Genomic DNA, 90,655 nt, shown 5'->3' on the forward strand with positions numbered 1-90,655 from the left:
CGCTACTGCCGTTAACCACCACCTGCATATTGCTCAACTCATGGTAGGTTGTGTCAAACCCCGGCAGAAACCCAGCCCATTGCTTCATCAAATCTTGGCGGCTTACTTTCTGGGGCTCGCCCCCAAACAAGGAGGTGTAGTCAACGGTCAGCTCAGGCGAGAACAAACGGCCTAAGTATTCATAGGCCCCTTGGTCGGCCATCGCAGAAAAACTATTCAAAGCACTGCGGATCTGCGCTTCGTCTCTGGTCAGTGTTTGAGCATTAACAGTCATAGATAAAACTCCAACTACCATTAAAATCCAATACCTAAACTTCATCGCGTCACCTTACAAGTTGGCGTCAAAATGCTTTACCAGTGCTTCAACCGCCTGAGATACCGCCTCTGGTTGGTCGTAAAAATCAAACTGAGAAACATCATCTAGCCACACGGCACTGACATTGTTACCTGCATTATCCAGATATTGATGGGCGCCAGCTGGTAACGCCATCGACTCCGATGCCACCATCAGTACAGGTTTGTCTTGCTTGCTCGCACTCTGCTGAGCATCGTAGTTCAACCATCCATCCCACGAAGCCACATTGAATTGATTGTCATATTCGGGGATCAAGCCACGTTCTGTTTCCGTGTAGTAAGGCACTTGGAACATCAGCGCACGATTGTTAGTGCTGCTCGCCGCTTCAATATAAACAGGTTCCAAGGCTTTTGCCGCTTGCTCGGCTGCTGCCAGCAGTCCATTGGCACTCTCTTCGCCACCATAGATTTCGGTTGCCATGACTTTGTTATGCACCCAAGGGGCAACTGCCGCCGCAGCCTTCACCTGCTCATTACCCGCCACAGCATCCAACATGTAACCCGCAGACGCACAGATCCCCAAACCGGCGATTCGGCTGCTATCTATCTGCTCCAATTTCGCCACAGCATCAATCACTGCACGAATATCAACTGTTTTACGACTTGGGTTTTCCAAGTACTTAATGGTGTCATCCGACTCACCCCAGCCACGAAAATCAAATGTCACCGCAGCATAGCCTTTATCTGCCAATGCCCTCGCATACACTGCCGGCATCTGCTCTTTCACTGTTGTCCATGCCCCAGTCACTATCACTACCGGCGGCTTTTCAACGCCTTCTGGCAAATAGATATTGGCAGCAAGCTGGCCTACTTGGGTATCCAATTCAATATGCTTCACAGTTATTTCCTCATTGGCAACATTTGCAGTTTCGCCACTTGCTTGGGCGGCAAATGGCAACACACCTACCGCTAGCATCAGCAGTTTTTTCAAGCCTTTATTCAACATAACCGACGACCTCCAAATCCTATGATTGTGTTCCGACTAAATTACCCGTCTAAGTTGAATACAGATTAGCAACGCGTAGATTTTGAGGATTGAACATTGCTGCTTGGGGTTTTGTACTTTATTGCCAGCCGAGACCATAGTGAGGTATATACTTGAGTTGACGGAATAATCTATCATCGGCTAAGTTTTGTGATAGCGTATACCGAGCTAAAAGAGCGCCTTAAGAGGAAAGGATGAAATCGAGCCTGAAGTTTTACGATTTTGAATCTAAAGCACTATCTGATTGCGGTGATGTACTCGACATCGAATTTTCTAACCATGAGTTGAATTGGCCTGGCGTCATTCTCGAAAAGGGGATGTCGCCGCACTTCTACCCAACCAATGTGTTTACCCCCTACTTCTATTTCGCCGTTGCAATAGACCAAGATCTCAATTGGAGCGTCGAAACCAACGGCAGTTTCTCTGACTTAAAAAGCAGCCCAGGCAATATTTGGATTAACCCGCCTGAAACGCCCTTTACCCATGATATTTCTGAGCCTTGCTACTTTGTTATTCTTGCCATTGAAAAGCAGGTCTTTCTTGAAAACTGCGCGCTGAGCATAGAAGGCATCCAGTTACAGTTTTTGAATAACTACAACGTGTTGGATGAGACCATCAATGGCATCATTAGGCTTTTCATGCTCGAAGCGCAAGCCAAGGGTAGAAACGGCAATGCTTATATGAAAAACCTCATATCCCTGCTTGCCACGCACTACATCCACAATTATTCGAACTACGTGGATCTCAAAAACAGCCAACTGGCCGCGTCCAAGTTCGACCAACACCAAGTCGACCGTGTCGATCAATTCATTGAAGCAAACATAGGGAGCGCCATTTCTGTCGATGATATGGCCGACTTACTCGGGTGCAGTAAGTTTTATTTCCTGCGGGAGTTTAAGAAGCTAGTCGGCGTAACCCCGTACCAATACTTAATGAACAAACGCCTTGAGCAAGCAAAAGTAGCGCTCTCGTCAGGATCGGTTAATATTGCCCTCACCGCCCACGAACTGGGCTTTAACGACCAATCCCATTTCACCCGCGCCTTCAAAAACCACTTCGGCATGACCCCGGGACAGTTCGTCAAACAACGTCAATAGGCAATAGGCAATAGGCAATAGGCAATAGGCAATAGGCAATAGGCAATAGGCAATAGAAAGAATACAAGCTGCCATTGAGTCGGCGCCTGTAAGAATAGAACTAGTAAAACAATCTACCATTAATACAGAGTGCAGTTTTGATCTTCATACCCCACTAAGGCAGCGACCTCATTCAGTCTCATTAATATCTCCGACAAATACGTCTTAACCCCCCTCAGCAGGGACACTAGCAAAACACGACAGCGGTTCGGCAATTTACGCCAAGTTGTCGCAAGCTCATCAACATCACCCTATACTCGTTGAGCTCCCTTTTACGCGTATTTCATCATCACAATAATTCACTCTTAATTTCATTGACTAATAGCTCATTCCACCCCTACTATTGATATGTTATAACGTATCCAACCCGCACAAGAGAATGGACTAGCTAGACGCTTATGAACAACCTTGAAGCTATAATCTGTCATGCTGAGGAGCTATGCCGCGACCGCGGGACACGATTAACCACCAAGAGGAAGACTGTACTTTCTGGTCTTATCCACTCTCAGAAGGCACTTTCTGCCTATGAGTTAATTGATATCTGCAAGCAAGAATTTGGAACAACGATTCCTGCGACATCGGTATATCGAATTCTGGAATTTCTGGAATCAGAGCAGTTAGTTCATAAGCTTAACATCAGTAACAAGTATGTGGCTTGTTCGCACATCACCTGTTCCCATGAGCACGGTACCCCTCAATTTCTTATCTGTAATTGCTGTAATAAAGTTAAAGAAATCAATGTGAGTAAATCTGCAATTGGAGAACTGCAAGAAAGTGCCAAACAAGTTGGATTTCAAATCATGAGTCCACAAATAGAGATGAATTGCATTTGTAAAGAGTGCACAGCCGAAGAACAAGAATATAACTCGTAAAGGACACGAGAGGTGAACTATGAACAATACAGCTATCCAGGCCGTACCCACCAATATCATCACTGGATTTCTAGGAGTAGGTAAAACTTCTGCCATACTCCACTTGCTAAAGAGCAAGCCAGACAACGAGCGCTGGGCTGTTTTAGTCAACGAATTTGGCGAAATTGGTGTCGATGGAAGTTTATTTGAAGGCCAGCATACCGAAAATAACGGCGTATTTATTCGTGAAGTCCCTGGCGGCTGTATGTGCTGCGCAGCTGGCTTACCGATGCAAATAGCATTAAACCAGTTACTCAGCCAAGCCAAACCCGACCGCTTACTCATTGAGCCAACAGGCCTTGGACACCCTAAAGAGGTGTTACAGATACTCTCAGCTGACTATTACCAAGAAATTTTGTCACTGCAAAAAACCTTAACGCTCGTCGACGCCAGAAAGCTCTCTGATCCGCAGTACACCAATCATGATACGTTTAATCAGCAAATTACCATTGCTGACACCATCATTGGTAACAAAGTCGATTTATATGATGAGTATGACAAGTTCCAACTGTCTAGTTACATCAAGCAACATGCCAAACCGGACACCGAAATCATTTTAACCCAGCAAGGTCAATTTGACCTCTCAGTGCTGAGCGGCCCAACCTCATGGAAGTTGGAGACCGCGCATCATCATCACCACCATGCCAAGAAAGACAAAGTCATGGCTTCAGATGCTCCGATACCCGAGAGTGGTTTTCTCAAGGCCCAAAACGAAGGGGAAGGCTTTAAAAGTGCTGGATGGCGGTTCTCCCCGGATAAAGTTTTCGACCATAATAAATTGCTTGGCATTCTTACTGGCATCCAAACAGAAAGGTTAAAAGCCGTATTTATTACTGAGTCAGGGGTATTTGGCTACAACCTTACCAATGATGGCATGACTGAATTTGAGCTCGACGATTGTGCCGAAAGTCGCATTGAGATAATTGCAACAGAGCTGAGTGAAACGTTAGAAGATAATTTACTAGCGTGCTTAGTTGAGTAACAACTTTCGTTAAGATATGTGGGGCACTACCAATGCCCCATCATGCAAATGCAAAGACTCATTAACCTTTAATTTCAGCGACTTCGTGCAAATCGTTCGTCGGGCTCTTTTCTGGCAATGGGTTTCGCGTAACAAAGTACAGGCTAAAGCCAATGGTCATTACTTCTGCAAACACGAATGCCGACCAAACGAACTTATCCCCCAGCAACGGTGGCAACATAAATAATCCAACCAACACAAATATCAGCCCACGGAGCAAAGAAAGCACCGAAGATTTAGACGGCTGAGCGAGGGCCTGAAAATAGGTTGAGATAATAATATTGGCCGCCATAAACGGCGCAGACAGGAAGTACCAGCGAACCGCCTCCACTGACATAGCGATTTGAGCAGGATCGTCTGTGATGAACCACTGGACAATTTCGCTAGCAAAAATGGAAACCAGCACGCCGACGGACAGCCCAATACAAACCCCATATTTAAGCCCTAATGAGAAGCTTTGCTTCACCCAAAGGTAGTTACCAGCCCCAAAGTTATAGCTGATTATCGGTTGGCAAGCCTGAGAGATCCCCAGCAGGATGAAAAGCACAAACACGCCTAAGTTGATCGTTAGGCTGTAAGCAATAAGGTGAGCTTCACTGTATTGGTTGAGCAATACAAAGTTAAACACCACAATAGTGATGGTGAGTGCCAACTCGATAAAGAAGTTAGGTGCGCCAATGGAAGACACACGCTGAATCACATCGCGCCTACATCGACTAAAACGCAAGGATAGCTGGGCAGTTTTAGACTTAAAATGCGTTAGCAATATCGCCGTCATCACCCATTGCGCCAACCCGGTTGCCAAGGCAGCACCGCCCATTCCCATGTCCATCCACCAAATAAACACGACATCCAACACGATATTCACTAAGGCACCAGCAACCATTGCCACCATCGCCAATTTGGGATTACCGTCATTACGGATAAAGCTCGATACCACCCAATTAATACTGTAGTTGAGTAAGAATGGCAGCAGGTAAATCAGGTATTCTCGGCTCAGGGTAAATATTGCCCCCTCGGCACCGAAAGCATGCAGTACGCTATCGAGCGTCAGCCAGCTGAGTGCCACCAGCAAGGTGAACACCCCAACAGAAAAAAACAGGGTCTGAGAAAAAATCGCTTGTCCTTTATCGTGGTTTCCCTTGCCAAACTCTATCGACATCCAAGTAGCACCGCCTATCCCAAGCATCATGGCAATGGCTGTAAATACCGAAAAGTATGGGATAACCAGAGATACCGCCCCTAACCCATCGGCACCAACCAATCGCCCTATAAACAAGGTATCAATAAATATAAAGGCGCATTTGATCAGCATTCCCGCAACCGCAGGGATTAAATAACGATGAAAAGTCTGGCTAACAGACCCTTGGTTAAACTCAGTAGATGTGTGGCTCATGGCAATCGAACATTAAGAAATATCAGGCCGCGAGATTGTTGCTAAAACCTGAAAAAATGTCGAGGAAAAACTCGCCATCACCTCAACGACAAGGGCCTACCCATATCGCCAAGCGAATAATCACAAACGCCGTCGGGAAACGTCTGCTTTAACAACGCCACCTTCCCTGTCAAATCAACATTGCCATAAATCCCCTTTTCTATCGCGCTTTCTACCGAGATGGTATGGCATTTGAAGATGCTCCCCTGCCAAGGGCCACCTGCTTTTATTCGACTATTACTGTAGGTTGGGTATTGCTGCATGCACTCGCCATCCGGCTGCCTATTCCATTCGCCATCAAAGACACCCTGGCCTGCTGCCATAACCTCACCTTGGGCATCAAAACAGGTATCGGTTGCCATCTTTGGCTTCGCGTTGAGGACCTTTTGCTGATATGAAAGGTGGCTGGGTTGATTTTTGATAGCCAGCATCCACTTATCCATAACCTCATAACCAAGCGCTATCGGGGTATAGTTTTTATCGGACACCCATACCACATGGTTGCCCGCTTCATGCTGGGATTCCAACATCCTCAGGCGCGTAATAAACGATGCAATGGAATGATGCATGTTCAGTTCGTCTTCAAGGTAATGGCGAATATCAATCGTTGGTAGCGTAAGTTGGCCAATAAAGATCTGACCGTACCGATACGCCCTTTCAATACCGGTAAGATCTGCCGAAAAGCGGCTAGCGGGATTGTCTGTCACATTCGTAATATTGTGGTTGCCCCACAAGGATAACCAAACCGGCGGCAAGCCCGCCGCCAAGCTGAGCTTTTGTTCAGGCTGCATTTTGTTGAACGGCTTCCAGGCCCCGATTTGACGGTTTAAATCAATGAACTCATCAAATAAAATTTGCCCTGCAAGCAAGGCTTCAAGACCGTATTGGACCCCGACGTTATCCCAGGTGGAATTGGCAAAGCCTTGCTTGTCGACACCAAAGACTTGCGCCATTTCCTGCCAGTAATGCCAGTTAACCTGCTCAACCACGGAATCATGATAGAAAGGTTTGATAAACCCTTGTTTCGGGTTATAGATATAACTACTCAGGCCAAAATAGCCATTAATACATTCGTTGTTACCACTTGGAAAATCAGGGAACTGGCCTTGGAGCAACTGGTTCAATGGCTGCAACCAACCAAACTTTTGCTCTGCCCCATTAATTGCTCTTAGCCCTTCTACCGCTTGGCGCTTATTCCAATCTTGCCATTGCTCTTTATCAGCGCGGAAGCTGAAATAGTTATTTAGCAAGTCACAATCAAGGGCATAGGTGCTGACACTGATCATATCGGGGTAGGAATAAAGTGGCATCAGCGCATCCAGTATGCCTTGGCTATTTTGCCCAATGAGGTACTGTGCCAGCCCACCGCCAGAGGCCCCAATCCCGATGGTATACAAAGGCTCACCAAACAAACTGACAAATTGCGTTTTTACCCGCCGCGCAGTATCTTCCGCCAGCAGCATGTTGTAGCCATAACTGGTTTTATTCCCACTCGATGTGATAACAGCGTAGCCCTTTTCCAATTGGTCCAGCTCTTTGTTTATCAACCGGAACAGCTTCAATCGGCCTTGACGAAAACCGATACCCGAGCCGCCTTCAAAGCGGTATATCAAGCGTTGGTTCCAGCTGTTGCTGCTCGTTTGGCTCCCAACCTCATCAATCCCAATTGGCATGGCAATGGTATAGATATACCGATTAATGGTGCCCTGCTCTATTCTCAGCAACAGCTCTCCGGCAGCTGGCGGATTTAGCGCTAGTTCTTGGGCGGTTCTAAGGTGCAATGTTTTATTCCGATCCACCACGACATAAGCAAGCCGTGTAGGCAAAGAACAATCCTTTGAGTAGCCAACCAGGTGCTCTGCCAGCTGTTCTCTGTCAAACTCTTCAAACTCATCGGTATCGTAAACGGGCACACCGAAACCATCTTGGTTGTCCACCAGCGGCTGGCCAAGCTTGGAATCGACAGTCATACAGTAAAAGGGATACAGGTTTTTACCTGAGTAAAGGGATTGGGTCGGCCCAACTTCCCCGACTTGAATGGGAAAAGGGAACGTCTCTTTTGGCCTTGGGGTTTGGCTGATGTGCTGTTTTACATCCAGTAGATAGTTAGGCTGAGGCTCAGCAACTGCTTTGACCTGCCTTGATGCAACCGGGTCTTCAAAGCCCAGTTGCTGCGCGATAAAAAAGATAAGAGCCAGAACAAGTAAGCCGAATATCACCTTTCTCATAGCCTTTAGCCGCCACCCAACGTCATAGTCTTGAGTTTAGCTGAAAGAAATAATCAAGCTATCAAGCCCAACACTCACTACTTAGCAGTGAGTATTGGGTTGAAAGGGTTTTAATCAGTTGATACTACTTCGAACCCAGTTTCAATGTTGAGGTGAAGAAGCTATACAATGCGGAGCCCGATATTGCACCTGCCCCCAATACATACAACTGCTTCTTACCTTTCTCACCGAAGTACTTAACGACAATAAAACGGATCGCCAAACCAACAAAAATCATGATCCCCGCTTTTGGGGACATAATCAGTAATCCGGTTGCGAGTAGAACGCCAATTTGACGAGAGATCCCACCGATGTACTGAATTGCCGCACCAACAATAGCCCATAGTGCCAACATCTTCGCAATGCCACTGTCTGCGCCCGCTTCAATTGTTGCCACATAAACCCGAGCGACAGGTGGCACCAAATCCTGAGCAAAGTAAAACTGGTGAACAAAGGCCACAATTAGAATCGCAATGCCAAAACTAAACAATTCTGCGAAATATTGCTGTTTTCTCCCTGCTAGCTCAAACTCTTGATCCTTTCCTTCTTTACGGATAACCCAGCCCGCTTTTAGATCATAAGCCATATCAGCAAATGCAGGTCCTGTGGCAACTGTAAATGCCACAAGTACACCCAGCGCTTCAGTTGGAAAGCCAATCAGCATACCCAGTACAAGGAAAATTAGACCGGTAGCAAATGAAGGGAACCACCCAGAGTGCATCGCCGCAATACCGACAATCATTTCAGATGCCAAGGCAGCCACAGCGGCAAAAATCAGCCAACCAATCATCATGCCGAAGCTCATATCGGTATAAATACCAGTACCGATGGCAAGCATTAATGCAATAGTCAGATACACACTAAAACCGCTACACATAGCAAGCTTCATCTGTAGCGCAGAACGTGTTGGACGCTGGCTATTGCTCTCATCACCACTCTCGGAGTCATCACGGCGGATCAACTTCAGTATTTGGAACAACGCGACCATACCCGCACCAATCATGATACCGTGAGGAATATAGTGGGCATTAATATCAACACCAAATAACTCGGTTGAATAGCCTCTCAGCAATAGCCCTATACCTAGCGCACTCAACGCAAATACATTTGAAATCCAGGCAATACCCAGCATTTCTGTTGGGATACCGACGCTTTTACCAAGTGCACCGCCAACCATACCCACACCAAGTAACACCGCGCTTTTACCCTTATTCGCCGCTGCTTTCAAAGCTTCAGCCGTCGCAAAACCCGGTGGCCACGCACCTTTCGCGCTGAATAGTTTCGAGTCGAACGAGAAATAGAGAATTGACGCGTCAGTAATTACAGCCAAGGATGCCCCTATCAACATAGGGATCAACATATCTTGCTGCCCCATTAGAAAAGGGATGGCGATAGGCAATAGCAAGCCATTCGCGGCCGAAAATGTCGCGCCAGAAATAGAAGTTTGGACTAAAGTTTGGTTTTCTAAACGCTTAAACCTATTAAAAATTTTAATAGGAATATAGGAAATGATAATTGCCACCAAAGCACCAATAATTGAGGTATTTGGCGTTATTCCTACTCGGGTTATCAATTCCAAGCCAATAATTGCCCCCAATGAAGCAATCAATACATTAAATAACAGTTGCGAAGTTACAAAGAACTTCGGATGTGTATCCGGTGAAGTAGAGACGTCACCGGATGGATAAACTTTCGTGTTCATAGCAATCCTTACTATTATTTCTATCCATTAAGGTCCAAAAAGCGTTCTCACCGTATTAAAAATAATTTCACGTGGGGTAATGGTGCGCTTCCCTGACCATTTTTCAATTTTTTCTCTATGCTCAATCTTATATCCCATACAATCAAGAATAATAAGGTTTCCAGAGAGTTCTTTCGCCTTTACTGCCGCTTGATATAACTGCGCTTCTGCCTGATAAGGAGAGCCAAATACGCTACCTGTATGAAACCCTGCTTCTTCCCAACGTTTTTTAGCATTATCAACCTGTGCCTGTTCAGGGGACATCACAATAAGTGATGTAATGCCCAAGCCTGCAACAAAGTGCTTAATAATATGTTGGGGTGATAATACAACACACCTATCCATTGTTATTGGTGGTAAATCCCCAGTACATAAAATAATAACAACGTCAGGTTTATAGTCCTTTATCCGTGCTACTGCATCAAATAGTCGCGGCTCTAAGTCTGACTCAGAAATACAGACCTGCTCACCATTTGCCATCCGCGATACAAGCAAATCATGCTTTCCCGCAATCGGGTATTTCTTCTCAATATCTCCTCGGGTTAACCCATCAAGCGCCCCTTCTTCAACCCAACGTAGATTCTCGCCTAACAAGGCTTTCATATCTGCATGTATATCAGAACGGGGCGACTGACCAATCGTCACTATCCCAAGTAATGGCGATTTAGCCATTGGCATTACCGCGGGTTTGGAAGTGCTTTTGACTGCCATAAAGGCTTTGCATCAGCTCAAACTCTTTCATATCAACAAAGGTACAAATGCCTTGGCCGAAGTCCCTCGCGACTTCTATCGAGAATCGAGCAGCCTGTTCAATATCCACTTCATGGCTAGCACCAGTTGCACACCCTGCTACAGGGACTGCAGTTGATAGTGCGACGCCAATAACAGGGGCATCAGAAGCAACCGCTGGCTGTAAAATGCTGTTGATATGGTATAGATCGTTACCGTAAGGCGTAATATCTTGAACACTTAGGGGAAATACATTTGCTCTTTCACCAGTGGTTCGCTCAACCACATTAACAACGCTATCACTTACTTTTAAAATATAGCCCTGGCATACTGTTGGGGAAATCGCAATGCCACGGTAATTCATTATACGGTTACCTTTTGTGGTATCGATAGAAATAATGGCATCCATTCTTGGATCAATTTCATATGCCCATGTGTCTTCGAAAGTGATCGGTGAATCCATAAATGGCACTGGATAATGTTCACGTGTTGGGGCATCAGGACAAATATGGGTTGTAACAATAACATCCCCTTTTAAATTATCACCATTATTTGCCATTTTTATTATTTTGGCTGCAGCAGATAACGCCGCTAGTGCACCATCACCATCTGAAACAAAGCTCGTAATATCTGGCCGTGCACCTATTCCGCCCAAGCGACCAATAATACCTAATGTTGGTGCTGACCCACCCAAAAGTTTACCTTCAGAACCAGGAATAACGACTTTAATAAAGTCTGTTTTGCCTTTTTCGGATGTTAGTTGATTAATTTCTATTTGATCGCTGTTAGCGCCAAGAGTACATAAATAGTCTTGTGCGATTCTACCCGATGCATTTGGTGAATCTAATAACTCAAATAAATCCATTACTTGCTTTAACATCAAAACCTCTCCGCTGGTTTAATCACTTTCTAGATAGTAAATAGGTTTATTGATAAGATAAATTGGAATTAGCTATGCATTTATAAGGAAATTTTATGAATATAAGCTCAAGGCAGCTACAAGCATTTCTAGCCGTTGCTCACCATGAAAGCTTTACCGAAGCAGCAGAACAACTTCACCTAACACAACCATCACTCAGTAATCAGATTCGGCAGCTTGAAGCCATGCTTCGCGTTGAATTATTCGAGCGAACAACCCGTAGAGTCGTATTAAGCGATGCCGGACGAGTATTTTTGCCAACCGCAGAGAAAGTACTAAACCGTTTAACAGGTGGTGTTAGCGACATGCATGAGTTCGCGGCAGGCACAATGGGAAAAGTAACTTTTGCGGCCTTGCTGACTGTAGGTGCTAGTCTAGTTCCTGTTGCAATGTTTGAATTCCAGCGGCGTAATCCCAAAATAGTCTTGGAGTACATTGAGGAAAGTGACGAGCCCATTTACCAGCAAGTACTCAATGGTGATCTCGACTTCGGTATTGGTGCACCACCATCTAACCAACAAGATGTTGAATTTATTCCTATCTACAAAGATTACCTACACTTTGTTTGCTCCCCAGAGCATCCGTTAGCTGAGCAGGCAGAGGTTAGTTGGCAGCAAATTGTCCAATATCCGTTCATTGCAATGAAAGGTGGCATGAGTATGCGCCATCTGATGGAAAAAGGTTTCGCACTCACCAACACCCCCTTAAGACCAGTACAGACCGCGACTTACCAATCAACCATCTTAGGCATGGTTGCATGCGGTATCGGTGTCAGTGTGCTTCCATCGTCGTTAAAAATCATGTTTAAACGCAATGATGTCCGTATCATCCCAATCACCGAATCACTTTATAGAGATATTGGTCTGATCATACCGACCAAGAAAGAACTCTCTATTGCCGCAAAAGAGTTCATTAGTGTGTTTAGGCAAGTCGTGGATGACAACAACCAATTACTTCCAAGCTCGGACTGAAGCAAATAAGGGTATACATAGACCATCCCGTGAATTAGCAAACTGACATCAAATCAAACCTTGACTTAAAGTTAACTTTAACTACTAAGCTGTAGCGAAAGTTGGCTATTTACACGGAAATAAAATGAGAAACAAAACCACACCTTACTTATCTGGACGATTTTTCGATGGCATCAGCTCCGGCTTATTCATGATGGCGCTGCCATGGTTGATGCTGAAAACGCCCGATATGGGCACCTTTGTTGCGCTAACGGCCTTGGCATGTACGAGTAACTCATTTCTCTGTACCCCTTTCTTCTCGACACTGATTGATAGGCACTCGAGAAAAGCCATCTTGGTTTGGGTTCAGGTCCTTCAATCGAGCACCGCCGCCGTTGTCGGCATCATTTACCTACTGGGAGTGGGATCGCACTGGGTGCTTGCCTTTTCCCAATTGGTATTTTGGGTATCAAGCAACATTGCATGGAATACCAATAATGCCTTTACCCAAGAAAACTACCGCTCCCATGAATACGCCAAGATCTCGGGCTACCAAGAAGTCGTGATGCAAACCACCACCTTGGGAGCGGGGGCTGTCGGTATCATTTTGCTTGAGCAATGGGGAATATTGGAGTTCGCTGCATTTGCCGCTCTGGCCTCGGGACTCGCGGCGCTAAGCTACGGGCTTACGCCTTACAACCGACAGGTGAAGCCGAGTAGCAAGGTATCGTTTTTCTCGCAGATCAAAGAAAGTAAGGCCATTTTCACCGCAGAACCTGTCTTTTATGGCTTCCTACTGATCTCATGCCTGTCGTATCCGATCCTCACCTATCTTGGTAAGTTGATACCGATTTGGTTTGCCGAGCTGGATGTCTCTGGCAGTTGGGTGGCGCTGTATAACATGGCCTTTGGCTTGGGCTCTTTGGTTACTGGATTGCTTATTTCACGCATTATTGGCCGAATAAGCCATGAGAATATCATGCAATATTCAATGCTGGTGCTGGCATTTATCCTCTTGGCCATGAGCGGCGTTGTTCAACCGCTGTATATCGTGCTACTTACGCTAAGCTTTGGCTTCTTCAACGCACTAAACCGTATTGCCCGCACCAACTGGATGCACCATACCGTTGATATGGCCCAGCGTGGCCGTGTCGATGGTGGATTGGGCATGTTTGCTACCCTTGTCCAAAGCTTAAGCTATGTATTGATTGCCTTTTTGGCTCACTTTGATGCCATCGAATACGGCTTTGTCATCGTTGGTGTTATCGTCCTGTTCGCCAGTATCGGCATGATAGCGATGAGCAAAAAGTTACCGCTTAGCTGTAACCCTAACCAAAAGCCTAAACCTAACCAAGAGCCTAACCTTGACCAGAGCCATCAACAAACTGATTCGGCACTTACCACTCAACACTAGGCCAACGGTTTACTCGCTTGCCTTGAAGCTTGATAACAATGCTTGCTTCGAGGCAGCGAACACCTGCTCAAGTTCATCGCTTGAAAGGTGTGCCACCGAACCTTCTTTTGCTGATTTCTCAAAAGCCAAACAAATTTGGTGTAATTTACTTAGCCCCATCGTGCCAGCCGCACCTTTTAGGGTGTGGGCATAATTGGCAACGTCAGCCAGGCGGCTCTCTGCAATGGCTGCCTGCAACTTCGCAAGTGTTTCTGTTGATGAACTAATGAACAAGTCAATCATCTTGCTGACCATAGCTTCACCCAGTACCTGCATATCGCTCCCCAGTACCTTTTGATCCAGCACCGGCACTGCCTCATTCATTTCCATCGTCTGTTCCTGATTTTGTTTATCTTCAGTTAAAGAAGGTTCGGTTGCCGCGTTTGCTAGTGACTGCTCGAGGGTATCATCACCCACTACGACCCTGTCTTTCCCAGCCAATACACTGCCAATCACTTCAATAAGTTGCTTTTCGACCAAAGGCTTCGGCAAGAAGCCGGCAAACCCTGTCGCCAGGTACAATTCAACTTCTTCACTGAATACATGCGCCGAGAAGGCAACCATCGGTGTCGGTTCATGATCGGCATGCACCGGCGAATTTTTCTCAATGTCCCTCAAGCGCCCCAGCAAGGCGACACCATCCGTATCGGGCAAGTTAATATCCAGCAACGCGGCATCAAATGCTTGCTCGCGGTAGACATGCTCTGCTTGTTTGCCATCCTCGGCCACCACAACACGGTGGCCAAGTCGGTTCAAGAAGCCTTCCGCCACTAAGCTATTTACCGGGTTATCTTCCACCAGCAGAATACGTGCCGACGGAACCGTTGAAGATAATGGCGCTACTTTTTCCGCTACCACGGCTTCGCCCGGCGCCAAGGTCAGGGTAAACCAGAAGCAACTGCCGACATTCGGGGTTGAGGACAGGCCAATTTCACCACCCATCGCTTCCACTATGCGCTTACTGATTGCCAAGCCCAGCCCAGTACCACCGGCGGCTTGTCGACCATCGCTCGATTGGGCAAAGGCATTGAACATACTCTGTTGCTCATCGAGCGGAATACCAATGCCCGAGTCTTCCACTTCAAAATGCAGTCGCCCTTCAACCAGGGCAGACGTACTCACGTGCACCGACACACGGCCTTTCTCGGTGAATTTAATAGCATTACCGACCAAGTTCACCAATACCTGACGAATACGGGTGGCATCGCCAATCCAGTACTCGTTAACATCTGCTTCAATCTCGATGTTCAACTGGATGTGTTTTGCCAAGGCACGGCTTTCCAGCATATTGTGAATATCATTGATCAATACCGGCAACGAAAAGTTACTTGGACGAATATCCAAATGGCCCGCTTCAATCTTGGAGTAATCGAGCACATCATTGAGAATATCCAACAAGGTTTCACCGCTACGGTTGATCACCTCAAGGTATCTCGCCTGCTGATCATTCAACCCCGTATCGGCAAGCAAAGAGGCGGTGCCCAGCACCCCATTCATAGGGGTACGGATTTCATGGCTCATGGTGGCTAAGAAAGCCGACTTCGCCCGGTTCGCCTTTTCAGCTTCTGCTCTGGCCTGGGCGTGATTAATGACCTCTTGATTCAGTTTGCTATTGGCATTTTCAAGCTGGCAGGTTCGCTCGGCAACCAAGTGTTCAAGGCTGCTTTTATGCTGTTGGAGCTCATAGCGAATTTTTGACTCCACTTGTGCCAAGCGATGACGCTCGTAGGCCGTATCGCGTGCGACCATGATCGCCCGCCCCATTTGCGCCAACTCATCATCACCATGGACCGTCAGGCGAATTTCTAAATCCCCCCGAGAGAGTGACAACAATGCCTGGCTGTAATCATTGATCCGGCGGATCACCCGAGCATAAACATAACGCCACATGATCAACACCAGCACCAGCATACCCAGTGCCGAAATAGCTATCAGGCTGTTTCGGGCGATATTCAGGGTTTCATCAACCTTGGTGATTGCCTGCTGAGTGCCCGTATTCGCAGCTTCAATGATGTCATCAACGGTTTGGTTCAACTGTTGGAACAGTGCCAAGTTTTGCTGCTCCATTCGCTCTACCGCACGGCTGGCATGGATCAGCTCTTCATAAGTATTAAAGAACTGGCTATCACGGCGTAAGATCTCGGTTTGAGCCAGCAGCTGCTCCGAGCGACTCGGGTCTTCCACCGATTTCACCCGGTGATTAATGACAGCAACCGAGTAACTAAAGCGCGCTTGCAGGGCTTCTAGACGATTAATGGTGTCCACTTGGTTCATGTCATCAAGCATGTTGATCACTTGCAATGACAAGAAGCGCAACTCGAACAAGCGCTCGGCCAAGTCCATATCGACTTCAACCAAGCTATCTAACGCGTTATAAACCGCAGACTTATTGCCTTGTTCAACCAAATCATAAATGCGGGACACATTGGCGACCGCAATGGTATTCGCATTCGAAACTTGCGACTGGGACAGGGTCTCAATCTGCTCTGCGGCAGCTGTCATCTCATCATTGATGGCATGCACTTGATCGGTCAGGGTCAACTTGCGGCCAACCAGTACACCCAACATCGCAAGGTTATTAACGATATTCTCAACGTCGGTTTCAAGTTGCGCCATGATCGCTGGCTCGAACGAATACTGCTCAAGCGATTGGAGGCTTTGCTTAAGTGCCTCGATATGGATGGTGAGGGACTTCCCTTGCTGCTCGCGCTCTATTTCGTTTTTGGATTTCGCCAGCACCTGAGCGGTGAAAATAATTCGGGTACTAAAATCGGAAAGCTGACGCGCTTCTGCCAACGCAGGGACTGCCGAATTGATAACGGTGCGCTCTGTTTTAGCAACAAGCGAAAAACCAGCAACACCAATCACAACCGCAATAATCATTAATCCGGCCATCATGGAAAAGGCAATTAATAACTTTTGCCCAATACCACTTGGAGTAAATGTCATACTAAAAACCACGAAGAAAAAGAATAAACAGCGAAAGCATCACTATTTTGCCAGCCAAAATAGTAATAGTGGTATTATACCCTTTCCATCAACGTCATGCCCGTTGATGCGAGAAAACTCATGAATTTGGTAAAGCGCAATGACAAAAAAATGGTTAATTTCTCTATTGATGCTAATGGGTGTCGCCCATTCGGCACAAGCGGTGGAAGTGATCACCTTTTCACCTCCGTTTGCAAGCAACAAGCAAGCAACCGCAATAGATTACCAACCACTAACCAGCGCCTCTAAGGCATGGAAGCTCTGTGCGGTTTACCCCCACCTGAAAGACTCTTATTGGCTTTCGGTCAACTACGGCATGGTCAACCATGCCAAAGCGCTGGGTGTTCAGTTAAAGGTACTGGAAGCCGGCGGTTATCCAAACCTCGATAAACAACGCAGCCAGCTGCTGGACTGTAAGCAATGGGGAGCCGATGCCATTATCCTGGGCACCGTCGACAGCCAAGCCCATGACGGCCAGCTGACCGAGCTAACCGGCGATATTCCGGTCTTCGCGACGGTAAACAAGTTGGAAATGCGCAGCGACGACAGCAAAAAGAACATTGTTGCCCGGGTTGGTATCGACTGGTATCAAATGGGCTACATTACCGGCGAGCACTTGGCAAACCTTGAGCAAGACAACGGCGATACCGTAAACGTTGCCCTATTGCCTGGCCCCCGACAGCGTGGCGGCACCAAACCTATGGTACAAGGCTTTCTCGACGCGGTAGCGAATAAAAATATTGAGGTCATCGACACCCTATGGGCAGACAACAGCAAGGAGCTGCAACGCAACTTGCTACAACAACTTTTCGCCAACGGTCGCCAAGTCGACTATATCGTTGGTAGTGCCGTCGCGGCGGAAGTGTGCATCAGTGAACTCAGAGCCAACAACATGACGGATGATGTCGACATCTTATCGACCTACCTGAGTCATGGCGTATACCGAGGCTTGCTTCGTAACAAAATACTCTTTTCCCCCACCGATAAAATGGCGCAGCAAGCCATGCTTTCGGTCGATCAAGCAGTCAGGTACCTCGAAGGCAAACCGCTGCAGCGCGACTTATCACCCAAGGTCGAGGGCTTAACCCCAGGCTGGTTGCCAGAAGAGGCCATTGCCGAATCGTTATCATCAGCAGAGTTTCGCCCGGTATTTGGCGTAACACCGTAATGTTGGCGGCGTTGCTGGGGCCAATTATTCAACTGCGCTCTTAGCAAACACATAAAAAGTGATAGCTACCTTTGATTTCAAACAATTAGGATGTACATCATTGCTAGGCTCTGGTAGTTATATACAGATTCATAATTAAGGTTTGGTAAATGGCTTGAAGTTGCCCTATACCTCGCCGTATATTCAGTTGGTCATTTCGTATCTTTGTGGAGTCATAGATGCACGTAACAACCCGTACAATGGAAACTAACAAACACATCGCTCTTGTTGCTCATGACAATTGCAAGGATCACCTACTACGCTGGGTTATCGAGCACAAAGAAAAGCTAGCCAACCACACGCTATATGCAACGGGCACAACGGGTCACATGATTGCGCGTGAATCTGGCCTTGAGGTGAACTGCCTGCTAAGCGGCCCGATGGGTGGCGATCAGCAATTAGGTGCGCTAATTTCAGAAGGTAAAGTCGATATGATGATTTTCTTCTGGGATCCACTCAATGCCGTACCGCATGATCCTGATGTAAAAGCACTGCTTCGTATTTCTGCAGTATGGAATATTCCAGTTGCCACCAACCGTGCTAGCGCGAACTTCATGATTTCTTCGCCAAAGCTGGCGGAAGAAGTGGAAATTGAAATTCCTGATTACGATGCTTACCTAACCGAGCGCTTAGGTTAATATCAGTAAAATTTCACAAAAGCCTGCAATTGTTAGCAATTGCAGGCTTTTTTATATTCCGCCTTTCAGTCTGCGTGTCTTATCTTCGGCCTCATATCGCCAAGCAACTCAAAAATAAGGTTTTCATAATACTGGCTCAATTTCGTTTCGCCCGACTTTGCCATTTATGGTTTATGTTTAAAGACATAACAAAAAGACAGAATGTGGTGGCCAATGAAAGCATGGAAACTAACCAAGCCAGAAGGACCTGAGTGCCTTAAACTACAAACAGCCGCAAAGCCGACACCTGCCAGTGATGAGGTTTGTATCCAGGTTAAGGCGGCAGGTCTTAACCCTATCGACTTTAAGCTGACCAGTTGGGGCTATGCCACTTGGCAATACCCGCAAATCATCGGGCTGGATATTGCCGGCGTGGTATCGTTCGTTGGCAAAGATGTTCATAACTTCCAGCCGGGAGACCGGGTAATGTGCTTTGTCGATCCCCGTCATGCCGGTGGCTTTGCCAACTATGCAACCTCCAAAGCCTATGCCCTTACCCGTATTCCCGATAACGTCAGCTTCACCGATGCCGCAGCCCTACCCTGTGCGGGATACACTGCTTGGCAAGCTGTCCACGATAAGCTAAGGCTCACCAATGGGCTCAGTGTCGCCATTACGGGTGCCGGCGGCGGTGTTGGAGGCTATGCAGTACAACTTGCCAAACTTGCTGGCGCACATGTTTACGCTATCGCAGAAGCACAGCACCATCCCCGTTTACTGGACTATGGTATCGACGATGTGATTGACCCCAGCACCGAAAACACCGCGATGCGCCTTATCGAAATGACAGAAGACCGCTTGGTGCATGGCGTCATCGATTGTATTTCGGCTAAATCCGGCAGTATCATGAGTGCCTTGATCCAGTACAACGGCCAAATTGTGATGGTTGCCGATCAATTCAACCAAGTACCGCTGCTGGCAACAACCAAGGCATTGAGTATTCATGAAGTGGCTATCCACGGTACTTATGCCCACGGCCATCAAGAACATATCCAACACCTTGCCAGCATTGGCCAGTCACTGGTTAACCTTGTCAGCGAAGGCAAGCTCGATGCGATGGTCGATAAGGTTTTTGCCTTTGAAGAATTGGATAAGGGATTGGCTTACCTACAAAGCCAGCAGCACAGCGGCAAGGTTGTGGTGAGCCTAGATGATTAACAAGGTATAAGGCGATTAACCAGTCTTTAGAAAATTATCAAATCATAAAAAAGCGAGTTGCTCTTTACGAGCAACTCGCTGGATCTTGCGATATTGTTTTGCAGGTGATCTAAAACACCTATTTCTTGCCTTTTTTGTCCGTGGTTTTAATCCGCTTGATTTTGTTCACCACCGGATACTTCTCATCAATCAGTTCATTCACGAAGGAGGAAGTTTTTTCCGGATCGGCGCAGACCCAAACATGTTTCTTCGCGCGGGTTAAACCCACATAGAACAAACGGCGTTCTTCCGCATCGGCGAATTGCTCGTTGCGAGCCTGGAGGCACGCCGCCAAACCGGTATCACGGTCGGTTGCCGGGAACACGCCCTTGTTCACATCTAAAATGAACACAAAGTCGGCTTCTCGCCCCTTACTGGCATGGCAAGTCATAAACTGCAGCCCCAAATGAGGCCATCGCTCTTGCCATTGCTTAAGGGCTTCCGGACGCTGGTTATTGTTGCGGCCAAGCAATAATACCGATACTTGGTCTTTTTGCTGCGAGGCAAGCTGTGCCAACTCTTGGTCAATCAAATCTTGGCAAAGCAAAGTAACGGCCTTGCGCTTCTGCTTCTTATGGCTCGCCAAGTCTTTTTTAATTTGATTAGGGTTTTGTTGAATAAACGTGTTGGCAACATCACCGATCATGCTGTTAAAGCGATACGTTGTACCTAGCTCAGTAATATGACTGGCACCAAAGCGGGATTCAAACCCGGTGGTTAGGTTCACATCGGCCCCCGCGAAACGGTAGATTGCCTGCCAATCATCGCCCACGGCAAACAAGGTTGGCCGTGCTTCCTGTTGCTTGGAGTGGCACAGCGCCTCAATCAATGCCAAGCGATGCGGCGAAATATCTTGGTATTCATCCACCATGATAAAACGCCAAGCAGGGGCATATTTGCCGTCTTTCACATATTCGGTTGCTCGCTGGATCATGCTGTTGAAATCAATTTGCTTGCTTGATTTCAAGTGCTGCTCATACGCTCGGTAGCATGGCCACAATAACCCAAGCTCGCTTTTCATTCGTGCTTTAGCGCTGTCATTGCTGTGCTGCTCGATACTCTCGCTCAATTGCGACTTGTTCGCGCCCCGTTGGCCAATCAGCTCGATATGACGCCAGATCCAATTGATAAGCTGCTCGCTGCGTGCCTGCTTTTCCATCGAGTTTTCGGCTTTAAAGCCAGGAATACGCCATTGGATGAGGTGTTTTTGCCAACGCTTGGCTGATGCGGCGTTCTCCCATTGTTCAGTTAGCATGGACGCCATCCACTCGACCCGTGCCTTCTCATCAATGGTCACAGGCGACACACTTGGCATCGAGCCTTCTACGGCCTGAATGATCTGGGTCCCCAAGCTATGAAAAGTGGCCACCTTAATTTGGTCGCTGACTTTCTTGCCCAAGCGCTCGCTCATCTCTTCAGCCGCCTTCCTGCCGAAGGCCAACATCAAGATTTGCTCTGGCTGGGCAATCTGATTGGCAATCAAGTATCCGGCACGGGCAACCAACACACTGGTTTTACCGGTCCCTGCCCCAGCCAATACCAAATTGTGGTCTTGGTTGATCAGCACTGCCTCGCGCTGAGACGGGTTGAGTGGTGATGATTCAAAGGCATCAAACCACGAAGACCACTTTTCCGCCTCGGCAGAGAGCCATTTGTCGTTGGTTTCTTTAACCCAGTCCTCGTTTCCTTCAAGCCAAGGCTCAACTTTCTCTAGCGCCAACGGCCTGAACGAAGATGCCAGCTCCAGGGTCAGCCCCGTTGATGCCAGCGACTGGTCAAGAAAGTGATGCAGCTGGGTATGATCAGACTGGCGCAAATAGCCCTTCTGATTGGTATAAGTATCAATGTGCGTGAGCATGGCTGGCAACGCGGTGTCGAGCTTTTCCACTCGCCCTTGCGCCCATTGACGGTATGATTCGAGTAGGTAGTTGGCGAACGCCTTGCATTGCACCCACGGCAGGCCGTGTACAGTCCAGCAATATTCCTGATCAGCCGAGCTAATTTCAAAACTTCCCCAAAGTACCCCGCGATGTACGGCTATCGCACCGTCCCACTCATCAAACGGTATTTCTTCAGTTTCAAGCTGACTATCTAGAATTAGGCAATTTTCACCTAACGCAATACTGCAATAGTCACCTTGGGAAAGCCATCGGGCTAACCACCCAGCTGTTAAACGCATCCTGTCACCAAACTCTTCTTGTTGTTACACGGTAAGATTACCAAGAACTCACAGTACACCATAGCGTAACACGAAAATTTTCCGTCAATTCTATGCTAAAAATCACGACTGACATGCATAGTAAATTATCTCATTCACAGCCAAAACAACCTGAACCATAGGGAATACTGATTTTTTGTAGGGATTTATACCCATTAGTTGCCTAACTTTGCTATCTTTACCGCTTCACCGAACAGATTGATACAAAATGCAAACCAGCCGCCTTAAATTAACTTTACGCCGCTATTGGGCAAACGACCGCATTAACTTTAGCATTCGTGTGTTTATTGCCCTAGTTGGCGTCGCCTTGCCATGTTGGTACTTCGATGCAAAGTCCGAAGTAACCCCACTTGTACTCGGGATCATTGCTTCAGCACTGGCTGAAACCGACGACAACCTCAGCGGGCGGATCAAAGCCTTCATCACCACGCTGGTGTGCTTTTTCGTCGCCGCCATTTCGATTGAGCTGCTTTTCCCCTACCCAACGCTATTTGCTGTCGGGCTATTCAGCTCAACCTTTGGCTTTATCATGCTTGGCGCCATGGGGGCACGCTATGCCAGTATCGCCTTTGCATCGCTATTATTGGCGGTCTACACCATGCTCGGTGCAGCCGAAAGCCCAAACTTGTGGTACCAACCAACACTCTTGCTTGGCGGTGCCACTTGGTACGGGTTGCTGTCGCTAACATGGCAAGCCATTTGGCCCAACCAACCGGTACAACAAAGCCTCGCGGCGGTGTTCTCAGAATTTGCCCACTACCTCGATTGCAAAAGCAAACTGTTCGAACCGGTATCAAACCTTGTACCGCAGCCCCTTCGCCTGGAAGCCGCAGGCAAGAATGCCCGTGTTGTTACCGCGTTGAATAATGCCAAAGCGACCCTGCTTCACCGCGCCCGCCGGGGCCACCCAAACGAGACTGGCGACAAGTTTTTAAAAATTTACTTTCTTGCCCAAGATATTCACGAGCGAGCAAGTTCATCGCATTCGCGCTACCAAGATTTGGCTGCCGAATTCCAGCGCAGCGACGTTCTGTTCCGTTTTCAGCGTTTGCTTGCTAGGCAAGCCCAGGCGTGCCGTGAAATCTCCCACGCCATCGCAATGGGCAAGCCCTACCATCATGGTGAAACCAGTGTTCGCGCCCTTGATGAGTTGCAAGAGTCATTGCTATACCTGAAAAATCAAAGCAAGCCTGAATGGCGCACTTATCTGGCACAACTCGACTACCTGTTTAATAACCTAGCGACCGTTGAGCGCCAATTATCAAATGTCAGTAATCCCGATGTGGCCCAAACCGGTAACGATACCGAGCTGGCAGACAACGAAGCCCGTAGCATGAAAGAACGCTGGCAGCGTATTACCAGCCAGTTCACACCGAACTCCATGCTGTTCCGTCATGCCCTACGCATGGCTATTGCCCTTACCGTGGGCTATGGCTGCATCCTGGCGCTGGATTTAGAGCGCGGGTATTGGATATTGCTCACCACCTTGTTTGTTTGCCAACCAAACTACAGTGCGACACGCCAAAAGCTGGTGCAACGGGTGATCGGGACATTGGCCGGCCTGCTCGTCGGTATGCCACTGCTCTACCTGTTCCCTGGGCTAGACGGTCAAATGGTGCTGATGGTGTTGGCTGGCGTGCTGTTCTTCTCGTTCCGTACCGCCCACTATGGGGTTGCCACCTTCTTCATCACCTTGTTGGTGCTGTTCTGCTTCAACCAATTAGGCGAAGGCTTTGCGGTGATCTTGCCTCGCCTTGGCGATACCTTGCTGGGCTGTTTACTCGCGGTGCTAGCAGTAAGCTTTATCCTGCCGGATTGGGAAGCCAAGCGCCTGCATAAGGTAATGGCTTCTGCCGTTCAAACCAACCGCGATTACCTTGGGCAGATCATCGGCCAGTACCGGATCGGTAAGAAAGACAGCCTAAACTACCGTATCGCCCGTCGCGATGCCCACAATACCGATGCGCAGCTAAGCACAGCCATCAGTAATATGCTGGCAGAGCCGGGGCGCTACCGTATGGCCACCAACGAGAGCTTCCGCTTCCTGACGTTGAACCATGCCATGCTGAGCTATATTTCGGCATTGGGCGCGCACCGTACCCGTTTGGAAGACGAGCGCACTCACCAGCTGGTCGCGCAGGCACACCGCCAAATCCATGCCCACCTAGATTGTTTGGCAGAGCAGCTGGATGGCAACCTGTGTGCCCAAGCCCCAGCCTCAGATAGCGAATTAGAGCAGCGGGTATCACAGTGGCGAGATGAAGACTGCACGTCAATCCGCATGGTGCTGCAGCAACTGCATCTCATCCAGCGCATGCTGCCGGAAATGCACTCGCTTGCGAATAAGCTGGCGGCAAGAACCAATGAGGGATCGGAGGCGACGGCTTAGGCTTGAAGCCTAAACGACAGGAAAAGTGATTTGAAGAGCTAGCGCAGGCGCCAAGTTGATACCACGCCTGCTCAATGACATAGCACTCGCTAAACCTCTGGCATCAAGCAGCCATTACCGACGGAGCACTGCGATCCATCGCCCCAAGTTTAACAAGCTGGTCAGCGAGGCAGCGACATAGGTCAGCGCTGCTGCCTTGAGTATTTTCTCCGCATGCTCCAGATCACCATCGTAAAGGTAGCCGCCTTTCTGCAGGATCGGCAGCGCCTTGCCATAACTGGCATCGAACTCAACCGGAAGAGTCACCAGGTGCACCAGGGTGCTTAATGCCATTGAAACAACACCAATCATTATCGTTATTGCTCCCGCTTGCGGCAGGCGGGTTAGCATTAGGACAAGCGGAGCAGCCACTAGCATCATTCCGGCAATACGCTCGCCGACCATGGCAGTCTTTACGAGTTTCTGCCGCGCCATGAACAAGGACTCTCCACGTGAATCCTGAATGGCATGCCCCACTTCATGGGCGGCCACAGTCACTGCCGTCAGCGAGTATCCTGAGAAGTTGTCCGGCGTCAGACGCACAGCCTTAGCGACCGGATCATAGTGATCACCAGCAGAGGTCTCCTCTACCTCGACGTTACCTAAGCCGAAGCTGTCTAGCAGGTGGCGAGCAAGTTCACCACCACTTCCCTGCTTGCGGTAGCGATCTGCCGGCTGTCTGTACTTTTCCATCACATGCTTGACCCACAGGCCCGGCAGGAAGACGCATATCGCGATTATGAGTAATATGATTATCCAGAACATTTAAATCAGTATGCCATGAGCAATTGTGTGACTACTAAATATTATACGCATAGAAATAAGCAGCAGATGCTTGCCGACAATAGGCTGACTCGAAGATGGACAAAACTGTGTCAGCTACCTTGCTAAATTAGCAAAAAATGGATTAATTCAAGTGTTGAAAAACAAAAACGTTGTGTTTTTTCCTCGTGCTTGCCGTTATGTATTGGTGCCAATTTGGCTTGCGGGTGATGTATGGAGTCTACTTATCCTTTGCCAACCCAAACTGTATAACCGAACAAGAGCTAACACACTGTATAGATATTGATAGGTGTACTTTGCTTAAATAAGTAATAAAATCAATGTGATTTTACAGATTTCTCGTCGGGGCATTGCATGACATCATACCACAATGATCAACCTATCAACCGTTCGCAGCAAGACCAACTTAACCGATTCTCTTTTAGTAGGTCTCTAGCCAAGATTGCTGCCTTAGATGCTAATTCACCGTGCCTAACGATTTCCATTGAAGGTTGTTGGGGCACAGGCAAAACGTCCATCATCAACCTTGTTAAACAGAGCTTTGATGAGTCGTCTAACCCACCCATTGTGGTCCAATATAATCCGTGGGTTAATGGCAAACCCAAATCGTTGATAGAAGATTTTCTAGTTCAATTTACCTCACAACTTGGATTGGCAGATCACCCTGAGAAGGGGATGCAAGTAGCCAAAGAGTTACTGTCTTACTCTAAGCTTTTCAGCGTAGCGAAGCTAATACCTGGTGTTGAACCTTTTGGCTCGCTTGTTGAGAACATCTTCAAAGGTGTAGGTGAAGCTACGAAGTCACTGTCAGATTTGAAGAAATTAGATGTTCAAGCTCAAAAGGAAAAAGTAGTTGAATGCTTGCGTAATATCGATAAGCCAATCGTTGTCATAATTGACGATATTGACCGTCTGACGCCTAATGAATGTTTTCAGGTTTTACGATTGGTCAAAGCCATCGCCGATTTCCCAAGAACTACATTCTTATTAGCCTTTGACCCGGTGTACCTTCAATCTGTCCTTGCTGCAAATAACATCAGCAACTCAAGCCAATACATAGACAAAATTGTTCAGTTAAGACTACCGGTTCCACTTATTACAGAAGATGACCTGAATGCTTTGGTTGACACAACGCTTGAACAACTAGGCCCTGACTTTACGTTCGAGCATTATGAAGACGATAGGGAAAGGTTTACGTACATCTACCATAGATACATAAAAAAAATTCTGGACAGTCCACGTGATGTAAAACGAGCTGTGAACCACTTCAAGTTTGTATATCAACTAGTTAAGCACGAGGTTAGTACAACAGATTTGTTCATACTCTCCGTTCTTGCTACAAAGTACGGCAAGATATACGAGCATATTAAGAGTGAACCATACCAATATACGAGCCAACATAATGGGAAAAACTTCTGGCTAACCAGCACAGATAAAGAACAAGCAGTGCAAGAAGCTAGGGATCGACGAAGCAAAATATACAACTCTATGGATATGCCTAACGATAACCCCATCGAAGGGCTTCTTGAAGAGATTTTTCCGTCTATCGGAAGGAGTTTCCACTACAACTCTTATGGTGTTGACGACGCAGATGCGGCAGGTCGCGTTGATAGTATCGACCGTCTGTCAACGGCACTCCATATTGGTACTCCTCGCGGGCTATGCTCCGATGAGGATGTTCGCAGGTTCATTGAAAATGCCGAAGAGAACATGGATGCACTGGAAAGTGCTATAAACGGCAACGCAACCTCTCGCTTCTTGGAGCTATACGGGTTCCAGCTTGAGAATAAACAACATAACCCTGAGCACTGCATCGACAACCTAAGTAAGTTAGCTGAAGTATTGATGGCAAATAATCTATTCAATCAACCTAGCGACCTTTTTAGCGATATGTTTGTCAAAGTTAGCCATTATAAAGCTCTGTGTGGCCTTGTTCGCAAAATTGTCCGCATTGCCGAAGATAAAGTAACGTTATTGAATAAGGCCATAGATGAGCTAGCTCTACTACCATTCGTGTCCGAATCAGTACAGTTAATGGTAAGGCAACATACGGGCTCTTCTGAATCACAATGGCTTTCAGAGAGTGATGCGACTGCAGTCTTTGACACATACTCAGCTGCCGCAGAACAAGCTCTCACACAAAATCAGCTTAACTCGAAAATCCTTGAGTATCATGTTATATCGCCTCTTTGGGTAAGTGGAACAGAGACTGGAAAAAGAATTCTGAGTGCCATAGACCAGAATGATGTGCTACGAATAGGTTATCTTCTAATTGGTGAAATAGGTGCATCTTCTTCTAATGGTACTTATCTATCAGTCAATCTCGAGAAGGCCAGTTCTAGTGTTAATGTACTGACTCTAAAGGAAGAGGCGCAAACGCAACTAGAGTTAACTAAAGATCCGCTGGATAGAGCCATTTTGCTTAGTACTCATGATGGTCTAAAGCACTATGTCAGTGATGGCACTATTAAAAGCGACTTCTAATAAGTGCTGATAAGGCAAATTCGTATTAACATTATGTGGATAAGCTTTTAGTCTAAATTGATTTGGGGCACAGGCTTCTCAAAGAATCGAGAAGCCTGCAAAATCATACTTAGCAATCAGTTTGCTCCGAAAGCCTCAAGGCATCCTCTAGCTCAACACCTAGATAGCGAATAGTGTTATCCAACTTCGAATGCCCTAGCAATAATTGTACAGCCCTAATGTTCTTCGTCCTGGCATAAATGAGCGTGGCTTTGGTACGTCGCATGGAATGTGTCCCATATTATTTGGATTCAGGCCTAGCTTATCAGCCCAGCATCTGATGATTGAACGATAATACGAGTAGCTTATGGGCATCCCTTTTCGACGAGTACTTGGAAATAGGTAACTGCTTGCTTTCAAGTGAGGCTGAATTAGTACAAGTGACGGCTTAGTATCGATGTAATTTTGGTTAACCCTCTTTTTCTGGCATGCTGGATTGCAGTCATTCCATCTCGGTCGGCGATACCAGCATCGGCACCATGCTCCAGCAATAACTGCACTACTTTTTGATAGGTCGGGGTATCGCGACCCAGAATCGCCACTTCCAATAAAGCCGTCCAGCCAAGGTTGTTAACATGATCAATATTGGTACGCCCGTCGTTTAACAGTATTGCTACGGTTTCCAGATGACCTTTTTCAGCCGCAGGTATTAAAGCCGTACCACCGTAGTAATTAACCCTCTCAAAATCAACATCACCTTTTAGCAGAGCCTTAAGGGCATCATTTTTTCCTTTGGCGCCTGCCATTAAAAAAGGCGTGAAGTTTATAGAGTCGTAACTAGCGCGTTGATTTACATCGGCACCTTGATGAATTAGCCAGGCCACCATTTTGCCATCATCATTCTCGGTTGCGATATAAAGCGCGGATTTGCCGTCACTCGATTGAGCACTGATACATTCTGAGGTGGTAGATAGCGCCATTAACTCAGGAAGATTTCCTGAGGCTACGTTTTGCAGCCACTCATGGCAGTCAGTCTTTTTTGCTATCACTGATGCACTCATCAGAATTAAAACCAAGCCGAGTAACGTTTTCATCATTGACCTCTCTTAATTGTTCCGAACCAGAATCAGTTGTATTGCTAACCGATTGAGCACAGCCAAAATAACGAAAGTGCGTTACTCAAACCTTACCTGAGCATTACCGTATTGTAATGCTCTTCGCGGTAACACTATATTACGTTCAGCTTACTAGAAAATCAGCGATATAGAACAATGCACACATAGTTAAAGGCATCTTAGGCATATCGCGTGCAATACGGCATGTCCATGAGCACGCCATTTCATCTTCTTTCCACATCTGAAATTCCCCCTTGCTGACAGAGGTAAGGTTAGTCACGACTAGCTCGAACGACCACATTTCGTTCCCCAACGAAATATCACTATTTAAAGTCGTTATAGTAGACACAACTATTAAGTAAAATTGAATGAGAACAAAATGATTGCCGTAATTTTCGAAGTTCAAATAGCCGATGGTAAAACGTCTGAATACCTGGACATCGCCAATGATATCAAGCCATTACTATCAGAAATTAAGGGGTTTATATCAGTAGAGCGTTTTCAAAGCCTTACTAATGAGAGAAAGGTTCTTTCTTTGTCATTTTGGCAAGATGAAGAATCAATAAAAGAATGGAGAGCTTTGGAGTCACACAGGTTTGCACAATCAAAAGGACGTGGTGGTGTGTTCGAAAACTATAGACTAAGGGTTGCAGGTGTAATGAGAGATTATGGCATGCACAATCGCTCCGAAGCCCCAAAAGATAGTATCGAGGCTCACGGGTGATGTATCAACCGTTAGTAAGCAATTGATAGTTGCAACTAATAACTGTACTTTGATTGAATGACAGCGAGTTAGGCAACCTTAGATTTGAGCAAACAAAATACCTTTTCCACAGAATCAGAAAACTATAGCCAGGAAGAAGGCATGGCAGCACTAGCGGCTGCTATGTCGGACGCTTCTCGGATGAAAATTTTATGTGCATTAATGGATGGAAGAGCTTGGACGGCGACTGAATTAAGTGCCGTCGCTAACATTGCGGCATCTACTACCAGCTCTCACCTGTCTCGTCTGGTAAAAGCCAACCTTGTGACATGTTTATCACAAGGACGGCATAGATATTTTCGCCTTTACAGTAGTAGTATTGCCTCACTACTAGAAAATATGATGGGAGTGACTTTCCAAGCAAGCAACCCATCACGTTCAAAAGTACCTGAAGAGCTATTAAAAGCAAGGACCTGTTATGACCATTTAGCCGGTGAAATTGCAGTCAAATTGTACGACTCTCTAGTAACCAATGGTTGGATTGAAAATGATGGCAGTGACCTTACACTGCAAGGGAAAGAAAAACTGTTACAGCTAGGCATCAAACTTGATGCTAAAACCAAACGCAAGAAGTGTTGCCCATGCTTGGACTGGAGCGAAAGAAAATTCCACGTCGGCGGCTTTTTAGGTGCATCCCTACTCAACTTTTTTGAAAGCCATCACTGGATAGAAAAAGTGCCCGGATACAGAGAAGTGATTATTACACCCAAAGGTCACCAAGGGCTTCATCGGCATTTTCTCATTGATATATAGCTTCACTTTGTGAGAAGAAACTCATCGCTTATCAGTGCATATATTAGAGATTCTATCTTCTATATAAACAACTAACTCTTTAACTTGATCTTGTTTGTCTTCCCAAATATCGGGCACTTCACCTAGATAACCTAATCGTGCATAGCGCATCATCACACTGTGGTCCGGCTCGAGCATCGCTTCGGCCCATTGTGCTGCAGCATCTTTAGAGACAATTTTGCCATTAGCTAGGGTAAACCACATTCTCGCTAGTGTGAGTAAAACATTCCTTTCATCCCCCTGAAAGCTCTCAACTAAACCGGGAAGCGAATCTTTCATAGCCTTATAGATATAATTCATAGGTATAGGCTTGATCACTTCAGAGGCATCCAGCCCACTCAACGTTAAACTACTATCAAGCACTTTTTTAAGCACTATTGCCAAGTCTGCCTCGTTGCATGGTTCGTCAATGTGCCCATTCTCGAAGCTCTCTCTTAGCCACTCTCCATAAATGAACTCAAGCCGCGGTGGGTAAATAACCGGGTCAACACTGGTTCGTGTGACGATTGATATTTCTAGCGGCCTAACAAACTTGCCATTGCCAATACTTCCTGAAATATCTAGCAGTATAGCTACCAACTTTTCTTTTTCTTTGGCCGTCGGTTCTCGGTCAAGAACAACTAAAAGATCTACATCACTTTTAGGCTTTAGCCCACCCACTACTGTAGATCCAAATAGGTATATTCCAACAACTGAGTTGGAAAACAGCTCTAGTAAAGTCTCTTTTGCTTGCTTGGCTTCTTGCGGCAAAAAATTCTGATTCATATAATATTTTTACTAATTACATTTTATGAAAAGGGAGCTAAATTAAGCTCCCCTATACTTATCAGGCTATGAACATCGAAGTTCTTTTGGCATTTTCGCCTTTATATCAGCTTATGAGCAATTAATTGGCTGCTTACCCTGATACTCAGGGCCTGCTGCGGCAACGAAAGCCATTTCTACCAGTAAATCTGGGTTCGCCAGTTCGACCTTAACACAGGCACGGCTTGGTGCGCAGCCTTCTGGTAGCCAAGCTTCCCACGCCACATTCAAGGCGTCGAAGTTGGCAAAGTCCGTTACGTAAATCGTCACCGAAACCAGTTTTGACTTGTCGCTACCCACGCTCGCTAGCATCTCTTCTGCCTGAGCAAAGATCTGATTTACCTGCCCTGTCATATCGGCACTGGTATCTGCCTCGGCTACTTCAACAAAGTGCGCCATGCCGTTGCAAATTGTTACGTCTGACCAACGGGCTGTTGGGTTTATGCGTTGAACATCCATTCTCTATTCCTATCGGTGAAACTCTATTAATCACACTTGCCGATACAACAACTTACCGCGCTAGTAGCAAATGCTTGCCCCTAAAGCTCGGGTTAAGTTACCGTCGGGTAAAGTCTTTTAAAAATCGACACTACTTTATAGGGATGAAGATGAAAACTCAAAAAGAACGCATGTTGGCTGGCGAAGAATACTGCGGATGGGACGAAGAGCTGATTGGCGATCGCACCCGTTCTAAAATCGTGGTCCAGCGCTACAACCAGCTGGCGGTCGAGAAGACAGAAGAAGGAAAGGCACTACTTAAAGAGCTGATGCCAAACTGTGGCCAAGTACCTCATGTTGAGCGTCCTTTTGCTGTCGAATTTGGCTACAACATCAAGTGCGACGAAAATGTTTTCATCAACCATGGCTGCAACTTCCTAGACTGTGCTGAAATCCGTATCGGTAAAAACGTGTTGTTCGCGCCGGGTGTCACCATTTCAGCCGTTACCCATCCGCTCAATGCCCTGCAGCGCGATGCCGGTATCGAATACGCCGAGCCTGTTATTATCGGCGACAGCGTCTGGGTTGGTGCCCACGCCGTTATCGCCCAAGGCGTCACCATTGGCGATGGTGCCGTGATTGCCGCCGGAGCTGTCGTCACCAAAGACGTACCAGCCTACACCTTGGTTGGCGGTACACCAGCCAAGGTTATTAAAGAGATTGAGTAAAGGCTTGTGCTAAAAAAATCCCCCGAATAGCTCGGGGGATCCACCTTAATCAGCTCTACAAGGTAAATGAGTAATTAAACAACAAGGCTTACTTAAGGGTTTGGCTTACCACGTCCCCTTTTGCATCGTCACCAATGCCCACGGTGAACGGGAAAGTGACATAGTGATAACGGGTGGTTGTTTGGCCGTCATGAATGGCGATATTGAAATCATAGGTACCACCGACTTCCATGATCTTGTCATCTTCCGGGAAGCCTGTATCTAGCTTGCGCTTGAAGATAACGGTGTACTTGCCATCATTCCATTCAGAGTGAATTTCATTATTCGCCCCGGCAGAGCCTTCAGCAGCACGATTTAGGCGGCCCTGGAGCATCTGGCCTTCTTCAATCTTACTGGCATCGTATGGCATGGTGTTCACGCCCTCTATCAGCGCAATGTTCTTGCTTAGATCCGTCAAGTCTTCTGGGTTTAATGCATAGAAACCAGTCACTGACTTATCGTACATGAACTTAGGTAAGCCTGTTTTCTTATCAAAGTTCCAAGTGAATACCGTTTTACCGGCATCGTTTAAACGGTATTCCAGTACATAACCATCGTCGGCACTGCCTGTTGGGGCAGAGCGGGTTGAACGCCACTGCATCAAATCGACAAACTTGCCGTCTTGCTTCAGCTGGTCGATTTCTTCGCGTGTTTTCACCTTGTCCCAGCTCTCGCCATATCGCTCTGTACGCGTATCTGGCAGGTACTTACGTATATCTTTCTGGTTCAACCCGTCCATGCCAATCACCTCTAGCGCTTGCACGTCGCGCATGGTGGCTTGGCCAATATCACGCATCCCTCGGTGGCAAGACATCCAACAGCCTTGCTGGGCAAATTCATCAACACTGCCGTCATCAATCATGATTGAGAAGCGATCTTCGTAGATCGGCGTATAAGGGTTTTTACCACGATCACCGCCGATGATGGTCCACTTGCCGTTTTCAAACAACAGCGTGTCATGGATTCTTGCAGGGTAAGGCATTTGAGTTTCCCACGTTGCCTTCACGTAAAGGTGCTCATCATCATTGGCGAACTGAAAATCAACGTCGATCGAGCCTGCTTTTCCGGCCATTTTATCAAGGCGGTCGTGCTTGATAAGTTGCTCGCCCAAGCCACGCTCTTCTCCGCTGTGGCAGCTGGTGCAGGTTTTGGTGTCAAAATCAGCCCGCTCTGTCCCCTTGTGGGCTGGCGAGTTAATCCAGTCGTAGGTGATCAAACCCGGAAAAAACATGGTCTTCTCGATAACGGGAATTTCATTCCAATCAATATCCGGCTTCACATCGTAAACGCTCATGTTATAAGCGTTAGCATTCAGTGCAGCACCTGATAATAACGCCAATAGCACACCACGCCCCATGATTGTTGGCTTCATGAACTTTGCCTTAAGCATTTTTCTTTACTCCCATCATGCGAACCAAAGTGCCGTCTTTCAGTGCAACTTGGTGGTAAATCGTGCCAATACAGTGCATAGCAACCAGTAAATAACAAAAGATTTCGAGGAAGGCATGAATTTGGTAGGCAAACTCAATCAAGCCTGAATTACGCTCTGCAAAACCGGGAATGGTGAACATACCGAATACCACAGTGTCCTTGGCTTTCGCCAAGCTAATTAGCAAACCCGATAAGGGCATGCCAAGAGAGATGGCATACATCGAAAGGTGGGCAGAGTGGGCAATGAATTTTTGAAGCTGTGTGCCTTGGGCTGGCGGCTGGCCTACCCAATTGATCCATGCAATACGGGCAGCAAAAATAACCAGAACCACGACGCCAAGAGATTGGTGAAGATTAAAAGCGAAAGAGTCAGGGATCGGTTCGAACAACATAATAACCATGGCGACTATAAACGCGATAGCCGACACGATATGCATCACCTTACTCCCTGTACTGAAATGCTCAGTGGGTACAGATACCTTCATAAGTTTTTTTCCTAAGGTTGTTAAAATACTTTGTTCTAACTCTTAGGGGGTATTTTAATTTCTTGGTATCTATTTGATGATTGATAATAATCAATTTCTATTCCGGACAGAATTTAATTATCAGGGAATTGTCATAACCAGTTATATTTATTTTTAATTTTAAACAGAAAGTTTTAAATAAAAATTCCAGATTAATTAGCTTCACCGTTTATTCTTCATTCTGATAAATAAATTTATCAGCTCAATTTTCAGTAAAAGAGTAAATGTGATATCGTTCAATAACACCAGGTGTTCATTGGGCACCTTTTATTTTGATCAGTTCAAAAAAACGCATCCGGCTGGATGCGTTATTAGGGTCTATACCCAAGCGACTTGGGTGTATCTTCAACCGCACTTTATTGCAACATACCCGAGTACACTTGCAAGCCCGTTTTAGTTAGCGAGTAGACGCGCCCTTCCCCCTTGCTTACCAGGCCGCTGTTGACCAGCTGGCGCAAGTGGAAGTTAAATTTAGTGTGATCTTCAATCCCGACAACACGGCACAAGTCCATAAATTTCATCTTGCGATGGATCTTAAGTTGTTTGACGACCGAACGGCGGATTGGGTTCGACAGCGCACTGAAGATCAAGTCATTGCTTCGCTCATCAAGCGGTGATTTGGGTGATCGCTCGGCGTGGACTCTTCTCAAGGTGACTGACAAAGCCGCCAAGTTAAAGGGCTTGGTAAGAAACTCGTCCGCCCCTTTTTTCATGGCATCAACTGCCACATCAACGGTTGCAAACGCCGTGGTAATTATAATGCCGATATTCGGGTGCAAACGGCGCAGCGTGGTCAGCGCTTCAATGCCTGTCATGCCCGACATCACCACATCGAACAACGCCAAATCAAAATGTGCATTGGTGGCAATGTCGAGGGCATCCTCGGCACTGTCGCACGCTGTCACCTCGAACAACTCCAAGGTCAGGGCTTCCACCAGCACTTCACGGAGTTGTTGGTCGTCTTCGGCAAGTAAGAGTTTTAACGTCATGGCATTTTCCTAGGTATTCGAACGGCTACGGTCAGGCCGTGTTCATTGTTGTGCAGCGCAATGTCGCCGTTATGCTGCATAACTATCTGTTTGGCAATGGCCAAGCCCATTCCTGTCCCTTCCCCTTTGGGCTTGGTGGTAAAAAAGGGCTTCATGGCTTTTTCAATAAGTTCATCACTGATACCTGTACCACTATCGGCAATGGTCACAATGGCATCCAATTTGTTTTGGTAGCCACTAATCGAAATTTTCTTACTTTCAGCACAGGCATCAATGGCGTTGCTTAGCAGGTTAGTAAATACTTCCTCAAGTAAGCCGGCATCACCGGAAATAACGAGGCTCTCATCAATACTCAGCTCAAGGTCAAACCCTTCTAACCGATACTGGTTGAGCGAAACCGATGAATTAATCACTTGCGCCAAAGTCACATCAACTCGCTCTATCGGCCTATGATGGGCATAGTTCAGCACTTCCTGGCTGATCTCTGCTGCCCGCTCCAATCCATAGCGGATCCGGCCAAGTTGGCGCTGGTGCACCTCGTTATCGGGCAGATGGTGTTCAAGCAAGTCGCAGCTCATCATCGCGCTACTTAGCGGGGTTTTGATTTCATGGGACACCGCCGATGTTAGCTCACCAAGCTCTTTAAGTTTGGCGTCTTGCAGTGACTGCTGCAATGCCGCTTCAATCTGATTATTGCGCTCGCGATCGAAAATGCGCAGTGCGTACCAGAGCGAGACCAAAATACCGATAGCACACAAGGTGCGAACAAATAAAACCCATAAGCCAAGCTCCACCATCAGTACACCCGCGCTGATGCCATAGCTTATCAAGGCAATCCCGGTAAGCTTGAAGGGCAATGAAGCACCATGGCCTTCCACTTCGAGTTCATTGGCGTAGCTGTACATTGCCATGCCTGACAATACCCCGGCCCCAAGGCCGAAAATCCAGCGGATGTGGTTCGCCGTAACGTCTAGGTAGGTACGGTATTCCTGATCCCCATAACGAACCACCAAGCTAATCACAAATGCTGCTAGCACCAACATTGCAACGCACTTTACCCATTGCACAAGTGGCCAACGGGTGATCTCCAACATCTTCCAGGCGAACGCCCCAAGGGCAATATAGGAAAGCCACAACTTAATCACCTTGAAGGTTGCCAATGCCGTAGTGAGCCGGTACTCCTCTTGGTAGATTTCAAAGTAAAGCTCAGACCATTCGTGCAACCCGTGGATCAAGCCAAAAAGCGCTAATATTGGCAAGGCTTCAGCAATGCTTATCCGACTCTTGCTCAGATCCTGAAACAGGATAGCAAAGAAAATAGCAAAGAATGCTAATCCGTAGGCAAGGTAGATATTAAAAGTGATGAGTATATCCATGGCAGTTAGTTTAATGAACTTGCCGGTTGTCATCAATTGGACGTCGCACTTTTGTGTGCCAAGTTATTTCTGTGAAGTTTATTTATCATCTCAATTTTCATTACGATAATTGTTATTCACGCCACGGGGTATTTCGTCTCACTTTAATAAACTTGTCATATTCGATTTCTAATCTCGCCTTCGTTGATTGGGCAGCACCCTTTCACAGTTTGAATTTATTTCAAATCCTTAGTTTGTTTGAACGCTAACTAATTTGGCCTATTTAAATTTTTAAATAGGCCATCTCAACGACATTTGATATCGGAGATATACCGTGAAGCTAATCAAGTCAGCTCTTGTGACATCAGTACTGATCGCTGCATCATTCGGTGCTTCAGCCAATACAACAATCAATGGCGCAGGCGCGACGTTCCCTCACCCAATCTATGCCAAGTGGGCGGAACAATACCAGAAGGAAACAGGTATTCAGATTAACTATCAAGCCATTGGTTCTGGTGGTGGTATCCGCCAAATCACAGCTAAAACCGTTGATTTTGGTGCAACCGATGCCCCGCTAACAATCGAAGAACTTAATAAAGAAGGCATGCTTCAGTTCCCAATGGTAATGGGCGCTATCGTTCCCGTGGTTAACGTACCGGGCATTGATGCTGGCGAAATGAAACTGACGGGTAAAGTACTTGCCGACATTTATCTAGGAAACATCAAGGCTTGGAACGACCCAGCCATTGCTGCACTTAACGAAGCTCTTGAGTTGCCTAACCAACCTATTTACGTGGTTCACCGTTCTGACGGCTCTGGTACCACATTTAACTTCACTGAGTACCTTGACCAAGTCAACGAAGAGTGGAGCGAGACAATTGGTGTGGGTAAAGACATCACTTGGCCACGAAAAGCGACAACGATCGGCGGTAACGGCAACGCCGGTGTTGCTAACTTCGTCAACCGCACCCGTGGAGCCATCGGCTACGTCGAGTACGCCTTCGCTAAACAAAACGACCTGGCTTACACCCAAATGGAAAGCCGCGACGGTGAATACCTAATGCCAACAATGGAGACGTTCCAGGCAGCTGCCGCTAACGCAGACTGGGATAACGCGCCTGGCTACCATCTACTACTGAACAACCAACCAGGCAACGCTTGGCCGATGACTGCCGCCACTTTCATCCTCATGCACGAAGAGCAGGCTGATGCCGAGAAAGCACAGAAGATTATCGACTTCTTCGAGTGGAGCTACACCCAGGGTGAGTTTGCTGAAGAGCTAGACTACATCCCGATGCCAGAAAAAGTAGTGAACATGGTTAACGAAACTTGGAAAGAAGGCCTTAAGTCAAACGGCCAAGCCGTGATTACTAAGTAAATTAGGCCAGAGATAAGTCACTTAAATTAAGCCTCTGTGCCTCTTGAGTTCACACAAGCGCACGCACAGAGGCTTATGAATGATCATTATGACGACATTAACGCTTAAAAAAGTAAACGGCGACTCAGTGTTCACCAAGCTGAGCTTTACGAGTGCCCTGCTTATTTTCGTTACCCTTGCGGGTATTGTTCTTTCTTTGATTGAAGGCGGCTGGCCGGCATTCAAGGAGTTTGGCCCAGGCTTTGTATTTCGCAATATTTGGGATCCTATTAATGGTGAATTCGGTGCCGCTGCCGCAATCTACGGAACGCTGGTCACTTCGCTTATCGCTATTGTCATTGCCGCGCCGATTGCTTTGGGCACCGCGATTTTCCTCGCCGAGCTGACACCGAAATGGGTCAGTGTTCCTGTGAGCAAGGCCATTGAATTATTGGCTGCTGTACCAAGTATTATCTACGGTATGTGGGGCCTGTTTGTTTTTGTACCTTGGTTCTCTGAAGGGTTTCAAATGTGGGCGGGCATGAACCTGACCGGGCTACCAATTATTGGCCAGTGGTTCAATGGCCCACCGATTGGTATCGGGCTGCTGAGTGCCGGCATCATCCTTTCTTTCATGATCCTGCCAATCATGACGTCCCTAACCCGTGATGCGCTCAAGTCAGTGCCTAACGTACTGCGTGAAGCCGCCTACGGAACAGGGGCAACCCCGTTTGAAGTGATCACCAAAGTACTGCTGCCTAAAGTGAAAAATGCCACCGTGAGTGCCGGCATTCTGGGTTTAGGTCGTGCGCTGGGTGAAACCATGGCGGTTGCCTTCGTGATCGGTGGCGCTAGCCGTATCGAATTTTCGTTCTTTATGCCTGCAAGTTCGATTTCATCGACCATCGCCCAGCAGTTCAACGAAGCGACTAACCCTATGCACATTGCCTCGTTGATCGGCCTTGGTGTTGTGTTGTTTATCATTACCTTCTTCGTGATGGGCTTCGCTCGTCGCTTGTTGAGAAAGTCATCATGAATGCTAGAAAAATAAAGAACTACCTGTTCCTTGCATTCTGTACCCTGTCTGCGGGGTTCGGGGTGTTTGTGCTTGCTTCAATCCTCTACACCTTAATTGGTGAAGGTGTTAAAGGCATGAGCCTGGCGGTATTTACCGAAATCACGCCTGGGCCAGGTAGTGACGGTGGTTTGAAAAATGCCATCTACGGAAGCTTGAAGCTAACAGCCATTGGGATCTCGATTGCTGCCCCTATCGGCGTATTGGCCGGTACCTGGCTTGCCGAAGCTGACAAAAACAACAAGGTGGCGGAATCGCTTCGCTTCTTGAACGGCATGCTAATGAGTGCGCCTTCTATCTTGGTCGGCCTATTCGTGTACGCCATTATTGTCGTCCCAACCGGCGGCTACTCGGGTTGGGCTGGTGCGATAGCCCTGGCGGTACTGGCACTGCCTGTGATTGTGGCATCCACCGAAGAAATGCTTCGCCTAGTCCCACCCACGCTCAAGGAAGCTGGCAGTGGCGTGGGCGCACCGAAATGGCGTGTTATTACCCAACTCAGCTACCGAGCAGCGGCACCGGGCATCATTACCGCCATTCTATTGTCGGTTGCCCGAATTTCAGGTGAAACAGCCCCGCTGCTTTTCACTGCTCTGAACAGTAGCTTTATGACCACAGATATGGGTAAGCCAATGGCGAACTTGCCTGTGACGATTTACCAATTTGCCATGAGCCCATATACCTCATGGCAGGAGCTGGCTTGGGCCGGCGCACTGATTATTACCACCTTTATTCTTATTGTTAACGTACTGGCGACGATGTTGCCGCAACTATTGAGAGCGCGAAAATCATGAACACGGCAGCAGCACAAACAATGAATGACTCTGCGATTAACGGTATTTCTATGAACACCAGCGTACTGGATGCAGCCAATGTTGAAGTGGCAGTCAACCCAAGCCACCGTATGGAAATTCAAGGCTTGAACTTCTACTACCAAAAAGGGGGGGAAGCGTCGCTGAAGTCGGTCTCGATGCCGATCTACAAGAACCGGGTCACAGCACTGATCGGCCCATCGGGTTGCGGTAAGTCTACCCTGCTCCGCACCATGAACCGTATTTATGATCTTTATGGTACTCAGCACGCCAAAGGTGAGATCCTGCTTGATGGCAAGAGCATTTTCTCGAACACCGATGTGAACGAGCTGCGCTCGAAGGTAGGTATGGTCTTCCAAAAACCCACTCCGTTCCCGATGTCTATCTACGAGAACATGGCTTTCGGCCTGAAGATCCAAGGTAAGTTGTCTAAAGCTGAAATCAAAGCACGGATCGAAAAAGCGCTTAAACGTGCCCACCTATGGGAAGAGGTGAAAGACAAGTTGGATGCGGATGCCAACGGCCTATCCGGTGGCCAGCAACAGCGCCTGTGTATCGCCCGTACTATCGCGCTTGAGCCTGAAGTTATCCTGATGGATGAACCCACTTCGGCGCTTGACCCAATTGCTACCGCTGCAATTGAAACCTTGATCACCGAATTACGCGAGAAGTACACCATTGTTATCGTGACACATAACATGCAGCAGGCGATGCGTATTTCTGATTACACCGGCTTCATGTACCTCGGTAAATTGGAAGAGTTTGGCAAAACCGACAAGATTTTCCACGCGCCAAATAACGATCGTACTCGCCGCTACATCTCAGGTGACTTCGGTTAATCACTTAGCCAGACAACGAAACCTTCCCGTATGTTTCACCATATCGGGAAGGGGTTTGTCTGTAATTTTTGTTTATATAAATGGTTAAATCGACTCCACCCCACCATAGACATCCACCACCAAATCACGCTGCTTGGCGTATTGCTTGGGCGTCGCACCGATATGGCTTTTCAAGTAGCGGATCAAGTGCGGCTGGTCGCTAAACCCAAACTCATGGGCAACGTCAGTCCAATCAATGTCATTCGCATCGAGCTGATACAAAGAGGTGAGCAAAGCATCCAGTTTATTCATCGACTGGCACTGTTTTAAGGTAATACCCGTTGCTCGCAAAAAGCTCCGCTCCAATGTGCGCTGCGAACAGTGCAGGTGATCGCCCAATTGCGAAATAGGGATCTCAGCTAACGATTTGTCACCCTTCAATTCAACTCCCGACAGCCGTTCCCCCAAATACGGTAACGCCTGCTGCACCAGTTCAAAGTGCCTGTCTGGTGTTGTCGTTTGGCACAGTGGTAATAGAAACTGCTCCAACAGCTGATAGCATCCCTTGGGGTCTGAATTTGCCATTGCTAGCAACAACGATTCATCTGCAGATGTAATACCCAGCCATTCGCTGAGATCGGCAACCTCTGTTTGATTACATTCTGGCTGTGCGGCCTGAAGTGCAAAGGCATACAAGGCGCCGGGATGGAACTTAACCCCTAGCAGCTTAAAAGGCTCTTCATGCTCCATCTGGTCGGTATGATCCATCTGATAAGTCGCGCTATGCGGGTATAGCCAATGTGTTCCCTTCCCTTGAAGGGTTAGCTCAGCACTGTGGTAATGATAAGCCTGTGCTTTGGGGGTGATAAGCAGGTGGGCGCAAGGATCGGGATTCAATTTAGGGTACTGGCTGCCTTCCATCTCGGCCGTGCGCTGCAAGAACCAATAGCAGTCAACGTATTTGGCAACCTGCGGGTTTTGCGGTTGGTGCAGCCACAGGTTCATAATGTCCCCCTTTCATGACGGCAAGATGCTCGTCCCTCATTGCTTAAGCTTTCACCAGCCACGATTTTATCTTCTGTTATGATCTTTCCCTCAACCAGCACCTTGCCATCACGCTTGACCAACTGAACCTCGCTCCCCGCTTTTTGGATAACGACCTCACAAGGTAGCAAAGCAGGCCGTACAAAAGAGAATGATGCGCGGCGACAAGGCTGTTCCATAGCAGCCATTAGCCGTGCCACCGAGTACATGCCATGGATAATAGGCGCAGCAAAGCCAAATGGCAGTGCCGTAAGCTTATGCAGGTGAATAGGATTATAGTCGCCAGAAACCCTAGCATAGCCTCGTGCAACCTTTGGGGTTAGCGTCATTGATGCTAGTTCCACCCATATCTGCTGGCGTTCAGGGGCGGCGTGCTCTGAACGCTTTGACTCAACCTTCGCTTGGTTGGCGGCTTTTCGAACCAAGCAACGACTACGGTAGCTCGCGGCTAGCTCATCACCATCATACAATTCACCGACCAACTCAAACTCTAAGCCCTTGTCAGTTTCAAGTTGCTCACCAACAGATAATTCAAACTCGTAAGCATGACGGGTGAGTATTGGGGCATACTGTTCGAAGCCCACCCCGACGTGCACCATTCCTAAGAGAGGCAGCGATACTTCAGGCTGGGTAAGCAGGTGTAGCTGAGCCGATTGGGTGGCGACAAATAAGTAGCTTAGCGGTACATCACCATTTTCAGATACAAAGCTGTGCTCAGATGCAAAACCGCAATACTTCGAATATTGCGAAACCTTACTGTCCTCAAACACCAAATGGGTAACACGAAAAGAGCACGCAGGCAGAGGGTCGATTTTGCCTCTTTTAAACATCGCCTTCAGCATAAGCGACGACAAAGAGGGGATTTGTTTTATTGATAAGCTATTCATACACAAGTGAGGCATTGAAGGTTGCGGCATGGTGAAGTCGTTCCTGAAATTTCAATCTTTAGTATACCTAATTTTCTGGCTCACCCGACTAAACAGGATAGGTCGATTTGGTGTATCCCCACATGATCAATTACTGTGATCAATACAACCAAAACAATTAACATTTACCCATGAATATATAAAAGCAAAACACCAAAAGAACACAAACCCAAACAATAAAAACAAAACAGGATTAAAAACCAGCAAACAAAACACAAGCCATTCAATTCCCCTGCCATTACCGCTAGAATCCAGCACCTTGTAAAATCTAGCACGTAATTATCATGATCGACTTTTCTGTTTTGCCTGTTTACCTAACAGCTGTTGTAGCCCTCTTACTGATCCCTGGCCCGGATATGCTGCTTATTGCCAGTTCTAGCCTAAGCTACGGTAAAAAAGTCGGCTTGTTTGCCAGCCTTGGAAATGCAACCTCAGGGATCATCCTTACCCTACTTGCAGCCATGGGTGTATCGGCACTGATTGCCATGAACCCTATCGCCCTACAAGTTTTACGCGTGCTTGGTGGTGCCTACCTATTAAAGATGGGCTGGGACTGTATGCGAACTCAACCATCAGAAACCCCGGACGTGGAGCAAAGCAACAGCTTGGCTGCGACGCTGTACCGCCGAGCGGTGATCAGCAACTTGCTTAACCCGAAAGCACTGATTTTCTTTGTACTGTTTTTGCCACAGTTTGTTTCCACCCAAACATCGGCGACATCGGGTGAACAAATGCTGGTACTGGGCTTATTGCTTAATGTGCTGGGCCTGCTGTTTAACCTGTTCTTGGTTACCATGATTGGCTCTCTTGGCCAGCCGCTGCTAAAAAATGAGAAATTCCGTACCAACCAGCATAAGTTCATGGGCTTGATCTTCTTTGTTCTGGCTATTTGGTTACTGGCGTCGCAAGTACCGACGGTTTAATTTGTCCGGTTTATACAGGGTTACCTCTCTGATGTTCAGATAATAAAAAAGACGCCGAAGCGTCTTTTTTATTATCAAGAAAGGCTGACAAATAACTTTCTTAGCTTTTGTTAATTAGAATGGTACGTGTTTCGTATGGCTTCAAACTAATAGTTGCTGTCTGCCCCTTACCTTCTGAAGCCAAATAGTTGGAAAGCACACATTCACCACTTTCAACATTTAACTCAACCGGTAAATGACACTCAACACTTTCGCCATAATAGTTGTTCACGCATAGCAGAATTTGATGTTCAGATTCGCGCTTGAAACAGAAAATGCGATCGTGCTCTGGCATCATATCGGTGTAATCACCCGTGGTAATGACATCAACTTCTTTACGCAATGAAATCATACGGCGGTAGAAGTGGAATACCGAATTCTCATCGGCCACCGCCGACTCCGCATTCACCTCTGGGTAATTGGCCGCCACCTCAAGCCAAGGTGCCGCCTTAGAGAAACCGGCATATTCGCTGGTATCCCATTGCATTGGCGTGCGCGAGTTATCACGCGACTTTTGCGCCAAGATAGCCAGCATGTCCTGCTCTGAAACACCCTGCTCATTGACCATGATGTCGTACATATTGGTACTTTCCACATCGCGGTATTGCTCGATAGAGGTGTAACCTGGGTTCGTCATACCAATCTCTTCGCCTTGGAAGATATAAGGCGTGCCCTGCATCATGTGTACCGATGCACCCAACATTTTCGCAGACTCAACACGGTAGTTTTGATCATCACCCAAGCGACTCACCACGCGGGGCTGATCGTGGTTACACCAGAACAGTGCCCCCCAGCCATTGCCGTTCAGGCCAGTTTGCCAATGGTTGAAAATCGATTTCAACTGGTGGAAATCAAACGGTGCCTTGGTCCACTTCTCGCCATTCGGGTAATCGACCTTCAAATGGTGGAAGTTAAATACCATCGACAGCTCTTTGCTATCGTTGGCAGAATACTGCTGGCAATGCTCAAGGGTGGTTGATGACATCTCGCCAACCGTTACCGAGCCATATTTTTGGAACACTGCTTCGCTGATTTCTTGCAGGTACTCGTGTACACGCGGGCCATCAGTATAGAAGCGACGACCATCGCCAATATCGTCGTTCGGGAAATCCTGCTGTTTGGAAATCAGGTTGATCACATCCAAACGGAAGCCATCGACACCCTTTTCGGCCCAGAAGCTGATCACGTCTTTCACTTCTTGGCGCACTTTCGGGTTTTCCCAGTTCAAATCCGCCTGCTCTTTAGCAAATAGGTGAAGGAAGTACTGGCCCGTCGCCTCATCCATCTCCCAGGCGTTGCCGCCGAACTTCGACTGCCAATTGGTCGGCTCGGCACCATCAACCGGATCTTTCCAGATGTAGTAGTCACGGTATGGGCTGTGCTTGTCGCCAAGTGCCGACTGGAACCAAGCGTGTTCTGTCGAGGTGTGGTTAACCACGATATCCATCACCACCTTGATACCCTTCTGGTGCGCTTGAGCCAGTAGTTCATCAAAGTCGGCCATGGTGCCAAATTGCGGGTTAATGGCGTAATAGTCAGAGATATCGTAGCCATTATCGATCATCGGTGATTGGTAAACCGGCGTTAGCCAAATCGCATCCACACCTAATTGTTTCAGATAATCGAGCTTCGAAATAATCCCTTTAATGTCGCCCGTGCCCTTGTCACCACTATCACAAAAGCTTTTAGGGTAAATCTGATAAATAGTCGCGGTACGCCACCATTCAAGTTGCTCTTTCATCATATAAGCCTGCACACTAAAAAATAAATCAAGAAAATAGCCAGCAAGGCTGGCTATTAATATAAGTCACTTACGCTACTGCTAGCTCGCCTTTTGCTTCAGCGCGCTTGTACATAAACAAGGTCAGTGTAATTGGAACCGCAATCGCAACAGCCATCGCAACAAGGAAAATCATCCAATATTGTGGTTGAATCGATAGGATGCCCGGCAAGCCGCCCACACCGATACCGTTAGCCATCACCCCTGCACTACCACAGATTGCTGCCGCCAAGCCTGAACCGATCATGGCACTAAGCATTGGGAACTTGTATTTCAGGTTGATACCGTACATAGCTGGCTCAGTTACACCAAGGTATGCTGAGATCGCCGCCGGTACAGAGATTTCACGCTCATTCTCTTTCTTGCTGATAATGATAATAGCCACTACCGCCGATGCCTGAGCAATGTTTGAAAGTGCAATTAGCGGCCAGATTGGTGTACCGCCCATTGATTGCATCAGCTGCAGATCAACGGCGTTCGTTGTGTGGTGGATACCGGTGATCACGAGCGGCGCATAGAAGAAACCAAACACCATTGCCCCCAGAATCGCGAAATCACCTGTCATTGCAGCTTGCGCGGCATAACCAACACCGTCACCCAGCATACGACCAAACGGTCCAATAAATGCGTGCGCCAGTACCACAGCAAGAATGATAGAAACAAACGGTACGATCACTAAGTACAGGTAAGCAGGAATAATTTTCTTCAGGTTGGTCTCAATCAAGGCCAGTGCAATACCCGCCAGCATTGCTGGGATCACCTGGGCTTGGTACCCCACCTTCTCAATAACAAACAAGCCGAAGTCCCACGTCTCTGGTACTTGCTGGCCTATCAGGTAAGCGTTCATTAACTGAGGCGATACCAAGGTGACACCCAGCACGATACCCAGGATCGGTGTACCATCCAGTTTCTTCACCGTAGACCAACACACGCCCACCGGCAGGAAGAAGAAGATAGCTTCACCTATCAACCATAGGAACGAGTGAACCGTTGCCCAGAACTGGCTGATTTCCGTCAGTGTTTGGCCATCGAACATGCGGATGTCGCCAATCACATTACGGAAACCGAGGATCAAACCACCCGTAATAATGGCAGGTAGCAATGGAACAAAAATCTCAGCAAGGTGGGAGATACCACGCTCAAGCCAGTTCATATTCTGACGAGCCGCCACTTTCGCCTCATCTTTGCTTGCTGAGCTAGCCCCCGTTGCTGAGGTCAGCATCTTATGTACTTGGTCTACCTCGGTGCCAATCACTACCTGAAACTGTCCTGCATTGGTGAAACACCCCTTCACCATAGGAATTGCTTCGATAGCCTTGATGTCCGCTTTGTCTGTATCTGCCAAAACAAAACGTAAACGTGTCAAACAGTGGCTAACGCTCGCGATGTTCTCGCTGCCACCGATCAGCTCAACCAAACGGTCAACTTGCTGCTGGTTAATCTTACTCATGCCGAAGTCCATTGTTATTAAAATAGGAATATTGTATGAATGCCGCACAAAATGGGAATGTTCCCACTCGGTAGAAACAATAATTCCAGAGAATCGCTTTCATTTAAATGGGAACATTCCCACCGCGTGAGATAGCTCACAAGTTAATTATACTCAGCACACCCATTTTGCAGGTAAGCTAAGTACAATCTGCTACACCAATACCGTTAAGATGTCGGCTGTTGAATAAGGTGGGTAACCGATTCTTGCCCTGCCAGCTGCTTAATCAATAGCTGGGCCGATGCTGCACCGGCTTCATAGTAACCAGGGTCGATACTGAAGGTATTTGGGAAAAGAAAAGACAGCAGATCTGTGGCTCCTACGCCTGACACCTTAATATCAGTGCGGCCAAGATCTTGCAATCGCTTGGCAACGCCCATTGCCAAGGTATCACTGGCACAGACAATGGCTTGCGTACCATCGGCTAAGACATCATCGGTGATCTGATATGCGCTCTCATAATTCAATTGGCCTGTTTGAAAGCGCGGTTCAATGCCCATGGCCTCGCAGCTTTCTTTATAGGCATTCAAACGCATCAAACCGGTGGTTTTATCGCTTGGATCCACCCCGATATAACTGATTTCTCGGTTGCCCTGCTCCACCAGCTGCTTCATCGCCAGCTCAATCAAACCCTTGTGGTCATAATCGACCGAAGAAATCGTATCGGTATCGACCGCTATCACTACCGCCTTATTACCCAAGGCTTCGATAGCCGATAAATCGCAGCCAGAGAAACCAAACACGATGACCCCATCAACATGGCGCTTTTTCAGCACCTCTAAATGCTCATTGGTTTTGTTGGCACTGAATTGGCTTTCCATGATCACCGCATCATAGCCCGCACGGTAGATGACATCGAGAATACCGCTGACCGCTTTGTTTTCCGATGGTGAGTCAAGGCGTGACAGGATCACGCCAACTACTTTTGCACTACCACCGCGCATCGCCTGTGCAGACTTCGACGGCACATAGCCGGACTCTTGGATCACCCGCTCAACCTTTTCTCGGGTCTCGGGTTTCACCTTGGGATCATTGGTCAACACACGTGAAACGGTCGACTTTCCCACACCGGCTAATTTGGCAATATCTAAAATAGTGAGCTTTTGGGTCATAATGATGTCTATATAGAAGATTCGTCAGTATTGTCGCTTTCAAGTCAATAATTTCAATCTTTTTTTGGCTTCTCAAGTTCAAGACTCAGACCTCAAGCTGACCAGAGTCCGAAAAATGTTAAGTTTCTGCATTTTTTCTGACATTAACTTACATTACGCAGACATAACTTGATGTTGGTTCGGTTAGATTGGAGTCATTGCTCATGCTGTTCTTTATGCAGTTTATTGACTTGAAAACGGCAAAAACAGACCAAATGTATACTATTAATCCTAAACAATGTTGTTTAGATAAATAAAGCGACAACAGCCAGACCCGCGCACAGGCATCCAATTTCGAATTTCTATTTTGTGCCGGCAGAGCTAAGGAACGCTTAAGGATAATTATGATTACTCACGTTGGCATTATCGATCAGGATCCTGTCAGGCTGATCACCCCACTGCTCGACCACGGCATTCCAGCCGATAAGATGATTTTCATCGGCATTGAGTCTCAGCGCGAACAATACGATCGCCTAGCCTCAATCCTTACCCCTCGTAACATCGAGGCTGAGTTTTTCGTTATTCCTGATTCAATCAATATCACCTGTATTCGCAAGCAAGTTATTGAATTAGCAGAAAGACTAAAACAGCAAGACTCCGATGTCTGGTTCAACTCAAGCTGTGGCCTGCGTCACCGCCTGCTATCCGCCTATGAAGTCTTCCGTACTTACCACTGGCCAATTTACGTTATCGAGCCTTACAGTGATGAGATGTGCTGGCTCTACCCGGCTGACCGCGAGCAGCAGCAAGTTGAAGACCGCATCCAGCTTGAAGATTACCTAACCATTTTCGGTGCGCGCTCCGAGTTTACGGAAAACCTGGTACCTGAGTCGCTCAATGACCAACTTTGGGAGCTCGGCCAACGCTGGGCAGGTTCAGCCTTGGAGCTTGGTCCGGGCTTGGCTACCCTCAACTACTTGGCAACCACTTGCCGAAAAGAACAGAAATTAGATGTTGCCCTAAGCGAGAAGCAACAAGGCTATAAAGAGCTCGCCATGCTACTCAATGATCTGGAAGAAACTGGGCTGGCTACCTACCAAGATGGCGTATTAACCTTCAAACACGAAGAAGCCCGACGTTTTGCCAATGGCGAATGGCTAGAAAACCTAGTACATAGCACGGTACGCGCTATCCAAAATGATCTACCTACCATTCAAGACCACTCTCTGGGCGTGCAGGTTTACCGCAAGATTGGCGATCGCGAAGTACGTAACGAACTTGATGTCGCGACCGTGGTAAATAACAAGCTCCACATCATCGAATGTAAGACCAAGGGCATGCGCGATGACGGCGACGATACCCTTTACAAGTTGGAATCGCTGCGTGATCTACTTGGCGGCCTACAAGCACGCGCTATGCTAGTTAGCTTCCGCCCGCTTCGCCACCATGATTTGGTACGAGCGCAAGATCTTGGCCTTGCCATTATCGGCCCAGATCAGCTGGGTGACTTGCAAACTCACCTGCACAACTGGCTAAAAGATGCTGGTGGTCATAGCCATAACATTGCTTAATGATCTAAGTATTCAAGCTAGCCAGCATTAAAAATATCAGGGGTTAGATCCACTGATGCACACAGTGATGGGATATCGGTAAGCAAAATCTGGTTACCAAACTCACTGATATAACCGTCATCTTTGAGCTTTTTAATTGCTCGGGATAAGGTCTCAGGTGTCATCCCTAGCTGTGTGGCTAATATCTTCTTCGTCACAGGTAGCGTTATCTTTCCATCGCACCTTTCTTGCGTGCGATAGATTTCAGCCAACCTCATGACTAACCTCTGGTTCGCATTAACTTGGGTTAAGATATTGACCGTATTCATCAAATGATGAATGCGGTTACTCATATAGCTCATAACCTTCGCAGAAAGCGCTGGTGAGCCCGTGAAGATCTCTAATACATCAGCATAATGAAAAGCCGACAACTCGGAGTCTTGCTCGATACGCGCACTCATCGGGTACACCCTCGGGCACATGAACATCGCCATCTCAGCAATAAATTCGCCAGCCATAAACACTTTGAAAAGCTTTTCGTCACCGTTTGGCATCAGGCGGTACAACGTTACCTTTCCCTTATTAACCAAATACATATGTTGAGCATCTTCATCTTGTCTAAATAGCTCATCACCTGTTTTGCAGCACACCACTTTTTTTCTAGAAAGCAGCTTTGTTCTCTGCTCATCGCTCAATAGTGAAAATATCGACCCCGGCATCTACTCTCCCTAGCTTGATAATAATCAAGCATGAAATTCCACCTCACACTATAAGATACAAATAATAATCATTATTACTTGATGTTCAACAATCATAGGTTGATAAGAGAGTCACTAATGGAACAAATCAGCACCAGCTTCAAGTGGATTACTGTATTAGCCGTTATTGCATTCTTTATTCCAGTCGCTCTTTTTGCCTAGGAGGCTATATGTCTAAGAAAGTTCAGATGCCAAGCGAAAACAGGGAGATATCTAAAACACCAGGCCACTGGGTTTTGGCTCAACTCGGAAAAAGAGTACTCCGTCCTGGTGGCAAAGAGCTCACACAAAAAATGCTGGCTGGACTCAATATTACTTCTACAGATAGCGTCGTCGAGTTTGCACCTGGTATGGGCTACACTGCACGCCTGTGTCTACAGCAATCTCCAAAACATTACACCGCTATAGAACAAAACGAGCAAGCGGCAGAAATAGTGCGTTCCTACCTCGATGGAATAAATCAGCAGTGCCAAATTGGTAATGCTCAAAATACAGGCTTAGAAAGCAATACCGCTTCGGTGGTGTATGGCGAGGCAATGTTAACTATGCAATCCGACGCCCGCAAAAGCGAAATCATTGCTGAAGCTGCACGAATACTCTCGGCTGGAGGCCGGTACGGTATTCATGAGCTCTGTGTGACGCCTGATGAAATCGACGATACAAAAAAACGGACTATTCAAAAAGAAATAACGGAGACTATCCAGCATCCAGCAAAACCCATTACCCCTCAAGAATGGAAACAACTAATGGAAAACAATGGCTTTGAAATTGAATATGAAGCCGTCTCTCCGATGCACCTGCTTGAGCCCAAACGAATGATCGATGACGAAGGTCTATTAGGATTTTTGACTATCGCCAAGAATATTTTGACTAAGCCTGCTGCCAGAAAGCGGGTTTTAGGCATGCGCCGCGTATTTCGTAAACACCACACAAACCTCTCAGCCATTACTTTGGTCGCTAAGAAAAAGGAAACAAACGATGTTTGAATACACACTTTATGAAGATCTCGCCAATGAGGTAGACATTCCTAAGGCAGGCATCACCAGCTGCCCTGTTTACAAAAGCGAGCGACTGCGAGGCGTTATATTCGGGTTTGCAAGTAATGAGGAAATGACTGAGCATACCGCTTCGGTACCGGCCATTGCGCAGGTACTAGAAGGCGAATGTACCTTCACCTTAAATCAAGAACCCAAAACACTAAAGACGGGCGCATGGGTTCATATGGACGCCCACCTACCACACAGCATTATTGCGAAAACACCGTTGAAGCTCATGTTATATCTTCTACGAGAGCCTAAATAACCGCTACATGATAATTCTTTCCCAAGCTGAATTGTCAGCTTGGGACACTCACTATAATAACTCTTTAACCGCAGCATTAAACTAGAAACACTATCGCGCTTATTTTATTCTATTCGCATTAAGTCCAATGGCTTAAATTGATGAGTATAACTAGACCACATTGACCATATTCCTAAGTTGTAGCCATATACAAGTGTTACATTTACTACTTGCTTACTTGTCGAGTGATGATAATTACTGATCACAATTTCACCTAACTCTTGGGCCACAATGACATCATCAACATTATTGCTATTCAAAACTGCCTGTATATTCACATAGGTTGTGGTTTTACTTCTACCATCAACCCCATGGAAGTTATACTCACCAACAGTTACATTTGAATCATTAACATTCTTAAGTTCTTTGAGCTTTTTGCTAACAGCAACCAATTCGGAATAATCATTATTTACATTTGATTTTGCTATAAAATATGGTGCAACAAGCGACACTAAAAGTATACATCCTACTATGTATAAGTGAGGTTTCCAAACAGCACCTGTTACTGGGTGACTAGAAGCCTCCTTAACAACATATGTCCCTACAAGCAAATCATGCAATGTTTGCCGGGTAGATCTATTGAAAAGAAATAGATATGCAATTGATATCAACCCACCAAAAATTAAAACGGACAGTGGATACATTAATAACCCAAACTGACCTTGATAATTCAAAGAGGTACCATTCAAATAAAACGGCATTGAAAAAACAACATTCCTTATAAAGGATCGAACCGGAGTGATTGGTTCATTATGTTCATCAACTACTCGTATCTTAAGTAATTTTTTTCCTAAGGTTTGCCCTTTATAAAGATTACTGTTCATTATTCCAAAATAAGTAATTGAAATAACAAATCCGATTAATCTTGCCCAATCCCCCATATTAACAAGTGTTTCTTCGAATAAAGCACCAATGAAATAACCTACAGAGCCAAGGATTAAACCATCAACAAACAAAGCAACTATACGTTGCCAAAACACAGCAGTGCACTTTTCTTCAACCTTTTCCATAGTAGTATTCATTCCTTTTATCGTCTCATTCATACGCTAGCCACAATCAATTCTCGTATATAACTTCATTAAATCAAATGTTTATTTACAAGTAGAAGAAAAATAATGACAGCCTTCAAATAATTGTCACTCCTCCAAAAAAAAAATCTACTTCACAAATTTTGTGCTGAGCCTTAAACATGACTTTTCAGCCTTGATAAATACAATCATCAATTACCGACCAACACAGTGACATAATTAGCGTTTAGAAATGCTTGATTCCTCTTACTGATGATAACAAAGCCCGTATTGAGCCAGAGATTTCCTGGTCAACCAAAACGAGCAAGTACAAACCGTCAATGAGGAGTATCCAAATGGCTTCACCCCCAACTTACTGGCTAATCAACTACTTGACTCGTCGTGGTATACATTTCCATGGATGAGGCCATTATTACTGGATCGTACTGCGGTATCGTAGAAGTCGATTTTATACTCCAACAACCATTAGCTATAACGATATTGGTGACTATCAGGTGACATTTAGCGAAAAATCCTAAAAGCGTTTTCTTGTGAGAATTACCTCAAATTGTTTGTTGACTACATTTTGTAAAGCCCTCTAATAGGGCTTTACAAAACGACAACTATATGCTTTATCTTCGCCCATTACGTTCTAATACTTTCAACAAGTTATTTACTGGTTTTGAATCATGCATTTCAAAGCTTCTTTCAGTAGGGTTCTCGCTGTGATAAATTTTAAAACGACTTCGCTTCATCACAGCCTTTATAGCTGCAACTCCATCACGGTTAGCTTTGGCAACGATTTTAAAGTCTTGATCAGATATCCTTAAACCACCATCACCATTGAATGGCTTAAATATATTGGAGCATGGTACACGAGTGCTGCCTTTCCAGTTAACATCAATAGCGCAGCTAGGTGTTTTTTTAGATTTTGGAATAACATTTGGTGTCTCTACTAAATATACTTGTTCACCTTGATTAGGAGTTTTTCTATAAAAAATAAGATACTTAGCATCATTTGTTTCAGCATATGAGTGGGCAAATATAGTCTGTCCTTGAGTAAAAACTGCATGAATCGACTGAGAAAAAGAAGGTAACATATCTGGAGCTATTTTTAGTGAAAACGCAGGGAAAGAAAAGAGCATTAATATAAAGGCGACTAGTTTAGTCATAACTTATCCTCGTAAAAATTAAATTCTTGTTAGCATTTCATGCTAACCACACAAGAACCAAGTCATATAAAGTATCATTCATTAGATGCATAACGTATTAAGCAAAAAGTCAGCCAAAACCAAAAAAACATTTAAATCAAATACTTGAAGCTGAAGCTAAAAAGTCACCAAATAAAAACGTATAATAAGAATACAGTTAAAGCATAGATAAATATAAAACTTAATAGCGAAAAAGCTTACTTATCAAAAACCTAGTAAGAATAATGTAAAAACATTGTAAGATATTAATTGTAAAAAAACTGACAGTACAATTGATTAATGTTATTAACAGTTTAGCCGATTAAAAATTCACTTATAAATGGACTATTAGTTCATAGAACAAAGCTCCCCAAAGAGACCATTGAGCATCTTTTCAACATGTCGCACAAAGAGCTTTTTCATTTCAGTCGAAGACTCATAACACTTTGATTTGTTTGAGTGTCAATCTCAACTAAAGTCCAACCGATTGAAAAATAGAGTGCAGGTACATTGGTATATACATATAAATGACTCTGTTCTTTATCAGGCACATTTTTAGTACCTATCTTGATGAGCTCTCTCGCAATCCCCCTTCTTCGCCATGCAGGGATAACACTTAATGCATTTATCCATATAACTTTATTTTCTATATTTGGCTCTTTAAAGCGGGTAAACGCCAGCGCACCGATAACCTTACCATCGGCTAACGCGACTATTACCGGAGGTAACCCAGAAAAATTAGAGTAAGTATCATCAAGGTTAAAACCATTCCACTCAGCTTGAAATATAAGATTAACCTCTCGCCACTGGTCAGAGCCCAGATCACAAGGTTGGTATATAACCTTCGTCATTTATTAAATTTCTCCTTCCTACCATTAGGCATCCCTTAAAAAAATAATTTAAATATCGCCTAAAATTCTAGCCATTAATTTGGAAAATCTCATCCTATTTTAAACCTTAACAACTAATTTCTCTCATAGACTAAACAAGGCGTATCAACTTCCAGCAAGTTTTATCATGTCAATTTTTAATGAACAATATGTAACGCAATCACTAATACCATATGATAACAATAAAATAGTCTTAATAAATCAGAATGATAGCCTATCACTACGTGTTCGACCTGAAACACCATGTTAACAACCACTCTTCCAGAAAACTTACTGTCATTGACCATTAGAGAAAATGAGTAGTTATTTTAGTCCAACTAATTGCTTATTAAAGATAAATGTAAGGAAATATAAATACACTTTCCTCTGCCAACGGATAATAATACAGGCACTTTTCCCCATTGTTTTTGTTTTGTATGCTGACAATATTACGTGTTACATCATCTGCAGTAAGGAAATATATGAGATGGGAACGAGATGAAAAGAGGGTTGTTAAAAGGTTTGATAAGGCAATAGAAAAGACTGGATATTTATCTCTGTGCTCAATAATCGAAAGCCAGTATTATTTTCCACGAACCTATCCGCTTGAATTAATTAAACAACCAGAGCGTATAGAAGTAAACCGATCCTATCGCCCTTTACAACCGCAACAATACAAAATTGCAAATTACCGACGCCAGCACGACTGTAACTTGATCACAGTCCCCTCTTTACATTTACTTGCTCGGCAAAGTCACTATTGAGATAACAGACGTTAACTACAGAGTTGGCCATTTAAATTGATAAATCTTATTTTGACGCTTCAAGTAGTTTCACTTGAAGCTGTCATATAATTTTCAGTTAGAAAGGGCTTATTACCCCGCACGGCTACCATTTGGGATTGGGGTTTCTGGCATTGCCAAGCAAGGTGTCAGTTTATCTGCATAGCCAATATCAAATAGCATGCCTTGGGATACCTCACCCGCCATTTTCTGCTCAGGTAAGTTCACCACAAATAGCGCCTGCTTACCTTCAATTTCATAGGGGTTTTCACGCTCTTGCTTAATGCCAGCGAGGATTGAGCGTTCATGATCCCCAAAGTCCACAGTGAGCTTCATCAGCTTTTTTGACTTTGCCACTTCTGCTACTGAAGTGATTGTCCCAACTCGAATATCTAGCTTTTCGAAATCATCAAAAGTGATCAGTTCTTTAATCGGTGCTGGTTGCATTGCACTCTCCTTTTTTTAAACCACAAGACTGTTTCTCGCAAATACTTGCTACTTATTACTACAGGATATCAGATACTTATCTAGCTAAAAACTCCACCTAACCTGTCCAAATACAAGGGTGCTGGCAGTGTCACCAAACAAGCTATCGCGACTGCCGTCAAAGCGTTGGATAACACCTAACAGTTGCCAATCATCTGCTAGCGAGTAGCTATTGCTGGCCCCAACGAAGAATGAGCCATCGTCATAATATGTGGCTGACAAGGTTAAGCGGCTCAGTGGCGAGATATCAAAACTGGCATCAGCATACCCCGTCCAGTTGGTGAAACTTAGCGTTCTTGCCGATAGGGGTAAATTTAAGAAGGCGACGGCATTGGCTGGATCCTGTGGGTTTGAAATATGCAGCACCGATGCCCTCGCCATCAAGTTACGGCGACCGCCAAAGCTATAATCAACCTCCACGGTGGCGACGCTACTTGCTTCTAGAGGCTCGCCTTGCCAAGTGTCTTCCGTCGGCTCAAACCAACTCCACTCACCGCGCACACCCGCCCCTTTGATATCGCCAGCAAAGCCAACGCCGATAATATGATCCAGCCGTGCCTTCCCCAGTAGCAGTTGATAGTCCCAACCTTGATGGTTGAACAAGTAACGCCCTGCATAACTGGTTAAATCGCTATCTGAGTTTGGGTTGAAAACCACGTCTAAGCTGCTGGCAAAGCCTAGTTTGCGGCTGACCATTACCGCATCGCTACCGGAGCGCTCTTCGTAGTCAAAGTCGTAGATGGAATAAGAATTGAAGATGTCATTAGGGTTCCACAAGGTCGACATCGCCCAGTTAATCCGAAAACGACCACCACGAAGTTGCCAATCGTCTTTTTGCCAATCCAAATACAAGCGGTCAAACTGGGTATTGCCTACCACCCCTTTTTTATCTAGCCAGTTTTTAGAAAGGTCCATATAGCCAGTGTCTATGGCAATAAGATCACCGTAACCCGGTGTTTCTGCTGTATCGCCAAACAGTAGCCGGTTACGCATGCCTGCATTAAAACGAAGGTGATCATTGAAGCGATATTCGAAGTTGAAGCGTTGGTGGATCAGGTGATCCAGCCCATTGCTTTGCTCATCAGGCAACACGGCTGTCGCCATGTACTTCACATAACCGTTAAGATCCCAAGCTTTCTCTGGTGCTAGTCCTGGGATTTCGGCTGCTGCCACGGACGAGAAAGACCCTACTTGAAGCGCAACCGACAATGCAGCAATGCCTAGCCCAGCTCGCGTCATTGGCGACGATCCTCTTTCAACTGCCCATCTTCAAACACGATCACTCGCTTGGCACGCTTGATCACCCTGGGATCATGGGTGGAAAAGATAAAGGTCGTCCCCTCTTTCTCATTGAGTTGCTGCATGATATCAAGCAGCTCGGCAGTACTGTTGGCATCAAGATTAGCGGTGGGTTCATCGGCCATCACAAAGCGGGGGCGCGGTGCGAGCGCACGGGCTACCGCAACACGCTGCTGCTGGCCACCAGAGAGTTTAGCTGGTCGTTTGTGCTTTTGACTTTCCAATCCCACTTCATCAAGCAAATCACTGGCCCGCTGCCGACATGTTGCTTCATCATGGCCTTGCAACTGCATGACAAATTCGACGTTCTCTAAAGCCGTTAGTACCGGCAACAAGCTGTAATCTTGAAAGATGAATCCGATGTGATCGCGGCGAAAGGCAATCAAGGATTTCTCGTCCAATGTGCAAATATCACAGTCATCAATCTGCACCGAGCCCGATGTTGGCTTATCGATCCCGCCTACCATATTTAGCAAGGTCGTTTTTCCCGATCCAGAAGGCCCCATCACGGCCACAAACTCCCCTTGCTCAATGGTCAAATCCAAATCTTTCACAGCATGAACAGGAAAATCACTCTCTGGGTTATAGGTTTTTCTTAATTGGTTAATTTGAATCGTCATCGCCGCCTCTATTTAAGAAATAGTTAGTGCTTTTCCGCCATGGCTTCTGCCGGGTGTTGTTTCAGGATTTGCCTTGCCGGATAGAGCGCCGCAAGCATGCTCGCGACGACCACAGTGACAAATATCATCAGGTATTCATTAGCCGAAACTCTTGGGTAGAGAATCGTATCAACACCAAAAGCGCCCAGTCCCTCTGCCATCAAGCCGAGGGATATACCGGTGTTGCCCAACACAGCAATGGTAACCATGCTGACAATCAGCCCCAGCACAGCACCGGTTATTCCCAATAAAGCGGTTTCCAACAGGATCAAAGTAAAAATCCGGTGCTTCTGCATACCGACGGCCATCAATACCCCAAATTCTCGGGTACGCTCAAACACCGACATCAGCATGATATTGACGATGCCAAAACCCATCGCCAATACGAAAATGCCTAGCATAATGGCGTTACTGGTCCCCTGCTGATTGATGATCGACGCCAGCATAGGTTGAACAACTTTCCAATCGCGCGCTGTATTGTCTGACGATATCGCTGCCTGAAGGTGTTTAGCCGTTTGTGCTGCGGCATCATCACTCTCGAGCAATATCGCAATTTCATGGGCGCCTTCAATGCCCGCCAACGCCATTAAATCACCACGCCGAACATAGACATTACTATCATCGAAACTGGTTGACGGGGTTTTGAAAATACCGCGAACCCGAAATACTGCGCCACTAACATCACCATTTGCATCGGTGAACGTCAGCACCACTTTAGAGCCTACTCTAAGCTTTAACCGACCAGCCGTTTTTTCAGAGACCAATACCGGATTGCGGCCTTGTTCATCGAGCCATTCGCCTTGTTGGATACTGCTAGCTATGGGGGCCACACTGGCTTCGCCATTAATATCAATCCCATTCATTCGTACACCACGGGTGCTTCGAGCAGAGGCTATCATGCCATCGGCAATAAACCGGGAAGAGCTGCCCTTCAGATTGGGAAGTTGCTTAATGGCTGCTTCTATCTCAGGTAAGTCGACAACGGTGTTTTTGATATCAGGATCGTCAAGGTAGGCTTGATGGTGAATTTGAATATGGCTGGTTTGCCAAGCAATCGCGTTTTGGATCATGTTGCCATACAGCCCAGAGATAAAACCGATGATCCCCACCACCCCGAATAGGCCGAAGACCATGGCCCCAAGCATAATCCCGGTGCGTAATTTGTTGCGCCATAAGTTACGCCACGCCAGTTTAATCAGCATGTGTCCCTCCCTTTAGCGCACCGACCAATTCAAGGCGCTGTATTCGCCACATTGGGTACAGCAGGCAAACCACCAGCAATGCCAGTACTATCATCACTTGGTTCACCATTAACTGTGGGTCGAGTGCGATTGGCAAGATAGGCTCCCAGCCCATCTCGATGATCATTTCCGCCGTCTCCCCCGTGAGCTCTATCGGGTTGGCATAGAACCAAAGCAAGAATGGCAAGGTGATAATAAAGCCTAGCGCAACACCAAGCACACCTATCAAGGAAGACTCAATAGCGACCAAGGCCAGCAACTTGCGCCGTAACATGCCCGTTGCCAGCATCACGCCAAATTCACGCTGGCGCTCAAGGGTCATCATCAGCAAGGTGGCAAACACACCAAAGCCGACGATACCGTAGAGCAAGTACATGATGACGATCCCCCCGGCCTTATCCATCAACATTTGCTGCGCCATTTCCGGCGAGAGATCTTGCCAATCGCGCACCAGGGCTTTGCCATGGTAAGCCGCCTCCAGTTCGTTGAGTGTGTTAGGCAGCTGGCTGAGATCATGGGTATCCATTACCCACGCCGTGACCTGATCGCCTGTGCTATACAAGCTTTGTGCTAATTGAATGGGCAAGTAAACCAGCTGGTTGTCCAACTGCGACACCGGAAAATCCAGTATGCCCTTCACGGTATATAGTCCCGCCGCCGTTTGCCCACGGTAACCTTGGCCATAGAGCACCAGCTCATCACCGACAGTAATATCAAAATACCGCGCCAGCCCTTCGCCTATGAGCACCTGCTCGTCAGTCGCCGCTAAAAACTCCCCTGTGATGAGTTTGCCTGAAATACTTGAGTATTCATCCTCAAGCTCGGGATCAACCCCCAATACCATCACCCCTTTGGATTTGTCACCATGGGCACCAAGGGCAAAAGACTCAATACGCGGCAATACCCGCTCGATATTGGGGTTGCCATACATTGCCTCGGTGAAGTCCGGCGTCATCGGCAGCAGATCATCAATACTCTGACTTTCACTGAATTCTGGGTGTTGCAACTGAACTAACCCAGTATAAAACCGTGCCGCATTTTCAATGTTATTGGCATAGGTGCCCTCTTGCAGACTTCGCATAAACAACGATAACGCCAAAGCCAGCGCCAGGGCGGAAGCCGTCAGCAAGGTTCGCCGTTTCTGCCGCCACAGGTTGCGCCACGCCAGTTTAATCAACATAACTCATCCTTGTTTACGACGTTGAATCAGTCACGTAATGCCTTCATTTGGCTTTGCGAGAAGAAGCTATCTTTAATGGCAAAGTCGAACTGCGCTTGATGGGTAATGATCTCTGTTTTGTTGCCCGGCTTATCTGCTGGGATCATTTGCATTCGCGAAGCCACTTGCCTACCGCCCATTGGCTTGATATCGAACGTTTGCATGGTGTTCACCAACTCATCGAACTCATCATAGAATTCCACTTTGCGCTGGAGGTAATTGCTGGTAGAGATCCAAAGCCTAACCTTACTCCATACAACAGGTGCATTGGGTTTGGCCGTGGCATCAATGACCCATGTCTGCTCGCCATCGAAAATCGCTTGCTCGACCATGCTGTGGGTGTAATCGACCACGATAGAAGACTGGTTGATAAGGTCGTCGTTAGTAAAATCTGAACCCATCCATGACTGGCCGAGCATCGACGGCGCGATTTTGATCACCCGCTCAATACTCGGTAACCAGTTCCACATTTCGCGGTAACGTTTTAGCGATGCGCTGCCTTTGTCTTTAGCAGGGGCTGTCACCAACACCAAAGATAGCTCTTGCCCTTTGGTCCATGACTTCATGCTCATGGTGCGAGTCCAATCGGGACGAATAATGCGCATCGTCGCTTCGGTATAGCTGGAGTCACCACGCATTTGCGCATCGGATTTTCTTATGATTTCGCTTGCAGACTCAGCATTCGCCAAGCTGGTATGGAGTCCGGAAAAAATGAGAAGCGACAATACCAGCATCCGCTTCATTCCTAACAATACTTGCATGTTATCCACCTACTTCCGCCTAATCGCCTCACAATAGTGAGCGTTCGCAGATTTCATCTATCACAAATTGATGCACTACTCGCTAGCAAACCAAGCATGCAATCGTTCATCCTCAATTAATGGCATGGTGCCTTCTGCTGTTCAAGAAATTGCTCTTCGTTAACCAATTAATTTTCTAATAAGTCTAGCAAGATCAACATATTGACGATAGTTATGCATTCTGTAAAACTATTAAATAAGTTATATCTAACAATTGGCAGGAAATGCCAGATAAGAAAACAATAATGGAAAAAACAAAACAAGCTGCTCCCAACGAGCTGAAATATGAAGAGACTTACGCTGCACAATTTTGTGGCTTTTCACTAAAAAATGTCATCTTTGGCACGCCCTTGGTGATGGCACTCTTCGCTGCGACCCCGGCCGTTCTTGCTCTCTCCCACAGTGAAGGTGAAAAAAAGTTAGCTCCCCTGAACATCGTTGAAGGCTTTAGCAATGAGAATATATTCCTACTAGGGATGATTCTGCTAAGTTTTCTTTTCATGCTAAATGCTATATATAGTGAAGTGTTAGGCTTACCTTTTAGGAAGAGCCAAACTTCCGGCCAAACATTAGAGCAAGACCAAAACATTTACACTTTGCTGGACTATTACACGCTCAAGCCAGTTCGCTTTAACAAGGATGCTTGGTCAAAGCTTTGTGGTTTTCTTTACAGCTTGCCTTCATTGTTAATGGAGACTACATCCTCACTCGTACTAGGATGCATGATCTTTTATTCGCTAGATAATCCTTCAGGCAACGGCTTCAATCTAATACTTGTTGTTATTTCCGTACTTTTCTACGGGGTAGCAACCAAATACCTATATAGTTTCAGTAACTTCCAACGCAGACGTTCGCACAACAAACACAAGAAAATCGTCATTTTTTTCGCCCTGTTCACTGGCTCTCTTTTTCTGGTCTACGCACTGAAACTAATGAACATCAATGAAATTACCAGCAGCGAACTGAAAGTGCATCAGCAAACATTCCTTGCTCTGTTCATAGGGCTCGGCATCGCTCACACCTTCTTGGTCGGCTTGTTTTCCTACAATTTGGAGAATCAAAACGAGCAATAAGCAACTGCATCTTGAGATCGGGGCAAATGTCTCGAAGCTAAACTGCGTTATCTATACTGAAACAGACGCAATCCCAATCTCAGAGTCAGTTGTTTTGAGAGGTTTACATGACATTCAAACAAGCAAGTATCGCGGTGTTAATGCTATCAGCCAGTAGCCTTAGTTGGGCTGATATTCGTATTATCGACACCCAGTCAGGAAGTTGGGTGAAAGTGACTGAACAAGGTAAGCCCGCTGCCAATGCCAGAGTGAGCGTCAGCAACCCTGCTAACCGGGGAAAGGTTTACAAGACCAACGAACATGGCGAGGTATTCATCCCGCTTTATACCCGCCATTCCAGTACGCTGACCTACTCTATTCTCACCGAAGAGTGGAATGAATATAGCAAGCGCAGCCTTCACACCGATAGCTTCGACTAACAGATCCGCTCTCCATTCAAATCGAACCCATACAGCTTTATCTCACTGTCTGGGTTCTTTTCTCTATGCTATTCCTGCTTATTCAATTGATAAATTTCATTACGGCTGTTCATAAAGCTATTGCTGATGAAAGTTTTCAGGTGAGACAACCTATGATCATGCTTGCTCCACAAAGCAAAAGGGATACGGAAGTCATCTTTCAAATGGGTAATATCAAACATCTGGATATTCGAATAATTCCGATGAAGGTAATAAATCACGGTTTTAGGCAATATCCCCCAGCCAAGGCCATCGTCAATCAGCTGGATCATCAACTCTAGGTCATTGATCACTTCATACTTGGCAGACAACAGCAGCTTGTTGGTCATAGGGCCGTCAAGATGCTCCTTGTACACCAACTGGCGCATCGTTTTTAACGTATCCAAGCGTTGCTCGGGGGCAATCGACGCAAGATCGTGCCCTTTCGCAGCCATCACCGCAAAATTAATGTGAGTCAGAAAAACACTCTCGATTCGGCTAATGGCATCCCTTTCATCCACATCGACTATGGCAAATTGCAATCGGTCTTGCTCCAATGACTTGGCTATCTCATTCTTATCTAAGCGTTCAAAGTTAACGCTAAGTTCCGGAAAATCACGGGCGAGGTTTCGACGCAAGTCGGAAAGTACTATCTTGGGCAAAATGCCGCTATAACCGATATTTATAGAGTTAAGCTTGGAGAAGTTTAGCGAGCGGGCGACATGCTCGAACGATCTGGCTTGCTCGACAGTTTGCTTGGCGTAATAGTACAAGTGCGTAGCTTGCTCGGTTGGAATGAGTTTGCGACCGTCCCTTTCAAACAGTTTCAACTCTAGGGTGTCTTCCAAAAAGCCGACAATTTGTGCCACCGAGGTACGGTGTTTATTGAGCCGTGCCGCAGCTGCACTGAACGCGTGTTCCTCGAACACAATGATAAATGTATTGAGTTGTTCAATTGTGACTTTCAACTGCTTGTTCCTGCTAGCAAACGTAAAAATAACCGATGAAAAGTGAGAACGTACTTTTAGTGTAAAATAGCGGTTTACGACCTGTCACTTCACTCTAATACCCAAGGTAGAATGTAAAAAATCATTTCATTGCTTCAAAGCCACATGCTGCGAGCTAAGCCAAACACCTTCCAGCCCTGACATTTGAATGGAAAATCCATTCAAAACCGAGATGCTACGCGCCCCTACTCTTCATAAGATTTCCCTGCACTTGTATTCATTATAAACACAGGATGATCCCTACAGTGAAAACTACTATCCTTGCCCTATTTACCGCATCCGTATTCGCGGGCTCAGCCTTTGCTGACGCGACAGATCCAGCAAAAGCTGTTGAAGCCGCACTGCAAAAAGAAGGAGCACAAGTAACCCTTCCCGTTTCAGCAGTAATTGATGGCTTCTCTGCTGATTTTGCCAAAGAAGCGAAAGCTTCATTTAACAACTTCCACTACCAAATGGGTGGCGACCACGCCCTGTACTACAACAGCCACCTAAACGAGATGACAGCGACGGCACAAGCCCGTCCAAATGAAAACTACAAGCCACTAGCACGTAACCTTGACCAACGTATCAACGACCTTAAAGTTGAAACCTCTAAAGGTGAGCTGTCGTTAACTGACTACATGGCGCACCCGCACTTCCGCCACCAAGCGATGGTAATGGTTCACAAAGGTAAGGTTGTCTACGAAGCTTACCCTGGTATGAAGCCAACAGATCAACACGTTTGGTTCTCTGCGGCAAAAACAACGGCAGGTATTTTGGCTGCTCAGCTTGTTGAAAGCGGCGAACTCGACATGGACAAAATGGTGTCAGCTTACATCCCTGAGCTAAAAGGCACCGTATGGGATGATGTTACGGTTGCTAGCGTTGTAAACATGACGACAGGCCTGGATAACGAAGAAACGCTAGAGTCGATCATGAACCCAGATTCAGCGGTTGTGCGTTACTTTGCTTCCATCCTAGGCTCACCTCGCGCGTCTACAGGTGAAATGGAAAACTGGCTAACCGATGTGAGCCGTGCTCAAACCAGGATTGAAGGTGAAGCACAAGGCGACGTTTTCCGCTACGCATCCATTAACACCAGCATCCTTGTTCAGCTTATCGAAAACGTGACGGGTAAAACATTCACCAAGACATTTGAAGATCAAGTTTGGGGCAAGATGTATGCACGCCAATCAGCAAACTTGGGTATCGCTGAAGATGGCCACGCGCTAGCTGTAGGCCTGCTACAAACAACACCAGAAGATATGGTGCGCTTTGCGACCCTATTTACGCCGAGCTGGAATGCGGTAGCAGAAGAGCAAGTTGTATCTCCTGAGCTGATCAAGCTTATCACCTCAAACCAAGATGCTGGTCGTTATGCTGAGTCAGCGAAACGCGCTTCATCACTGTCTTCATTTGGTGAGTACTCAGTAGGTAACGCTTTCCAATTCGACTTTATCTTCGAAGATGGTGCAATGGCGAAAAGTGGCAACCTAAACCAGATGATCTACATGGATCCTGAACGTGATTTTGCCGCCGTTGTCGTATCAACATCGCCTTACCACTCGGGTTACGGTGAAAGCAAGGCACCAACATTCATGCGTAAAGCAGCAAAAATGCTAGCTGGCGAATAATCATCGACTTGCTACATCAAGAAATAGAAAAGCCAGCCTAAATGACTTTAGGCTGGCTTTCTTGTATTCGCCGTTTGGTTAAATCAAACGAGTGAAATAATAACGCTGTTATTCAGCAAGCATCTTGCGTGCAGCTTCAACCACAACCTTGATAGAACGCGCTTCGGTTTCTTTTAGCGTCGCGTGATCTGGGATCTCTTTCTGAGTACGGTTGATAATTACTCCCGCAACACAACCCGCACGTAGACCAGAACTTGCACACATCGTTAGCAACGTTGCTGATTCCATTTCGAAGTTAAGCACGCCCATTTCCTGCCACTCTTTCATTGAGCCTTGGAAACGACGAACAACACGACCAGAGAACGTATCGTAACGCTCTTGACCTGGGTAGAAAGTATCGCTTGAAGCGGTTACACCTGTGTGTACCGTAGCGCCATCGTCATCACAAGCGGCTTTCATTGCCGTTGCAACCGCAAAGTCAGCAACAGCTGGGAATTCCATTGGGGCAAAGTGCAAGCTTGCGCCATCAAGGCGAACAGAGCCAGTAGAAACGATCATGTCGCCCACATTGATGTGCGGCTGAATAGCACCCGTTGTACCAACACGTAGGAAAGTGCGTACACCAAGCTGTGCTAGCTCTTCGACAGCAATCGACGTTGAAGGACCGCCAATACCCGTTGAACAAACAACAACAGATTTGCCATCTAGCTTGGCGCGGTACACAGTGTACTCACGAGAACTCGCTAGAAACTCTGGGTTATCCATTAGGTTAGCAATTTTTTCTACACGCGCTGGATCGCCAGGAATAATGGCTAGCTCAGCACCGTTAAGATCTGCTTTGTTCACACCAAGATGGAAAACTGCGTTGTCAGACATAATCATATCCTTTCATTCTAGATTGCCGCTTATCAGGGAAGCAAAGGCATGCGGCTACGTTTAGTTATTGTTTTGGAAGTACTCTTTGATGGTTTAATCAAAAAGCGCTCGCGAAACACCAAATAACGATAGCCCATAGAAATCGACATTTGAGTGATCAAAATCACATATACAGAAAAACAATTAATTTTACGTTACATATTTATGTGATTCAAATCACTATCAATCGTTTACCTATGCGAGTAATCACACTTTCCGCCAGCGAAGCTCAACGAACACGATCAAAAAAAGGCACCATTTTCATGATGCCTTTTCACTAGTTCTGCTAATTTATATCGCCAGAGTTAGTCGTTCGACTTGAATTTAAGTAGCCTTAGCGCATTCAGTGTCACTAGCGCTGTTGCCCCACTGTCAGCCAATACCGCCACCCACAAACCGGTAAAACCAAACAAGGTGGTGATCAAGAATACACCTTTCAACCCTAGTGCTAAACAAACATTCTGACGAATATTGGCGAGCGTTGCCTTCGACAAGGCGATCATCATTGGCAGTTCAGAGATACGGTTATGGGTCAGGGCTGCATCTGCAGTTTCCAGCGCAACATCGGTACCACCGCCCATGGCAATACCAATTGATGCCGTTTTCATTGCTGGCGCATCGTTAATGCCATCGCCCACCATCGCTACACGGGCTTTCTGGTTAGCCAGTTCGACTTCTTTTACCTTATCTTCTGGTAGAAGCCCGGCACTGAAATCAATGTCGATTTCTTTGGCAATCGCGGCAGCTGCACGTGGATTATCACCGGTCAGCATCACCGAATGGATGCCCATGGCTTTCAAGGCTTTTACCGCCTTTGCACTGTCTTCGCGCAAGTTATCGCGCCACGCAATCAAACCTACCGCTTGGCCATTCCTTATCGCAACAACCAGCGTCTTGCCCTCGCTTTCTAGTTGATGGGCTTGTTCTGTTTGCACCGATGTAAGTACCACACCTTGAGGCATACGATCAGCGGCAGCCAATACCAACAGGTCCCCTTCGGTAATACCTTGAATACCTCGCCCAGCCAAAGCTTCACGCTGCTCGGCCTCAGCGATTGTCAAACCTCGCGCTTCTGCCGCATTGATCACGGCCTTCGCCAATGGGTGAGCCGAGCCCATTTCTACCGCAGCCGACTGGCGCAGTAGCTTATCTTCATCCCCATCCCAGCTGACAATATCAGTCATCACGGGTTTGCCTTGGGTGAGGGTCCCGGTTTTATCAAAAGCGATAGTCTGGATATGGCCAAGCTCCTCAAGTGCGGCGCCGCCCTTAATCAAGGCACCACGGCGAGTCGCAGCCGCCAAACCTGATGTGATAGCAGCCGGAATTGAGATAACCAAGGCGCATGGGCAAGCAATCAGCAGTAGAGTCAAACCTTTGTACAACCACTCATCCCACGCCTGACCAAACAGCATTGGTGGGATCACCACAACGAGCGCGGCCAGTACAATCATGGCAGGGGTATACCAACGGCTAAAGCGGTCAACAAATCGCTCTAGCGGTGCTTTGCGAGACTCTGCATCTTCAATCAGGTGAAGGATGCGGTCGATAGCGTTTTCTCCCTGGGCCGACGTTACTTTCAGGCGGACAACTTTATCAGCCACCAGCGCGCCAGCCATCACTTGCTCGCCCGCGAGACGGTCTACGGGTACAGATTCCCCTGTCAGGGCGCTTTCATCAAAGCTGGCTGCGCTATCTAGTAACACAACATCGGCAGGCAAACGGCCACCCGGTGCCACTTCAATGACATCACCTTGTTTTAGCTCATCGGCGCCCACTTTCACTTTAGTACCATCGGGACGAATAACCGTTGCTTCTTCTGGTACCAATGCCATCAATGCTTTCACGCCGCTACGGGCTTTGGCTGATGCATAGCCTTCCAGCTGCTCACCAATCAAAAACAGTAACAGCACCATGGCCGCTTCTGCGGTTTCGCCCAAATATAGCGCACCAATCGCCGCTACACTCATCAGGGTTTCAATAGAGAAAGGCGAACCGCTTTTCGCCATCACCACTGCTTTACGTAAGATTGGGATCAAACCAAGAATGGTGGTAGCAGTAAATGCCGCCAAACCCAAGGTTTCAGATTGCTTGCTGAGAACAAAAGACACCAGCATCATAATCGCGATAAAGATCACCGGCAGGTTTTCTTTCAGCAGGCTCTTAGGCGCTTCTTCCTCACCCTTTTTAGTCGTCAACAGCGTGAAGCCGGTTTCTTTGGTTTTATTGATGATCTGCGCCGCCATTGAGTCTGACTCGCAATTCACCACCAGCTTTTCCGTTGCAAACATTACTTTCGCAGAAATAACCCCATCAAGCCCAGTAATCGCCTTCTCTAGCTTGCTAGCACAGCTCGGGCAGTCCATTCCCCCCACTTGCCAACTCATGGTGGTACTGTGGGTAGCAGACTTGTCCTGGCTTTTCTCAGTAACGTTATCGGCTATCGAAGTCGCGCTAGCGCTGTCGCCCGAACAAGTGCTCGATTCTGAACTCGATGAACAACACCCCGTCGATTCACAAGCGGTTTCAGCCGTAGGCGTTACTTCTGCGGAAGTAATTTTGGCAATCTTAAATCCTACTGGCTGACCGGAAGCAGGTTCATCGTCGGAGCCTATGTCCATGTCTTGTTTCGACGTGTTAGAGGAAGGGCTAGCTGAAGCCGTTGTTTGGCAACTGCCAGTTGAGCAGCAATCATCGGCTCGGTTGTTTTCAACCTGTACCGAAGTATTCCCTGCCATCGCAGGTTGTGCTGAATGAACGTGTAGCTTTTTATTGTTGCACTGGGCGCACATGGTGATTCTCCTTGTTTTAGGTACTGACACACATCGTCAATACCTAAAATATAAACCTTGGAGTCGGGTCTAAGGTCAAGGCGTGCATGACAATAATTTCTTTCTCACGATTAACCATTCACAATCCCTTTTTCTTTTCCGTGACCAAGCAAGAAGTTAGTCCTGAATAATATTCAGGCATGGCGACTTTCATGCTTTTTTACGAGCAATATCATGAGTATCACGAGAGTGGTCTTCATATTTATTCGATATTGGTTTGATAAATATGCAAGTGGTATGACTTTGTGAAATTGAGCAATAGCGAGTATGAAACAAGCCCGTCACCATGAAAATAGCCTAGAGTTCACGCCCTGAATTGATAAGCTTTTTTCACCTACCCCCACACCCATTTTTTAACGTATTCAATTAAGGATATTAAATGTTAACTAACAAAAGAACCTTGCTTAGTTGTATGATACTAGCAGCATTGGTAACGGGTTGTGGAAGTGACAGCGACGTGGATGATAAAGACAAACCAGCAACAGAGCTGCCTTATTTTTCAGACTGGCCAGTTATAGACTCCCCCATCAAACAAGATCCAGCCATGGAAGCTGAAATTGCCAATATTGTTGCGCAAATGACGTTGGAAGAAAAAGTTGGCCAGATGATCCAACCTAACCTTACTGATGTTACCCCTCAAGAAGTTGCTGACTACAAGCTTGGCTCCCTACTTAATGGTGGCGGTGCATGGCCAAACAATACCATCAGGCTGCGGCGCAATCCTGGGATGGGCGAGGTTTTCGCATTCCATTTATATGGGCAACAGATGCGGTGCATGGCCATAACAATGTCTTCCAGGCAACCGTATTTCCCCACAATATAGGCTTGGGTGCGGCCCGTAACCCGGATTTGATTGAGAAAATAGGTACTGCAACTGCAACAGAGATCACCGCAACAGGCCTAGACTGGACGTTTGCTCCTACTGTCGCCACCCCACGAGACTATCGCTGGGGCCGTGTATACGAAGGGTATTCCGAAGACCCTGAGATTGTTTATGAATATGCCGGGCGTATGGTTCAAGGCCTACAAAATGGGGCTGAAGGAATAAAAGGCCAGGAACATGTTATTTCAAACGTTAAACACTGGGTCGGTGACGGCGGCACTCACAAGGGTGTCGATCGTGGTGAAAACCACTATTCAGAAGACTATCTGAGAAACATTCATGCTGTAGGTTACTTCTCGGGTCTTAATGCAGGTGCCCAAGTGGTCATGACCTCTTTTAACTCTTGGCATAATGACGCTAACTATGATCTTTGGCGAGATAACCCTGACATTGACAATGGTGAATACAACAAGAAGCTGCACGGCTCAAAGTACATGGTACAAGATGTACTTAAAGATAAAATGGGGTTTGATGGGCTAGTTGTCACCGACTGGAATGGCCACACAGAAATCAATGGCTGTACTGCCGTTAACTGCCCGCAAGCCGTACTGGCCGGTAACGACATTTTCATGGTCACAGCAGAACAAGATTGGAAAGGCTTCTACCAAAATGTCATTGAACAGGTAAATAGCGGCCTTATCCCAATGGAGAGGATTGATGATGCTGTTACCCGTATATTGCGGGTAAAAATGCGAGCGGGATTATGGCAAAAACCCTCCCCTGCCAACCGTGTAAATGCCGGTAACCAATCTTTGCTTGGCCATCCCGACCACCGAGCATTGGCTCGTGAGGCGGTAAGCCAGTCACTTGTACTACTCAAGAATGAACAAAAAATTCTTCCACTTAAGAAAGGCGATCAATACCTCCTTGCTGGCAGCGCAGCCAACGATATCACTAAGCAAACAGGTGGCTGGTCGCTTACATGGCAAGGGGATGGTAACACCATCGAAAATGATTTCCCTGGCGCACAAACGATGAAACTCGCTTTGGAAGAGCTTGTTGGCGCGGAAAATGTGTTAACCGATACCGCAGTTGCCGACCCTGACGATACGATAGCAATTGTCGTGATCGGTGAAGACCCATATGCAGAAATGATGGGGGATATTAAAGACAGTCAAACCCTTGAGTATTCAACCATTAAATCTCATTACGCTGCAGATTTGGCTAAAATTAAAGAGCTTAAAGATCTCGGGTACAAAGTTGTGACCGTCTTCTATTCCGGCCGCCCGCTCTATGTTAACGAGGAAATTAACCTGTCCGATGCATTTGTTGCAGCATGGCTTCCTGGGACAGAAGCTGGAGGTATTACCGATGTTTTGTTTAAACAAAAAGGTAAAAGCTTCACTGGCAAGCTGTCCTACTCATGGCCAAAAACGAAATGTTCGACAACCATCAACCGTCATGCACCCAACCTTGTTGATTATGAGTACCAGGACGGTGAGCAAGACATTTCTATTGGCTCCGAACATCAACCCCTGTTCCCTTATGGCTACGGGTTAGATTACAACGATTCTACAGAAATCGATGCCACCGAGCCTGATCTTAACGCGTTACCTCTCGACCCAAGAAATTACGGCTGTGGTGAAGATGCACCAAATGATGGCGTTGCAGACTCTGTACTTGAAGTGTTTAGTGCCCAATCAGCTGGTGACTTCCTTCCGTATTTGCAAACAGAAGCCAGTGGCTGGGTTCGAACTGAAGTAACCGGCTCAGGCATAACCGATGCGGGATCTATCACTGCAGAGCGGATCAATTATGAACATCAGTTCGATGCGCTTAAAGTGAGTTATGCAGGTAATGTTGGCGAATGGGATGGCCGGGCCGCCGCCGAAGTATTGATGCACACAGCGGGCGATGAACCGGTAGACATGTACCCATACCTCAACGCGAATGCTTCATTGCAGTTTGATGTGAAGGTTATCAACTACTCGCCAGAAGAAAAATTAACAGTTTCAATGCATCATGACGGTGGCTGGGGAGAAGTTGATATTAGCAAAATCTTACCAACGGAAGGCCATGCCAACTGGGAAACAATCAAAATACCTTTAGTTTGCTTCCAGCAAGCTGGCACTGACTTCAGTACCGTAACACGAGCCTTTAACATGTACTCCTATGATACCGTCGAGCTTAATATCGGTAAGATTCGATTAGTGCCAGAGGAATTGAATGAGGATGAGCCACCTGTGAATTGTGCCGACTTATAACAAAGTCGCTATTTTCTGAATGACAATTTTGGGAGGCAACCGCCTCCCTTTCCAACATAAAATGCATCATTTTTTGAGATATTATCCCCAACAGCGGTAATACGAACTCTTCTTTCTCAGTTCTGTTGCATAGAATTAACAACTATTAATTTAGCCCTGAATGTCCATGGAAAAGCCAACTATTTACGATGTTGCACGACTCGCGAATGTCTCGCCGGCAACTGTTTCACGTTTCATAAACAAAAGCTCTGCCATTGATAAATCGAAATCAATTCAGATCAAAGAAGCCATTAGCACCCTTAATTACCAGCCTCGTGAGCCTCGCCCTTACAAAGACTCACTTTCTATTGGTGTATTATTAACCACATGCGACTGCCCCTTTAGCAACAAAATACTTACTGGCATTAACCACTACGCTAATCAAACCCGAAGTCAGCTGGTCATTGAAACCTCCGATTGGGACCCGCAGCAGGAAATTTCTCGCCTCAAATACTTTAGGAAGCTGAACCTCGATGGTGTCATCGTCGTACTTGGCCATATTTCAACCCAAGATACCAAGCAAATTCTGGGTAATACCCCAGTTATATTCACTTGCAGGAGAGATTCCGCCGAAGCCAATACGCTAAATATCAATAATTTAATTGGAGGCAAATTGGCAACCAATCACCTATTGCAGCTGGGCCATCATCGAATCGCCCATATTACTGGCCCCAGCAATGTGTTCGATAGCCAGTGCCGTTTGCAGGGTTACCGCGAAAGCCTTACCACTGCTGGCCTTGAAATAGATGATGAGCTAATTGTTGAAGGTGATTTTTCGATGAAGAGTGGATTTGCCGCCACACAGCAATTACTGACTAAAGGCGTATCATTCAGTGCTATTTTTGCGGCCAACGATCACACTGCATTTGGGGCAATACAAGCGCTAGATCAGAGTGGATTAAAAGTACCATGCGATATATCCGTTATCGGTTTTGATGACCACCCGATGTGTCCATTTTTCATCCCTCAATTAACCACTATTAAACAACCCTTGTTTGAGCTTGGCCTAGGGGCTTTTTCTTCACTGCGTGCGCACATCCAGCGTAAGCCTAGCAATATCAGCCTCCCTCCTTTTGAGTTAATTATCCGAAAAAGCACAGCAGCCAGAAACCCTCTCAATTAGCAAAATCGTAATGGACAAGCCTTCCATATAATTTACCCGCTATTTAGAGCGGGTAAATTAAAGGTTCTAATATTGGAGTGCCTGTAAGATCAAGCGATCACCTCGCTGTTCGAATCAGCTCAAACGCCTTAACACCACAGCGTTATCTAGGATTTCCATCCAAGGTTGGTAGTCCAGCCCCATGTCGAACACATACTCGGTGATCAGACTACGTGCCGTTGTTAGCAATACGTCGGCTTTCCATGGCTTTTCGAAGTAGCTTTCAATCCGGGCGCGGTTAATCGCGGCAATGGTGTCTTGGTGGGTTGCCTGCCCGGTCAGCAATACTTTCTTGGTGCGAATAAAACGGCTGTCCTGAGAGATTTCAGTCAACAGCTCAACGCCGGTTTTACCCGGCATCACGTGATCAGAAATCACCAAGGCAATGAACTCGCCTTCGGCATCTAACTCGTCCATCAGCTCTAATGCTTCATCTGCTGATTCACAGTCTTCCACGTGGAAGAAGTCGTCAAGTGGAGCTAGGTCTTTCAATACTGCGCTTAGTACTTCACGCTGATCATCTACACAAATGATATTTAGCTTTTCCATAACCATCCCTTACGCGATTGGCAGTTTAATACGAAATTTTGTCCTTTCCGGGTCGCTCTTGAGCGCAATGGTGCCGCCATAGCTATGCACGATCCGCTGTACGATAGAGAGCCCCAGCCCTAAACCAAATGACAAGCCACCCTTCTTGGTAGTGAAATTTGGTTGGAAAACTTTTCTACGCGTTGCTTCATCTATCATCGGGCCGTTGTTGCTGATAGTAATAAGCAGGCGATTTTTTGAATGACGGGTAATAATTTCAATTTGCGGCTCGTCGGTTTGCTCCATCGCATCACAGGCATTTTTGATAATGTTGACCCATACTTGCACCAGCTCTGTGGTGCTGGCTGTGATGGTCGGCAACACCGCAGGGCGCAACACGACATTGACCCGCCTTAGGTTACTTTGCAGCAAAGACAGTGACTTATGAATGGTGTCGTTCACATCCACATCTGGCTGGCGGGCGTTGTCTGTCCCACCCAGCTGCTTCACTGAGCGAACAATACTTGCGGCATGCTTGGAAGCCAGCCGCATGTCATGCAGATCTCGCCCTATATCCCAATACCGCAGTGCCTCGTCGAGATTATCTAGCCAGTACTCAGGCACCTCACCTTTTGGCAAGGCGCGAGCCAGCTGCTTGGCCTGATCGCGGCTCAGGCCATGCGCTTCTTGCAACGCCTTCGCCCGCTTGCGAACCTCAGCAGACGTCGATGACTGGCCTTCGCAGATCCCCAAATCTAGAAACGGGCTGACTTCCGGCTTGTTCTCTTCCAGAAAATGGCAGATCCCGTTTTGAATACCTTCGGTTTTACTGCTCAGTACACCAACGGCATTGTTGAGCTCGTGGGCAATACCCGCCGCAAGTTGGCCCAAGGTTGTCATTTGTTCGGCTGCATAAAGCTTTTGCAACGCCTTCTCTTTTTCGATTGCCTGCAACCCGGTCAGCATTTGTCGCTGGGCCAGCTCGTACACCATCACAGGCATAAACTGCTCGGTGAGTGAACCGTACTGTTCGGTATCGACTGCCGAGGTCGACATGTCTATCCAGGCAATCTCGCTGTCTTTCTCCGCAATAACAGTCGTTGATGACATTAAGGTCTTGGAAAAGAAGCTATTGACGCCAAAAAACATCCCTTGCTGAACATGGAATACTTTGGCGGTCATACCACTGGTTTCATTCGTCAGGTAACCGGAAAGCTCGCCTTTTTTTACCCAGTACAACCTGTCGTTAAAACCACCTTGGGTAAGCACTTGCGTGCTCGCCTTCACCGCCTCAGTACGAGACGGTTCGCGGAAGTAGACATCAATAATTCGCTGCAATGCTTCTGGTTGGTGCATCTGTACTCTCGTCAAATAAGGCATTAAATATGGTCGATTAGGTGCAACAGCCAAATCATCGCAAAGCTCATCACAACACCTACCACACCAATAATGACACCGACCCGCGCCATTTGGTTACTTTGCACATGGCCTGTTGCATGCGCCAAGGCATTCGGTGGGGTACTGATTGGCAATGACATACCCAACGATGCTGCAAACGTCACAATAAGGATCAGGGTAATTTCACCCCCCAGTGGCACCAGCGAAGTCATCGACATGCCCAGCGCCGCCATAATTGGCATCAACAAGTTGGCCGTTGCGGTGTGCGACATAAAGTTTGCCATCACCAAGCACAATACCGCCGAGCCCACCAGCACCACGTATGGCGAGAAGCTATCGAACGGGATACTGTGTACCATCAACTTGGCAAGGCCCGTTTGGTCGAGTGCTAAACCCAGTGCGATACCGCCCGATACCAGCCACAGTACATCCCAAGAAATCTTCTTCAGATCTTCTTTGTTGATAATGCCAGTCAACGAGAATACCGCCACCGGGATCAAGGCAACGGTATAAGAGTTCATACCATGGGATGATCCCATCAACCACAGAATAATGGTTAGGGCAAAGGTCACATAAACCGTGATCGCCTTTGGTGTTTTAAGGAATTTGCCCTTGATGGTTAGCTCGATCTTTTCTTGCTTCGCCGGGTATAGCGTGTTGATCAGTACCCAAGCAAATACCAGCAAGATCGCTACAAATGGCACCCCGAAGAACATCCATTCACCGAAAGTGATCATGTTCTCGCCAGTCAGGTATTTAAGTGCAATCGCATTGGGCGGTGTCCCGATTGGGGTACCAATGCCACCGATATTAGCCGCAACCGGAATACACAAGGCAAATGCAATTTTACCCGGGTCTTTGCTGCCGAAGAGCGCAATAACCGGCGCGAGAATTGAAAGCATCATTGCCGTTGTGGCGGTATTTGACATGAACATCGAGAAAATCGCGGTGATCAGCATCAAACCAAACATAACGTATTTAGGCTGGGTACCAAATGGCTTGAGCAGGACTCGCGCAAGGTTCACGTCAAGTCGGTACTTGGTGGCAGCCATTGCCAAGAAGAAGCCCCCAAGGAACAGCATGATAATTGGGCTGGCGAAAGTCGCCATAATATCGCTGTAATTGAGCAACTCACCGAAATGCTGCTGGCCTTCATCAGCCCGGAATAAATACAGCCCTTTATCGGATAACAAGAGCAACTCGAGCACAATAATAACCACAGATGTCGCGTAGATTGGAATCGGCTCCAATACCCAACACAAAGCCGCTAGCAAAAAGATGGCAATGACGCGCTGCTGGATAACTGTTAATCCTTCAACAGGAAAGGCAGAGGCAGGTAAAAGCAAGATCAGAAGAGGTACAAGAATAGGTATGATATACCTTAGATATGGACGCATGATGACATTATTCCCTTAAAACAAAAATCTAGCCGTTCGCTCCAATCAACCGCACTGACCACAATGCCAATCACGTGACTGGTAGGCCTTGCACCTACTCATCCTTTCTGATGGGATTTTAGTTGGAAGGTACCACTATTAATGCAAGCTGCCGGCCATCATTCATCCAAAGATGGCCAGCAAAAACGTAATGGGGTGATTTTCCGCTTATTTAGGTAGGATTTCACCGAATTAGATCAATAAATCGGTGAAATGTAATACAATTCTAATGACTATCTAATCAATAACTTGCAGTGAAAGCGTGTTGGATTAACTCGATATTATTTCGCTTCCGATACCAAAGGCTCATCAAGGGCATCTTCCTGCCCCATATAGGTACGGGAAGAGCAGAACGGTGTCAGCGGCACACTGGGTTCCAAGATATCCACTTCGGCTTCCTGTTGCTCGTGCTCCTGCGCCATAATCTTGACCTGACGGATCACCAAAACCACACCTAAGATACCAAACACGATCGAGCCAACAGCCTGCCCTATCAAGACCCCGCCCGCGCCACCTATCGCGCCGCCAATCATAACGAAAGGCACCGTTCCCAACGTGGCTTTACCCATATTCAATGCCGTAGACCAAGTCGGACGGTTGAGGTTATTAAAGGCAGCATTGGCAACAAACAATGCGCCATTGAAGATAAAGGTAATGGCAACATACGAACAGAAGATAGTCAGCAAGTAAGCCGCATCACCTTGCAGGCTGAATGCTGCAATCAGGTGGTCTTGGATATTCCACAAGATCACCGACACCAACACACAGTACAAAGACACAAACAGCATCGCGTCTTTGAGAGTACGGGTGATCCTACCCCACTTTAGCGCACCGAAATTCTGGCCGATAATTGGCCCTATCGCACCGGACAGCGAGAACACCAGCGCGAACATCACCGGCATCAAACGGCCAATAACCGCATAACCGGCCACATAGCTCTCGCCGTATTGTGCGATATTACTGGTCACGATGGCATTACCTATCGGCGTGGCAGTATTGGTTAAAATAGCCGGAAACGCGATAAAGGAAATGGGTGCCAACGAGGTAAAGAAGGCTTTCAATTGCGGTTTGGCAATTAAGTTATGGTGCACAATCACCGCATGAAGCGAGAACACCATCACGGCCAAGCGCGCAAACACCGAGGCGATAGCTGCCCCTTCCACGCCCATCGAAAAACCAAAGATAAATATCGGATCAAGCACTGCATTGGCACCACCACCAATCAAGGTTGCCACCATCGAACGCCTGGCATCCCCGATACCGCGCAGCGCGGCACCGGCCGACATCGAAATGGCAATCATCGGCGCGCTGGGCAGTAGGATCGTCAGGTAATCGGTGGCAGCAGCGGCAACCTTGCCCTCTGCACCAATCATCGCCAACAGTTGCTGCAGGTTGGACATCATGGCATATACCAACCCGCAGCTGATAATAAAGGCGAAGATCATGACATTTACCGCCAATGTTCGCGCCTTTTCTTTGTCTTCCGCCCCAAGGGCACGGGACACCAGCGCCCCCATCGCGATAGAGGTACCGATGGATGCCGAGGTGGAGAAGAAGATCAATGTACCCGCAAAACCAATCGCTGCCGCGAGTTCTATCTCGCCAAGCAAACTGATGAAGAACATGTCGAGCAAATCAACCAGAAACAAGGCCATCAAGCCGATGGCCCCGGTACCAGACATCACCACGATGTGCTTCATTGGTGAACCGGTAACAAATTTTGCCTGCGATTGGTTTTTCTGCTGCTCTGCCACAATCTCTCCGTTAGCGAAACGTCTTTTCCGACACTGGGTAAAAATAAAGCCAGGTACAAATAAAGAAAGGCGCAAAATTTGCGCCCTTCATGCTAGCTAGCTATAACAATTTGATTTTATACCGGATGCTTAAAGCAATCACCAATTTGATTACTGATCGCTGTCAGTACATCCCGGCGAGTGATCACCCCAACCAACTCACCACGGTCGATAACCGGATAGATCTTTGGTTTCTGGCCTGCCATGGTATTGGCCAATTCGATAATTGAGTCTTCTGGCGACACCGTCAACACATCAGGGCGCATACACTCTTGAACGTTGTGCGTATCCTGACAGTGGTAACCCACCTTCAGCAGCTTGTGGATCATATCCTGCTCTGACAGGAAGCCGACCACTTTTCTGGTCTCGTCAATAACAGGACCACCGATTTGCTTGGCGGTAAGTAGCTTATCTAATGCTTGAGATAGTGACATTTTTGGGTCAAATGTTACTGGGCGCACATTCATGTAATCTCTTACTTTTAACGACTCCATGCATCATCCCCCTAATTCCGTTGTTAATGCAGGGAAACAGGTGATTGGTGTGCTTATTACCTGTTTCGTACTTAATCACAGGCAGCGATCTTTAACGCGAGAATCGCTATGCCGTTTGATATAAGTGTCGTCTATTTCCTTGAAATTACTAAATTGAAAATACCAATTTCACCGATAGTTTTAATCTATCTCATAAAAAAACCGCCTAAGAAGGCGGTTATTTCATACGTTAGCGCGTTGGTACGTGCTTACATAAATAGCATAAACAGCATCGCCAACGGCAGCTGATCACCCGACGCCAATACGACTTTGTCGCCTTCGACTTTCATTTTGAGTGAGTAGTGGGTATCTGACTTTTCTGCAATGCTGTTCTGCACCATCATATTGGCACGCTCGAACAACATAGGATCAGCCTCAACCAAGCCCACTGGCAAGTTGATATTGATTTCACCGCTCAGTTTTTCCGGCAGTTGACCGATATTCTCTGAAATACGTGCAATACCCGGTGCCAAAGTCAGTTGAATATTGCTGTCAATATCCCCTTCTGGCGTGGTCACACTCATGTCACTCACTTCGAACGACATGCCTTTTGCCACCAGCAGATCAAGCGCCAACGACACGCGCTCCGCTTCTTCGGCAGTCAACTGGCCATCCATCGAGTCTGACAAGTCCCCTAGTCGGCTCAGTGCCGGGTAGTTCAAGTCGGCAAACGCCATCTCGAAATTGAAGTTGCTGTACTCTTTGCCGTCCAGCATGATCACCTTACCAACCTTAACTACGTTGGTGTTGGTGAGCATTGGCTCTTGAGTGTCTTCGGTTGTTTCTGACAGTACGTTATTCATTGCGAACGACAACGATTCTACATCGACGCTTTGGTCTGACGTGTTGTCTTTAAAGCTCACGCCATCCAATGACATCTGCTGATCGCCAATCCAGAACTGACCGTCAATGACGCCCTTACCTTGCCCTTGCAAACCTTTTAGCACCATCGTTTCATCGGCGATAGTGGTTAGCGAGGCAGAAGGCAGCTGGTAACTGAACTCGCCTGCGCCTTTGGCATCCACCGTACCTTGCATGACGAAAGCATTGATATCGGCACTGCCGCCATTGTAGTTATCGGTCTTGATTGGGTTGATGGTGAAGGTGAAGTCAGTCTTGCGGGTTAGCGCAGTTGAAGTCACGAAGGTAGCCGGTGCTACGCCTTCACCCCAAAGTTTATCGGCAATCGGTTTAAGCGCTTCGTCCACTTCGACTTCGCTGGTCGAGCTGATGCCCATAAAGTCATGGGTAATATTATGCTTCACGTACCAGACGGTCGGTAAACCTTCTTCTTCGAAGATCTGTTTGATTTCGTCTTTCACTTCGATACGGGATACCGCTTCCGAGCCAAGGTAACCGCGATCATAACTATCATTGGTTACAGCAAGGTATGGATTCTCGTATTTGCCTACTGTATCCATGTAAATTTGCTCGCCTACTTGCCCTGTCGCAAATGGCCAACACAGTGCGACCGCTATTGCGCCGCCTACCGCACCAATTTTCCTCAACATTTCTTACTTGTCCCACATTCGAAGATGAAAGTGCCAGTCTATCACAGCTTGCTGAACAGTCTATTTATCAATAACTAAACCAGCGTCTCAGACTGATTTGACGGCATCTTGTACACTACAACCATAATTAATAATAAATATTTGCTACGGATGCGATGGCAAGTAATCACTTTTCACAGAAGGATATGAGGGTGAATAGTTTTGCAATTGTCTGTCTGGATGATGATCCCAGAATTGTTGAACAGCTAAATCAAGACCTTGCTGAATTTGCGGGGCTATTCGATATCTGTAACGCCTATAGCATTGCAGAGGCCAACGACACCCTCGAGTTTATCGAGCAAGGCAACCAACGGGTTGCCATGGTGATTTGCGACAACGAGTTGGGCAGTGACAACGGGGTCGATTTTTTGGTCTCGCTAGAACAGTACCCGGCGAGCAAGCAAGCGCGCTCGATATTGCTCAACGACAAACCCCAGCTTGATACCATTATGCAGGCCGTCAACGAAGGCCGCCTCCACTACTGCCTAACCAAGCCTTGGAACAGAAAAGAACTCAAGCAGGTCGTCACCAAAGAGCTCACCAGTTTTATTCTCAAACACCCTGAAGAAGACTGGCTCAGGTACAGCCAGCTGCTGGACCATCGCCGCATCCTGAACGCCCATATCGAAAGGCAAATGAGCCGCTACCGCTCGGGCTTTATCCAAGATACCAATACCCTTGATGACGAAACCCTGGCCAACCAAGTGGCCGACGGGCTCCATGAATTCTTCAATGGCAATGACGAAAGCCGGGCATGCCGACGTTACAGTGAAAACCACCTACTGACCCAAGAGGGCCAGTCCAATGACTTTCTGTGGTTTATCAAGAAGGGGGAAGTCGCCCTTTATAAACAAGATGAGCATGGGAACCGCCATGAAGTCGTTCGAGTCGGGGCGGGCTATATGGTGGGCGGCATGTCGTTTGTCACTGGCGAGCCATCTTTCTCGACCGGTGTCACCCTCTCGACCACCGACGTGATCAAGCTCGACCGCAACCTGTTCAACAAAGTAATGAACTCCCGCAGCGAGCTACTGCCGCTATTTACCAACTTGCTGATGCGCAATTTCAACCGTCGGCTCAAGGGCAGTATCCAAACCGAATTACGCTTGCAGCAAACCCTGAAATCGCTCGACGATGCCTACCACCAGCTTATCGACAAAGAGAAAATGGCCATGCTCGGCCAGCTGGTTGCCGGCGTGGCCCATGAATTGAATAATCCTGTCTCTGCGATTTTGCGCGGCAGCGATACCTTGAAGCAGACCATCAACAAAATTACCGACACCCCGCTTAGCCACGAGAACCAAGAGCGCGGTAACTATATATTGCAGCAAGCCATGCAATCGTGTCCGCTGTCCACCTCCGAGGCTCGGCAACGGGCGAAAAAGCTCAGTACCACCTTGGGCGATCGCCAACTGGCACGCAAGGCGGTGCTGATGGGCCTAGATGATCATGAACACACCAGCCAATGGCTGCTACCGCAGAAAGGCGACCTCCCCCATGTGATTGCCGAATGGGATAACTACTATCAGATGGGGAATTTCTTGCGGTCGATAAATGTATGCGCCCACCGGATTGCCGATTTGGTCAAAAGCCTGAAAAGCTACGCCAGGCAGGATGACGAATCGTGGCACACCGTCGATCTGCATGAGGGGCTGGAAGATACCTTGGTGATTTTCGAGAATAAGCTCAAGCGCCATCATGTCACCAAAGAATACAGCGAGCTACCCGCGCTCTACTGCCAGCCGATAGCATTGCAGCAGGTTTGGACCAACCTCATTTCCAACGCGCTCGATGCCATTGACGAACCGGGTGAAATTCATATTTCCACCCGGCTAGCCCCTTACCATCATAGCCAAACCGGACAACATGCCATTGAGGTCATCGTTGAAGATAATGGCAAGGGCATCCCCCGTGAGCAGCAGCAACAAATATTTGAACTGAATTACACCACCAAGCGTGAGGGCAACTTTGGTCTTGGTATTGGATTGTCTGTATGTCAGCAGATCATCCAGCAACACAATGGAAGCATCAAGGTGGAATCTGAACTCGGACGGTTCACCAAGATGATCGTGATACTGCCTTTGGACGAGGCCAAGTAAAGGAGGCCATATGAAAAAATATCTCATCCTCTGCGTTGATGACGAACGAGAAGTCCTCGATAGCGTACTAAATGATCTACGGGATCTTGAAGAGCACTTCATCATTGAAGCGGCAGAATCGGTTGATGAGGCCAAAGATGTCCTCGCCGATGCCATTGCGGATCATATCCCGCTCGCCCTGATCTTGTGTGATCACATTATGCCGGGGGAAAAAGGCATCGACTTCCTGATCGAGCTCAAGCACCAGGAAGAGAGTACCAAAGCGCGCAAGGTATTGCTCACGGGGCAAGCTGGCCTAGAAGAAACCATTCAGGCGGTGAACAATGCCAGCTTGGATTACTATGTGTCCAAGCCTTGGGATGGAAACAAGTTGCACGATATCGTGATCGATCAACTGACAACATTCATGATTGCCAACGAGCCAGAGCTGATGCCTTGGATCCAGATCTTAGATACCAATAGGATCATGGAAGCGCTAAGCGATAGACGATTAAGCCTTTCTGATATTTAGGGCTAAGCTGTAAGGCCAAAATAGCGATTAATTTGTCATACAAACCTTTTCGGGGCGTTATAAAAGTGTTATGTTGATCACATAACAACAAGCGCTCACGAAAAGGTGACCCATGAAAGTTGCAGTCTTCAGCACCAAAAAGTACGACCAAGCCTCATTCGACATCATCAACCAGCAATACCATCACACGCTGGACTATTTCGACTTCCGCCTCACAGAACAAACCGCCAAAATGGCCCAAGGCTATGACGCCGTCTGTGCCTTTGTTAACGATGACCTAAGCCGCCCAGTACTTGAAGTACTGGCCAATAATCAAGTTCGTCTGATTACCATGCGTTGTGCCGGGTTCGATAAGGTCGATCTTGATGCCGCGCGCGAACTGGGTATTCAGGTTGTTCGGGTACCCGCCTACTCACCGGAAGCCATTGCCGAGCACGCGATTGGCCTGATGATGAGCCTGAACCGCCGCATCCACCGAGCCTACCAGCGTACCCGTGACGCCAACTTTTCGCTTGAGGGGCTGACCGGTTTCAACTTCCACGGCCGTACTGTGGGTGTTATTGGTACCGGCAAAATTGGGATAGCCACAATCCGTATCCTAAAAGGGTTCGGCATGAATATCTTGGCATACGATCCGTACGAGAACCCAATCGCGCTTGAGCTTGGCGTTCAGTACACCACGCTAGATGATATCTACCAGCAGTCAGACGTGATAACCCTGCATTGTCCGATGACGGCAGAAAACCACCATATGCTCAACGCCGATGCCTTCGCGAAAATGCGTGACGGGGTGATGATCATCAATACCAGCCGCGGCGAGCTGCTTAATTCGAAGGATGCGATTGAAGCGCTGAAAAGCAGCAAAATCGGCTCTTTGGGTATCGATGTGTACGAAAACGAGAAGGATCTGTTCTTTGAGGACAAATCCAACGATGTCATTAAAGACGATGTATTCCGCCGCTTGTCAGCGTGTCACAACGTCTTGTTTACCGGCCACCAAGCATTTTTAACCGAGGAAGCCTTAGGTAACATTGCCGATACAACCTTAAGCAACATTACCCATTTTGCAGCAGGTACCGCTTCCGGGAATGAACTGGTTAAATAACCTGCTTACTCCCGCTCAAAATCAAGGCTAGCCCCATGCTCTGGCAAGTAAATTGCCACGGGTGCTGGCCTGATATTGAACGCCGCTTGTAAGTACAGCACCAATGTTCTGCGAGCGCTGCAAGCACCCTATAAAATTGGGGGCATGGTTTGTATAATCATGATCCCCTTGAAATATTACCTTCTTGCAACTGTTAGAGGATGATCTGTACATCAGGTTCGAAAATCGTACTTATTTCTAACTTTTTCGCATAGATAGGCATTTGAATCCTCTGGAGCCTGTGCTCTTTCTTCCATCATATAATCGCGACACACATTGGCAACCCTGATCCGGTAACGGCTAAAATATTGTGCTGTCGTCATAGTTTTACTCCATTTTACGTTGATATTTTTTCATAAGTTACAGCATGTTATATCAAGCCCGGATTTCACCACTAGCGGAATTCGGCACTTGCATGTCATAGGTCAACTTATCTCTCGGTTTAGTACCTAATAAACGCTAACCCCGTCCGCTTGGCAGGCATCCCCTTTAAACTCTACGGTTATGCAGTAACGCAGCAAACCCGCGGCGTGTGACTTTTGTTGAATTTTTGTACGAGGAAAAAAATAAACCACAATAAAGTGAGTTAAAAATCTATGATTGGTGCAACGAGTCCATTAAAATGTGCTAATTATTTTTAGCCCACTGGACTAATTGTCATGCGTAAAACTCTTATTGCCACAGGGATGATCCTGGCATCTTTTTCTGCTGCCCATGTGAATGCACAGCAAACCATGAGCAACTTTAGCTACGATTACGCTGAAGCGCGTATTGGTATTAGCCCACTGACCTACGGTGCAGGTTTCAGTAAGTCTATCCACCCTAACGCTCACATCGTTGGTAGCATTGATACTGAATTCGACAGCGACTGGGATGCAGCGCTTGGTGTAGGTTTCCACGCACCAATCAACAACTGGGCTGATGTAACCGGTGAACTAAAAGCACGTAACACCAAGAACAAAGGTCGCTTCGATAGCTCAGCGGGCAAGATGGGTATGGAAGTTAACCTTGGTATTCGCCAATGGTTGGGCCCACAGCTAGAAGTAGGTGGTTCTATCGGTCACCTAAACATCGATGACTACGAAAAAACCATCGGTAACATCTACGCTCGCTTCCACGCAACCGAGCTATTCTCGATTGGTGCAACGGGTCGCTTCAACGAAGTATACGGCGATCAGGTGATGCTAACGACTCGCTTTAAATTCTAATCCCAATAAAATTAGAATATAAACCGATACCATAAAACGCCCCAACGCTAAGCACTAGGCTAAAAGTTGGGGCGTTTTTGTTTTTGCCTTACGATAAAAAGCCCTAACGCATTAGCACCTAACGCATTAGCAATAATTTCACATCGCTATGCGGCGGGGTCAGCAATGATTTCTTCCAGCCAATCAATGAAAGCTTTTACCCGTGGGGATGACGCCATCTCCCGGCGGCAAACCAAGTAGTAATTCAAGGGTGATGCGACAGGTAGGGTAAATGGCGCCACTAAGCGACCAGTTTTCAACTGTTCAGCAATGAACGATTCTCGACCAATGGCAACGCCAATTCCCCTTTCGGCCGCTTGCAAAGCCAAATCAGCACGATCAAAAGTACAGCCAGCTGCGGGTAGCGGCACGCCATTTTGCCTGGCCCAATATTGCCATTCATCAGTTCGGCCCGCTCGCGCCCACGGGGCCGCATCATGCAACAGCATGCAATTTGCCAGCTTGGTGGGGTTGCCGTATAGGCCGTGGGCAACAGCATATTCATGGCTGCATACCGGCAGCATGCTTTCAGACATCAATTTAACGGTGTTAAGCCCGGTGTACTTACCATCCCCAAAGTAGATGGCGCAGTCATAAGACTCGGTCTGGAAATCAACCAATTCATTGCGGGTACGAAGGTGGAAGCGCAGTGCCGGGTATCTATCAATAAACCCCTTTAGCCGAGGTAGCATCCAGCGCTGGGCAAATGTCGGCGGTACGGAAACATTGAGATCGCCACTGAGCTCCTGTGTTTTTAAATCCCGGATCTCATTCGCGATATCACCAAAATTATGGGCGACGACCTCCTTTAAGCGCTTACCCTCTTCGGTCAACACCAGCTTCCTAGGTTGGCGGATAAAAAGCTGAACCCCAAGCGCCTCTTCCAAGTTCTTGATCCGATGACTCACGGCACTTTGTGTTAAGCAAAGCAACTCAGCTGCCCGCGTGAAGCTCATTTGGTCAGCAGCAATAAGAAAGCAATGTAGCCCAGATAATACCGGGCCGGTTAGGCGAGGAAGGCGCATAAAGGTTCATAAGCAAGTATTCGTTTTGCCATCATACAACAAAAAAACCACTTGCTGTAAAGTGGCTTTTTTAACCGGATGAAATATCAACACCTTTACCAACTTGGGAAAAGCAGACTTATTCAATTGCTCGTAATAAGCGCTGTTTTTGGTCGTCTTTGAGTAACGACCAGTGGCAACCATCAATGGCACCGGCAAACATCCAAAGAAGTTTCACGTCCAAGTCTTTACCGTGGCTCTTTCTTACCTTGCGATAGACTTCTACCGCACCAAGCGATACAAAGCTGGTGACATCGGGTATACCTGCTTTCTTTACCATTCGCTCCAGCGTTAAGCGCATATTAGGTAAGTCTCTGAGCCTTTTGCTTTTTTCAGAGGTTTTATAGGCTTTCTCTGATACAGAGATATCAATCGATTCTTTGATTAGCGAGGAGCATTTTTCTCTCTGATGGGAGTACAGATCAGTGATATCGTAATAGTTCACTACGGCAGTCGTGCTTCGTTTTATATGCCTGAACTTTTCGCACCCTAGCTTCGCTAACTGCATGTCTAGCTTTTCACCGCCGCGAAGAAATAATGCCTGTTCGGTAATGATTGCGTACATGGCGCCACCAATAAAGATGCCTGTACCACCGAACATCGAACGTTTCTCAAAACTGCCAAATTCGCGAAGATAATTAAATAATTCATCCTTGAAGTAATGCACAACATGTCTCCCGTTAAACGTTATTGGTCTTATTTTTCCAGTAACGCCAAACAAATAAGCGTCAACGATTTGACAATGACACATCGCTCCCATTATTGCCATATATGAAACAACGAACACTTCAAAGTGAGAATCTGGACATATTATTGAGCGCAAATTAAGCATAATGTGGCAAAAACGACCTTATTTTATTCGCACCAATATCCCTTCTCTCCATCCTCCTATACGGGCAAACGCTACCATCATTCTCATCAGTAACGACTATGTTTAAAGTATCATTAGAGGGAATAGTATGACTGACATCGCCCTATATCCTTCGAGCCAACATATATTGCCGGGCGGAAGGGTTGACATCACCATTACTGAAGAGCGTTATCAGCGCATGTTGAAGGAGTCGTTGTCTGATAAACGACACTTTGCTGTGTGCATGCTGAATGAGGCGGAGAGCGATCAGGAGCTCAAAACCATCCCAGCGATAGCCACCCTCTGCCGTGTCGTCAACTTCGACATGCAAACCAACGGCCTGCTAATGATAACCGTCGAGGGCTCGCATAAAGTTCGCTTATTGGGCGTCAGCATCGAATATGATGGCTTATTTCGCGGGGAGTACACAGACTTTTCTAACTGGCCTCCATTGCCCATTGATGAAAAGGATGCCGACTTAGCCGAAAAATTAGCCATCTTCTTTGAGACAATGCCGGAGATAGGTGAGATGTATCAAAAGCCAGACATGGAAGATGTGAGCTGGGTTTGCCAGCGCTGGATTGAAGTATTACCCTTGGAAGTCCACTACAAACAACTACTTATCACCCAAGAAACACCAAAGCTTACAATCCGCTTTTTACATAAGCTTTTTCAATAAATGACCAGTTAGGTTTATATAAAATCAATATTAGCGATAATGCGTACCATTTTAGGTATTTCCACTGTCTAAAGTCGCCAACAACCGCTAAAATACCTGCAATTGAAATGTATATGATTGTGTAATGCCCCACTTAAGTTTTTTTTGGCTAAAACCTGAGCACGATAAGATTGTCAAAGGACTGGAATCAGAGTTTTGCTCTCTCGTTAAGAGCGCTGTTCAAGAGAACCGTATAACACTTCCCCCCATCCCAAACGTCTTAACTCAGCTACAAAAGCTCTGTAACGATGATGACACCACGGTACGTGATGTCGCTGAACTTCTGCTTGATGATCCCGGTATCGCTGCTTATATCGTTAAAATTGCCAACAGCATGATGTTCAACCGCCGCAATATACCTTGCAATGATATCCATACCGCAGTGAGCCGGTTAGGCATTATCCGCGTCCGCGATATTATTACCGCAAAGGCAATTGAAGAACTAAAGAGTCGTCATCTGTTCTCCCCTTACTGCAATGAACTCATGATGCAAAGTGCCATGCGCTCGCGCCAGTTGGCGGCAACCATGGCACTCATTGCCCATAACTTGGCTGCACACCCAGAGCTTCCAAAACCTGTTGAACCAGAAAAAGCACTGCTTTCCGGACTCTTCGCCGATATCGGCCTATTCAGCTTGATCAGCGAGTATCAAAATTACCTCGATAACGGTAATTACATCGACCTTGATATTGCCAAGTTTATCTTCGAGCATTGCTGCCAAGATGCCAGTAAGCTGATCCTCAAGCACTGGAAATTTGATGATGACTACCTCGAAGTTGCCACCAACACGCCAAGCGCTTATAAAGGGTCTGATAAAGAAAGCTACTATCTGGATATCGCACGAATGGCGAACCATCTACTCCTGTACAAGAGTAACGATGCAGCGATTGATGAGCACCACGTTGAGCTCGACCTCGCAGGTGCTGAGGTCATGTTTGATCTGACTAACCTGTCAGATCAAGAGTTTAACCAGCGCTTAATGATGGTTATCAAAAGCAGTGGATTTTAACCCTCTCGTCCCCACTCTATTTGCCCACTGAATAAATATTGATTGAGAGAGCATATTGACGCTTTCTCAATCAAACTGATAAGCTGCTAAATCTTTTCCAATCAGCATCAACATGCGTAGCAAAGCGAGCTATGCAGGTGCTTTACACCGAAATTACACATAGTTATAGGATCCACATGTTCTCGGGAATGCTCTATATTTTCCTGCCGCTTGTTATTGGCTACTTAATCCCGGTAAAGAAAGCCGCGGTTGTTGAGTTTATTAATACCCAAACCAGCCGCTTGGTACTGGTGATCCTGTCATTGATGGGATTAAGCCTTGCCGGGCTTGATAACCTCAGCCAAAACCTTAACCAAATTCTTATCTACACCTTGGTTTTCTTTGTCTCGATCAGCGTGTGTAACCTACTGGTGCTGCCACTGATTGATAAGCTAGCGCCTACTGATACGCAACAAGATAAACGCCCTATCCCTTTCTCATCCATGATGATGGAGTCGGTCAAGTTGGTATTCGTTGTTGCCGGGGGTTTGATTGTAGGGCTGTTAAGCGGGATAGATTTAAGCTGGGTCGATCAGGCTAGCGAAGTGATCCTACTGCTGCTGTTATTTTTGATTGGTATCCAGCTGCGTAATAGCGGCATGACATTAAGGCAGATCCTGCTCAACAAAAAGGGCATGACCATCGCCGCTGCTATTTTGTTGACTTCTCTACCTGGGGGGTTAATTGCAGCACTGATTTTAGATTTGCCATACAACCAAGGGCTGGCAATGGCTTCGGGTTTTGGTTGGTACTCACTGGCCGGTATTTTGATTGGCGACAGCCTTGGCCCTGTATTCGGTGGCGCTGCTTTTCTAAACGAGCTACTCAGGGAGTTAGTTGCATTAAGTCTTATCCCCGTGGTGATCCGTCGCTATCCGGCCACCGCTATCGGCTATGCTGGCGCAACAGCCATGGACTTTACCCTACCCATCATTCAGAACTGTGGCGGCATACGCTGCGTTCCTGTGGCGATTGTCAGCGGCTTTATCCTCAGCTTGCTGGTTCCATTCCTAATGCTGTTTTTCTTGTCGTTGTAACGACGAACCATCGTACATAAAGTAGGGTGAGGCGTTACCGCCTCATCCCTCTTACAGAACCGTACGTACGGACCTCGTATACGGCTCATGCACGTTTCCATTCAGCGTAATTGCTGAACACATACCCTGTCTTTACATGT

77 protein-coding genes and 2 pseudogenes (1 of these 79 running past the window's edge) are annotated in these 90,655 nt (G+C 46.9%); 34 read left to right on the top strand and 45 right to left on the bottom strand.

Features of this window, described 5'->3' with window-relative positions:
- Positions 1 to 274, bottom strand: partial view of a nuclear transport factor 2 family protein gene (locus C9I98_RS19620; protein ID WP_245907199.1) — the 5' portion only. It extends 233 nt beyond the left edge of the window; 274 of the gene's 507 nt are visible here — the first part of the coding sequence; its start codon is at positions 272 to 274; its stop codon lies beyond the left edge, outside the window.
- 54 nt (positions 275 to 328) lie between these two features.
- Positions 329 to 1,300 (bottom strand): alpha/beta hydrolase, encoded by a 972-nt coding sequence (locus C9I98_RS19625; protein WP_081878957.1) that lies wholly within the window; start codon positions 1,298 to 1,300, stop codon positions 329 to 331.
- 233 nt (positions 1,301 to 1,533) lie between these two features.
- Between C9I98_RS19625 and C9I98_RS19630 the strand changes: the two genes are divergently transcribed.
- The 3 genes from C9I98_RS19630 to C9I98_RS19640 all read left to right on the top strand — a co-directional run bounded on the left by C9I98_RS19630 (position 1,534) and on the right by C9I98_RS19640 (position 4,368).
- Positions 1,534 to 2,436 (top strand): helix-turn-helix domain-containing protein, encoded by a 903-nt coding sequence (locus tag C9I98_RS19630; protein WP_036823509.1) that lies wholly within the window; start codon positions 1,534 to 1,536, stop codon positions 2,434 to 2,436.
- 437 nt (positions 2,437 to 2,873) lie between these two features.
- A complete protein-coding gene (locus C9I98_RS19635) occupies positions 2,874 to 3,347 on the top strand; it encodes a Fur family transcriptional regulator (RefSeq protein WP_036823512.1) in 474 nt (157 codons plus the stop codon).
- A gap of 19 nt (positions 3,348 to 3,366) precedes the next feature.
- The gene (locus C9I98_RS19640; RefSeq protein WP_036823515.1) at positions 3,367 to 4,368 is read left to right on the top strand and encodes a CobW family GTP-binding protein; all 1,002 of its coding nucleotides are present in this window, start codon (positions 3,367 to 3,369) and stop codon (positions 4,366 to 4,368) included.
- Positions 4,369 to 4,429: 61 nt separating this feature from the next.
- On the opposite strand, the gene C9I98_RS19645 is transcribed toward C9I98_RS19640, so the two are convergent.
- The 5 genes from C9I98_RS19645 to C9I98_RS19665 all read right to left on the bottom strand — a co-directional run bounded on the left by C9I98_RS19645 (position 4,430) and on the right by C9I98_RS19665 (position 11,459).
- Complete coding sequence (locus C9I98_RS19645; protein ID WP_107272386.1) at positions 4,430 to 5,803, bottom strand: MATE family efflux transporter; 1,374 nt, start codon at positions 5,801 to 5,803, stop codon at positions 4,430 to 4,432.
- A gap of 77 nt (positions 5,804 to 5,880) precedes the next feature.
- Complete coding sequence (locus tag C9I98_RS19650; protein WP_107272387.1) at positions 5,881 to 8,070, bottom strand: DUF6351 family protein; 2,190 nt, start codon at positions 8,068 to 8,070, stop codon at positions 5,881 to 5,883.
- Positions 8,071 to 8,194: 124 nt separating this feature from the next.
- The gene (locus tag C9I98_RS19655; protein ID WP_107272388.1) at positions 8,195 to 9,811 is read right to left on the bottom strand and encodes an OPT/YSL family transporter; all 1,617 of its coding nucleotides are present in this window, start codon (positions 9,809 to 9,811) and stop codon (positions 8,195 to 8,197) included.
- Positions 9,812 to 9,838: 27 nt separating this feature from the next.
- The gene (locus C9I98_RS19660) at positions 9,839 to 10,522 is read right to left on the bottom strand and encodes an AroM family protein (protein WP_036825807.1); all 684 of its coding nucleotides are present in this window, start codon (positions 10,520 to 10,522) and stop codon (positions 9,839 to 9,841) included.
- Positions 10,515 to 11,459 carry a DUF1177 domain-containing protein gene (locus tag C9I98_RS19665; protein WP_211318339.1) on the bottom strand — a complete coding sequence of 315 codons (945 nt, stop codon included), beginning with the start codon at positions 11,457 to 11,459 and terminating at the stop codon, positions 10,515 to 10,517. The genes C9I98_RS19660 and C9I98_RS19665 overlap by 8 nt, the downstream gene beginning before the upstream one ends.
- Before the next feature lie 95 nt (positions 11,460 to 11,554).
- On the opposite strand from C9I98_RS19665, the gene C9I98_RS19670 reads away from it, so the two are divergent.
- Together C9I98_RS19670 and C9I98_RS19675 are read left to right on the top strand one after the other, a co-directional pair.
- Positions 11,555 to 12,469, top strand: a complete 915-nt coding sequence (locus tag C9I98_RS19670; protein WP_036828393.1) for a LysR family transcriptional regulator — start codon at positions 11,555 to 11,557, stop codon at positions 12,467 to 12,469.
- 124 nt (positions 12,470 to 12,593) lie between these two features.
- Entirely contained in the window at positions 12,594 to 13,862 is a 1,269-nt protein-coding gene (locus C9I98_RS19675) for an MFS transporter (protein WP_081878816.1), read from the top strand.
- 9 nt (positions 13,863 to 13,871) lie between these two features.
- Here C9I98_RS19675 and torS read toward each other — a convergent pair whose 3' ends face one another.
- Positions 13,872 to 16,850 (bottom strand): TMAO reductase system sensor histidine kinase/response regulator TorS, encoded by a 2,979-nt coding sequence (gene torS / locus C9I98_RS19680; RefSeq protein ID WP_036816586.1) that lies wholly within the window; start codon positions 16,848 to 16,850, stop codon positions 13,872 to 13,874.
- Positions 16,851 to 16,989: 139 nt separating this feature from the next.
- Between torS and torT the strand changes: the two genes are divergently transcribed.
- From torT to C9I98_RS19695, 3 genes are all read left to right on the top strand, one after another.
- Entirely contained in the window at positions 16,990 to 18,057 is a 1,068-nt protein-coding gene (gene torT / locus C9I98_RS19685; RefSeq protein ID WP_036816584.1) for a TMAO reductase system periplasmic protein TorT, read from the top strand.
- A 218-nt stretch (positions 18,058 to 18,275) separates the two neighbouring features.
- Positions 18,276 to 18,734 (top strand): methylglyoxal synthase, encoded by a 459-nt coding sequence (locus tag C9I98_RS19690; RefSeq protein WP_036816582.1) that lies wholly within the window; start codon positions 18,276 to 18,278, stop codon positions 18,732 to 18,734.
- A gap of 213 nt (positions 18,735 to 18,947) precedes the next feature.
- Positions 18,948 to 19,931: an alcohol dehydrogenase catalytic domain-containing protein gene (locus tag C9I98_RS19695; protein ID WP_036816580.1), complete on the top strand. Its 984-nt coding sequence runs from the start codon at positions 18,948 to 18,950 to the stop codon at positions 19,929 to 19,931.
- Between the two features lie 118 nt (positions 19,932 to 20,049).
- Here the strand turns inward: C9I98_RS19695 and helD are convergent, their stop codons facing one another.
- Complete coding sequence (helD, locus tag C9I98_RS19700; protein WP_036816578.1) at positions 20,050 to 22,149, bottom strand: DNA helicase IV; 2,100 nt, start codon at positions 22,147 to 22,149, stop codon at positions 20,050 to 20,052.
- Between the two features lie 247 nt (positions 22,150 to 22,396).
- Here helD and yccS point away from each other — a divergent pair, with 247 nt between their 5' ends.
- On the top strand, positions 22,397 to 24,577 hold the full coding sequence (yccS, locus tag C9I98_RS19705) for a YccS family putative transporter (protein WP_036816575.1): 2,181 nt from the start codon (positions 22,397 to 22,399) through the stop codon (positions 24,575 to 24,577).
- A gap of 114 nt (positions 24,578 to 24,691) precedes the next feature.
- On the opposite strand, the gene C9I98_RS19710 is transcribed toward yccS, so the two are convergent.
- On the bottom strand, positions 24,692 to 25,381 hold the full coding sequence (locus C9I98_RS19710) for a zinc metallopeptidase (protein ID WP_036816572.1): 690 nt from the start codon (positions 25,379 to 25,381) through the stop codon (positions 24,692 to 24,694).
- Positions 25,382 to 25,753: 372 nt separating this feature from the next.
- Here C9I98_RS19710 and C9I98_RS19715 point away from each other — a divergent pair, with 372 nt between their 5' ends.
- A complete protein-coding gene (locus C9I98_RS19715) occupies positions 25,754 to 27,883 on the top strand; it encodes a KAP family P-loop NTPase fold protein (RefSeq protein ID WP_107272389.1) in 2,130 nt (709 codons plus the stop codon).
- A gap of 109 nt (positions 27,884 to 27,992) precedes the next feature.
- Here C9I98_RS19715 and C9I98_RS19720 read toward each other — a convergent pair.
- The 3 genes and pseudogenes from C9I98_RS19720 to C9I98_RS26580 all read right to left on the bottom strand — a co-directional run.
- Positions 27,993 to 28,282: pseudogene (locus C9I98_RS19720) on the bottom strand (tyrosine-type recombinase/integrase); the annotation flags it as partial.
- An 11-nt stretch (positions 28,283 to 28,293) separates the two neighbouring features.
- Positions 28,294 to 28,959 (bottom strand): ankyrin repeat domain-containing protein, encoded by a 666-nt coding sequence (locus tag C9I98_RS19725; RefSeq protein WP_107272390.1) that lies wholly within the window; start codon positions 28,957 to 28,959, stop codon positions 28,294 to 28,296.
- 142 nt (positions 28,960 to 29,101) lie between these two features.
- Complete coding sequence (locus tag C9I98_RS26580; RefSeq protein WP_158262700.1) at positions 29,102 to 29,278, bottom strand: hypothetical protein; 177 nt, start codon at positions 29,276 to 29,278, stop codon at positions 29,102 to 29,104.
- 78 nt (positions 29,279 to 29,356) lie between these two features.
- Between C9I98_RS26580 and C9I98_RS19730 the strand changes: the two genes are divergently transcribed.
- Together C9I98_RS19730 and C9I98_RS19735 are read left to right on the top strand one after the other, a co-directional pair.
- Complete coding sequence (locus C9I98_RS19730; RefSeq protein WP_107272391.1) at positions 29,357 to 29,701, top strand: antibiotic biosynthesis monooxygenase family protein; 345 nt, start codon at positions 29,357 to 29,359, stop codon at positions 29,699 to 29,701.
- A gap of 84 nt (positions 29,702 to 29,785) precedes the next feature.
- The gene (locus C9I98_RS19735) at positions 29,786 to 30,493 is read left to right on the top strand and encodes an ArsR/SmtB family transcription factor (protein ID WP_245907200.1); all 708 of its coding nucleotides are present in this window, start codon (positions 29,786 to 29,788) and stop codon (positions 30,491 to 30,493) included.
- 21 nt (positions 30,494 to 30,514) lie between these two features.
- Here the strand turns inward: C9I98_RS19735 and C9I98_RS19740 are convergent, their stop codons facing one another.
- Entirely contained in the window at positions 30,515 to 31,297 is a 783-nt protein-coding gene (locus tag C9I98_RS19740) for an aminoglycoside adenylyltransferase family protein (protein WP_107272393.1), read from the bottom strand.
- Positions 31,298 to 31,408: 111 nt separating this feature from the next.
- Positions 31,409 to 31,795, bottom strand: a complete 387-nt coding sequence (locus tag C9I98_RS19745; protein ID WP_036828507.1) for a RidA family protein — start codon at positions 31,793 to 31,795, stop codon at positions 31,409 to 31,411.
- Positions 31,796 to 31,944: 149 nt separating this feature from the next.
- Between C9I98_RS19745 and C9I98_RS19750 the strand changes: the two genes are divergently transcribed.
- Positions 31,945 to 32,502 (top strand): sugar O-acetyltransferase, encoded by a 558-nt coding sequence (locus tag C9I98_RS19750; RefSeq protein WP_036828509.1) that lies wholly within the window; start codon positions 31,945 to 31,947, stop codon positions 32,500 to 32,502.
- Between the two features lie 88 nt (positions 32,503 to 32,590).
- On the opposite strand, the gene C9I98_RS19755 is transcribed toward C9I98_RS19750, so the two are convergent.
- The 4 genes from C9I98_RS19755 to C9I98_RS19770 form a co-directional block, all read right to left on the bottom strand.
- A complete protein-coding gene (locus tag C9I98_RS19755) occupies positions 32,591 to 33,913 on the bottom strand; it encodes an ethylbenzene dehydrogenase-related protein (protein WP_245907201.1) in 1,323 nt (440 codons plus the stop codon).
- Positions 33,914 to 33,923: 10 nt separating this feature from the next.
- Positions 33,924 to 34,457, bottom strand: coding sequence for a cytochrome b (locus C9I98_RS19760; RefSeq protein WP_107272394.1), 534 nt, complete (start codon positions 34,455 to 34,457; stop codon positions 33,924 to 33,926).
- 395 nt (positions 34,458 to 34,852) lie between these two features.
- Positions 34,853 to 35,485: a response regulator gene (locus C9I98_RS19765; protein WP_036828497.1), complete on the bottom strand. Its 633-nt coding sequence runs from the start codon at positions 35,483 to 35,485 to the stop codon at positions 34,853 to 34,855.
- Positions 35,482 to 36,861, bottom strand: a complete 1,380-nt coding sequence (locus tag C9I98_RS19770) for a sensor histidine kinase (RefSeq protein ID WP_107272404.1) — start codon at positions 36,859 to 36,861, stop codon at positions 35,482 to 35,484. The genes C9I98_RS19765 and C9I98_RS19770 overlap by 4 nt, the downstream gene beginning before the upstream one ends.
- Before the next feature lie 313 nt (positions 36,862 to 37,174).
- Here C9I98_RS19770 and pstS point away from each other — a divergent pair, with 313 nt between their 5' ends.
- The 4 genes from pstS (at position 37,175) to pstB (ending at position 40,923) form a co-directional block, all read left to right on the top strand.
- On the top strand, positions 37,175 to 38,218 hold the full coding sequence (gene pstS, locus C9I98_RS19775; RefSeq protein WP_036825030.1) for a phosphate ABC transporter substrate-binding protein PstS: 1,044 nt from the start codon (positions 37,175 to 37,177) through the stop codon (positions 38,216 to 38,218).
- 88 nt (positions 38,219 to 38,306) lie between these two features.
- Positions 38,307 to 39,233, top strand: coding sequence for a phosphate ABC transporter permease subunit PstC (gene pstC, locus C9I98_RS19780; protein WP_107272405.1), 927 nt, complete (start codon positions 38,307 to 38,309; stop codon positions 39,231 to 39,233).
- Positions 39,230 to 40,066 carry a phosphate ABC transporter permease PstA gene (pstA, locus tag C9I98_RS19785; protein WP_036819999.1) on the top strand — a complete coding sequence of 279 codons (837 nt, stop codon included), beginning with the start codon at positions 39,230 to 39,232 and terminating at the stop codon, positions 40,064 to 40,066. The genes pstC and pstA overlap by 4 nt, the downstream gene beginning before the upstream one ends.
- Before the next feature lie 50 nt (positions 40,067 to 40,116).
- Positions 40,117 to 40,923, top strand: a complete 807-nt coding sequence (pstB, locus tag C9I98_RS19790) for a phosphate ABC transporter ATP-binding protein PstB (protein ID WP_036820011.1) — start codon at positions 40,117 to 40,119, stop codon at positions 40,921 to 40,923.
- 84 nt (positions 40,924 to 41,007) lie between these two features.
- Here the strand turns inward: pstB and C9I98_RS19795 are convergent, their stop codons facing one another.
- Complete coding sequence (locus C9I98_RS19795) at positions 41,008 to 41,907, bottom strand: helix-turn-helix domain-containing protein (protein ID WP_036820002.1); 900 nt, start codon at positions 41,905 to 41,907, stop codon at positions 41,008 to 41,010.
- Positions 41,904 to 42,776, bottom strand: a complete 873-nt coding sequence (locus tag C9I98_RS19800) for a MaoC/PaaZ C-terminal domain-containing protein (protein WP_036820005.1) — start codon at positions 42,774 to 42,776, stop codon at positions 41,904 to 41,906. Before C9I98_RS19800 ends, C9I98_RS19795 begins: the two co-directional genes overlap by 4 nt.
- A gap of 380 nt (positions 42,777 to 43,156) precedes the next feature.
- On the opposite strand from C9I98_RS19800, the gene C9I98_RS19805 reads away from it, so the two are divergent.
- Positions 43,157 to 43,795, top strand: a complete 639-nt coding sequence (locus C9I98_RS19805) for a LysE family translocator (RefSeq protein WP_107272395.1) — start codon at positions 43,157 to 43,159, stop codon at positions 43,793 to 43,795.
- A 100-nt stretch (positions 43,796 to 43,895) separates the two neighbouring features.
- Here C9I98_RS19805 and treC read toward each other — a convergent pair whose 3' ends face one another.
- The 3 genes from treC to treR all read right to left on the bottom strand — a co-directional run bounded on the left by treC (position 43,896) and on the right by treR (position 48,215).
- Positions 43,896 to 45,578 (bottom strand): alpha,alpha-phosphotrehalase, encoded by a 1,683-nt coding sequence (gene treC, locus C9I98_RS19810; protein WP_036818587.1) that lies wholly within the window; start codon positions 45,576 to 45,578, stop codon positions 43,896 to 43,898.
- A gap of 67 nt (positions 45,579 to 45,645) precedes the next feature.
- Complete coding sequence (gene treB, locus C9I98_RS19815) at positions 45,646 to 47,064, bottom strand: PTS trehalose transporter subunit IIBC (RefSeq protein ID WP_036818589.1); 1,419 nt, start codon at positions 47,062 to 47,064, stop codon at positions 45,646 to 45,648.
- 206 nt (positions 47,065 to 47,270) lie between these two features.
- Entirely contained in the window at positions 47,271 to 48,215 is a 945-nt protein-coding gene (treR, locus tag C9I98_RS19820) for a trehalose operon repressor TreR (RefSeq protein ID WP_036818592.1), read from the bottom strand.
- Between the two features lie 383 nt (positions 48,216 to 48,598).
- Here treR and C9I98_RS19825 point away from each other — a divergent pair, with 383 nt between their 5' ends.
- The gene (locus C9I98_RS19825) at positions 48,599 to 49,765 is read left to right on the top strand and encodes a Card1-like endonuclease domain-containing protein (RefSeq protein WP_036818594.1); all 1,167 of its coding nucleotides are present in this window, start codon (positions 48,599 to 48,601) and stop codon (positions 49,763 to 49,765) included.
- A 17-nt stretch (positions 49,766 to 49,782) separates the two neighbouring features.
- On the opposite strand, the gene C9I98_RS19830 is transcribed toward C9I98_RS19825, so the two are convergent.
- Positions 49,783 to 50,463 (bottom strand): Crp/Fnr family transcriptional regulator, encoded by a 681-nt coding sequence (locus C9I98_RS19830; RefSeq protein WP_036818596.1) that lies wholly within the window; start codon positions 50,461 to 50,463, stop codon positions 49,783 to 49,785.
- A gap of 209 nt (positions 50,464 to 50,672) precedes the next feature.
- Here C9I98_RS19830 and C9I98_RS19835 point away from each other — a divergent pair, with 209 nt between their 5' ends.
- Entirely contained in the window at positions 50,673 to 51,488 is an 816-nt protein-coding gene (locus tag C9I98_RS19835) for a class I SAM-dependent methyltransferase (protein WP_036824871.1), read from the top strand.
- Positions 51,481 to 51,804, top strand: a complete 324-nt coding sequence (locus C9I98_RS19840) for a cupin domain-containing protein (protein WP_036824874.1) — start codon at positions 51,481 to 51,483, stop codon at positions 51,802 to 51,804. The genes C9I98_RS19835 and C9I98_RS19840 overlap by 8 nt, the downstream gene beginning before the upstream one ends.
- 104 nt (positions 51,805 to 51,908) lie before the next feature.
- Here the strand turns inward: C9I98_RS19840 and C9I98_RS19845 are convergent, their stop codons facing one another.
- The 9 genes from C9I98_RS19845 to C9I98_RS19885 form a co-directional block, all read right to left on the bottom strand.
- On the bottom strand, positions 51,909 to 52,853 hold the full coding sequence (locus tag C9I98_RS19845) for an RDD family protein (RefSeq protein ID WP_158262701.1): 945 nt from the start codon (positions 52,851 to 52,853) through the stop codon (positions 51,909 to 51,911).
- 629 nt (positions 52,854 to 53,482) lie between these two features.
- Positions 53,483 to 54,022 carry a hypothetical protein gene (locus tag C9I98_RS19850; protein ID WP_036827639.1) on the bottom strand — a complete coding sequence of 180 codons (540 nt, stop codon included), beginning with the start codon at positions 54,020 to 54,022 and terminating at the stop codon, positions 53,483 to 53,485.
- A 437-nt stretch (positions 54,023 to 54,459) separates the two neighbouring features.
- On the bottom strand, positions 54,460 to 54,891 hold the full coding sequence (locus C9I98_RS19855; protein ID WP_107272397.1) for a GNAT family N-acetyltransferase: 432 nt from the start codon (positions 54,889 to 54,891) through the stop codon (positions 54,460 to 54,462).
- A gap of 893 nt (positions 54,892 to 55,784) precedes the next feature.
- A complete protein-coding gene (locus tag C9I98_RS19860) occupies positions 55,785 to 56,138 on the bottom strand; it encodes a tRNA-binding protein (RefSeq protein ID WP_036823185.1) in 354 nt (117 codons plus the stop codon).
- Between the two features lie 84 nt (positions 56,139 to 56,222).
- A complete protein-coding gene (locus C9I98_RS19865; RefSeq protein WP_036823182.1) occupies positions 56,223 to 57,416 on the bottom strand; it encodes a hypothetical protein in 1,194 nt (397 codons plus the stop codon).
- The gene (locus C9I98_RS19870; protein ID WP_036823179.1) at positions 57,413 to 58,096 is read right to left on the bottom strand and encodes an ABC transporter ATP-binding protein; all 684 of its coding nucleotides are present in this window, start codon (positions 58,094 to 58,096) and stop codon (positions 57,413 to 57,415) included. Before C9I98_RS19870 ends, C9I98_RS19865 begins: the two co-directional genes overlap by 4 nt.
- Before the next feature lie 23 nt (positions 58,097 to 58,119).
- Entirely contained in the window at positions 58,120 to 59,337 is a 1,218-nt protein-coding gene (locus C9I98_RS19875; protein ID WP_107272398.1) for an ABC transporter permease, read from the bottom strand.
- Positions 59,327 to 60,556 (bottom strand): ABC transporter permease, encoded by a 1,230-nt coding sequence (locus C9I98_RS19880; RefSeq protein ID WP_107272399.1) that lies wholly within the window; start codon positions 60,554 to 60,556, stop codon positions 59,327 to 59,329. The genes C9I98_RS19875 and C9I98_RS19880 overlap by 11 nt, the downstream gene beginning before the upstream one ends.
- 26 nt (positions 60,557 to 60,582) lie before the next feature.
- Positions 60,583 to 61,338: an outer membrane lipoprotein-sorting protein gene (locus C9I98_RS19885; RefSeq protein WP_211318342.1), complete on the bottom strand. Its 756-nt coding sequence runs from the start codon at positions 61,336 to 61,338 to the stop codon at positions 60,583 to 60,585.
- A gap of 302 nt (positions 61,339 to 61,640) precedes the next feature.
- Between C9I98_RS19885 and C9I98_RS19890 the strand changes: the two genes are divergently transcribed.
- Entirely contained in the window at positions 61,641 to 62,468 is an 828-nt protein-coding gene (locus C9I98_RS19890; RefSeq protein ID WP_146153893.1) for a hypothetical protein, read from the top strand.
- A gap of 107 nt (positions 62,469 to 62,575) precedes the next feature.
- Positions 62,576 to 62,887 carry a hypothetical protein gene (locus tag C9I98_RS19895; protein ID WP_036821816.1) on the top strand — a complete coding sequence of 104 codons (312 nt, stop codon included), beginning with the start codon at positions 62,576 to 62,578 and terminating at the stop codon, positions 62,885 to 62,887.
- 68 nt (positions 62,888 to 62,955) lie between these two features.
- Here the strand turns inward: C9I98_RS19895 and C9I98_RS19900 are convergent, their stop codons facing one another.
- A complete protein-coding gene (locus C9I98_RS19900; RefSeq protein ID WP_036821813.1) occupies positions 62,956 to 63,873 on the bottom strand; it encodes a LysR family transcriptional regulator in 918 nt (305 codons plus the stop codon).
- Between the two features lie 284 nt (positions 63,874 to 64,157).
- On the opposite strand from C9I98_RS19900, the gene C9I98_RS19905 reads away from it, so the two are divergent.
- Positions 64,158 to 65,525: a serine hydrolase domain-containing protein gene (locus C9I98_RS19905; protein WP_036816476.1), complete on the top strand. Its 1,368-nt coding sequence runs from the start codon at positions 64,158 to 64,160 to the stop codon at positions 65,523 to 65,525.
- Between the two features lie 108 nt (positions 65,526 to 65,633).
- On the opposite strand, the gene udp is transcribed toward C9I98_RS19905, so the two are convergent.
- Both udp and C9I98_RS19915 read right to left on the bottom strand, forming a co-directional pair.
- A complete protein-coding gene (gene udp / locus C9I98_RS19910; protein WP_036816474.1) occupies positions 65,634 to 66,401 on the bottom strand; it encodes a uridine phosphorylase in 768 nt (255 codons plus the stop codon).
- 344 nt (positions 66,402 to 66,745) lie between these two features.
- Positions 66,746 to 69,061 carry a zinc/cadmium/mercury/lead-transporting ATPase gene (locus C9I98_RS19915; RefSeq protein WP_245907202.1) on the bottom strand — a complete coding sequence of 772 codons (2,316 nt, stop codon included), beginning with the start codon at positions 69,059 to 69,061 and terminating at the stop codon, positions 66,746 to 66,748.
- Here C9I98_RS19915 and C9I98_RS26915 point away from each other — a divergent pair.
- From C9I98_RS26915 to C9I98_RS19925, 3 genes and pseudogenes are all read left to right on the top strand, one after another.
- The gene (locus C9I98_RS26915) at positions 69,060 to 69,197 is read left to right on the top strand and encodes a hypothetical protein (protein WP_245907203.1); all 138 of its coding nucleotides are present in this window, start codon (positions 69,060 to 69,062) and stop codon (positions 69,195 to 69,197) included. The genes C9I98_RS19915 and C9I98_RS26915 overlap by 2 nt on opposite strands.
- A gap of 486 nt (positions 69,198 to 69,683) precedes the next feature.
- Positions 69,684 to 72,358, top strand: a pseudogene (locus C9I98_RS19920) (glycoside hydrolase family 3 protein).
- A gap of 166 nt (positions 72,359 to 72,524) precedes the next feature.
- On the top strand, positions 72,525 to 73,520 hold the full coding sequence (locus tag C9I98_RS19925; RefSeq protein ID WP_051902281.1) for a LacI family DNA-binding transcriptional regulator: 996 nt from the start codon (positions 72,525 to 72,527) through the stop codon (positions 73,518 to 73,520).
- A 114-nt stretch (positions 73,521 to 73,634) separates the two neighbouring features.
- Here the strand turns inward: C9I98_RS19925 and C9I98_RS19930 are convergent, their stop codons facing one another.
- The 6 genes from C9I98_RS19930 to C9I98_RS19955 form a co-directional block, all read right to left on the bottom strand.
- The gene (locus C9I98_RS19930) at positions 73,635 to 74,108 is read right to left on the bottom strand and encodes a response regulator (protein WP_036824269.1); all 474 of its coding nucleotides are present in this window, start codon (positions 74,106 to 74,108) and stop codon (positions 73,635 to 73,637) included.
- A 9-nt stretch (positions 74,109 to 74,117) separates the two neighbouring features.
- Positions 74,118 to 75,443 (bottom strand): ATP-binding protein, encoded by a 1,326-nt coding sequence (locus C9I98_RS19935; protein WP_107272400.1) that lies wholly within the window; start codon positions 75,441 to 75,443, stop codon positions 74,118 to 74,120.
- Positions 75,444 to 75,466: 23 nt separating this feature from the next.
- Positions 75,467 to 76,882, bottom strand: a complete 1,416-nt coding sequence (locus C9I98_RS19940; protein ID WP_036826208.1) for an SLC13 family permease — start codon at positions 76,880 to 76,882, stop codon at positions 75,467 to 75,469.
- Between the two features lie 320 nt (positions 76,883 to 77,202).
- Positions 77,203 to 78,621, bottom strand: coding sequence for an MATE family efflux transporter (locus C9I98_RS19945; protein WP_107272406.1), 1,419 nt, complete (start codon positions 78,619 to 78,621; stop codon positions 77,203 to 77,205).
- A gap of 170 nt (positions 78,622 to 78,791) precedes the next feature.
- A complete protein-coding gene (locus C9I98_RS19950) occupies positions 78,792 to 79,208 on the bottom strand; it encodes a CBS domain-containing protein (protein ID WP_036828267.1) in 417 nt (138 codons plus the stop codon).
- A 248-nt stretch (positions 79,209 to 79,456) separates the two neighbouring features.
- The gene (locus tag C9I98_RS19955; RefSeq protein ID WP_036828265.1) at positions 79,457 to 80,758 is read right to left on the bottom strand and encodes a DUF945 family protein; all 1,302 of its coding nucleotides are present in this window, start codon (positions 80,756 to 80,758) and stop codon (positions 79,457 to 79,459) included.
- Positions 80,759 to 80,949: 191 nt separating this feature from the next.
- Here C9I98_RS19955 and C9I98_RS19960 point away from each other — a divergent pair, with 191 nt between their 5' ends.
- The 4 genes from C9I98_RS19960 to C9I98_RS19975 all read left to right on the top strand — a co-directional run bounded on the left by C9I98_RS19960 (position 80,950) and on the right by C9I98_RS19975 (position 85,759).
- Complete coding sequence (locus tag C9I98_RS19960; protein WP_107272401.1) at positions 80,950 to 82,896, top strand: ATP-binding protein; 1,947 nt, start codon at positions 80,950 to 80,952, stop codon at positions 82,894 to 82,896.
- 10 nt (positions 82,897 to 82,906) lie between these two features.
- Positions 82,907 to 83,407, top strand: coding sequence for a response regulator (locus tag C9I98_RS19965; RefSeq protein WP_036818007.1), 501 nt, complete (start codon positions 82,907 to 82,909; stop codon positions 83,405 to 83,407).
- A 112-nt stretch (positions 83,408 to 83,519) separates the two neighbouring features.
- The gene (locus C9I98_RS19970; RefSeq protein ID WP_036818005.1) at positions 83,520 to 84,512 is read left to right on the top strand and encodes a 2-hydroxyacid dehydrogenase; all 993 of its coding nucleotides are present in this window, start codon (positions 83,520 to 83,522) and stop codon (positions 84,510 to 84,512) included.
- A 698-nt stretch (positions 84,513 to 85,210) separates the two neighbouring features.
- Positions 85,211 to 85,759, top strand: coding sequence for a hypothetical protein (locus C9I98_RS19975; RefSeq protein WP_036818002.1), 549 nt, complete (start codon positions 85,211 to 85,213; stop codon positions 85,757 to 85,759).
- Between the two features lie 146 nt (positions 85,760 to 85,905).
- Here the strand turns inward: C9I98_RS19975 and dsdC are convergent, their stop codons facing one another.
- Both dsdC and C9I98_RS19985 read right to left on the bottom strand, forming a co-directional pair.
- The gene (gene dsdC / locus C9I98_RS19980; protein WP_036818000.1) at positions 85,906 to 86,823 is read right to left on the bottom strand and encodes a DNA-binding transcriptional regulator DsdC; all 918 of its coding nucleotides are present in this window, start codon (positions 86,821 to 86,823) and stop codon (positions 85,906 to 85,908) included.
- A gap of 118 nt (positions 86,824 to 86,941) precedes the next feature.
- Positions 86,942 to 87,529, bottom strand: coding sequence for a TfoX/Sxy family DNA transformation protein (locus C9I98_RS19985; RefSeq protein WP_036818012.1), 588 nt, complete (start codon positions 87,527 to 87,529; stop codon positions 86,942 to 86,944).
- A gap of 292 nt (positions 87,530 to 87,821) precedes the next feature.
- Between C9I98_RS19985 and C9I98_RS19990 the strand changes: the two genes are divergently transcribed.
- From C9I98_RS19990 to C9I98_RS20000, 3 genes are all read left to right on the top strand, one after another.
- Complete coding sequence (locus tag C9I98_RS19990; protein ID WP_036817998.1) at positions 87,822 to 88,391, top strand: LON peptidase substrate-binding domain-containing protein; 570 nt, start codon at positions 87,822 to 87,824, stop codon at positions 88,389 to 88,391.
- A gap of 124 nt (positions 88,392 to 88,515) precedes the next feature.
- Positions 88,516 to 89,439, top strand: coding sequence for an HDOD domain-containing protein (locus C9I98_RS19995; RefSeq protein WP_107272402.1), 924 nt, complete (start codon positions 88,516 to 88,518; stop codon positions 89,437 to 89,439).
- 176 nt (positions 89,440 to 89,615) lie between these two features.
- Entirely contained in the window at positions 89,616 to 90,515 is a 900-nt protein-coding gene (locus tag C9I98_RS20000) for a LysO family transporter (RefSeq protein WP_036824776.1), read from the top strand.
- The last annotated feature ends 140 nt before the right edge of the window (positions 90,516 to 90,655 follow it).

This window comes from Photobacterium sanctipauli (assembly GCF_003026495.1).
GTDB lineage: Bacteria > Pseudomonadota > Gammaproteobacteria > Enterobacterales > Vibrionaceae > Photobacterium > Photobacterium sanctipauli.

What these genes read in the sequence shown, in the direction of transcription:
- C9I98_RS19625 (WP_081878957.1), bottom strand. Translation starts at nt 1,300, where the DNA reads ATGTTGAATAAAGGCTTGAAAAAACTGCTGATGCTAGCGGTAGGTGTG.
- C9I98_RS19630 (WP_036823509.1), top strand. Translation starts at nt 1,534, where the DNA reads ATGAAATCGAGCCTGAAGTTTTACGATTTTGAATCTAAAGCACTATCT.
- C9I98_RS19635 (WP_036823512.1), top strand. Translation starts at nt 2,874, where the DNA reads ATGAACAACCTTGAAGCTATAATCTGTCATGCTGAGGAGCTATGCCGC.
- C9I98_RS19640 (WP_036823515.1), top strand. Translation starts at nt 3,367, where the DNA reads ATGAACAATACAGCTATCCAGGCCGTACCCACCAATATCATCACTGGA.
- C9I98_RS19645 (WP_107272386.1), bottom strand. Translation starts at nt 5,803, where the DNA reads ATGAGCCACACATCTACTGAGTTTAACCAAGGGTCTGTTAGCCAGACT.
- C9I98_RS19650 (WP_107272387.1), bottom strand. Translation starts at nt 8,070, where the DNA reads ATGAGAAAGGTGATATTCGGCTTACTTGTTCTGGCTCTTATCTTTTTT.
- C9I98_RS19655 (WP_107272388.1), bottom strand. Translation starts at nt 9,811, where the DNA reads ATGAACACGAAAGTTTATCCATCCGGTGACGTCTCTACTTCACCGGAT.
- C9I98_RS19660 (WP_036825807.1), bottom strand. Translation starts at nt 10,522, where the DNA reads ATGGCTAAATCGCCATTACTTGGGATAGTGACGATTGGTCAGTCGCCC.
- C9I98_RS19665 (WP_211318339.1), bottom strand. Translation starts at nt 11,459, where the DNA reads ATGTTAAAGCAAGTAATGGATTTATTTGAGTTATTAGATTCACCAAAT.
- C9I98_RS19670 (WP_036828393.1), top strand. Translation starts at nt 11,555, where the DNA reads ATGAATATAAGCTCAAGGCAGCTACAAGCATTTCTAGCCGTTGCTCAC.
- C9I98_RS19675 (WP_081878816.1), top strand. Translation starts at nt 12,594, where the DNA reads ATGAGAAACAAAACCACACCTTACTTATCTGGACGATTTTTCGATGGC.
- torS (WP_036816586.1), bottom strand. Translation starts at nt 16,850, where the DNA reads ATGACATTTACTCCAAGTGGTATTGGGCAAAAGTTATTAATTGCCTTT.
- torT (WP_036816584.1), top strand. Translation starts at nt 16,990, where the DNA reads ATGACAAAAAAATGGTTAATTTCTCTATTGATGCTAATGGGTGTCGCC.
- C9I98_RS19690 (WP_036816582.1), top strand. Translation starts at nt 18,276, where the DNA reads ATGCACGTAACAACCCGTACAATGGAAACTAACAAACACATCGCTCTT.
- C9I98_RS19695 (WP_036816580.1), top strand. Translation starts at nt 18,948, where the DNA reads ATGAAAGCATGGAAACTAACCAAGCCAGAAGGACCTGAGTGCCTTAAA.
- helD (WP_036816578.1), bottom strand. Translation starts at nt 22,149, where the DNA reads ATGCGTTTAACAGCTGGGTGGTTAGCCCGATGGCTTTCCCAAGGTGAC.
- yccS (WP_036816575.1), top strand. Translation starts at nt 22,397, where the DNA reads ATGCAAACCAGCCGCCTTAAATTAACTTTACGCCGCTATTGGGCAAAC.
- C9I98_RS19710 (WP_036816572.1), bottom strand. Translation starts at nt 25,381, where the DNA reads ATGTTCTGGATAATCATATTACTCATAATCGCGATATGCGTCTTCCTG.
- C9I98_RS19715 (WP_107272389.1), top strand. Translation starts at nt 25,754, where the DNA reads ATGACATCATACCACAATGATCAACCTATCAACCGTTCGCAGCAAGAC.
- C9I98_RS19725 (WP_107272390.1), bottom strand. Translation starts at nt 28,959, where the DNA reads ATGATGAAAACGTTACTCGGCTTGGTTTTAATTCTGATGAGTGCATCA.
- C9I98_RS26580 (WP_158262700.1), bottom strand. Translation starts at nt 29,278, where the DNA reads ATGTGGTCGTTCGAGCTAGTCGTGACTAACCTTACCTCTGTCAGCAAG.
- C9I98_RS19730 (WP_107272391.1), top strand. Translation starts at nt 29,357, where the DNA reads ATGATTGCCGTAATTTTCGAAGTTCAAATAGCCGATGGTAAAACGTCT.
- C9I98_RS19740 (WP_107272393.1), bottom strand. Translation starts at nt 31,297, where the DNA reads ATGAATCAGAATTTTTTGCCGCAAGAAGCCAAGCAAGCAAAAGAGACT.
- C9I98_RS19745 (WP_036828507.1), bottom strand. Translation starts at nt 31,795, where the DNA reads ATGGATGTTCAACGCATAAACCCAACAGCCCGTTGGTCAGACGTAACA.
- C9I98_RS19750 (WP_036828509.1), top strand. Translation starts at nt 31,945, where the DNA reads ATGAAAACTCAAAAAGAACGCATGTTGGCTGGCGAAGAATACTGCGGA.
- C9I98_RS19755 (WP_245907201.1), bottom strand. Translation starts at nt 33,913, where the DNA reads ATGAAGCCAACAATCATGGGGCGTGGTGTGCTATTGGCGTTATTATCA.
- C9I98_RS19760 (WP_107272394.1), bottom strand. Translation starts at nt 34,457, where the DNA reads ATGAAGGTATCTGTACCCACTGAGCATTTCAGTACAGGGAGTAAGGTG.
- C9I98_RS19765 (WP_036828497.1), bottom strand. Translation starts at nt 35,485, where the DNA reads ATGACGTTAAAACTCTTACTTGCCGAAGACGACCAACAACTCCGTGAA.
- C9I98_RS19770 (WP_107272404.1), bottom strand. Translation starts at nt 36,861, where the DNA reads ATGGATATACTCATCACTTTTAATATCTACCTTGCCTACGGATTAGCA.
- pstC (WP_107272405.1), top strand. Translation starts at nt 38,307, where the DNA reads ATGACGACATTAACGCTTAAAAAAGTAAACGGCGACTCAGTGTTCACC.
- pstA (WP_036819999.1), top strand. Translation starts at nt 39,230, where the DNA reads ATGAATGCTAGAAAAATAAAGAACTACCTGTTCCTTGCATTCTGTACC.
- pstB (WP_036820011.1), top strand. Translation starts at nt 40,117, where the DNA reads ATGAACACCAGCGTACTGGATGCAGCCAATGTTGAAGTGGCAGTCAAC.
- C9I98_RS19795 (WP_036820002.1), bottom strand. Translation starts at nt 41,907, where the DNA reads ATGAACCTGTGGCTGCACCAACCGCAAAACCCGCAGGTTGCCAAATAC.
- C9I98_RS19800 (WP_036820005.1), bottom strand. Translation starts at nt 42,776, where the DNA reads ATGTTTAAAAGAGGCAAAATCGACCCTCTGCCTGCGTGCTCTTTTCGT.
- C9I98_RS19805 (WP_107272395.1), top strand. Translation starts at nt 43,157, where the DNA reads ATGATCGACTTTTCTGTTTTGCCTGTTTACCTAACAGCTGTTGTAGCC.
- treC (WP_036818587.1), bottom strand. Translation starts at nt 45,578, where the DNA reads ATGATGAAAGAGCAACTTGAATGGTGGCGTACCGCGACTATTTATCAG.
- treB (WP_036818589.1), bottom strand. Translation starts at nt 47,064, where the DNA reads ATGAGTAAGATTAACCAGCAGCAAGTTGACCGTTTGGTTGAGCTGATC.
- treR (WP_036818592.1), bottom strand. Translation starts at nt 48,215, where the DNA reads ATGACCCAAAAGCTCACTATTTTAGATATTGCCAAATTAGCCGGTGTG.
- C9I98_RS19825 (WP_036818594.1), top strand. Translation starts at nt 48,599, where the DNA reads ATGATTACTCACGTTGGCATTATCGATCAGGATCCTGTCAGGCTGATC.
- C9I98_RS19830 (WP_036818596.1), bottom strand. Translation starts at nt 50,463, where the DNA reads ATGCCGGGGTCGATATTTTCACTATTGAGCGATGAGCAGAGAACAAAG.
- C9I98_RS19835 (WP_036824871.1), top strand. Translation starts at nt 50,673, where the DNA reads ATGTCTAAGAAAGTTCAGATGCCAAGCGAAAACAGGGAGATATCTAAA.
- C9I98_RS19840 (WP_036824874.1), top strand. Translation starts at nt 51,481, where the DNA reads ATGTTTGAATACACACTTTATGAAGATCTCGCCAATGAGGTAGACATT.
- C9I98_RS19845 (WP_158262701.1), bottom strand. Translation starts at nt 52,853, where the DNA reads ATGGAAAAGGTTGAAGAAAAGTGCACTGCTGTGTTTTGGCAACGTATA.
- C9I98_RS19850 (WP_036827639.1), bottom strand. Translation starts at nt 54,022, where the DNA reads ATGACTAAACTAGTCGCCTTTATATTAATGCTCTTTTCTTTCCCTGCG.
- C9I98_RS19855 (WP_107272397.1), bottom strand. Translation starts at nt 54,891, where the DNA reads ATGACGAAGGTTATATACCAACCTTGTGATCTGGGCTCTGACCAGTGG.
- C9I98_RS19860 (WP_036823185.1), bottom strand. Translation starts at nt 56,138, where the DNA reads ATGCAACCAGCACCGATTAAAGAACTGATCACTTTTGATGATTTCGAA.
- C9I98_RS19865 (WP_036823182.1), bottom strand. Translation starts at nt 57,416, where the DNA reads ATGACGCGAGCTGGGCTAGGCATTGCTGCATTGTCGGTTGCGCTTCAA.
- C9I98_RS19870 (WP_036823179.1), bottom strand. Translation starts at nt 58,096, where the DNA reads ATGACGATTCAAATTAACCAATTAAGAAAAACCTATAACCCAGAGAGT.
- C9I98_RS19875 (WP_107272398.1), bottom strand. Translation starts at nt 59,337, where the DNA reads ATGCTGATTAAACTGGCGTGGCGTAACTTATGGCGCAACAAATTACGC.
- C9I98_RS19880 (WP_107272399.1), bottom strand. Translation starts at nt 60,556, where the DNA reads ATGTTGATTAAACTGGCGTGGCGCAACCTGTGGCGGCAGAAACGGCGA.
- C9I98_RS19885 (WP_211318342.1), bottom strand. Translation starts at nt 61,338, where the DNA reads ATGAAGCGGATGCTGGTATTGTCGCTTCTCATTTTTTCCGGACTCCAT.
- C9I98_RS19890 (WP_146153893.1), top strand. Translation starts at nt 61,641, where the DNA reads ATGGAAAAAACAAAACAAGCTGCTCCCAACGAGCTGAAATATGAAGAG.
- C9I98_RS19895 (WP_036821816.1), top strand. Translation starts at nt 62,576, where the DNA reads ATGACATTCAAACAAGCAAGTATCGCGGTGTTAATGCTATCAGCCAGT.
- udp (WP_036816474.1), bottom strand. Translation starts at nt 66,401, where the DNA reads ATGTCTGACAACGCAGTTTTCCATCTTGGTGTGAACAAAGCAGATCTT.
- C9I98_RS26915 (WP_245907203.1), top strand. Translation starts at nt 69,060, where the DNA reads ATGTCTTGTTTCGACGTGTTAGAGGAAGGGCTAGCTGAAGCCGTTGTT.
- C9I98_RS19915 (WP_245907202.1), bottom strand. Translation starts at nt 69,061, where the DNA reads ATGGACATAGGCTCCGACGATGAACCTGCTTCCGGTCAGCCAGTAGGA.
- C9I98_RS19925 (WP_051902281.1), top strand. Translation starts at nt 72,525, where the DNA reads ATGGAAAAGCCAACTATTTACGATGTTGCACGACTCGCGAATGTCTCG.
- C9I98_RS19930 (WP_036824269.1), bottom strand. Translation starts at nt 74,108, where the DNA reads ATGGAAAAGCTAAATATCATTTGTGTAGATGATCAGCGTGAAGTACTA.
- C9I98_RS19935 (WP_107272400.1), bottom strand. Translation starts at nt 75,443, where the DNA reads ATGCACCAACCAGAAGCATTGCAGCGAATTATTGATGTCTACTTCCGC.
- C9I98_RS19940 (WP_036826208.1), bottom strand. Translation starts at nt 76,882, where the DNA reads ATGCGTCCATATCTAAGGTATATCATACCTATTCTTGTACCTCTTCTG.
- C9I98_RS19945 (WP_107272406.1), bottom strand. Translation starts at nt 78,621, where the DNA reads ATGAAGCACATCGTGGTGATGTCTGGTACCGGGGCCATCGGCTTGATG.
- C9I98_RS19950 (WP_036828267.1), bottom strand. Translation starts at nt 79,208, where the DNA reads ATGGAGTCGTTAAAAGTAAGAGATTACATGAATGTGCGCCCAGTAACA.
- C9I98_RS19955 (WP_036828265.1), bottom strand. Translation starts at nt 80,758, where the DNA reads ATGTTGAGGAAAATTGGTGCGGTAGGCGGCGCAATAGCGGTCGCACTG.
- C9I98_RS19965 (WP_036818007.1), top strand. Translation starts at nt 82,907, where the DNA reads ATGAAAAAATATCTCATCCTCTGCGTTGATGACGAACGAGAAGTCCTC.
- C9I98_RS19970 (WP_036818005.1), top strand. Translation starts at nt 83,520, where the DNA reads ATGAAAGTTGCAGTCTTCAGCACCAAAAAGTACGACCAAGCCTCATTC.
- C9I98_RS19975 (WP_036818002.1), top strand. Translation starts at nt 85,211, where the DNA reads ATGCGTAAAACTCTTATTGCCACAGGGATGATCCTGGCATCTTTTTCT.
- dsdC (WP_036818000.1), bottom strand. Translation starts at nt 86,823, where the DNA reads ATGCGCCTTCCTCGCCTAACCGGCCCGGTATTATCTGGGCTACATTGC.
- C9I98_RS19990 (WP_036817998.1), top strand. Translation starts at nt 87,822, where the DNA reads ATGACTGACATCGCCCTATATCCTTCGAGCCAACATATATTGCCGGGC.
- C9I98_RS19995 (WP_107272402.1), top strand. Translation starts at nt 88,516, where the DNA reads ATGCCCCACTTAAGTTTTTTTTGGCTAAAACCTGAGCACGATAAGATT.
- C9I98_RS20000 (WP_036824776.1), top strand. Translation starts at nt 89,616, where the DNA reads ATGTTCTCGGGAATGCTCTATATTTTCCTGCCGCTTGTTATTGGCTAC.